This is a genomic window from Bifidobacterium mongoliense DSM 21395 (assembly GCF_000741285.1).
GTDB classification, from domain to species: Bacteria; Actinomycetota; Actinomycetes; order Actinomycetales; family Bifidobacteriaceae; genus Bifidobacterium; species Bifidobacterium mongoliense.
The window spans coordinates 1-115,343 of sequence record NZ_JGZE01000011.1; the positions used below are offsets into that span (position 1 = coordinate 1).

Here is a 115,343-nt window from a genome sequence, read left to right on the forward strand (position 1 = left end):
ATGGGTGGCGCTGATGTGCCGCTGAATTGATGGGGGTCGGCAGGGTTCGTGCCGGCCCCCATCAGTGTTATCGGGCCGGACCCCGTTGACACGTCGGATGGGGTTCACGGTYGCTTGCGGCCTGCGGCGCCACGCCGGCCTATGTCGGAGCTCCCGACGGCCCGACCATCGCCATCGGTGTGGCCGTGGACGAACCCGGGGTCGGCTGGTGGCATGACGGCCGCTTTTCCGGTTTCGACGTCACCGTCGCCCGATACGTCGCCGACGCTTTGGGGTATGCGGACAAGCAGATCGTCTTCACCCCCGTCACCCCCCAGACCGCCTCGGGTCTGCTGGGCCAGGGTCGTGCCGATTTGCTGGTCTCGGCCCTGCCCGTCGGCGAATCCGGTCGTTTCGTAGACGCCCGTGATGCGGGCAACGGCACAGGCAATGATGCGGGGGACGAGGCCGGGAATCGATCCGGGTCGGTATCGGCGTCGACGGCGGGCCCCGGGTCTGATGTCCCGGAGGACGTGCGGGACGGCGCCGAGGATGCAGGGTCCTATCTGGTGGCCCCGCAGCAGTTGCTCGTGCACCGCGACGATGTAAGGACGATGGCTTCGATGGGGTCCCTGGCCGGTAAGGTCGTCTGCACCGTGCTGGGTAGTGGAGGTGCGGCTGCCCTGACCAAGGCCCTGCCGGGCGTGGTGGTGCGTCCCAGGCCCTCATATCCGCAATGCCTCACCGCCCTCATGGTGGGCGAGGCGGACGCGGTGAGTGCCGATGGCGCCGTTCTGGCCGGTTTGGCTCGCGGTTATGGCGGCGACTACCTCGGTATCGTGCGCCGGCCGTTGGCCAGCGTCGCCCATGGCGTCCGGGTCAAGGCGGGCAATGCCCGTCTGGCCCGCAAAGTCAACGAGGCACTGCGTGCCATGCGACGTGACGGCAGTTGGGCGCGCGCCGTGCGAACGCTCGAGGAGGAGACCGGGTACCGTGTCGAGGCCGGTCTCAACGGCGTGGGCTGAATAGGGCGACGACTGCATGACGACGGTGGTGTCCAGCGACGCCGCGATAATCCTTGACTATGAGCAGCAACGAGACACCCATGACGCAACGCGCGTCGGAACCCGAAGGACCGCGATTCCGCTACAACGCCGCGCTCGCGCAGACCATCGAACAGCACTGGCAGAAGACCTGGGACGAGCAGGGCACGTTCTGGGCGGCGAACGTGTCGGGACATCTGACCGACGCGGATGGCCGTCATGCCGACGGCAGGCCGTCGTTCTTCGCCATGGACATGTTCCCCTATCCCTCCGGCAAGGGACTGCATGTGGGCCATCCGTTGGGATATCTGGCGACCGATGTGGTGAGCCGATACCACCGGATGAAGGGCGAGAACGTTCTGCACGCCATGGGCTACGACGCCTTCGGACTGCCGGCCGAGCAGTACGCCGTGCAGACGGGCCAGCATCCGAGGGTGACCACCGAGGCGAACATCGCCAACATGCGGCGTCAGCTGCATCGCATGGGGTTGAGCTTCGACGACCGGCGCAGCTTCGCCACCATCGATCCCGGGTATGTGCGCTGGACGCAGTGGATCTTCTCCCGTATCTACGATTCCTGGTATGACCCTGACTTCGTGCGTTCCGACGGCGGACGCGGGTCGGCCCGGCCCATCGACACGCTCGTGGAGCAGTTCCGCTCCGGGGCCCGGTCCATCCCCGGTCATGCCGATGAACGATGGGAAGATCTGGACGCCGCGGCGCAGGCCGACGCGCTCAATGCGTACCGTCTGGCCTACATCTCCAAGTCCCCGGTCAACTGGTGCCCGGGTCTGGGCACGGTGCTCGCCAACGAGGAGGTCACCGCCGAGGGGCGTTCGGAGCGGGGCAACTTCCCGGTCTTCCAGCGCGAGCTGCGGCAGTGGTCCATGCGCATCACCGCCTATGGGCTCCGGCTCATCGCCGACCTCGACACGATCGACTGGCCTGAGAAGGTCAAGCTCATGCAGCGCAACTGGATCGGCGAGTCCCACGGCGCCTCCATCCACTTCGCCGTGCCCACCGCGGCCGGCGCGCGCGACCTCGAGGTCTACACCACTAGGCCTGACACCCTGTTCGGCACCACGTTCGCCGTGGTATCACCGGAGCATGGCCTGCTCTCCTCCGTACCGGACCGCTGGCCCGATGGCGTGCCCGCATCGTGGACCGGCGGGTATGCCAGCCCCATCGAGGCCGTGCGCGCCTACCGTGCGCAGGCCGAGGCCAAGACCGCGAAGGATCGGGTCGACGAGGCCGGCGAGAAGACCGGTCTGTTCACGGGCCTGTACGCCGTGAATCCGGTCACCGGTGCGCGGTTGCCCCTGTTCACGGCCGATTACGTGCTCATGGACTACGGCACCGGCGCCATCATGGCCGTGCCGGGCGGCGATCAGCGCGACTACGAGTTCGCCACGAAGTACGGATTGCCGGTCATCTACACCGTGCGTCCTGTGGATGGTGACGAGCATGGGCTCGAGGATTACATCGGCTCGGCGCCGTATGTGTCCCACGACGGCATCGTGATCAACTCGAGCGTCGACGCCACGTCCGCCACGGGTGACGCCCTCGATCTCGACGGTCTGCGCGTGGACGAAGCCATCGCCGCGATGACGCAATGGCTCGAGAAGGCCGGCGTAGGCAAGGGTAGCGTGAGCTACCGGCTGCGTGACTGGCTCTTCTCCCGACAGCGCTACTGGGGTGAGCCGTTCCCCATCGTCTACGACGAGGATGGCGTCGCCCACCTGCTGCCCGACAACCAATTGCCGGTCGACTTGCCCGACGTGCCCGACTACAGCCCCAAGACGTTCGATCCGGAGGACGCCGAATCCAACCCGGAGGCCCCGCTGGGCCGCAACGAGGACTGGGCGACGGTGACCCTCGACCTGGGCGACGGGCCGAAGACCTATCATCGCGAGACGAACACCATGCCCAACTGGGCCGGATCGTGCTGGTACTATCTGCGTTACCTCGACCCCGACAACACCACCAGCATGGTGGAACGCGACGAGTTCGACTATTGGATGGGTCCGCGCCACAACACGACCGCGGGCAAGTCCGGCGGTGTCGACCTCTATGTCGGCGGGGTGGAGCACGCGGTGCTCCATCTGCTCTACGCCCGCTTCTGGCACAAGGTGCTGTACGATCTGGGCTTCGTGGATTCTCCCGAACCCTTCCACAAACTGTTCAACCAAGGCATGATTCAGGCCTACGCCTACACCGACGACCGGGGCCAGTACGTGCCGGCGTCCGAGGTGCAGGAGGGCGATCCCGATGAGCATGGCGAGCCGACCTTCACGTGGAACGGCAAGCCCGCGCATCGCGAGTTCGGCAAGATGGGCAAGAGCCTGAAGAACATCATCACGCCCGATGACATGTACCGCGACTACGGCGCGGACACCTTCCGGCTCTACGAGATGAGCATGGGCCCGCTGGACGAGTCGCGGCCGTGGAACACGCGCAACGTCGTGGGCGGCATGCGGTTCCTGCAGCGTCTGTGGCGCAACGTGGTCGATGAGACGACGGGGGAGACCCACGTCGTCGAGCACGATCTCGACGAGCGCACCCTCAAGCTGCTCAACAACACCATCGTGGCGGTCACCGAGGAGATGGAGCATATGCGGCCGAACACGGCCATCGCCAAGCTCATCGTGCTCAACAACCACCTCACCTCGCTCACCCCCGTGCCCCGTGCCGCCATCGAGCCCCTCATCCTCATGCTGTCGCCGATCGCCCCGCATGTCTGCGAGGAGTTGTGGCACCGTCTCGGGCACGAAAGCAGCCTGGCGCGCGAACCGTGGCCGAAGGCCGACGCCCGGTACGTGGGACAGGACAGCGTCACCGCGGTCATCCAGGTCAAGGGCAAGGTCCGGGCCAAGCTCGAGGTCAGCCCGGATATCGATCCCGACGAGCTCAAGGCCATGGCCCTCAAGGCCGTCGCCCCACGATTGGGCGGCAAGGAGCCGCGCAAGGTCATCGTCAAGGCGCCGAAGATCGTCTCGATCGTTCCCGCCGTGTGATGCGCCGGACGCCGGGTCGGTGACACGCCGGTTGCAGGCGTCCGACCACCGTGGCCGTGCGTGATCGATGGACGCCCATATTCGCAGGCATACTGCGGGTATGGGCGTCTTTGATATGGGCAGGCGAGCGTGGGCCGCACCGCGTGCGACGGTTCCGCGCGCGGTCATGGCGCGTCGCCTGGAGAGCTGCACCGACATCGAAGGAGAGGCCCTCCCATCGCAGTCGGTTGCGGCTACCGCTGCTGCTTCGCCTGCTGCTTCGCCTGCGGCTTCCGCACAGTCCTCGTTGCCATCTCCGGGCGCGTCCCGGCCACTGCTTGCGTCCCTGCCGTCGGCACAGTCGCCGTCGCCGGAACCCGTACCGTCATCAGTGCCGGCATCGTTGCCCTCGCTCAGCGGGGTGCGTTCGGGGGGACGGTGGCGGCGGTGAGGAGTTGCTGCGCAGGCGGGGCGCGGCCGAGGCGGGGCCGCGCACCCGGTTCACCTCGTTGCATGCGGTCATCGTGATACTGCTGCTGGCATGCGCCTTATGCGCGAGCCTGACCATGCTGGTCCGGCAGTCGATGAACTACCATGCCGTGCACGGCCAGGGCGTCGGCTCGGGCCAGCGCGCGACGGAACCCCGGCGGACGGGGGAAGGCGCGGGGTCGAAGGCTTCTGCGGATTCCGCCGGCACAGGGGCGCATGCCGGTACGGGGGCGGGTGCCGATGCTCCGGCCGGAGAAACGGCGCAACCGTCCGCAACCCCCAACCCCGATCCTTCCACGACTGCAGCCCCGGCGGCCGGATCCCCTGCGACGGCGGCTCCCGGCAATGGGGCGCTGGACCTCAACGCGGCGAGCGCGCAGGATCTCGAAGCCATCGCGCATATCGGTCCGGTCACGGCCCAACGCATACTGGACCACCGACGATCCATCGGCAGGTTCTCGAGCGTCGACCAGCTGCTCGACGTGAAGGGGATAGGCGCCAAGACCCTTGAGAAGATCCGACCGCATCTGAGGGTGTCATGACGGGGCCGCCGGTCGAATCGCCTGCGACGTCCGCGGGTCGCCAACCTGTGTGGTCGGCGGAAGGCTCGGGGTGGCGTGACCGGCGCATGGTGCCGGTGGCCATCGTGGTATGGGTGTCGTGCCTGTCGACGCACGCCCTGTTCGAGGCGGTCATGGACCACTATGCGCGTCCGGGACCCTCGCATGACGCCGAGGTGCGTCCGCCGTGGGTGCCGATCGCCCCCGTCGTGACCAGCGCGACGGGTGTGTTGGGAGTGTTGGGTGTACTGGGAGCGCTGGGCGTGGTGAGCTTCATGGGGGTCTCTTCGGCTCGTCGCCGGCTTCGCGGCGCGGCGAATGCGGATGGCGTCCGACACCCGAGTCGATCGGTGCGTCACCCCCGGCCACGATCGTGGCGCCCGTTGTGGTGCGGCACGGTCATGACCGCCCTCGGTGTCCTTGGTACGGCGGCCCTCATCGGTGGACTGGCCACGTTGGGCGCCGATGTCGTTCGGTGGCATGATCCCGCCGCCGCTGCCGCCCGTCAGGGAGCAGTTACCGTGGTCGTGACGGTTCGGGTCAGAAGTCCCGCGGTGGCGTCCATGCGGCGTACGTCCGATTGCCAGGCGGAGGTGGTGGTGCGGGCGATGGATGTGCGGGGCGTGGTGCGGTCCAGCGGCGCGACGGCGCTGCTCTTCGCCACGGGATCGGATTGCGGGGTGCTTCGTCGGGGCTCCGGCATCGAGGCGCGCGGGACACTGGAGCGTGCAAGGTTCGGTCGCCAGCCCCTTTGGTTCACCGTCATCGGCGGCGGCATCGGCCTGCGCGAGGGGCCGACGTGGCTGGATTCGGCGAACAATCGGATGCATGACGCGTTCTTCGCCGTCACGGGCCGGTTGTCGGACCAAGGGCGGGTCCTGGTGCCCGGCCTGACCATGGGACTGCTCGGCCAGGATCATGTCGGCGATGGAACCGGCGGCGACGCGTCACGCGGGGAGGCGCCTCCGGTCGACGCCACGTACGCACGGTTGCTGGAGGAGCGGTTCCGCCGCTCGGGCATCATGCATCTCATGGCGGTCTCCGGCGGTCATTTCAGTGTGCTGGGCGTGCTGGTGCGCCGCACAGGATCCACGCTGCACCTGCCACGGAACGTGGTCGCGCCGTTGCAGATCATCGCGTATCTGTTGCTGGCAGGGGCCATGTACCCCTCGGATTCGTTGCTCAGGGCCGTGGTCATGGGGGCCCTGGTCTCATGGGCGTGGCTGATGGGGCGGCCCGCTCAGGCCGTCAGCGCATTGTCCTGGACCGTCGTGGCCGTGCTGATCCTTGATCCGGGGATGTCGAGAAGCCTGGGGTTCGCCCTGTCCTGCTCGGCGGTGCTGGGCATCGCCCTGTACGCGCGTCCCATGGCACGGATGCTGGGTGCCCGCATGCCGGGGGCGCTCGCCGAGGTCCTCTCGATGACGGTGTGCGCGCAGGCGTTCACCCTGCCCATCCAGCTGCTCATGGAGCCTGAGATCCCGCTCCTGTCGGTTCCGGCGAACCTGCTGGTCGCGCCGTTCGTCGACATCGCCACGCTCGCAGGACTGCTCGGCATGGTCCTTGCGCCGTGCGCCCCTGCGCTCGCCTACCCGCCGATCTGGGTGTCGAGCGTCATGACCGCCGTCATGGAACGGTGCGCCGTATGGCTCTCGGACGGTTCCATGGCCACGATGCCCTGGGCGGAGGGCGTCCGGGGCGCCCTGGCCATGGCCGTCATAGAGATCGCGGTGGTCATCGTCCTGGTGCTGTGGCGAAGGCGTCTTCGTCGCAGGGATGCGGCGGGTCACGGACGATGGGCGCCGCACGGCTGGCAGGCCCTGAGGCGTTGGCTGGGGGAGACCCGGTCCATGCTCGACGGGACGTGAGTGGTTGTCCACCGATGCAGCGACATTGAATGGTATGACAACCGCTGCTGGGGCCCATGCGCCGATGACGATCGTGATGGGGGGGAGACCCGTATCTCAACGGGCAGGCGACCCGTGACCTTCGCGCTGCAGCGCTTCGCGCGCATCCCGATGCCGAGGTCATCGAGCTGGATGCCACGGATACCGACCGCTACGGGTTCGAGGAGGCCGTCGGCCCGTCCCTGCTCAGCGACCATGCCGTCGTCGTGCTCGACGCCCTGCAGAACGCCGATGAGGCGTTGGGTGACGCCCTCGTGCGGTTCTGCAAGGAATCCGCCCACGGCGACGGGTACGCCACCGTCGTGGCGCGGCATGAGGGCGGCGTCAAAGGCAAACGCCTGCTTGGTCTCCTGGTGGCCGCCGGGGCACGCAAGGAGCAGGTCCCGGATCTCAAACGCGATGATGCGAAGATCAACTTCGTCATGCAGCAATTCGAGCGCCAACAGCGCTCCGTCTCCCCTCAGGCCGCACAGGAGCTGGTGGCGGTGTTGGGCGGCAGGACCGGCGAATTGGCGGCGATGTGCGGGCAACTGTGCTTCGACTTCGACGAGAACCCCATCGACATCGATCGTGTGGACCAGTATCTCACCGCCAACCCGCAGGTCACCGGCTTCGCGGTCGCCGACAAGGCTTTGGCGGGTCGCTCCGCGGAAGCCATCGTCGCCATGCGTTCGGCCATCGAACAGGGCGTCGACCCCATCGCCATGATCGGCGCACTGGCCATGAAGCTCCGGGCCATCGCCAAAGCCTCCGCCGTCCGGGCCGGCACCATCAGCCGCGCCGAGGCGAAGACCAACCCCTGGGTGCTCAACAACGCCATGAGACAGCTGGGCGGGTGGGATTCCCCCGGACTGGGGCGATGCATCGACATGCTCGCCTGGGCGGACGAGCAGTGCAAGACGAACGGCGGCGATCCCGACTACGCGTTGGAGCGCTGCATCGAGCTCATCGGCGGCAAGGGCCGGTGGTGAATGAGCATGGAGGATGCGATGTCGGATAGGACGATGGATACCACGGCTGATACGGAGACGGGACGAAGCGTGCGGGAAGCCGACAAGGAGGTCTCCCGCACTGCGGTATCTCCCGAGACGGATGCTCCGCGCGTCGGGCGATCGGACGACGCGCACGCTTGCCGTGAGGTGACCATGCACGTGCCCACGGCCGACGCCATGCGATCCTTGGGAGAACGCATCGCGGGCGTGGTGCGTGGCGGTGATGTGATCCTCCTGTCCGGTCCGCTGGGGGCGGGCAAGACGACGTTCGCCCAAGGGTTCGGCGCCGGGCTGGGCATCGACGCGCCCATCGTCTCACCGACGTTCACCATAGCCAGGGAACTCGACGGCAGGTTCCACGACGGGACGCCCGCGCACCTGGTGCATGTGGACGCCTATCGCCTGGGCGGCCAGGGATACGAGCCGGGGCAGGACAGCGTAGGCCGCCTCCTCGATGAACTCGAAGCCCTGGGACTCGACGAGGAACTCGAGGATCCCCACGACGACACCGTCGTCCTCATGGAATGGGGCGAGCAGATGGTCGCGGCGCTCGCGGCCGACCGCCTGCAGATCCACATCGCGAGACCCCTGGCGCCATCCGACGGCCTGAGCGAGGTCACGGAGTCCTCGGGAGATGCGCTGAGCGACGCGGGGGAGCGTCTCGTCACGCTCGTGCCCGTGGGGCCATCCTGGAGCGAGCGCCCCATGGCCGGCCTGTAAACCGGGCCGCCGATCCCGTTCGCCGGGAGGTTGTACAGTGGCGTGGTTGCCGATAGAGGAGAACGAATGACGAATACCCTGGTGATCGATACCTCATACGGCTCCACCGTCGGTGTCGTCGGGCATGACCCGATCGTGGAGACGAATTCGAGGACCCACGTCGAACGGCTTCAGGTCGACATCGCGAAGGTCGTGGCTGACGCCGGTCTCGCCCCAGGCGACCTCGATCGCATCGTCGTGGGTGTGGGTCCCGGGCCGTACACCGGTCTGCGCGCGGGTATCGTGGCGGCCAAGGCCATATCCCTCGCCACCGGCGCGGCGTTGGTCGGCACCGACATCCTCACGCCGCAGGCGCGTATGGCCGATGCCGTCCGCGGTCTTGCCGGCGCCCTCGCTGCCGAAGACGGGGCGTCCACGAGTGCACATCCGGCCCCCGAGCCGGATACCGCCGCGTTCCGCGCCCTTACTTCCTCGGGCGACGGGGAATCGACCGTGCACCTCACCCTGGCGGTCAACGACGCCCGGCGACGCCAGCTGTATTTCGCGCTGTTCATGAACGATGACCTGCGTGCGGCGATCGCGTCGCACGCCGAACGTGGTGGCGAGGTCGGCGAGTTCTCCTCGGATGGACCGCTCATCGGCATGGACATCGATTACCCCGACCATCTCGTGGGCCGCGTGCAGGCCGCGATCGCCACGTTGCCCGAGGGCCTGCGCACCCGTGTCGTCGTCGACATCATCGGGCATGGCGCCGAACGGTATGCGTCGCTCTGGCGTGATCTGGGACGGCCCGGTGCCGTCGTCGACTCCTCGGTGCTTGATATGGGCGCATGGGGGCTGGCGTTGTTCGCGGACTCCGCCGGCGAGACCGGAACGTCGCACGCGGTCGAACCGTTGTACCTGCGTCGCCCGGACGTCTCCGTGCCCAATCCGCTCAAACATGTCCTGAAGGATGGTCCGCGCCGCGGGGATGATCGGCGGCCCGCGGATCAGGGGAGCCGCGGCGGGCGTCGCGGGAACGGATCGGCATCGTGATCGTCGACCTCAACGACCGTGACCGCGACGAGGTGGTGTCCCGGCTGGCCGCGCTCGAGCGGGGGCTCTTCGGTGCCGGCGCATGGAGCGAGGCCATGGTCCGGGAGGAGCTTGAGGCGCCCGACCGTACGTACGTGCTCGACGTCCCCGATGGGTCCGATGCTCACGTGGGTTCTCAGGGCTGCGACATATCACAAGGTCCGGGCGGACCGACCGGTGACATCCGCGGATACGCCGGATTCTGGTACGGCGGCGACGACGCGGAGATCATGACCATCGGTGTGGCGCCGGAACACCAGCGCCGGGGCATCGCGGCGGCGTTGCTCCGCTCCCTCATCGAGCGCGCGACGGACCGTGGGGCGCGGCGCATGCTGCTCGAGGTCAGGGTCGACAACGATCCGGCCCTGGCGCTCTACCGGCGATTCGGTTTCGCCCGGATGGGGCTGCGGCGCCGATACTACCAACCCGAGAACGTCGACGCCTACACGATGAGCCTCGACCTGCACCGTGCGATGACCACGATGACCACGATGACAAATGACGAAGTGACGAAGGAGAACGACGATGAGTGAACCGGTGGTGCTGGGCATCGAATCGACCTGTGACGAGACGGCGGCCGCCGTGGTGCGCGGCCGCGAGCTCGTCTCGAACGTCGTGGCCTCGTCCATGGATCAGCATGCCCGATACGGCGGTGTGATCCCCGAGATCGCTTCGCGCGCCCACGCGGAGGCTTTCGCCCCCGTTGTGTCCAAGGCCTTGGCCGACGCCTCCATGACCCTGGGCGACATCGATGCGATCGCCGTGTCCGCGGGCCCCGGTCTGGCCGGCTGCCTGGCCGTCGGCGTCTCCGGGGCCAAGGCGCTCGCCTGGGCCGCGGGTAAACCGTTGTACGGCATCAACCATGTGATCGGCCATATCGCCGTCACCCAATTGCAGTTCGGCGCGTTCCCCGAGGACACCCTGGCGCTCATCGTCTCCGGCGGCCACACCTCGCTGCTGCATGTGCGCGACGTGACGCGCGACATCGACGTGGTCGGCACGACCCTCGACGACGCCGCGGGGGAGTGCTTCGACAAGGTGGCGCGCCTGCTGGGCTTCCCCTATCCGGGCGGTCCGCACATCGACAGGCATGGCCAACTCGGCGATCCCCATGCCATCCGAGTCCCCCAGGGGCTGACCCAGGGCAGGGCCGGCAAGCAGCATCCGTACGATTTCAGCTTCTCCGGCGTCAAAACCGCGGTGGCCCGATGGATCGAGGAGCAACGCGCCGCCGGACGCGACATCCCCGTCGACGACATCTGCGCCTCGCTGGCCGATTCCGTGGCCACCGTGCTGGCGAGGAAGGCCATCGCCGGATGCGAGCAGTACGGTTCCCGCACCCTGATCGTCGGCGGTGGCTTCTCCGCCAATTCCCAGCTGCGTGCGAAACTGCTCGAGGTGGGTGAGGCGCACGGCGTGATCGTGCGCATACCGAAGATCGCGTTGTGCACCGATAACGGCGCCATGGTCGCCATGCTGGGCGTCAACCTGGTCGAGGCCGGCATCACGCCCTCGGACCCCGCTTTCCCCATCAATTCCTCGATGCCGCTCGACGTCGTGAGCGTGTGACTGTGGTCGGCGGGGCGTGCGGCCGGACCCCCGCAACGACACGCCATCCGGTCGGCTAGTTGCATCCTTGTGGTTTGCGTGTACTATATTCATCTTGTGCACGGCTTGCGTCGTGTGCATGAGACATTCCCGCATAGCTCAGTTGGCAGAGCGTTCGACTGTTAATCGAAATGTCGCTGGTTCAAGCCCAGCTGCGGGAGCTTGATGACCGCCGGTTAGCCGGCGGTTTTTTCGTATCCGGACGGATATGCGGATGGTCATCGGCGCCGGCTCGGTGCGGCGTTCACCGGGGTCGTCTGTGCCGTTGGGTCGCCTGTGTCATCGGCGCCGCCGGTATCGCGCGATGAGCCCCTGCGGCGCGAAGCAGTAGGCGAGCGCGAAGAACAGCGCCTGGGCCAGCACGATCGTGCCACCGGTGGAGGTGTCGAGCGCATAGCTCACGAAGACGCCGAGCACGGTTGCCGCCATGGTGATCAGCGGTGAGATCCAGAGCATATGCCATATCCAGCTGGTGAAGAGCCGGGCGCTGACCCCGGGAATGATGAGCATGGAGACCACCAGGGTGATGCCCACCGCCTGCAGTGCCGCGACGACGGTGATGGCGAGCAGCGTGAGGAGCAGGGCTCCGATGACCTGCGGTGAGATTCCGACGCTCCTGGCGTGCATGGGGTCGAAGGCGAAGACCGTCAGGTCGCGCCGCTTGAGATAGGCGATGACGACGGTCACGGCGCTCAGGATGGCCACCTGGATGAGGTCCTGGTCGGTGACGCCCAGGAGGTTGCCGAACAGGATGTGGTTGAGGTCGGTCTGGCTGGGTGTGACGGATATGAGGACCACGCCCAGCGCGAGCATCGGCGTGAAGACCGTGCCGATGATCGCATCCTCCTTGAGGAGGGTGGATTTGCTGCGCAGCAGGCTGATGAGCCAGACGGTGATGAGCGCGAAGACGAGGGCGCCCACGGCGAACGGCAGGCCCAGGATGTAGGAGAGCACGACGCCCGGCAGCACGGCATGGGAGAGCGCGTCGCCGATGAGCGACCAGCCGATGAGCACCAGCCAGCAGCTGAGCAGCCCGCAGGTCACGGCGGTGATGAGTCCGGTGACCATCGCCCGGCGCATGAAGTCGTAATCCATGGCGGTGGTGAGCAGGGTGAGGATGTCGTTCATCGCGTCAGCTCCTGGGGTGCGGCGTCGTCGGTGTCCTCGAGACCGAAAGCGCGCGACAGGCTGTACGGTTCGAGCACCTCGTCGATGGGGCCATGGGCGATGACCGTGTGGTTGATGAGGATCGCCTCGTCGCATAGATTGGGCAGGGCATGCAGGTCGTGGCTGGCCACGAGCACGGTCGCGCCGCGCGACGCCAGGTCCCTGAGCACGCCCACGATCGTGTATTCGGAACGCTTGTCCACGCCGGCGAAGGGCTCGTCGAGCAGAAGGATGCGGGCCTGCTGGGCGAGCCCGCGCGCCAGGAAGACGCGTTTGCGCTGCCCTCCCGACAGGCTGCCGATCTGACGGTGCGCGAAGTCGTCAAGATCCACCCGTGCTATGGCGGCACGCACCGCCTCGCGGTCCTGACGTCGTGGGGTGCGCAGCCAGTTCTGCACCCCGTATCGACCCATCATGACGACGTCCTCGACCAGCAGCGGGAAGGACCAGTCGATGTCCTCCTGTTGGGGCACGTAGCTGATCATGCCGCTCCTGCGTGCCTGCCTGCCCGTCATGCCGGAGAACCGGATGGTGCCGGAGTCGGGCGTGATCACGCCCATGAGGGCCTTGAACAGCGTCGACTTGCCGGCTCCGTTCATGCCCACCAGGCCGCACAGGTGCCCGGGCTCCACGTTCAGGCACACGTCGTGCAAGGCGCTGACGCCCTCGTAGGAGGCGTTCAGATCCTGCACGGTGATGCCGGTCGGGTCGTGGCCCGTCTCGGCCGCATGGTTCCTTCGCATCGTCCACATGCGCGTCACCGTCCCCGTGTCAGGCCGTCGATGATCGCCGTGGCGTCGTGTCGCAGCAGGTCGAGGTACGTGGGCACCGGTCCGTGCTTCGCGGAGAGCGAATCGACGTAGAGCAGATGGTCCTCGTCCTGGCGGAAGGCGGCGCCGGTCTCCTGGGCGACCTGGCGCATGGCCTTGCCGTTCACCGTCGATTCGCAGAACACCGTGGGCACGCGTTGGCGCCTCACCGTGTCGACGACCTTGGCGATCTGCTGCGGCGTCCCCTCGCTTTCGGCGTTGACCGGCCAGATGTACGCCTCGTGCAACCCCTCGTCACGGGCCAGATAGGAGAAGGCGCCCTCGCAGCTGACCAGCGTGCGTTGCGCTTCGGGCAACGTGCCCAGGCTGTCATTGAGCGAGTCTGACACCGCCTGGATCCGGCGTTGGTATGCGGCGCCGTTGCGGGTGTAGTCGTCGGCGTGCGCCGGGTCGAGGGCGCGGAAGGCCGTGACGATCGCATCGACGTACAGCCGTCCGTTCTTCGGCGACATCCAGGCGTGGGGGTTGGGCTTGCCGGCGTACTCACCTTCGCTGATGCTGATGGGCGTGACGTCGGCGCTCAGGGTGACGCGGGGCGCCTTGGCGTTGGCGACGAACCGTTCGAACCACCGTTCCAGCCCCAGACCATTGTCCAGAATCAGATCGGCCTTCGAGGCCCGGACGATATCACTGGCCGTCGGCTCGTAATCGTGGATCTCCGCGCCGGGTTTGGCGATGGAGACGACGTTGAGGTGGTTTCCGGCGACGTTCCTGGCCATGTCCGCCGTGATGGTGAAGGTCGTGAGGACCGTCGGCTTGCCGTTGTCGGCCGTTGCGGCGTGCGGCGACGTTCCGCAACCGGCCGTCACCAGGAGGGCGGCCGCGACCAGGGCGCACCACAGGATTCGCAGAGGCACGAGCATCGGCGGCAACCATGCGCTGCGCCGCGACGTGGGGGTGTGGTCGGTCGTCATGAACGTCCTTTCGGTCCTATTCGGATGATGCCGTGATCCGCGCCTCGGACGCCGACCCAAGGCGATATGGCGACCACGCCATCCGCCCTGCCCACCGCCCCATGCCAACGCTGTCGCCGGGGCCGTGGAAACGCTTCGGATCGGCGGTCGTCCCGTCATCATACCGAAAAGTTCGAGGCGTCGAAGTTTCCTGATTCCAGCGTAATGCATGGATGTCCGCCGCGCCAGCATGGACTACGCGCGGAGGCATATCACGTGTGCCGAAGACGCCGATACGATATCCTGTTGAGTATGGAATCACAAGGACATATGGACTATATTCAGGCATGGCTGACCGATATGGACGGCGTGCTCGTTCATGAGAACGAGGCGTTGCCGGGGGCGGTCGAATTCATCGAGGCATTGAAGCGCGCCGATATGCCGTTCCTCGTCCTGACGAACAACCCCATCTATTCCCGTCGCGATCTGAGCTGGCGTCTGCACGCGAGCGGCATTGAGATACCTGAGGACCACATCTGGACCAGCGCCTTGGCGACCGCCGATTTCGTGAGCCGACAGATTCCGCACGGCAAGGCGTTCGTGATCGGCGAGGCCGGGCTGACGACCGCCCTGCATGAGGTCGGGTACGTGCTCACCGACCGCGATCCTGACTACGTCATCATCGGCGAGACCCGGAATTATTCATTCGAGCAGCTCACCACGGCCCTGCGTCTCATCCAACGCGGCGCACGCTTCATCTGCACGAACCCCGACTACACCGGACCGTCCTCGCATGGCGACCTGCTCGCCGCCGGAGCCGTGGCGGAGATGATCCGGAAGGCCTCCGGATTCGAACCGTACTTCATCGGCAAACCGAACGCCATGTTCTTCCGCACGGCGTTGAACAAGCTGGGCACCCACAGCGAGACGACGGCGATGGTCGGCGACCGCATGGACACGGATGTGCGTGCCGGGCTCGAGGCCGGCGTCGAGACCTTCCTCGTGCTCACGGGCATCTCCAGCAGGGAATCCGTGGACACCTTCCCCTACCGCCCCTCGCATATCGTCAACGGCATCAAGGACCTCATCCATCTCGTACCCCAGGCCCATGGGAAACAGGGCAAGAGTGCGGGCGGCAAGGCGTAGGGCACTCGCATCGGCACGCGCGCACCGATGACGATCAGGCCGATGACGATTACGCCGAGCGGTGGTTCCGAACACACCATGAGGTAAGGGGGGCGCCATGAACCGGAGGATACGGCATGATGCGCGGGGGATGCGTGGACCGTTGGCCGGGCATGGCGTCGCGGTGCTCTGCCTCGCGATCATGATCGCCGCCTACGTCCTGCTCGGCGCGCTGTGGATGTGGCGTGTTTCGCGGGACCCTCACGACAAGGCATTGGTGGGATATCTGTATGTGGTGTGGCCCGTGCTGTCCCTGGTGCTCAGCATCGTCGTCGGCGCCGTGCGGGGCGAGAACTGGATGTTCCCAATAGCCAACATGCTGCTGGCCATCATGGTCATTTGGTTCGTGGTGAACGGGGGATACGCGGTGGCGTCGGCCGGTGAGTTCCTCGCCCGGTTGACTCGGGGGGACTGGGATTGGGGCTGGTATCTCATGCCCGGCTACGCGCTTGCCTCCTTCGGTGGCTTCGGCCTCGGACGACTGATACGTCGGGCGCGGGCGCGCCGGGTCCCGACGTCCCACACCCGACGGCCCTGAAAGAGGATTGTTCGGACGCCTAGTGCGATGCCGATTGCGAACCATCGATCTCATGGTGATCGCGGTGCGTGTCGTCGGCACGGTTCTTGTCGGCGAGCCGCAGTTTGGAATGCGAGGCGGCGTAGGAGAAGTACACGACCATGCCCAAGGCGAACCAGACGACGAAGCGCACCCAGGTCTCCCAGTTCAGGCCGGCGATGAGCACGAGGCAGAAGACGATGCTCACCAGCGGGGTGAACGGCACGCCAGGCGCACGGAAGCCGCGGTGGGCCTCCGGATGTTTCCACCGCATCCAGATGATGCCTGCGGAGACGATGATGAACGCGGAGAGCGTGCCGATGTTGACCAGTTCGAACAGGACGTTGATGTTGACCAGTCCGCCGGCGATCGCGGTGAGCAGACCGAAGAACCAGGTGCCTTGGAACGGGGTGCGGTAGCGTGGATGCACCGTGCCGAAGAAACGCGGGATCATGCCGTCGCGGCTCATGGCGTAGCAGATGCGTGACTGGCCGTACAGCTGCACGAGCATGACGGTCGTCATGCCGAGCAACGCCCCGATGTTGACGATGAAGGCGAGCCAGCCCATGCCGGTCTTGAGGATCACGCCGGCGACCGGCGCGTTGATGAACTTCGCGAACTCGGGGTAGCGCACCACACCGGTCATGATCAGCGTCATGATGATGTACAGCACGGTGGAGATGCCCAACGAGATGAGGATGCCGCGCGGCAGCGTCTTGTTGGGGTTGATGGTCTCCTCGGCACTCGAGGACACGGCGTCGAAGCCGATGAAGGAGAAGAAGACGATGGACGCTGCGGGAATGATGCCCATCGGCGTCGTGCTGCCGGACCTGAACGAATACCAGCCATAGGGGGAGAAGGGCTTCCAGTTGTCCGGCTGCACGAAACGCACCACGCAGACGATGAACAGGATGATGACGGCGAGTTTGATGAGCACCATGACGTCGTTGGTGCGTTTGGTCTGGTTGATGCCGATCGACAGGACCCAGGTGATGGCCAGGACGATGAGGAAGCCAGGCAGGTTGAAGTAGGTCGTCACCCCCGGCGTCGTGCCGTAGGCCGCGGTGAGCTGCACGGGGATGTGCAGGCCCAGGCCGTCGAGCAGATTAACGAAATACCCCGACCATCCGGCGGATACCGTCGCCGCCTGCAAGGCGTATTCCAGGACCAGATCCCATCCGATCATGAAGGCCACGATCTCACCGAAGGCGATGTAGGCGTAGGTGTAGGCCGAACCCGACACCGGCACCATGGAGGCGAACTCGGCGTAACACAGGCCCGCGAACCCGCAGCATACGGCCGCCAACAGGAAGGACACCGACAAGGCCGGTCCCGCCGTGAGCGCGCCCTTGCCGGTGAGCACGAAGATGCCCGTGCCGATGATCGCGCCGATGCCCAGCAACGTCAGGTCGAAGGTGCGCATCGTACGGCGCAGCGGCGTGGCCTCGGCGATCACCTCGTCCACTTGTTTCCTCTCGAAAAATCGCACGACAACCCCTATCTGTCTAGTGTGCACGATCCGATGTCCCACGCATGCCACCGAGGCTCGAACGCGACGGCGTCATGGGTGCGGACACACACATGGTAACGATACGGGGACGATCGGTCGCCCGGGCTTCCGAATCGTGGTGCCCACGCCGTTCTCGGCGGTGGGGCGCGGGCTTCGTCAGGTCGTCGTGACCCGCCCGGGGAACGACGCGACGTAACGATCCGGCTTGCCATCGCGGCGCAATCCGATGGTTGTAGGATGTGCGGTGTGACGGAAACGCAACGATGGAACATCGAACTCGGTGGTGTTCGGCAGCGCATCACGCTTGAGGATGCGGGCGACGGGGTCCCCGTCATGGTCATGTTCCATGGCGGACCGTGGTCGCCGTTCATCTACGGCATGGCCTACGCCGGGTATTATCCCGAGCTCGCCCGCCATGCGAGCCTGCTGTGGTGGGATCAATACGGATGCGGCAGGAACTACGAGCGCGACATTCCCAGCGACCTGCGCATCGGGGATTTCGCCGACATGGCGGTGGATCTGGTCAGGGCCATCCATCGCAGATACCCGCACCGGCCCATCGTGCTCAACGGCTTCTCCTTCGGCACCTACCTCACCATGGAGGTGGCGCGGCGCCTGCCCCGAATGGTCGACGCCGTCATCAACGTCGCCCCCATCATGAACATGCGCGACACATTGACGAACTTCGATCACGTCCTGAGCGACCGCGTTTCCGCGGCGGAAACACGGCGGTTGAGCCGCCTGCGCGGCCAGGATCGCTACGACCCGTATCTCAGTCGGCTCGAGACCCTGATCTCCCGGCACACCCGTGCCTTCTCCTCGCGCCCGGCGGTGTGCAACGGCATGGTGCTGCGCTGGCTGGCACGCTGGGTGACCTCCGCGGATTATCGGTTGCGCGACCTGTGGGGCGCCGCCATGGGTTCGCTGCCTTACGGCCGTGGTGAGCGATACGCCGCATTGTGGGATTCCATGGGGGATATCGATCTGTGGCCGGCCGCATCCGGCGCCACGATGCCCGTCCTGTATCTGCAGGGGGAGTACGACCGGTATGTGCTGCCCTCCGAACTGCGTGACCTGGCCGAACGACGAGACAACGTGCGCTACGCGCGGATAGCGGGTGTCGGGCACATCCCCGACGCACGGGCGTGGAGGGACATCGAATCGCGCATGATCCGCGTCCTCGATCGCTGCCGATCGTAGGATCGTGGGCAAGCGGTCGTGTTGCCCGGGTGTCGCGGGCACCCGGCCTTCGACCACACGACCCAGGTCGGCGGGCGCTCGCCGACGTCATCGACGATGATGGTGCCCGTACCCGGGTATCCGATGACGATCGAAGGAGGCGCGCCATGGCCGGATCCGCACGACGCCGACGATGGTGGCTGCTGCTCGAACGGCATCGCCGAAGATTGCGCGAGGTCGGTGTCAGGGTGTTCGGCGCCGCCATGGTCGTCGGACCGATGTTCCTGATGGCGATGGCCGCACCGTCCGGGGGATCTGCACTGGCGCGGAGCGTCGAATATGCGCTGTCATCCGCCCCATCATCCGGATGCGCCGTTCGCGCGGGCAATGATCCGGGGGCGCGGTACGGGGGAGTGCGCATTCCCGCTGCAGATCGTGTCCCCGTGGTGTCCGCGGATCATCCGTCCCTGACGGCGGCACGGCACCGCGCCCTTCGTGTGGCCGCGGGGAGGGATGGGGCGTCGTCGGCATCATGCTCCGCGAGATTCGTCTGGCCACTGGCCGACCCCCGGGTGATCAGTGGGTTCGATCCGCCCGAACGGCCATGGTTGGCGGGCCACCGTGGTGTGGATCTCGCCGCCGAGTCGGGTGACGAGCTCGTTGCACCCGCCGACGGCGTCGTGTCGTTCACGGGCAAGGTGGGAGGCAAGGATGTCGTCAGTATTCGTCATGGATTCCTGACCTCCACGTTCGAGCCCGCCGTGAGTGGGCTCGATCATGGGGCGGTCCTGCGCCAGGGCGAGCGCTTCGCCCTCGTCGATGGCGTTTCCGACCACTGCGGTGAGACCTGCGTGCACTGGGGGGTGAAACGGGCCGACGGTGGGTACGTCGATCCCGCCGCCCAGACGCGTCATCGCCGCCTGTTCCTCAAACGCGCACCATGACCGCGAGGTATCCGCGCATCCCCTGTTTTCCGCCACCTGCAGGTAGCATGGGTGTGACGTATGGTGCCTGAGTGCAGGGAGAGAGTCATGAAGCAGGAATTCACACAGCCGTTGACCACACCGATCGACAGTGACCGGAACGTGTTCTCCATCCTCGAGGAGCGCGTCCAGCGTGCCCCCGACGATCCACTGATCCAGTACCAGGGTGAGGGCGGGCACTGGCGCACCTTCAGCGCTCGCCAGTTCGAGGATCTCGTCATCGGCCTGGCCAAGGGCCTCATCGCCCGGGGCGTCATGCCCGGCGATGCGGTGGCCATCATCGCCCACACCTCATGGCAGTGGACGGCGCTGGACCTTGCCATCATGTCGATCGGAGCTCTGACGGTGCCGGTCTACGAGACGAACTCACCGGCCCAGGTGAAGATGATCTTCAACGATTCCCGCGTCGCCATGGCGTTCGCCGAGGATGACGCGCAGCGCGACAAGGTCGAGATGGTCCGTCAGGACTGCGCACAACTCTCCGATGTCTATGTGATGCAGCAGGGTGCGATCGACACGATCACCGCGTTCGGCAGCCAGGTGGGCGACGAGGAGTTCTACGAGCGTGAACGGGCCGTCAAGGGCGACGACCTCGCCACCATCGTGTACACCTCCGGTTCCACGGGCACCCCCAAGGGCATCGAGCTCAGTCACGGCAATTTCGTGTTCATCACTTATTCGGGCGTGCAGTCCATGCCCGATATCGCACTCAAGCCGAACCGCCGGTTGCTGCTGTTCCTGCCGCTCGCCCACGTCTTCGCCCGGTACATGCAGTTCTTCAGCTTCGCCGGCAACGTCACCCTGGGCCTATCGTCGAGCTTCAAGACCATCCTCGCCGATTTCGCCGCATTCAAACCCACGTTCATCCTCGGCGTGCCGCGCGTCTTCGAGAAGATATACAACGCCGCATCGCAGAAGGCGGGCACCGGGCTGAAAGGCCGGGTGTTCTCCCAGGCGGTCCAGGTGGCACGGGCGTGGTCGATGGCCCAGCAATCCGGACATGGCATCCCCGTGATCCTGGCCGTGAGGCATGCCTTCTACCGTCGTTTCGTCTATTCGACCATCATGGGCATCTTCGGCGGATCGGTGGAATACGCGGTCTCGGGAGGCGCGCCGCTCGATGCGTCCATCGCCCACTTCTTCAACGGTGTGGGTCTGCCGCTGCTCGAGGGGTACGGCATGACCGAGATGTGTGCGCCGTGTTGCGTCAATCCGACCGAGGGGTATCGGATCGGCACCATCGGCATACCGCTGCAAGGCGTCTCCGTCGGAGTCGACGACACGGGTGAGCTGTGCATCAAAAGCCGTGCGATCTGCATGGGATACCACAATCATCCCGAGATCACCGCGCAGCAGATCCATGAGGGCTGGTTGCACACCGGGGATCTCGGCTCCGTCGACGAGGACGGCTTCGTCACCCTTACCGGCCGCAAGAAGGACCTCATCATCACCGCAGGCGGCAAGAACGTCTCTCCGGCCGAGGTCGAGTCCTCCGTGATGACCTCGCCGGTGGTCGGTCAGTGCGTGTTGGTCGGCGATCGCAAGCCGTTCATCGCCGCGATCATCTCGCTTGATCTGGCGGAGACCAACGCCTGGTTGCGTTCCGAAGGGGCCGCGCAGGTCCCCGATCTGGAACAGGCGGCAAGGAATCCGATTGTCCGGGCTGAGGTCGAACGCGCCGTGAACAAGGCCAACGAACTGGTCTCACGCGCCGAATCCGTCCGCAAATTCGAAATCGTGCCCGAGGAGTTCACCGAGGCCAATGGCATGCTCACCCCGAGCCGCAAGGCCAAGCGGCAGGTCATCACGGAGCATTACCGTAATCTCATCGATTCGGTGATCTATGCCCCGCGCAAGCCGCGCACCATGCGTCGATGATGCGCTGATCCGACGTCGGAGCCTCGGGGGCCGCGTGGGTGCCGACGTCGAGGGTCGCCCTACAGGCCGGCATCGGCCATGGAGATGTAACCGGTGTCTATCAGTTCCCGTTTGAGATTGGCGGCACTGACGGCCACCGGCGTTTGCGTGATGGTCCTGGTCCGCACGCCGTCTATCGACATCGTGGACGACGGTGCGAACGACGCCGCGCTGTTGCCCGCGTTCATCCACGTACAGGCGCCTGCGATGTCATTGGCCAGTGCCGTGCGCGGTTCCGTGCCCGTCATCCACTGTTTCCCGTTGACGATCTGCGGCAGACTGTCCGTGTACGCCCCGTATCCGGTCACGATCGGCCACCGCGAGTTGACCTTTTCCTCGGAGGCGTCGTTCCCTGAGCCCGCATCGGTGGACTGTCGGGGCGGCTTGGGGACCGAGGAGCGGTTGAGGTCCCTCTTGCCGACCAGGTTGTTGACGATCCCGGACACGGAGATCGAGGGGTTCACGTCGGCCGAGCTTCCCGTGTATTTCAGTGCTTCAAGCTCCTTGACGACCCCCGAGGCCACGAAATCGTTCATGGCGATGATGCCGTCGACCCGAGTGTGCGTTCCCGACCTGGAGGACATCGACAGTCGGTGGTCAACCTCGTCGGTGATCGCGTCGGATTCCTGAGCGGAGAACGTGAAGCGACGCCAGTCCCCTTGTGAGGTGGAGCGTTCGAGTTTGCCCGAAGGGCTCGTCACCCGGCCCGACTTCACATAGGGGGCCAGCACGCTCCACAGGCCGGAGAACGATTCCTGCGCGAATCTGTCGGAGCTTCCCTCGGCATCGTCGTCGTCGGACGCGTAAGGCAGCAGGATTTCGATCTCTTTGGGGTTGCGGGAGGTGACCTTGTCCAGGTCGAGCTTCGTCACCATCTGCCGGGCCTGCATGGCGCCGATCTGGCGTGCGGTCGACATCTGGACGAAGATGTCGGGCGTGAAGCCCTGGATCGGATTGGCGAGCACCATGATGTGCATCCCCGATTCGCGTGCCAGGTTGAGCGCGGAGACCAGCCTGCGCCCGGCCTGGGCCTGGCTGAGTCGGGCCTGCCGCGACTGTTGCGTCGTGTCGGTGTCGGCGCTGTTGTCCGAAGGGGATGCGTCGTCAGTGTCGGCGGTGGACCAGGTCAGCGGGTGGCTCGTGTAGTCGCCGTATTGCCGGGTCGTCGCCTGCACGGGTACCACGGGGGCGACGACCAGAGTCGTCGGCTGTGCCGTTGAGCTCTGCGATGACGTCGATGACCGCCCGGATCCGGACGGGGAATCCGGAGCATGGGTTGGGGAGGAGGTGTCTGCTGATGGGGATTGGTGTGTGCCCGCGTCACCCGACACGGCACCGACCACGAAGTCCTGGATGTCGTGGCTCTGGGTGTCCAGACTCGAGGAGGTCGTCGTGCTGATGGCGTTGCTGCGCATGCCCTCGTGCTCGAGTGCGGTGGTGATGGCCGGCACCATTTTGGCCCATTTCGACAGCGGGGTGTGCTGCGATATGGTCAGTCCGTCGGAGGGCACGAAGATCGCGACGGTACCGGAGCCGGCACCGTCATGGGCGTTGCCGGATGCCGAAGGGGAGGGGGCGTTCCCGGAGCACGCCGATGCGCCGGTCGACAACGTGATGGCGAGCAACGCCCCATGATGCCTTGGGCCAGGTGTGTGCGTAGAACTGCCATGACATTCGTCCTTAGGATCGGTATCGATGTTGCTGCATAACGATTGTAGTGGACGCCCCTCATGAGGCCACGCTCCGCCCCGATGCGGAGCGGCGAAGCGGATGTCGCGACCCTGCCATTGCCGTCCCACGCCACTGAATGGGGTGGGACGGATCAAGTCCGGATGAATCACATCGGGACAAATCGGGCCGGTGCGCAACCCGTGGATGCCGACCGGCCCGATGGATGGTGCGTTCAGCCTGATCGTGCAGCGCTCGTGCCAGATGGTCGGCGAGCGCGTCCATGAAGCCCTCCGTGTCGAGCCACGGCGTCTTCGGTCCCACCAGTGCGGCGAGATCCTTGGTCATGCTGCCGCCTTCCACCGTGGTGATGATCGTGCGCTCCAGGGTGTCGGCGAACCCGGCGACCTGGGGTGTGCCATCGAGTTTCGCGCGGTGCTTGAGCCCGCCCGTCCAGGCGAAGATGGAGGCGATGGGGTTGGTCGAAGTGGTCTCGCCGGCCTGCCAGCGCCGGTAATGCCTGGTGACGGTGCCGTGTGCGGCTTCGGCCTCGACGGTCTGCCCGTCGGGGGTCATGAGCACGGAGGTCATGAGGCCGAGGGATCCGAAGCCCTGCGCGACGCTGTCGGACTGCACGTCGCCGTCATAGTTCTTGCAGGCCCACAGGTAGCCGCCATGCCATTTGAGTGAGCTGGCCACCATGTCGTCGATGAGGCGGTGCTGATAGGTCAGGCCCTCCTGCTCGTAGCGCGCGCGGTATTCGGTCTCGAAGACCTCGGCGAAGATGTCCTTGAATTCGCCGTCGTAGGCCTTGAGAATCGTGTTCTTGGTCGAGAGATACACCGGGTAGTGCCGCATCAGACCGTAGTTGAAGCAAGCGCGGGCGAATCCACGGATGGATTCGGCCAGGTTGTACTGCACCTGCGCCACGCCCTCGCCCGGGTAGTCGAATACCGTGCGTTCGACGGGCGCCGAGCCGTCATCGGGGGTGAAGGTCACGGTGAGCCGGCCCGGGCGGTCGACCGTGAAGTCGGTCGCCTTGTACTGGTCGCCGTAGGCGTGGCGGGCGATGATGATCGGTTTGGTCCATCCCGGCACCAGACGGGGAACGTTGGAGATGACGATGGGCTCGCGGAAGATCGTGCCGCCCAGAATGTTGCGGATCGTGCCGTTGGGCGATTTCCACATCCTTTTGAGTCCGAACTCCTTCACCCGGGCCTCGTCGGGCGTGATGGTGGCGCATTTGACGCCGACGTGCTCGCGTTTGATCGCATTGGCGGCGTCGATGGTGACCTGGTCGTCCGTGGCGTCGCGGTGTTCGATGCCCAGATCGTAGTAGTCGAGGTCGATGTCGAGATACGGTGTGATCAGCCGATCCTTGATGTCCTTCCAGATGACTCGGGTCATTTCGTCGCCGTCCAATTCGACGACCTTGCCTTCGACCTTGATCTTGGACATCATCGGGTGCTCCTTCGTGATCGTGTCGCCTGGGGTCGGGATGCGACCCGCACGCATACGGGTGGGTGTGTGCGATGCGCCGCCGTGGCGTCGCGTCGCCGGCGTCGGGACCGTGGTCCGATGATCGCCGGATGTCTTCCAGTATCGCACTGCAATGTGAACCCCATCGTCGTATCGTCGGCCCGTGGACGCGTCATCGTCACACAGCGGCGTCGTGGTGTCGCACACGCCGGGTCGTAGGTGGTGAGGGCCATGGCCATGAGGAGGTTGCGGGGGGTGGGACGCCGTGTTGTTCGTCACAACCGGGCATTACCGTAAGAGGCATGTCTCAGGAAATAGAAATCGGTCTGGGGAAAAAGGGTCGGCTTGCGTATTCGCTCGACGACGTCTCCATCGTTCCCTCCCGTCGTACGCGCGATCCGGAAGACGTCTCCACGGCATGGCAGGTGGACGCCTATGAATTCGACATCCCTGTGGTTTCGGCCCCCATGGACTCGGTGACGAGCCCGACCACGGCCATTGCCATGGGCAAGTTGGGTGCCCTTGGCGTGCTCGATCTCGAGGGCCTGTGGACCCGGTACGACGATCCGCAGCCGCAGCTCGATGAGATCGCGGGATTGCCCGCCGAAGATGCCACCGTGAGGATCCAGGAGATCTATCGCCAGCCCATCCGGGCGGAACTCATCACCAAGCGGTTGCATGAGATACGCGACGCCGGTGTCACCGTCGCCGCGGCGTTGTCGCCCCAGCGCATCCAGGAGTTTTATGAGACGGTAGTGAAGGCCGGCGTGGATCTTTTCGTCATCCGCGGCACCGCCGTGTCCGCGGAGCATGTGTCCAACGGGCATGAGCCGCTCAACCTCAAACAGTTCATCTACGATCTCGACGTCCCGGTGATCGTCGGTGGCGCGGCCAACTACACGGCCGCGCTGCACCTCATGCGTACGGGTGCGGCGGGCGTGCTCGTCGGTTTCGGTGGCGGGGCCGTGTCGGCCACGCGCGACACCATCGGCGTCGAAGCCCCCATGGCCACCGCCATCGCCGATGTGGCCGAAGCCCGACGTGACTACATGGACGAATCGGGCGGCCGTTACGTTCAACTGATCGCCGACGGCGGCATGGGCACGTCCGGCAGTTTCGTCAAGGCACTGGCATTGGGCGCCGACGCGGTCATGCTCGGCGCGCCGCTCGCCAGGGCGTCCGAGGCGCCGGGTCAGGGGAAGCACTGGGGAGCCGAGGCTCGCCACCTCACTCTGCCGCGCGGTCACCGCAGCGACGTGGGCACCGTGGGCACCCTTGAGCAGATCCTCTTCGGACCCAGCCATCAGGCCGATGGGACGACGAACTTCGTCGGTGCCCTGCGTCGGGCCATGGCCTCCACCGGATACGTGGACGTCAAGAGTTTCCAGCGTTGCCAGGTGGCGGTCACGCCCACCCATCTGCTGTGATGTGAAGCCGTGGGATGTGGCCGTGAGGCCATGATCACGAGGCAATGACCACGAGGCCGCGCCGGGATGCATCCCGGCGCGGCCTCGGTCGTGTTGTCCACATATCCACCGGCTGCGGCCGACGGTTTGACTCATCGCCCCGGTCATGGTGTTCTTGGTAGTGCGTCACCGCAGGCCCATCGCCTGCGGCCGTGTTCACGCCATGGCGATGCATCGACGACGATGCCGCGCCGCCGTTATGGAGACGTTATGGAGAGTCGAGGAGGACCCTATGTCCTTACCCGCCGCCCGGCCGATGGCAGCACCGCCGCCCCGGCCCGAACCGAACGGGCATGATGGCCCGATCCGCCCCGACGGCGAGACGCACGAGCGTCTCCGCCCTCGCGCCTGGCGGCAGCCGAAATCCGTCGACGGCATACTCAGGGCCGAGCTGTCCTCCGCGCCGATCACCTATCACATCTGTTCCTGGGAGGACGGGGACAGCGGCACGCAGACCGACCATCGCACGCTTGCGATGTCGGTGTGCAGGCTGGCCTGCGTCGCGCTCGACGCCACGCGGGGACGCCCGCTGCCTTCTCCCGTACGCCGTCACCTGGCCGAGCATTGCATCCGCAGACTCCATATCCTCTCGGTCCTGATGGAGCACCACATGCAGGCCCATCCCGAGCAGCGCGCGTCCATCTGTCGTCCTCCGGCGATTCCGAAGATGATGTACGGCACCTTGGTGACGAGTGCGAAGATCGACGCCGCCGTGCACCTGCAGGTGGGGCAACGCGACCACTGGGTCGGCGTCGTGCTGGAACGCACCGGAAGCCGTTGGGTGTGCAACCATCTGGACGTGGGGTAGTTCACATCGTTCACGGCATCGTTCCCCAGGCCGCCATCGTGAGGCATGGTTTATAGTGGAGGCTATGTTGCGTGAATATGCCGTCGATGCCGTCCGTACCACCACCGAGAAGGATACGATCTATTCGTTGCTGTCGGGCCGCGCCGCCCGCGACGGCGGCGATCTGATCGCCCAATGGCTCGACGAGCGCCGTGTGTGGCATGACGTCACCGCGGATGAGATGCTCGGCCGGGTCAGGGCCGTGGCCAAAGGGCTTATGGGTCTGGGGGTCAAGCCGGGCAGCATGGTCGTGATCTATTCGGCGACGTGCTACGAGTGGGGCGTCGTCGATTTCGCGTGCGCCGCGATCGGTGCCGTCTCCGTGCCGATCTACGAGACGGATTCCGCACGGCAGGCCGCGGGCATCGTCGCCGACGTCGAACCGATGGTGGCCTTCGCCGGAGACGACGCGCATGCGCAGATCTTCGAAGGCATCCGGCAGCACAATACGGCACTCAAATACGTGTTCAATTTCCGCTCGGGCGCGCTCGACGCCGTCACCGATTTCGGTTCGTCGGTCGGCGATGACGAACTGGACAGGGCGATATCCCGGGTCAGCGCGGACGACATGGCCACGATTGTGTACACGTCCGGGTCCACGGGCAAGCCCAAAGGCGCGATGCTGTCTCACCGCAACTTCACCCACATCGTCTTCGCGGGGTACGACGTGTTGAACGAGATGCTGTACCAGCCCTCCCGCCTCATGCTCTTCCTGCCCTTGGCCCATTGCTTCGCCAGATACATCCAATACGTCGCCATCGGATCGCACGGCGTCGTCGGCTATGTGCCCAACGCCGGCCATCTGCTCGCCGACATGAGGAGCTTCAGGCCGACCTATCTGCTCGGCGTGCCGCGGGTCTTCGAAAAGGTGTACAACGCCGCATCGCAGAAGGCCGGCGTGGGCATGAAGGGCCGTGTCTTCGCCAACGGGTTCAACCATTTCGTGCAGTGGTCCAAGGACGAGGGGGCGGGCAAGGCCCATTCGGTCCTCGATCGCATCCGTCACACGTTCTACATGAACGCCATCGGCTCCTCCATCCGTTCGGCCCTGGGCCCCAACATGCGGTACCTAGCCTGCGGCGGTGCTCCGATCGACGCCGATCTGGCCCATTTCTTCAATGGGTTCGATGACATCACCTTCATCCAGGGCTATGGCATGACGGAGACCGCCGCCCCCTGTGTGGTGAACTTCGCGAAGTCCAATCGCGTGGGGTCGGTGGGCAAGCCCGGTCCGGGCATCGCCATCAGGCTCGCCGACGACGACGAGGTGCTGATCAAGGGTGCGAACGTGTTCCTGGGCTACTACAAGCAGCCCGATCTGACCGCCGAGGTGCTCGACGCCGACGGCTGGCTGAGCAGTGGCGACCTGGGCCGCATCGACGACGACGGTTTCCTGTACATCACCGGCCGCAAGAAGGACATCATCATCACCGCCGGAGGCAAGAACATCAGCCCCGCACCGATGGAGAACGCGATCGGCAACTGCCCGATCGTGTCCCACGCCGTCGTCCTCGGCGACGGCCGGCCCTTCGTGTCGGCCCTGGTCGCACTGGACCCGGACATGGCCTATTCCTGGCTCATCCAGCAGGGGATGGACGGGGATATGCCCATGGCGCGCATCGCGAAGAACGAGGCGGTCAGGGCGTTCGTCCAGCAATACGTCGATCAGGCGAACTCCAGGGTGTCGCGTGCCGAATCGGTGCGCAAGTTCATCATCGTGGACAAGGATTTCAACCTGGAGGACGGCACGCTGACGCCGAGCATGAAGCCGGTGCGGCCCAAGATCCTCGAACGCTACGAAGAACTGATCGATCAGGTGCTGTACGCGCCCCGAGGCCAGGCGAGGCAGCCCTCCGCCACGGTGAAGATCCTGGACAGGACCAGCGAAACGGTCAAACAGGCCTCGGAGAACGTGCGCCAGGCTTCGGAAACGATGAGCCCCAAGGTCCGTCAGGCCCTGGACCAGGCCAAGGAGTACATCAACAAGCGGGCCCAGGACGGCCGTAATGGCGAGGTGGACGAGCCGGCGAAAGCGGACGCGGATCACGCCGGGGATGCCCCCTCACAGTCCTCCGTGCCGGAGACTCGCGGGGCGCGTGACGACGGGACCTGCACGACCAGACGTACCCCGGCCGACGGCGACTGATTCGCCGTAACCGCATGTTCAACCATGACGCGGCCCGGGACGGGCTCGTCGCTACTTGAGGAGATATCGCTGTGCCCATACGTGAAATACGCGTGATTCCCGACCCCGTGCTGCGCACGGTCTGCGACCAGATCTCGACGATCACCCCGGCGGTGCGTCATCTGGTCCAGGACCTGGTCGACACCGTCGACGATCCCGGCCGCGCCGGATTGTCGGCCAATCAGATCGGCATCAGCCTCAGGGCCTTCTCCTACAACATCGAGGGCAAGGTCGGCTATGTGCTCAACCCCGTGCTCGAGGAGACATCCGGCGAGCAGGACGGCGAGGAGGGTTGCCTGTCCGTGCCCGGGCTGTGGTATCCCACGAGGCGGGCCGATTACGCGCGTGTGCGCGGCATCGATCTCGACGGCCACACCGTCGTGCTGGAGGGCCGTGGCATCATGGGGCGGATGCTGCAGCATGAATGCGACCATCTCGACGGCCACGTCTACCTCGACCGGCTGGAGAAGGATGTTCGCCGCAAAGCGATGCGCGAGCTGCGCGGCGCACGGTGACGCCGGAACACGCGTGAAGGCGGCGCCCAACATAGCGGGGTTGTGGTAGTCTTTCGCTTTGTATGCCGCCGGGATTCGCACGCGGTCGTGCGGTGTGTGAATCCAACCAAGCAGTATCCCTTATCAGGCATACGATATCGCGTCATGCCCGCGACGGTCTGTGTCGGTCGGCTCCCCTGGGAGTTGCACGCAGATGCGCATGGCCAGGCAAGAACCGACATGAAAGGTAGTTATCACTATGGCTCAGATCACTATGAGCGACATGCTGAAGTCCGGTCTTCACTTCGGACACCAGACCCGTCGTTGGAACCCGAAGATGAAGCAGTACATCCTCACCCAGCGCAACGGCATCCACATCATCAACCTCTTCAAGACGCTCGACCTCATCGACGTCGCCTATGACTTCATCAAGACCACGGTCGCCCACAACGGTACCGTGTTGTTCGTCGGCACGAAGAAGCAGGCGCAGGAGGCCATCGAGACCCAGGCCGGTCGCGTGAACATGCCCTACGTCAGCGAGCGTTGGCTCGGCGGCATGCTGACCAACTTCCAGACGGTGTCCAAGCGCGTCTCCCGCCTCAAGGAACTCGAGGAGATGGACTTCTCCGACGTGCACGGCTCCGGTCTGACGAAGAAGGAACTGCTCCTGCTCCAGCGCGAGAAGGAGAAGCTCAACAAGCAGCTCGGCGGCATCCGCAACATGGCCCGCACCCCCTCGGCGATGTTCATCGTCGACATCAACAAGGAGGCCCTGGCCGTCGAGGAAGCCCACAAGCTGAGCATCCCGGTCGTCGCCGTGGTCGACACGAACACCGATCCCGAGCTCGTGGACTACCCGATTCCGGCCAATGACGATGCCATCCGTGGCGTCGAGCTGCTGACCAGCCTCATGGCCGACGCCGTCGCCGAGGGGCTGCTCGCCCGCTCGGGCAAGGCCGAGAAGTCGGACGAGAAGTCCGACGATCAGCCGATGGCCGCGTGGGAGAAGGAGCTGCTGTCCAAGGACGCTCCCGAAGACGCCGCACCGAGGGCCGACGCCGCAGCCGACAAGGCAGACGCGCCGAAGGCCGAGTAACCACATATTCAGATGGCGTCGTTGCGGGGGCATGGACCCCGTGACGGCGCCACATCGCAATCAGAGGAGACATAACCAATGGCAGCAATCACTGCAGCATTGATCAAGCAGGTGCGCGAGGATACGGGCGCTGGCATGATGGACGTCAAGAAGGCGCTCGTCGAGGCCGAGGGCGACGTCGCCCGCGCCAAGGAGATCATCCGCGCCAAGGGCATCCAGGCCGCCGGCAAGCGCGAGGGTCGCAGCGCCACGGAGGGCACCATCGCCTCCACCGTGGTCGACGGCGCCCAGGGTCAGACCGGATACGCCATCGAGGTGAACTCGGAGACCGACTTCGTCGCCAAGACCCCGAAGTTCGTCGAGTTCGCCGACAGCGTGCTCGCCCTGGCCGTCAAGGCCGGCGCGCACACCGTCGAGGAGCTGCTCGCGGCTCCGGCCGAGGAAGGTACCGTCAACGAGATGGTCGAGGAGGCTTCGGCGCTCTTCGGTGAGCACGTGAAGCTCGGTCGTTTCGCCCGGGTCGAAGGCCCCAAGGTCGAGATCTACGCCCACAAGCGCTCCGCGGAGATGCCCCCGAGCATCGTCGCCATGGTCGCTACCGATGAAGCCGGTTCGGCCGTCGCCCATGAGGCGGCGTTGCAGATCTCCGCGCTCGGGGCCAAGTGGCTCAAGCGCGAGGACGTCCCGGCCGACATCGTCGACTCCGAGCGCCGCGTCGCGACCGAGAAGTCGCAGGCCGAGGGCAAGCCCGAGAAGATCATCCCCAAGATCGTCGAAGGCCGCCTCAACGCCTTCTTCAAGGAGAACGTGCTGCTCGAGCAGGAGTATGTCAAGGATCCCTCGCGTTCCGTGGGCGATCTGTTCACCAAGGTCGGCGGCAAGGCCCTTTCCTTCGCCCGTCTCGAAGTGGGCAAGTCCGACGAGTGACGTCTGAGTGAGTCCGTCCGGAACGCCGCGGAATCACGCCTGCCGTTCCTGACGTCGTAGTGGGCGCCGGCATCATCATCGATGCCGGCGCCCACTGTCGTTGTTGGCGGATACAGTGAACTGCGATGAATCCGCAGATCAGTGAGGAAAGGCTGTCCATGAACGCTGAAGAGGCAAAGTCGAACCCGCGGCGGGTACTGCTCAAACTGTCGGGCGAGGCGTTCGGGGGAGGGGCGGTCGGCATCGACACCCACGTCGTGCGTCGCATCGCCCAGGAGATCGTTCCCGCGGTGCGCCAGGGCGTGCAGGTCGCCATCGTCGTGGGCGGCGGCAACTTCTTCCGCGGGGCGGAACTGCAGCAGGCCGGCATCGAACGCAACCGCGGCGATTACATGGGGATGCTCGGCACCGTCATGAACTGCCTCGCCCTGCAGGACTTCCTCGAGCAGGAGCATCAGGCCACACGCGTGCAGACCGCCATCACCATGGGACAGGTCGCCGAGCCCTACATCCCCTTGAAGGCCATCAGGCATCTCGAGAAAGGCAGGGTCGTCATCTTCGGCGCCGGCGCAGGAATGCCGTATTTCTCGACCGACACCGTCTCCATCCAGCGGGCGCTCGAAATCCATTGCGACGAGGTGCTCATGGGTAAGAACGGCGTCGACGGCGTCTATACGGCCGATCCGCGCAAGGACCCCGACGCACGTCGTTTCGACAGCCTGAGTTATCACCGTGCGTTGGTCGACAATCTCGCGGTGATGGATGCTGCGGCGCTGTCGATGGCGCGGGACAACACCAAGCCGATCCGCGTCTTCGGCCTTGAGGACGACGGCAACGTCACCCGTGCGCTCGTCGGTGAACGCATCGGCACCATCGTCTCCTCCCGGGAGTCGTCCATCGCGGCTTGATCGCCGCCGATCCACCAACATATCCGTATTCCATCCACAGAAACGAAGCTAAGGAGCTCGACATGGCATCACGCATTGACGAGGCGAAGGCCCAAATGGGCAAATCGGTCGAATCGACCAAGGAGAACTTCTCCGGTATCCGCACCGGACGCGCCAACCCGGCGTTGCTCAACGGTCTGATGGTCGACTACTACGGCGCCCCGACGCCGATCAAAGCCGTCGCATCGATCGGCGTGCCCGAACCGCGCACGTTGTCCATCACCCCCTTCGACCCCTCACAGGCCAACGCCGTCGAGAAGGCCATCCGTGATTCCGATCTGGGCGTCAGCCCACGCCGCGACGGCAATATCATCCGCGTCACGATGCCCGAGCTGACGGAGGATCGTCGCAAGGAGTACGTCAAGCTTGCGAAGACCAAGGCCGAGGACGGCAAGGTCGCGGTGCGTAATATCCGGCGCAAGGCCAAGGAAGGCATCGACAAGTCCGTCAAGGACGGCGATATGGGCGAGGACGAGGGCGATCGGCTGCTTAAGGACCTCGACAAGGTCACCAAGCAGGTCACTGAGGAACTCGACGCCCTGCTGGAGACCAAGCGCAAGGAGATCATGGAGGTCTGAACGGTCGATGACCGTCGGGCGACGAACGGATGATGATGCATACACATGGGCAGGGCGCGCATGACGCCGATGAGGCGTTACAGGATATCAACGCGAAGACCGGGCGCAACATGCCCCAGGCGGTGGGTACGGCGGTCCTGCTCATCGCGGTGATCGTGTTGTGTCTGCTGGTTCGGCTCGACGCCTTCGTGGCGTTGATCGTCATCTTCATGTCGTTGGGGCTTTGGGAGCTTCGCGTCGATTTCGCCGTCATCGGGTTGCGCATTCCGCTGCTCGCGCTCTGGGTGTGTTCCGCCTTCACGTTGTTCGCGACGTTCTACGCGTCCGTTCCCCTGCTTGCCGCCGCGATGTGCGTCATGGCCACCGTGGTGCTCACCGCGCTCAGCGCGAGCCTCGATATGGGGATGGGGGACAGAATCGCCGCGGCGACGGCCCGCAAGGACCGCCATCCCGGGGCCCGTCCCCAGGTCCCGGTCGGTGACGGCTCCAAGCGGTTCCATCAGTATCTGGGCAATGTGTCCGTATCGGTGCTCACCGTGCTGTACATCCCGCTGCTCGCCTCGTTCCTGGTGCTTCCCCTGACGTTCAACGGCCATCCGGTGGCCCACGCCGTGATGCTGATCTTCCTGCCGGCCATCAGCGACACGGGCGGTCTGTTCGCCGGCGCTTGGTTGGGCAAGCACAAGCTTTCCCCCAGGATCTCGCCGAAGAAGTCCGTCGAGGGTCTGCTCGGCTCGGTGCTCGCGTCGATCATCGGCGCCTACGTCATCTTCGCCCTGACGTACGGGGATATGTGGTCGACCCGCGGGTGGGTGCCCGTGCTCATGGGCGTGATCGTCGGCGTGGTCGGCACCCTCGGTGACCTGAGCGCGTCCATGCTCAAGCGGGCCATCGGCATCAAAGACATGGGGCATCTGCTCAAAGGCCATGGTGGCGTGCTCGACCGCGTCGATTCCATTCTCATGTGCGCCCCGTTCCTCACCCTGTTGCTGTGGGCCACGGGACTATGATCGCGACCCTATAATCAGTACGGCACCAACCACAGCATGACGAGGCGGAGCATGACGGAACCATTGAACGACATCACCAACACCGGTGTTTACGGTACGGGTACGACCGATGAGGACGCCCCGGAAACCGGGATCACCGCGGGTGGCACCAGCGGGGGGTTTCGCGATGTGCTCGCGGTCGATCACGCTCGCCGGGGCAAGCCGCCGCTGCATCTGACCGACATGACCGACGAGGAGCGTCGCGCACGCATGAAGGCGTTGGGTATGCAGCCCTTCCGTGCCGCACAGCTTGCGAACCATTACTTCGCGCATTTCGATGTCGATGCCATGGGATTCAGCGATTTTCCCGCGTCACAGCGTGCACAGGCCGCCGAGGCGTTCTTCCCGACGCTCATCACCGCCGTCGACCGACAGGAGGCCGATGAAGGCACGACCATCAAGACGCTGTGGAGTCTGTTCGACGGCGCGCAGATCGAGTCCGTGCTCATGCGCTACCCCCAACGCATCACCCTGTGCATCTCGAGCCAGGTCGGATGCGGCATGGGATGTCCGTTCTGCGCCACGGGCAATCTCGGGCTGACGCGGAACATGTCCACCGGGGAGATCATGGAGCAGGTGAGGGTCGCCGCTGCGGCGGCTCGCGATGGCGACATAGCCGGAGGCCCCGGGCGCCTGAGCAATGTCGTGTTCATGGGCATGGGCGAGCCTATGGGCAATTACCGGGCCGTGCTGCACGCCGTACGGCAGATCTGCGCCGAGCCCCCGCAGGGATTCGGCATATCCGCCCGGAACATCACCATCTCGACCGTGGGGGTCGTCCCCGGCATCAGGAAGCTCGCGAAGGAGCATCTACCGGTGCGGCTCGCCGTATCGTTGCACGCCCCGACCGATGCGTTGCGCGATGAACTCGTGCCGATGAACCGCCGGTTCAACACCACGCAGGTGCTCGACGCCGCCCATGATTACTATCTCGCCTCCAAACGGCGCGTGAGCATCGAATACGCCCTCATGCGTGGCATCAACGACCAGGCCGAACACGCCCGTGAGCTCGCACGTCGACTCAACCACTACGGCGATGACTGGGTGCACGTCAATCCCATACCGCTCAACCCGATCGAGGGATCGAAGTGGACCGCTTCGAAACCCGAGGACGAACGTGCCTTCCTCGACATCCTGCACCGGGCCGGGATCGCCGCGACCCTGCGCGACACCCGCGGCTCCGATATCGACGGTGCCTGCGGCCAACTCGCCGCGAAGCACCGCTGAGGGTCCCCGTTGCCCGGCCTCGTGCGGGACATCGGCCGAAACGTAAGACGCCGCCCGGCCTTTGGCCGCTCCGACCGCTAGCCTAGAGTCCAGAATGCAACCAACCAACGCATAGGGGGCTCACCATGAGCTTGGCCGTCCGAGTGATTCCATGTCTTGACGTCGATGCCGGACGCGTGGTCAAAGGCGTTCATTTCGAGCATCTGCGCGATGCCGGGGACCCCGTGGAGCTGGCGGCGGAATATTATCGGCAGGGTGCCGACGAACTGACGTTCCTCGATGTGACCGCATCGAGTTCGGGTCGGGCCACGATGCTCGACGTCGTCACGCGCACCGCCGAGCAGATCTTCATCCCCCTGACCGTCGGCGGCGGCGTGCGGAGCTGGGAGGACGTCGATTCGCTGCTGCGATGCGGGGCGGACAAGGTCAGCATCAACACCGCCGCGATCGCCGATCCCGCACTCATCTCCCGGATCGCCGACCGATTCGGCAACCAGGTGCTGGTCCTGTCGGTGGATGCCAGGCGGGAGCGCGGCGAACGCCACACCGTGTCCGGTTTCGAGGTGACCACCATGGGTGGTCGACACGCCACGGGCATCGACGCCCTGTGGTGGGCCAAGCGCGCCCAGGACCTGGGTGCCGGTGAGATCCTGCTCAATTCCATGGACGCCGACGGCACCGAGCAGGGCTTCGACCTCGAGATGATCGCGGCCATGCGACGGCGGGTCGACATCCCCATCATCGCCAGTGGTGGTGCGGGGCGTGTCGAGGACTTCCCGCCGGCCATCAAGGCCGGTGCCAACGCGGTGCTCGCCGCCTCGGTGTTCCATTTCGGCAAAGTGAGCATCGCCGAGGTCAAAGGGGCGTTGCAGGATGCCGGATACGAGGTCCGTTGAGCATACCCGGGCCGGCGTGCCGGGCCTCCGGAGGCCTTCGGGGTTCCCGGCCGGTACCTGACTCGTGGCGAGTGCCGGGAATCCAGGGCATCCGCTGGTGTGGTCATGAACGCGGCGGATATGCGGATATCGAGCGTGTGGGATACCGAACAACGGAACATATGAGGTGAGTTTCATGCAGGATCAGGACACTACCATCGAGGGGCCCGCGGCCGCCGATATGGGGCGGAGCGACACGGCATCGCGCGCCGAAGGCTCAGGCGTGGGCGGGGGAGAGGGGCCCGTCCTCGACGCCGGGATCGCCGAACGGCTCAAGCACGACGACATGGGTCTGGTGGCGGCGGTCATCCAACAATACGACGATCATCGGGTGCTGATGGTCGGTTATATGAACGATGAGGCATTGCGACGCACGCTGTCCACCGGTCGGGTCACCTTCTGGTCACGTTCGCGGCAGGAATACTGGCGCAAGGGCGACACCTCGGGTCATGTCCAGTACGTCAAGGCCGTCAGCCTCGACTGCGACGGCGACGCCCTGCTGGTGGAGGTCGACCAGGTCGGAGCGGCCTGCCACACCGGCGCCCGCTCCTGCTTCGATGCCGGCGGTCCCCTGCCTGTGGTGGTGGGGAGGAGGCCATGATGCGGCCGGAGGATCAACGTCAGCCCATCGAGGGGATGATGCCGGGTTCGCCCCGGCAGGAGCGCACTTCGACGTCCTGCAGCGTCGAACACCTGCATTGGGGCGAGGTCTGGCCCGATCGTGAGCGGTTCCTGGCACTGGCGGACGCCGGGTACCGCATGATTCCGGTCGTGCAACGTCTGCTCGCCGATACGTTGACACCCGTCGAACTGTATCGTCGTCTCGCCGGAGGGCGCAGCGGCACCTTCATCCTCGAATCCGCCCAATACGGCGGCGGATGGAGCCGGTACAGCTTCATCGGAGCCCGGTCCCTGGCCCAGTTGCGATCTCGCAACGGCCAGGCGGACTGGCTCGGCGAGGTCCCCGTCGGGGTGCCCCGCGAGGGCGACGTCATCGACGTCCTTCGGTCGACCCTCTCGATCATTCGTGCACCGGAAGTGGCGGGACTGCCCAATCTCACCGGAGGCATGGTCGGCTCGGTCGGATGGGACGCCCTGCGGCACTGGGAGCCGACCCTGCGCGCCCAGGCGCCCGACGAGACCGGCCAGCCCGAACTCGCCCTGGCCCTGGCCACCGATCTGGCGGTCATGGACCACATGACCGGATCGCTGTGGCTCATCGCCAACGCCGTGAACGTCGACGACCGCCCGACCAACGCCGAGGCCGCCTACGACCACGCGGTGGCGCGCCTGCGGACGATGCGCCGCGCGGCCGTCGAGGACGGGGATGGCGGCGTCGGCGATGAAGTGCTGTCGCTCGATCCCCTCGCCCCGCAGCCCGAGCTGCGCTATCGCACGGAACGCGGCGAGTACGAGCGGTCGGTGGAACGTGCGAAACGGCACATCATCGACGGCGACGTCTTCCAGGTCGTGATCTCCCAGCGTCTCGAACTTGACTCGCCTGCGGACCCCTTCGACGTCTATCGTGTGCTGCGCACCCTCAACCCCAGTCCCTACATGTATTTCTTCGCGCTGACCGATGCGAGTGGCGCGGACTTCCAAGTGATCGGCTCGAGTCCCGAGACGCTCATCAAAGTCGACCACGGGCATGCCCTCACGTTCCCCATCGCCGGGTCCAGACCCCGCGGGGCCACGCTGGAGGAGGACGAACGCCTGGCGCGGGAACTCGCGGCGGACCCCAAGGAACGCAGCGAGCACATCATGCTCGTGGATCTCTCCCGCAACGATCTGAGCCGCGTGTGCGTGCCCGACAGCGTGAACGTGGTCACCCTCATGGAGATCAAGCGGTTCAGCCACATCATGCACCTGTGTTCGAGCGTGTCGGGGCGGGTCGATCCCGGTCTCACCTCCTTCGACGTCTTCACGTCGGCGTTTCCCGCCGGCACGTTGTCGGGAGCGCCGCGTCCGAGGGCCATCGAGATCATCGACGAGCTCGAGCCCGCCGACCGGGGCATCTACGGCGGTACTGTGGGATATTTCGATTTCTCGGGCAACCTCGACATGGCCATCGCGATCCGCACGGCATACCTGCACGACCATCGGGCCGTGGTCCAGGCGGGTGCGGGCATCGTGCTCGATTCGAAGCCTGAACGAGAATGGATGGAGACCCGCAACAAGGCCGCGTCCAGCGTGGAGGCCATTCGTATGGCCGCGCGATTGCGGCATACCACGGTCTGATGCCGGTCGGATCGCAAGACGTCGGACGGTGCGCCGGCCGACGCACCGTATAGTGTGTCGTGTTTCATCACAGGAGGAGGCAGCATGTCCGTACTCGATGAGTTGGTCGCGGGAGCGCGTGAGGATCTGCGGGAGCGCGAGGAGCGCGTACCGTTTGACGAGGTCAGGAAGCGCGCCCAGTCGGCGCCGGAACCCCTCGACGCGACGCGATGGCTCAGGAGCGCGGACGGCGTCGCCGTCATCGCCGAAATCAAGCGGGCCTCGCCGTCCAAAGGCGATCTGCGGGACATTGCGGACCCCGCGGCGTTGGCCCGGCAATACGAGCGCGGTGGCGCCTCCGTCGTCTCCGTGCTCACCGAAGGCCGGCGGTTCAAGGGGTCGTTGGATGATCTGGACGCCGTGCGCGAGGCGGTGCGCATACCGGTGCTGCGCAAGGACTTCATCGTCTCCGACTATCAGATATGGGAGGCGCGCGCCCATGGGGCCGATTTCGTGCTCCTCATCGTCGCGGCGCTCGATGACGACACGTTGCGCCACCTGCTCGAAGTGACCCATGAGCTGTCGATGACGGCGCTGGTCGAAACCCATGACCGCGGGGAGATCAAGCGGGCGTTGGCCGCCGGTGCGAGGGTGCTGGGCATCAACGCGCGGAACCTGAAGGATCTGCACGTGGACGTGGGCACGTACGACGACCTCGCCGTCGATCTGCCCGGGGACGTCATCCGCGTCGCCGAATCGGGCGTCTTCGGCAGTGTCGAAGTCGAGGCTTACGCCCGGGCCGGAGCGGACGCGATACTGGTCGGTGAGGGCGTGGCCACCGCCCGTGATCCCGAACAGGCGGTCGCACGACTCGTGGCGACCGGTGCCCGTGTGGCGGCCTCGACGCGAATGCCGCTGAGCACGCACGAAGGCCCGTATTTCGGCGAGTTCGGCGGACGCTATGTGCCCGAAGCCCTCGTCGGCGCCCTCGACGAACTCGAGCGCGTGTACACCGAAGCGAAGGCCGATCCCGAATTCCAGCAGGAATTCGCCCGGCTCAACCGGCAGTATGTCGGCCGCCCCTCCGCGCTCACCGAGGCCCCGCGGTTCGCCGCGCGGCTCAACGAACGCGTCGGGCTCAACGCGAGGGTCTTCCTCAAGCGCGAGGATCTCAACCACACCGGCGCCCATAAGATCAACAACGCCTTGGGTCAGGCCCTACTCGTCAAACGGATGGGCAAGACCAGGGTCATCGCCGAGACCGGAGCCGGTCAGCACGGGGTCGCCACGGCCACCGTGTGCGCGATGTTCAATCTCAAATGCCGTATCTACATGGGCCAGATCGACGCCCGCCGCCAGGCGCTCAACGTCGCCCGCATGCGCCTGCTCGGCGCCGAGGTGGTCGAGGTGACCCAGGGGACCAGGATCCTCAAGGACGCCATCAACGAGGCCCTGCGCGACTGGGTGACCAATGTGGAGTCGACGCACTATCTGCTCGGCACGGTCGCCGGTCCGCATCCCTTCCCGACCATGGTCCGCGATTTCCAGAAGATCATCGGCGAGGAGGCGAAGCGCCAGCTGCGCGAGGAGTACGGCGTCGATCATCCCGACGCCATCTGCGCCTGCGTGGGCGGCGGTTCGAACGCCATCGGCGCCATGAACGTCTTCCTCGACGACGACCGCGTCAACCTCTATGGCTTCGAGGCGGGCGGTCATGGTCTGGATTCCGGCGAACACGCCATCCGGCTGACGCCCGGCACGGGGCAGCTCGGGCTCTTCCAAGGCGCCCGCTCGTATCTGCTGGAGAACGACGAGGGCCAGACGCTCGACACCTATTCCATCTCCGCCGGCCTCGACTACGCCTCGGTGGGCCCCGAGCACGCCTGGCTCAAGGACCTGGGGCGCGTGCAGTACTCGTACGCCACGGATGGCGAGGCCATGTCGGCCTTCAAGGATCTGTGCGAGACCGAGGGCATCATCCCCGCCATCGAGAGCGCGCACGCCGTCGCCGGCGCCTACAAGGCCGCGGCCGACCTCAAAGCCAAGGGCTATCGCGACCCGGTCATCATGGTCAACATCTCCGGCCGAGGGGACAAGGACGTGGCCACCGCGGGCAAGTGGTTCGGCTATCTGACCGACGAGCAGAGCCGTTCGCTCGAAGCCAACGGCGCCCACGGCACATCACAGGACGAGGAGCAGGCATGAGTGCGAACACGGTTATGGACAGCATGGCGGCACGCGGCGGCGATACGGCGGGCCCGTCGATACCCGAGCAGCCGCTCGGCCTGAGCGCAAGGCCCAGCCCGACGGGCTCGCGGCTCGCGACCCTCGCGGGGCGCGATGAGCCGGCATTCATCGGATACCTGCCCTATGGCTTCCCCGATCCCGACACGTCGCCACGTGCCTTCGAGACCCTGGTGCGTCACGGCGTGGATATCGTCGAGATAGGTCTGCCGTATTCCGATCCCGTCATGGACGGCCCCGTCATCCAGACGGCTTCGCGCCAAGCCATCGCCGCCGGTGAGCGGATCGAAGGGGTGTTCCGGGCCGTGCAGGCCGTCGCCCAGGCCGGAGGGGTGCCTCTGGTCATGAGTTATTGGAACCTGATCTTCCATTACGGCGTCGAGCGGTTCGCCGCGCGCTTCGCCGATGCGGGCGGGGCCGGACTCATCACCCCCGACCTGATTCCGGACGAGGCCGGAGAGTGGATCGAGGCGTCGGATCGTCATGGGCTCGACCGCATCTTCCTCGTCGCCCCCGATTCGACCGACGAACGTATCCGTGTGGCCGCGGCCAACAGTCGCGGTTTCGTCTATGCCGCCTCTCGCATGGGCGTGACCGGGGAGCGTGCCACCCTGTCCTCGTCCCCGAGGGAACTGGTCCGGCGCACCCGAGCCGTGGGCGCCGATCACGTCTGCGTCGGCATCGGGGTGTCCACCCCCGCGCAGGGCCGTGAAGTCGGTTCCTACGCCGACGGGGTGATCGTCGGTTCGGCGTTGGTGCACACGCTGCTCGACGGCCACGACAGTAACGCCGCATCCGCACGGCCCAACTCCCTTGATGCCCTGGCCGCCACGACGGAAGGTCTGGCCGAGGCGATTCACGGGGCGCGTCGCTAGATCGCCCTCACCGGTGCCGGGGCGCGTGTGACGGTCGTCGATGGTCGCGATGTCGCCCGTGCCCGACCGCAACGAGTCAGCGCCCGGTGCGGTCGGGCGGGGGCTCCCCGAACCAGCGACCGGTCAGACCGTGACATATCGCCGTAATCGAGTACCATCGGGGAATCATGAACCTCAGTTACATCCCGTCCCCGACGGTCTCCCAGGTCACCTTGGGCCCGGTCGTCATCCATTTCTACGCGTTGTGCATCCTCGTCGGCATCGTGCTGGCGGTGTGGATCGGGTCGACCCGGTGGAAGCGTTGGGGCGGCACCTTCGACCAGTTCCTCGACATCACCCTGTGGGCGGTGCCGGCGGGCATCGTCGGGGCGCGGCTGTATCACGTCATCACCACGCCCGAGCGGTTCTTCGGGCCCAACGGCGACTGGGTGGAGATGTTCCGCATCTGGCACGGCGGGCTGGGGATCTGGGGCAGCATCGCGCTCGGCGCCCTGGCCGCCTGGGCGTGGTGCCGTCACTGCGGATACCCCACCGCGCTGCTCATGGATGCGTTGGCGCCCGGCCTGCTCGTGGCCCAGGCGGTGGGCCGTCTGGGCAACTGGTTCAATCAGGAGCTGTACGGCGCCCCAACCACGTTGCCGTGGGGACTCAAGCTCAACACGGCCGGCACCGCCATCGGTCAGGGTGAGCAGTGCTACGACGGCGACACCTGCCCCGTCGGCACGTTGTTCCAGCCCACGTTCCTCTACGAGATGATATGGAACCTCATCGGCGCGGCGTTGATCGTCTGGATCTCGCGCATGGCCGCGACGAGGCTCAAGGCCGGCTCGTCCTTCGTGCTCTACGTGCTGTGGTACACGGCAGGACGCACCTGGATCGAGATGCTGCGCATCGATTTCGCCCATGAATTCTTCGGCGTCCGCATCAACGTATGGGTGTCGATTGCGGTATTCGTCGCCGCAGCCATCGTCTTCATCGTGCTGCAGCGCCGTGGTGCGGCGACGGCGCTGCTCTCCGAGAAGCTGCGGACTCTCACCGAGGCCGAGGGGCAGCGTGAGGGTGCCGACACAGACGTCGCCGGCTCTCATCCGCAGGCATGATGGCCTTCGTCGTTCGCACTTCATAGAATGACAAGCATGAGCATACGAATCGCACCGAGCATCCTATCCGCCGACTTCTGCAATCTGGAACGTGACCTCACACGGATCTCCCATGCCGACCTCGTGCATGTCGATGTGATGGACCATCACTTCGTGCCGAATCTGACGCTTGGCGAGCCGATCGTCCGCCGTATCTGCGAGGTGTCCGCCATGCCCGTGGATGTCCACCTCATGATCGAGGACCCCGACCGCTGGGCTCCCGGCTACGCCGAGCTCGGTGCCAAATCGGTCAGCTTCCACATGGGCGCCACTCACGCCCCGGTTCGCCTGGCTCGCCAGCTGCGGGGCATGGGCTGCCAGGCTTGCTTCGCGGTGCGCCCGGCCGAGCCCGTCGAACCGATCTTCGACATCCTCGACGAGTTCGACATGGTGCTCATCATGACCGTGGAACCCGGCTTCGGCGGGCAGAAGTTCCTCGCCAACCAGATGGACAAGGTCAGGCGCCTGCGCGACGAAATCACGCGGCGTGGACTCGATACCCATATCCAGGTCGATGGCGGCGTGAACCCCTCGACGGCGCGCACCGTCGCCGAGGCAGGCGCCGACGTGCTGGTGGCCGGTTCGGCGGTGTTCGGCGCCGATTCGCCGAACACCGCGATCGACGAGATCCGGGACCATGCCCAGGAGGCGTACCGGGCCTGATCGGTCCGCCGCAGTCCGAAGACGGTCGCATTACCCACCGGGCGCCGAACACGCATCAGCGTGGCGCCCGCATCACAAATCCCGCCAACCCAGCAGATGAAGGCAGAGCAGATGAAGACATTCGAATCGTTGTTCGAGGAACTCAGCGACAAGGCCCAGAGCAAGGCACCGGGCTCGCTGACCGTCGACGAACTGGCGAAGGGCACCCACGCCATCGGCAAGAAGATCGTCGAGGAGGCGGGGGAGACCTGGATCGCCTCCGAATACGAAGGCGCGGAGCGCACCGCCGAGGAGATGAGCCAGCTCATCTACCACATTCAGGTCATGATGATTGACCGAGGCATCACGCTGGAGGACATCTACAAGAACCTGTAGGCCGCATTCCCACGAGAGGACACCGAAGCCATTCGGTGGCGAGGAGATCACATGTTACGAATCGCAATACCAAATAAGGGCATGCTGTCAGAGCCGGCGTGGAATATGCTCGGCGAAGCCGGATACCGTCTGCGCCATAATCCGCGGCAGTTGGTCGTCCAGGATCCGGACAACGACGTCGAGCTGTTCTATCTGCGGCCGCTCGACATCGCCGTCTACGTGGGCAGCGGCACGATCGACGTCGGGATCACCGGCAGGGACCTGCTGCTCAATTCCGAGACGGAGGCTCGCGAGGAGCTCGCGCTGGGCTTCGGGGCCTCGACCTTCCGGTTCGCCGCCCCCCAGGGTTCGCCGATCGACAATCTCGAGGACGTCGACGGTAAGCGTGTCGCGACCACCTATGACAAGCTGGTGGGCGATTATCTTGCCGGGCACGGTATCAAGGCCGGCATCATCCATCTGGATGGGGCCGTCGAATCCTCGGTGCAGCTCGGTGTCGCCGACCTCATCGCGGATGTGGTCTCCACCGGCACGACCCTGCGCAATGCCGGGCTGCGGGTGTTCGGGGACCCCATCCTGCATTCCCAGGCCGTGCTCATCGCATCGCCGAGGGTGCAGCAGGACGACGAGCGGCTCACCGTGCTCTCACGTCGTCTCGAGGGCGTGTTGACGGCGCAGCATTACGTCCTCATGGACTACGACATCCCCGTCGGCGATGTCGCCCGCGCGATCGCCGTGACGCCGGGCTTCGAAAGCCCGACGATCTCGCCGCTGCACGACAAGCAGTGGGTCGCCATCAGGGTCATGGTGCCCCGCGAGAAAGTCAACCGGCTCATGGACGAGTTGTATGAGGTCGGTGCGCGGGGCATCATCGTCACCGCGTTGCAGGCCTCGAGGATTTGAGCCGGCGGGTATGAACGAACATGGCCGGGAGCGGTTCAGCCCCGAACCCAGGAACGTCTACCTGACCGTTCCGAACCTCATCAGCGTCCTGCGGATCATCTCCATTCCCGTGATCGCCGCGCTCGTCGTGCATCACCGCATGGCGCTGGCCCTGGTCGTGTTGACCTTGTCCGCGTTGTCCGACGGGGTGGACGGGTTCATCGCCAGGTCGTTCAACCAGGTCACGCGGATGGGCCAGATCCTCGACCCGGTCGCCGACCGGCTGCTGATCCTGTGCAGCGTGCTCGCCCTGGGCATGGCCGGCATCATCCCGTTGTGGATGATCGTCATCGTGGGACTGCGCGATTTCGTCATGGGGATTCAGATCCTCGTGCTCGCCCAGCACGACTATGGTCCGCTCCCGGTCAACTTCGTGGGCAAGACCGGCACCGCAATGCTCATGGTGTCCATCATCGTGCTCATCATCGCCGATCTGATCGGCGGGCCGGCGTTCTTGATGCTCCATACGATTGGTCTTGCCATTGGCATCTGGGGCGTGGCCGTGTACTGGCTGGCGGGACTGATCTACTTGCGCCAGGGCCAGGATCTGATCCGAACCGACCGGTGAACGCCATGACGACCGGTAGGGAAGGCGGGCGCGGGCGCGATGGTGCATCGTCGCACCGCCATCCCATGCCCGCCTCCATCCCGCCGGCGGACCCCGAGGGGCCCGCGGATCGCCGGCGCGCCGTCTTCTCCAGGCAGGCTGCGGGGCTGGAGGGTCGCCATGCCTTGGAACACGTGCCGGATGGTGGCCGCGGACGCCGCCGCGCCGTCATGCGCGACGATGCGCTGCGACTGATCGATGATCTGACGAACCGTTCCGTGGACCCCATGTTCTCCGATGCCCGATTGGCTCCACGGAGCCGGGGCCGTGTGGAGATCTGGTTCTCGCGCGTCATCGTCTTCGCGATATGCCTGGCGGTCGGATTCGCCGGCTCGCTCATCGTGCGCCAACTGCATTCCGATCCCCGCAAGGAGGTGCGCGACACGCTCATCAGCCAGCTCAACGCCGAGAACTCGCGCGTCGACTCGCTGGTCAAGGACACGAGGGCGATACGCGAGCAGGTCGACGTGCAGTCGAATAAACTCGGTTCCTCCCAGGATGACGGGACCATGGACCGGGACACCATCGGCACGGGACTGGGCACGGTCACCGGACCGGGCATCACGCTCACGCTGGCGAACCCCATCGCCGCAGGCGACGGCGGCTCCGACGGGTCGACCCCCCGTGAGGGGCAATCCAACCGCATCCGTGTGGTCACCGATCTGGATCTGCAGCAGTTCGTCTCGCTGCTCTGGCATGCCGGCGCCGAATCCATCGCGATCAACGGCTACCGCATCGGCGTGCAGACCTCCGTACGCACGGCGGGTCAGACGATTCTCATCGGCGTGAACCAGATCCAGAGTCCGTACAAGATCCAGGCCATCGGTGACGGCGACGCCCTGGCGAACGCCATGAGCGCGAAGGCCCTGCCCGCGCTGTATGCTTCCTACCAGGCGTCGGGCATGTATCCGCAGGTCAGCAAAGCGGATTCCATGACCCTGCAGCCGGCGGATTCCGGCGATGTGAGCTTTGCGAAAAGGAGCGAATAGATGGCTGCTGTACTCGGTCTCATCATCGGTGTCGTCGTCGGTATCTTCATCCGACCCGACATCCCCATCGTCCTGCAGCCGTACCTGCCCATCATGGTCGTGGCCGCCCTCGACGCGTTGCTGGGCGCCGCGCGGTCGTTCTTCGAGCGCAGCTTCTCCGACCGGGTCTTCGTCATATCCTTCATCTCCAACGTGCTCACCGCCACCCTGCTCGTGCTGCTGGGCAACCAGCTGGGCGTGGGATCACAGCTGCAGACCGCCGTCATCGTGGTCCTGGGCATCCGCATCTTCTCCAACGTCTCATCCATACGCCGCTTCATCTTCCAGAGCTGACCCATCATGATATTCAATCAGGAGCCGCATGACCTGCTGAGCACGATGCATAAGCAGCATGCTCACGACAAGGAGAACGACCGCATGGAGACCGGGTCGTTCCCGGTCGTGCGCCGGCGTCGCCGTGACGGCGGCGGTTCGGACGGGTCGGCGAGAACGCGGTTCGTCACCGGCCTGCTCATCACGCTGCTGTGCGCCATGCTGGGCTTCGGCTACGCCATCCAGCTCAACAATCCCACATCGTCGTACGAGGCGATGAGCGAGGACGAGCTGACGCGGCTCATCTCCGAGACCAGCACGCAGGTGCAGAATCTTGAACAGCGCAAAAGCGAGTTGACCAGTCAGCTCAACGCCCTCAAGGCCGCAGCCGACAAACAGCAGGAGGCCGCCAGGATCGCCAAGGAGAACGAGGAGACCAGCGGACTGCTCTCGGGCCGCCTGCCGGCACGTGGGCAGGGCGTGGTGATCAGCATCTCCCAGGGGCAGAAGACCCCGGTCGATGCGGCGACGCTGTTCCAGCTCATCGAGGAATTGCGCAACGCGGGAGTCGAGGTCATGGCACTCAACAGCGTCAGGGTGGTCACCTCCACCTACGTCGTGGACATCAAAGGCGGTCTGCAGGCCGATGGCGTGGCCCTCAAGCCGCCCTATACGGTCAAGGCCATCGGCGATCCGCAGAACCTCCAGAATGCGGTCAACATCGCGGGCGGCGTGGGGTCCCGGCTCAAGGTCAAATTCGGCTCGAATGTACGCGTCAGCACGCCCGACACGGTGATTATCAACGAGATACGCGCCCCGCGGACCTATACCTACGCAAAGACGGTAGAATGACGAGTATGACAGATCCGATTCCAAGCGCAGGCGAAACGACCATCATCGGCATGCCCGCAATCACCATCCCGGTCACCAGCACGGGGGACCGTCCCCTCACGCAGGAGGACCTTGACACCATCAGCAGGCTCTCGCCCCACACGGCACTGCTCATCTCGACGCGAGGAGCGGTGTCCGGCTCGCGCTATCTGCTCGACGAGGACGAGATCACCGTGGGCCGCGACCCCGGCGCCGACATCCTGTTGGACGACTCCACCGTCTCTCGGGCCCATGCGGTGTTCCGTCGCGACAACGGCACGTTCTCCGTGGTTGATTCGGGCAGTCTCAACGGCACCTATGTGAACCGCCAGCGGGTCGACGAGCAGCAACTCAAGAACGGCGACGAGATCATGATCGGCAAGTTCAGGCTGGTCTTCTTCATGCCGTCGGTGCCGCGCGACTGATACAGGCGATGGGCCGTCGAATGATGACGGTGCGGCGGGAATGGCGCGATGATCGTCTCACGATAACGGGGGAGGGGTTGACGATGGCACACGATGACGGCCGGTCCACGCCCCCTACGCTCCCGTTCGACGAGCATGATGATGCGTTCACCGGCGATGCGGTGCAGGGGGAGCTGTTCGCCACCGGCCCCGATGAGCATGTCTCGCGAGGATACCGGGGGACGATCGCCTCGAAGGTCGCCGGCATCACCTACCGACAGCTCGATTACTGGGCCCGCAAGCAGATCGTCGAGCCCTCGATCACGCCGTCGCACGGTTCGGGTTCCCGACGGCTGTATTCGTTCAAGGACGTGGTCGTGCTCGCCGTGTCGAAGCGGTTGCTCGACGCCGGTGTCAATCTGCAGAACGTCACGACCGCCATCGGGTTCCTCATGCAATATGACACCGAGGAACTGGAGCGGGTGATCATCATGTCCGACGGCAACGAGGTCCATCAGTGCATCGACCCGCAGCAGATCGTCGATTATGTGAAGAGCGGCCGTGCCATGTTCTCGGTGTCGGTCGATGCGCTGTGGCGTCGGGTGCATGACGATCTGGAACATGAGGATTACGTCGATCTGACCGCCACGGGTTCGGCCACGGTTCCGGGGCGTCCCATCGACGAACTGACCGAGGCGAGGTTGCGGCTCAAACTGGACGCGCAGCGCGCCTCGCGTCGGCATGCCTGAGCCGTTCACGAACGAGATGGACATGAACGCCGGTACCGACACGGGTATGTGCGTGGTCCTGACGTGCACAGACGTGCACAGAGCAGAGGAGTGGTAATTGAGCATCGATATTCTTCCGGCGGGCGCCTGGGCCGTTGCCGTACTGTTGTCGGCGGCGGTCATCGTCATATGCCTGGTGCGCAGCCGTACCTCGGGTCGACGCACTGCGGTGTACGCGGTGTCGTGGCCGGTCATCGTCCTGCACCTCATCTCGTTGGTGTCCGCCATGGCGCCGTATCTCATCGTCGCCAAGCTGCACCGTACGATCGGCGCGCCGTTCCTGGAATTCTATATGCGCATGGGCTGGTGGTCGGCCGCCGTGGTCATCGTCCTGGCGGTGACGCAGCTCGTCGTGATGTATCGGCAGGCGCAGCTGGCCATGCGGGCCCAGCTTGATGCCGTGGGACGACATACGGCCGCTGACGACCATGTCGACGACGGCGGCGACGGCGACGCTGGTGACGATACCGATGACAGTGACACACATCATGCTGGTGACGCACGCGATGCACGCGACCAGTGATGGGGGCGAGGTGAGGGCATATCGAGATGACCAATCTGACATAACGTACATTATCGGCTAATTACTGGATGGGTATATGCCCATGCCATACCGATCCGTATTCGATGTCATACCGATCCGTTGAACCGGCTCGCCTTCAGGCCGGTCGCCGTGATGTGATCAGCGGGAGAAATACGCTGCGACGGCGTTGCCGAGTTCGTCGACATGGTCGATGATACGAACCGCACCATGTGATTCGAGTTCGCCGGTCTCGGCGTACCCCCAACGGCATCCCAGGCAATCGAATCCGCAGGTCTTCGCGCCGTCGACGTCCGTCCAGCGATCACCGACCATCAACGCCTGATCGCCACGTGAGGCGTCGAACGCGATCGACCGACACGCATACCTGATGACCTGGTCCTTGTCGATGCGGGAACCGTCTTTGCTGGCCCCGTAAACGCCGTCCACCATGGCGTCGATGCCGAAGTGCTCGCACACCGGCATGGCCTGGTATTCAGGCTTCGCCGTGGCCACGGCCAGCAGGTACCCCGCATCCTTCAGCGACGCGAGCTGCTCGGGTATGCCCGCATAGAGTCCGTTGCAGAACTGCCCCGGTACCTTGTCGCCGGGATGTTGAGGATCGTCGAAGGCCGGAATCGTCGAATAATAGGCGCGATACGCGTCGACGGCCTTGGGCAGGAGATCATCGGGTATGTGGTTGCGTCGGAACGACTGGATGATCGCCGGACCGATGAACCGGCGCAGCTCCGCGTCATCCGGTACCGGTATGCCGATCGTCTCGTAGGCCTTGACAACGCTGCCCAGGATACCCGGATCGGACTTCGTCAACGTGCCGTCCAAGTCCAGCAGCACGACGTTGCGCGGTGATGTGGTGGTGGTCATGATCGATTATTCGTAATCCGGAATCCACCCATGATGGTGCATGTCCAGCCGCTTGACCAACAGCTCCTTGAGCTCGGACTCGCTACGGCGTTCCAGCAGCATGTCCCAGTGCGTGCGGGTCGGTTTGGTGATCTCATCGGCCTCGCGGTCATTCTCACCCTCGCGGTGCGCGGTCAAGCCGCAACGGCACTCCCACTCGTCCGGAACCTCCGCGTCCTGCGCGAAGGGCAGAATCGTACGGTGACCTTTGGGGCATACATACGCCACATCCGTACGTGCTGCGAAATCGACATTGTCGTCCGACTCCAACGATTTCGCACCGATGCTCATACCACGCAAACTGCGTTCAGCCATTGATCATTGCCTCCTTGGGCGATGTGCTCCCCATCATGCATTATTCCTTACCACGCTACAGAACAGTTCGGACGAGGCCGGTATTCCCGGGTCCCGCTCCGAGCCGAAACCCCACGTCAATCCTCCACGCCTGAATACGAGACGACGCCGCGGAAGACGAGTCGGCGTGCGGCCATGGCGGTGTCGGCGAGTGTGGGCGAAGCCTGCGGGCAGTAGGGCGCCGCGACGGCGATCTGCTGGAGCAGGTCGGCGAGACGTTTCGCGCACCGTACGAAGTCACCGCCGGTCAGTTCGCTGTCGCGCAGCACATCGGTGAGGTCCGCTCCCCCGGCCCACGCGTGAATGATCGACACCAGACCGAAGTCCAGCGTGCCCGTGACCTCCAGATCGGCGTCGTGGCAACGATCCGCGACCCTCCCCGCGATGTCGCGCAGTCCTTCGCAGGCCAATGCCACCCGGCCGGTCGGGCCGCCCGGATAGCCGTCGGGTTCCCCACCCGAACCGCGGCGCGCCTCGTAGACCAGCGAGGACAGGGTCGAAGCCAGTTCGCGTGGGTTGAGATGGTCGAGCACGGTGGTGGTGACCGCTTGGGCGAGTACCAGATCATGCTCGCCGAACAGTCGTCTGAGCAACTCCCCCCGCGGTGTCAGTGTCATATCCGACCGAGTCATATCCCCGGGTGCCGTGTCCGGCTTGGTGCAGGCATGGTCGGGTGCGTCGTGCCGTTCGAGATACCCCCAGGACGACAGGATCTCGCAGATACGGTCGAACTGGCGCGCCACGGAACCGGTGCGGGTCCGGTAGCGCTCCTCGAGGCGTTCGAGTTCCGACTCCTCGCGGTTCCAACGGTGGCCCCAGGTCATATGGGTGGCGAGGTCGGGGCAATCGTGGCACGGATGATCGCGATCTTCGGCACGTAGCGTGTTGATGCGCCGATCCAGGTCACGCAGCGCCTCGGTGCGTGCGGAGGTGGAGGAGAACCGCTGCCGCTTGAGCTGCTGGCGCTCCCCGTGCTCCAGATCGTGGAGTCGGCGCCGGATGAGCAGCAGCTCCCTGAAATCGCCGTATTCGCAATGGAACGCCCGTTCGTACCCGGCCACCGCATCGCGCAGGGTGGTGATGCGGGACTCGAGCTGCCAGGAGGATTCGTTCGCCTCCCACTGGGCGAAGGATTGGTCGAGGGTGGCGCGCGCCGTCGCGTAATCGCTGTTGGCCAGCAGATTCGCGGCCATGTTGAACGTCGCCTTGAAACTCGAATGCAGGGGGTAGACGCGCTTGCTCGACAGCGAGACGAGCGCCGCCGGCGCGAAGTCTCGGTGGTCGACCACCACGGCATGACCCAGGGTGTCGATGCCCCGTCTGCCGGCTCGGCCGGTCAACTGGGTGAACTCCCCCGGGGTCAGCATGACATGCTCGCTGCCGTTGAATTTCTCAAGCTTTTCGACGACCACCGTCCGCGCCGGCATGTTGATGCCCAGGGCGAGGGTCTCCGTGGCGAAGACCATTTTGACCAGGCCTAATTCGAACAGATGTTCGACGATGCTGCGGAACAGGGTGACCAGACCGGCGTGATGCGGAGCGAAACCCTCCTCGAGCGCGTACCGGAATCGGGAGAATCGCAGCGCTTTGAGATCGTCGTGGGACATCTGGCCCTCGACCATCGCATCCACAATGCGTCGGATGCGCAACGCCTCGTCATGCGTGGTGAGTTCGAGCCCTGCGTCCAGGCACTGTTCCACGGCCTTGTCGCAGCCGTTGCGCGAGAAGATGAAGTAGATGCCCGGGAGCATGCCCATGTAGTTGAGTTCGTCGACGACGGCCCACCGCCGCGGCGTGTGACGCTGCGCCACCGGCGCATGCTCATGTTCCCGGCCATGCGGATGCCGGCCGTGACGCGAGCGTTCAGGACGCACGGCCCTGGCCCGACGCGTCACCTGCGGGTCCAGCTGTTCTAGCCGCCCGGCCAGCGCGGGATTGACCGCGTCCTTGACCCCGTCGCGGTTTTCGTGGCGGTACAGGTCGATGAGTTCCGGTTCGGTGTGGTCGTCCGCCTGCAGCAGCACATGCTGTTGCAAGGGCACCGGTCGGTGCTCGGAGATGACCAGATGGGTGCTCCCCCGCACCGAGGCGATCCAGGAGGAGAAGTCCTCGACGTTCGAGACGGTCGCCGACAGGCCTATGACGCGTACCTGCTTGGGCAGCTGGACGATGACCTCCTCCCAGACCGGCCCGCGGAAACGGTCGGCGAGATAGTGGACCTCGTCGAGTACGACGTAGCGCAGCGCCTGGAGCGTGGTGGAACGCTCGTAGATCATGTTGCGTAACACCTCGGTGGTCATCACGACGATATCCGCCTCGGCGTTGATGGAGATGTCCCCGGTGAGCAGACCCACCCGGTCGGCGCCGTAGCGGTCCACGAGATCGTGGTATTTCTGGTTGCTCAGCGCCTTGATGGGCGTGGTGTAGAACGCCTTGACATTGCGCTCCTGAGCCAGGAAGATGGCGAAATCGGCCACGACGGTCTTACCTGCCCCGGTCGGGGCCGCCACGAGGACGTTGTCCCCGGATTCCAACGCTTCGTTCGCTTCACGTTGGAAGTCATCGAGCTCGAAGGGGGCCTGGGCCTCGAAGCGGCCACAGGCGGAATCGTCGTGCCGCAGTCGGTCGCGGAAGTCCTGATAGCGCTGCGATGGGCTGCGTTCCGAGGTCGACGATGGCTCGGAAGCATGAGCATGGCGCGATACCCGACGCCGCTGGCGTTCGGCATGGTCATGCACGCCGCCATCGGATGATGATGGTGTGACGGGGGTATCCCCCGTCACCGCGGTGCGGTCGTCGATATGCGATGCCGCCCGGTTGTGCTGATGATGACGATGATGAGTCATGATCCTCGACTATTGGTGATTGATGGTGAGCCACCGCTCCCACTGTGCCATGTGGCGGCGGTGCTTGGTCTCGCGGCGTGCGAGCACCTCGGCCTGGGCGTCGGTGTATCGGTCGCTCGCGACGGTGAGCGGTTCCGTGAATACCGGGCGCGGCAAGGGGGCCCGCTCCTCCTGCGTGGATGCCGGTGCCAACCGGCGTTCGATGGTGGCGCCCAGACTCGATACCGTCCGCATCAGGGCGAGCCCCCGCCACACGACGAACACCGCGCCGACGATGAGCATGACCAGCATGAAGACCACCAGCAGCAGCCAGATCCACCAGCTCATCATGATCACTCCTCCGCGGTTCGCTCGCCGTCGGCCTGCTCCACGGCAAGTTCACGTTCGGCCCGTGCCACGATCATGGTGCGCAGGGTTTCGGGGGCTACCGAGGTGATGCGCCTGGCGTGGGAGATGCAGAAGGCGACGAACCAGGAGTCGGAGGAAACCGTCAGGTGGACCTTCTCCCCCTCGCCGCACGGTTCCACGGTGGCGTCGGGCAGCTTCTTGATGAATTGCAGGTGCGGCCGATCGGTGATGAACACCGCCGCGGTGCCGTTGTCGAAGCCCCATGCGCGCAGTTCGGCGACCGGGGCGTCCGGGATGTCGAGTTTGGCCGCGGACTCCATGATGTCGGCGTGCTCGATCCTGGACAGGCGCAGCACCTGCCAAGCGAGATGGCGTCCGGTCCCGCGCGTGGAGCGCACGGCGGTCTTGATGAGATCCGCCTTGTCGTCCGGGATGGCGGCCGCGACGTCGGTCCACACGGCCGCGTAGTACACACCCTCGTCCACGAAGATCTTGGCGGGTGCCACGATCTTGCGGTGCGTGCGTCCGGCGCCGTCGGTGTATTCCATATCAAGCAGGGATTCGGTGTCGATGGCCCGCTTGACGATCGTGAAGCTGCGCGGTTCCATCTCGAACCCGGTCAGGCTCAGCCATGGGGTGCGGCCGGGTTCGACATGTTGGCGAAGACGCATGTAGAGCGACTGCGCCTGGGTGCGCTGGGCGTCGGGCAGGATCGGCGAATGGGCCAGATAGCTCAACGAGGCGGTGAGCATGCTCAGGTACTGCTGGGAGATGCCCGCCAGGCGTTCGAGTCCCAGGGAGTTGGTGGCGGAGACGATGCCCTCGGTGTCCAGCAGGGACCAGTCGATGTCGAAGAACTGGCTGCCGGCCATCTCGCCGTCGTCGGAAACCGTGGTCAGCGTGTTGATGTCCTTGCGCAGCACGGTGATGTACTTCTTGAGTTCCTCGGGCGTGACGGGCGCACCGATGAAGCGTTCGGCCAGGTCGTCCAGCGAGTATTCCTCGCCCAGATGGGCGGAGAGGAAGAGCATGAGCCTCAGCCGACGGTCGACTTCGCTGCCCGTCTGGAAGGCGGAGGACTTCTTCTGCTGGTCCTTGTCGTCGTCCTGCGTGGAGCCGTTCGCCCCTCGGCTGATCTCAGCGGGCACGACGGTGGCCCCGGCCTCGCCCCGTGAGGTGTCGGCCAGGGTGAACCGGGTTGCGGCCAACAGCCTGCGGCGCAACGCGGCCGCGGCCTCCGGTGGGTTGAGCACCGTGGCACCGGGGTGCTCGAGGACGAACATCGCCAGATCGTCGGAATCCGTATAGGCGACGTTGAGATGTTCGCCGTCCACCTCGACCGTCGCGGCGAAACGTCTCGAATCGATGACTTTGACGAGCGCGTCGGGAATGGGTTGCGTCCCAAGCCCGGGCGCGATCGAATCCAGACCGAGTCCCGGAATCGGGGTCTGCGGCACACGCGGCGCAGTACGTGACACGTGTCGCTGGCTTTGCGGCTGTTCCTGACGCCGGGCAGCGGACGAGGAGATGGACATGGATCGTGCCAGATAGTTCGCCGCCGCCAGCACCGGCAGGTCTTCCTGGTTGAACCTGAGCCTCACCCGGGGTTCGTCACCGAGCTGCAGACGGTACGAGGCGAAATCCTGTCCCTCGGACTTCGAGGAGTATTCGGGCTGGCGCGATTCGATGGCGATGCCCATGGCGGCGAGCTTCGCGCGGTCCCGCTGGAACTGCTTCGCGAATGCCGCCTTCGCCGCCTGATCGGCCAACTCGCCGTAGGAGTCGGCGTAGGCCTTGACGCGCTGCGCTATCTGGCGTGAGGTCAGCCATTGTGGGAATGCGGATGACAATACGGCCAACACGTCAAGTTCGTGCTTGCCCCACTTGTCGGAAAACCGCCGTCTCCCATTACTTCCCTCTGCCATTGGTCCTCACGTATCGTTATCGTTTCGTTATAGTGCGCGCCAAGTGATGCGCACTTCTCTCTATACTAGGTGCTTTTCGCAGGCGATGACACCAATTTATCAAATTCGACGTTTTTCCGTGCTTGGCTGAACCCCGCGCGTTGACGGGGGTGTCCGGCGCGGGGCTACTCGAACCAGTCGTCGGGCTCGACGCCCTGCGGGCCCACGAACTCGCCGTTGGGTACATAGCTGGGACGGTCCTGATCCTCGAGGACGGCGTCGCCGTAGAAGGCCACGTTCTGACCAAAGGTCCAATCGCCATGGATCGTCACGGAATTCGCGGCCGCCAGCGAGGGTATGGAGTACGGGAAGCGCTCGTTGAAATCGTTGATGCGCTTGTAATACCGGGAATCGAGGGAGACGGACGGGAAGAGGTAGTTGCCGTCTTCCATCTCGTAGGAGTCCGTGAGATGGAAGCGGTCCGAGCGCATGATGAGCAGATCGTCGGTCGTCTTGACCGGGAGGAAACGCATGCGGTCCACCTGCACGCAGATCGCGCCGTCGAACAAGCCGATCGCGGCGCCCATCGCGGTTTCCAGTTGCACGACCTTGTCGCTGGTGTCATCTGTGGGATCGACGGTCTTGTAGTTGCGGATCACGGGCAGGGGCAGCACGCCCTGGTACTGCTCGAGCTTCTCCTTGAGGGCGTCGATGCGGATCCAGATGCTGTTCGTGTTGAAGTAGGGGTGCTTGACGATGTCCTGAGCCGCAGCCTTATCCTCGTCGGCCACCTGCGTCATCTCGCGCAGCACCAAACGGCCGGTATGCGTGTCTCGCACGATGTGACCGCCCTTGCGGTCGGCCTCGGTGCGCACCGCCACTTCGACCATGAACGGGGCTCCCGTGTTCTCGAAGTGCTGGGCGAGCGTGCGCGACGGGCGGGCCCCCAGGTTGTCGGAGTTCGAGATGAACAGGTATTTGAAGCCCTTGCTCTGGAGCGTGTCAAGCAGCCCTGATTCCCAGATGCTTGCATAGACGTCGCCGTGCCCGGGCGGGCACCACTCGAGATCGGGGTGTTTGGGGCAGGTCGCCGGCTCCCCCGTCTCGGCGTCGATCTTCGGTTCCTGATGCTGCAGGATCTCCATCGGGATGTCGCGTTGCACGAACGCCGGATTGCGATGCAACACCCGCATCGTGTCATCGGAGGTGCGGAACGAATTCATGAAGGTCAGTGGCAGCGCGACGTCGAGTCGCTGACGCGCCGTGAGCACCTGTCCGATGATGATGTCGATGAACCGCATCTGGCGTGCCTTGTGGCGGCGCACCGGGATGAGCGATTTCGCCGATTCCAATCCCATGGAGGTGCCCAGTCCGCCGTTGAGCTTGAGGAAGGCCGTTTTCGCGAAGGCGTTGATCGCCTTGGTGTGGTCGATCGTGGCGTAGACATCGTGGAAGCTGGGCACATCGGTCAGCGGTTCGACGTCGTGTTCGCGTATCCATGCGCCTTGGGCGTCATTGCGCCACTCGTGGTACACATTCTTGAACTGGTTGATCGACAATTCGCTCATGCCGCGTTCGCGCATTTTGTCCGCAGAACGCTGGAAGGCCTCATCTGCCATGATTCAGTCCCTTCTGGATAGGTCAATGGCCACCATTGTATCTCCTGCCCGCTTCGTGGTGGGCGATCGCAATATGAAAAGGCCGGAACCGCTGGACTACCAACGATTCCGGCCACTCTCGTCGGGTCGGCGGGATTTGAACCCGCGACCCCTTGACCCCCAGTCAAGTGCGCTACCAAACTGCGCTACGACCCGAACAGTGCTGTACGCACCGAGAAGACAACTTAGCACACCCGCCCGCCATCACGCAAACGACGCGCCGGTTGCGGGTGCGCTCTTCGGGGTATGACTATCAGCGCTTGTTCTTCTCCCTGATGTGCACGGAGATCTGCATGGGCGTGCCGGCGAAGCCGAACTCCTCACGCAGTGAGCGCTCGATGAATCGACGGTACCCGTGCTCGAGGAACCCGGTGGCGAAGATCACGAAGCGCGGAGGGCGGGTGGAGGCCTGTGTGGCGAACAGGATGCGGGGTTGCTTTCCACCGCGCAGGGGGTGGGGATGCGCCGACTGCAGGGTGCCCAGGAAGGAGTTGAGCTTCCCTGTCGGGATGCGCTGGTCCCAGGAGTCGAGCGCCTCCCGCATCGCCTCGGCGAGCCGGTTGGTATGCCATCCGGTGAGTGCGGAGAGATTGACGCGACGCGCCCAGGTGACTCGTTCGAATTCCGTCTGCCAGAGGCGTTCGAGCCGCTGGCGGTCGAATTCATCCATGAGGTCCCATTTGTTGAACACCAGGACGATCGCGCGGCCGGCGTCCACCGCCTGGCTCATGACCTTGAGATCCTGATCCGAAATCGGCTGGGAAGCGTCGAACAGGATGAGCGCGAGTTCGGAGCGTTCGATGGCGGCCTCGGTGCGCAGCGAGGAGTAGTACTCCGCGCCCGAAAGCTTGTGCACGCGGCGCTTGATGCCGGCCGTGTCGATGAACAGCCACTGTTCGCCGTCCACGGCGATGACCTCATCGACGGGGTCGCGCGTCGTGCCCGCCAGATCGTTGACGACTGACCGTTCCTCGTGGGCCAACTCGTTGAGCAGCGAGGATTTGCCCACGTTGGGCCGGCCGACGAGCGCCACGCGACGCAGGCCGTCGGGCGTGAGGAACCCGGAGGTCCGCTCGGCCTTCTTCAGGGTCTCCAAGGCCACATCGAGCAGGTCGCCGACACCGTGCCCGTGCATGGCGGAGACGGGGTGGGGTTCCCCCAGGCCGAGCTTCCAGAATTCCGCGGCCATGTATTCGCCGGAGTAGTCGTCGATCTTATTGACCGTGACAATGACCGGTTTGCCCGCCTCACGCAGCATGCGCACGATGTGCTCGTCGGTGGCGGTGACGCCCACCTGGCCGTCGACCACCAGGATCACGACGTCGCTGAGACGCACGGCCACCTGGGCCTGGTCGGCGATGGCGGATTCGATCCCTTCGACGTCGGCTTCCCAGCCGCCGGTGTCCACGAGCTTGAAGTCGTTGCCCGCCCATTCGGCGTCGTAGCTCACCCGGTCCCGGGTCACCCCGGGCGTGTCCTCCACCACGGCGACGCGGCGGCCCAGGATACGGTTCACGAGCGTGGATTTGCCCACGTTGGGCCGCCCCACGACGGCCAGGACGCCCACGGCCTTCGGCCCCGTCCCGGATTGTCCGCCCATACGCGTCGGCGAGGCGACCAGTTGGCGATCCTCGTCATCGAGGTCGTAGCCCTCGAGATTGGCGGCGTAGGTGTGGTAGTCCTGCTCCTCGATGGCGTCCCGCACGAGCGAGATCAGGCTGTCGAGCGTCTGCTCGAAGGTCAGATCCGAATTGTCCAGCGTGGTGACGCCGTCACCGGCCTTGAGGAAGCTGGTGACCTGCGAATCGGCCTTGTCGCGCGCGGCGACGTTGTCGGCCCCGGTGCCTTTCACGGCCTGGCCGGTACGCCGGGCCTGACGCACCTCCTCGCGGGCGGTGAGCAGTACGCGCACCTCGGCCTCGGGCGCCACGACGGTCGTGATGTCACGGCCCTCCGCGACGATCCCCGCGCCGTGCGAATACGATTCCTCGGTACGTTCCCGTTCGATGTACGCGCGCTGCGCGGCGATGAGCACGTGGCGCACCGGGATGATGCCTGAAACGGCCGACACCCGGGAGGAGACCTCCGACGAACGGATCGCCTCGCTGATGTCGGTGCCGTCGGCCATCACCTTGGGGTCGCCGGGGTCGACGCTGATCTCGAAGTGCCCTCCGGTGAAGAAATCACCGACCGTCTCGGTGACGGCCTGCTCGTCGAGATCCCCCGCGTCGAGATCGATGCCCTGGTGCAGGCACCACCACGCGCAGGCGCGATACATGGCGCCGGTGTCGAGGTAGGCGAAGTCGAAGTATGAGGCCAAGGCCCGGGACGTGCTGGATTTGCCGACCCCGGCGGGGCCGTCGATGGCGACTCGTATCACAGTCCCACCTCCTTGGACAGTGAGCGAACCTCGGTCACGGACAGCACGCGGTAGGAACCGGGCTTGAGGTCACCGAGCTTGATCGGACCGATCTGCGTGCGCACCAGCCGTTTGACCGGGAAGCCGATGGCGCCGAAGATGCGGCGCACGATACGGTTCTTTCCCGAATGCAGCACGACCTTGACGATCGTGGTGTCGCGATTGCCGTCGATGATCGCGCAGTGATCGAGTTTGATCAGCCCGTCATCGAGACGCACGCCTTGGGAGACCAGACGACGGCACACATTGCCACCGATGCGGCCCTCGAGGGTCGCGATGTAGGTCTTCTCCACCTCGTAGCGCGGGTGCATCACGTGCTGGCTGAGCTCGCCGTCGTTGGTCATGAGGATGAGTCCCTCGGAGTCGTAATCCAGGCGACCCATATGGAAGATGCGCTCGTAGCGGTCCCCCACGATGTCGCGCAACGTGAAACGGCCCTTGGGGTCGTCCATGGTGCTCAGGACCCGCTTGGGCTTGTTGAGCGCCAGGGTGATATGCCGGGTGTCGAGACGGATGCGCGACCCGTCGACCCTGATCTGCTGCTGACCCGGGTCGACACGGGTCCCCAATTCGGTCGTCAGCTCGCCGTCGACCTCGACGCGACCCTCCTGGATGATCTCCTCGCATTTGCGACGGGAACCGAAGCCGGCCTGCGCCAGCAGCTTCTGTAGTCTGATTCCCTCGTTATTGCGGGCATGCGTCTTTTCGGCGCGTTCATATGCGTTCGGCATCGTTCTCCCAACGTGGCCTGGGCTCGCACGTTTCCCCAGGGAGACGTGCGGCTGTGAATAACAACAAATGGATGGCCGGCACGCCGCGGTCGAACCGGGTCGATGGGCCACTCACCAGCATATCGCATCCCCTGGGCGGGAACGATGTCGTCGAGCCGGTGCGCGCCGCCGACCCGGGAACACCCTGGTGCACTCCCCCGTCGTGCTCACCGGATGGCCGGAGCGGGGCCTGCTAGTATGTGGGTTTGCCCGGTGGAGGACTATCCGCCGGTATTCAGACGAAGGATGATGATGACGCAAATCGATGCACAACGTCTCGCGACAGGGCAAGACGATGATACGAATCCGACGGTGACGCCGGTGCCCCCCACCCGTCGGTCGGGTGGCCGGGGGATGTGGATGGCTGCCGGAGGGGAACTGCTCGGCAGCTTCCTCGTCTGCTTCGCCATCTACACGGCCTATGTGTTCGGTACGCCGCTGTACGGCACCAATCTGGCGTTCATCGCCATCGCCACCGGTGTGGCCTACGGTGTGGTGACGCTGGTGTTCAGCGCGTTCAGCAAGGTGCAGCTCAATCCCGCGGTCACGCTGGCCGCGGTGCTTGGTTCACGCACCCGCCCGCTCGACGGTCTGCTGTACGTCGTCGCCCAGCTCATCGGAGCGCTCGCCGCAGGCGCGCTGTTCCGAGGCCTGCTGCCGCTGTCGCAGACCTTGACCAGCAAGCTGTGGCTCGCCTTTGCCGTCAACGGTTTTGACAAGGGCTCCGTGTCGGCCACGGCACTCAATGGTGCGGGCGCCCATTTCGGCATCATGATCGCCATCGTCGTCGAGCTCGTCGCCTCGCTGATCATCGTGGCCATGTTCATGCGCGGCACCGACGATGAGGACGGTTCCACGCAACGATACGCCGCCGGCATGGGTCTGGCCTACGGTCTGGGTGCGGCCATCACCTTCCCGGTGAGCGGCGCCGCCCTCAACCCCGCGCGGGCCACGGGCATCGCGGTCTTCGCGCAGGGCCAGGGTCTCGGCGCCGAACCGCTGGGCCAGCTGTGGGTCTTCTGGGTCGCTCCGGTGTTGGCGGCCGCCATCGTCTCGTTGGTCGTCGTCGGACGCGAGATCGTCTCCGGTGGACGGATCGAGACCGAGTCCCACGATGACGGCGAAGACGTCAAAGTGTATGACTCCGAGGATCCCCAGGCCTATGCGGGCATGGTCGCCGGTGTGGATGACCAGTATGACGCTCAGGGGTATGGGGCGCAGCGGAACGGCGCGGAGATGAGCTCAGGAGAGCAGATGGATGCTGAAGTAGAGCAGCAGCAGTCCCAGACCGAGTCCGATGCCGACGAAGGCGTCGAAACGCACTGAACGCACCTTCCATGGACTGCGCTCACGCAAGAGTAAGCGCAGCAATCCGGTAACGATGGCCGTCGCGGCGAGTATCGCCGTGGCGGCCATCTCGTATCCCAGCGCCGCCACGACAACCGTGATGACGGCCAGCGCCGCCACGATCCATTCAAAGGCAGGACGGCCCTCATGCGTCTCGGAGACGAACGGATGCTTGATGCTCATGAGACCTCCTGCCGTCAAGGATGACGGCCAATCGATATCGGGCAACCATGATGATCGAACGGTGTCGTTCATGGTTGACGGTGACCGTCGTGTGGCGATCGACCACTTGGCCCGGTGCCCCGCGGGACTTGTCCATCCGTTCTTCCGCTCGTTGTTTTGTCGGTGTATCGAGCGGGAGACGGTACGGGAGGGCACTGGTCACTCAGTGGAAGAAGTGCCTGGTTCCGGTGGTGTACATGGTCACACCGGTCTCTCGGGCCGCGGCGAACACCGCCTCGTCACGGATCGAGCCTCCCGGCTGCACGATGGCCGTCACACCGGCATCGATGAGCACCTGGGCGCCGTCGGGGAACGGGAAGAAGGCGTCGGATGCCGCCACCGATCCCTGTGAGCGGTTGGCGCCGTCGGCGAGGGTGTTGGCCCGGTCCACCGCGAGATGACAGGAGTCGACCCGATTGACCTGGCCCATGCCGATGCCGACGGTGGCCTGGTCGTGCGCGAGGAGAATGGCGTTGGACTTCACGCAGCGCACGGCCCGCCATGCGAAGGTCAAATCGCGCATCGTCGCCTCGTCTGCGGCCTCGCCGGACACCAGGGTCCAGTTGGCGTGGTCGTCACCCGGAGCGTCGATGCGGTCGGTGCTCTGTACGAGGATGCCGCCATTGATGTCCCGGAATTGGATGGCCGTGTGGGGTGGCTGGTCGACCGTCAGGATGCGCAGGTTCTTCTTCTTGGTCTGCAGGAGATGCAGGGCCTCGGGTTCGTAGTCCGGGGCGACGATGACCTCGGTGAAGATCGGTCGGACCTGCTCGGCCATCGCCAGGGTGACCGTGGTATTCGCCGCAATGACCCCGCCGTAGGCGCTCATCGGGTCGCAGGCGTGCGCCTTGCGGTGGGCCTCGGCCACATCGCTGCCCAATCCCAGACCGCAGGGGTTGTTGTGTTTGACCACGGCGACGGCGATATGGGGGGCGAAATCCCATACGGCGCGCCATGCGGCGTCCGCATCCACATAGTTGTTGTAGCTCATGGGCTTGCCGCCGAGCTGCCGGGCGTGGGCGAAGCCATGCTGATCGAGCGGATCGACGTAGAGTGCCGCCTGCTGATGCGGGTTCTCTCCGTATCGCAACAGGTGCGCCCGGTCCCAGGTGCGGGTGAACGCAGCCGGGAAGAGGTCGTTGTCGGGTTGCCCACCCGCCGGAGCGTGGCCTTCGTCCGAAGCCGTGCCCACGGTTGCGGGGATTTCACCGAGCGTGGCCGGTTTCGGCCAGTGCGTGGCCGTCCATTCCCTGATGGTCGCGTCGTAGGCCGCCGTGTGCGCGAACGCCTTCGCGGCGAGCCAGCGCCGTTCCTCGAGGCTGAAACCGGAGCCGTCGGCGACGCGGGCGGCGATGAGCGCATAGTCGTCCGGGTCGGTGATGACGGCGACGCTTGCACTGTTCTTCGCGGCGCCTCGGACCATGGAGGGGCCGCCGATGTCGATCTTCTCGATGACGGACGCGTCATCCGCTCCCGATCGCACCGTGTCGGCGAATGGGTAGAGGTTCACGATGACGGCGTCGAAGGGCTGCACGTCGAGCCTGCGCAGCTGTTCCGCGTGGTCGTCGTTGGTCATGTCCGCGAGAATGCCCGCATGGATATGGGGGTCGAGCGTTTTGACGCGGCCATCGAGGCATTCGGGGAATCCCGTCACGTCGCTCACGTCGGTGACCGTCACGCCCAGAGAGCGCAGGGTCTTGGCCGTGGAACCGGTCGAGACGACCGCCGTTCCGGCATTGATGAAGGCCTTCGCGAGGTCTTCGAGTCCGTCCTTATGGAAGACGGAGACCAGAACCCTTCGTATCGGTCGATGTGTTGTCGTCATCGTGGACCTCCTTGGTATGTGGTATGGACATGATGACACGTGGCGTGGATGCGGCATCCCCCGTCTCGGCCGCGGCGGACTCCTCGGGGAGGGATGCCGCGGGTGCCGTATCGTCGATATGGGTTCCGTATCGCTGCGCCAGGAGACGGAACCCATGGACCGCGGCTATGGTCACCGCGGTGACCAGCCAGGCGGTCATGAGCCCCAGGGCGGTGGGATGGCCCAGGACCCTGGTGGACGCCATCGCGTCGGCGCCGACGTGGCCCAGTCGGTCGCGGCCCAAGGCCCCGCTCGACAGGCCGAACAGCGACACGGTCGCGACGATGAGCACGACGCAGGCCAGGCAGAAGGAACCAGCGGCATAGACCATCGAGACCACGACGTTGAGGGGTGAACGTTCGGGGACATCCGGGTCGATGGTCCGTATCGAGAATCCACGATGCAGCAGCAGGGTGAGTCCACCGGCGATCGCGGACACGACGATGGGCATCGCGATGAGCGTGAGGCGCAGGCGGTCGTCGGGAATCGCCTGCGGCAACAGACCGAAGACCGGTAGGGGCGGCAACGACGAGGATCCGCCGTTCCACAGGGAGAACGCGGCGAGGTCGCCTATGGAGAAGCCGCCGCCCGACACCCATGACATGGCCCAGATGCACAGATTGGGCAGCCAGGCGAGCGAGCACACGGTCGTGAGGATCCTCGAGCCCGTGCCCATACCGGACATGTGGAAGACGCGCCCCATGGCTGCGTGGTTCGCGATGATCCATGCCAGCGTCGTGATCGTCCCGATGAGCAGATACCACGCGATGAGTCCCAATCCGAGCAGTGCGCCCAGACGCAGGGTATCTCGCAGGCGGGCGGATACGTTCGCATGCCACCATACGCGCGCCCGCTCGAGGATGGTGGAGCCCGGAACCGCACCCAGTGCGAATCCGATGGTGAAGACGAGCGCGCCCTTGCACGCCACGAGCCAGAGCGAATCGCTCAGCACGAGCGGGACGCCGTGGGCCATGCCCACATCGACGACGAGCCATACGATCGCTCCCGGGATATACCCGTGCCAGGAGCAGGGGACGCGACGTCTGACGAACGAGGCGAGCAACGCGATGAGCAATACGGTCAGCAGCAGGGGGATGATGGTGAGTTTCAGGCTTCCGGCTTCGAATCCCACGCCCTGGGTGAGCAGCACGATGGCTGCGGTGAGTTCCGGTGTCGCCTGGGAGAGATTGCCTCCACCCTCCTCCATCGAGGCGACGAGCAGGGTGAGCGCGAGGAAGAATCCCAAAGCGATGGCATAGATCGCCATGGAGTCCATCGCGGCGATGGCCCCCATGCACCAAGCTTTGAGATGGCCCCTCATCGGCGGGCGGCGCCGTCGAGGATATCGCGCATGATCTGCGCCGTTTGGCCCGGGGTGCGGCCGACCTTGATGCCTACGGCCTCGAGGTGTTCCTTCTTCGCCTGTGCGGTTCCCTTGCCTCCGGAGACGATGGCACCGGCGTGGCCCATCTGTTTGCCTTCGGGTGCGGTGAATCCGGCGATATAGGCGACGACCGGCTTGGTCATATGCTGCGTGGCCCAATCGGCGGCGTCCTGTTCGGCGTTGCCGCCGATCTCGCCGATCATCACGACCGCCTTCGTGGCATCATCGGCCTCGAAGACCTCCAGAGCCTCCTGCAGGGTGGTGCCGACGATGGGATCGCCGCCGACGCCGATGCAGGCGGTGAATCCGATATCGCTCAGTTCGCCCATCATCTGATAGGTCAGCGTCCCCGATTTCGACACGAGACCGAGAGGACCGTAGCCTACGATCCCTTCGGGGATGATGCCCAGGTTCGCGCCAGGTTGGCCGTCGGGCCGGTCGAGGGTCATGAGTCCGGGGCAGTTGGGGCCGATGATCCGGATGCCTTTGCGCAAGGCGAGTTCCACGCAGTATGCGGTGTCGGCGACGGGGATGCCTTCGGTGATCACCACGATGAGCGCGATGCCCGCCTCGATGGCTTCGAGCATGGCGTCCTTCGCGAAACTCGGCGGCACGAAGATCACGCTGGCGTTCGCGCCCGTGGCCTGCTTGGCCTGGGCGCATCCGGCGAACACCGGGATGTCGATGGTCCCCGCCTCGTCGGCGAGTGGGAACGCGACCGAGGTGCCGGCCTTGCGGGGGTTGACCCCGGCGACGATGGGGGTGCCCGCCAGAAGCATGCGGGCGGTGTGGGTCATGCCCTGACGCCCGGTCATGCCCTGGACGATCACGGGTGTATGCGGTGCGATGAACAGGCTCATCGACGTGCCTCCTTTGCCGCAGCGGCGAGGGTGACGGCCGTGGCCGCCGCCTCTTCCATGGATGCGCGGACATGTAGGTTCGGGTTTCCGGCCTCGTCGAGAATCCGCAGCCCTTCGGCCGCGGCGTTGCCGTCGAAGCGGATGACGATCGGCTTGGTGACCACCAGATCCTTGGCGGCCAACAGGATGCCCCGGGCGACCTGCTCGCACGAGGTGATGCCCCCGTACACGTTGACGAAGGCGGACTCGACCTGGGGGTCGGACAACACGATGGACAGGCTTTCCCCCATCGTCTCTGCGGAGGCCCCTCCCCCGATGTCCAGGAAGTTCGCGGGTTTGATGCCGTTGCCCTGATCCTCACCGGCGTCGGAGACGGCGTCGAGCGAACTCATCACGAGACCCGCCCCGTTGCCGATGACGCCGACTTCACCGCGCAGATGCACGTAATGCAGGCCATGCTGCCGTGCGCGCGACTCAAAGGGGTCGGGCAGGATCGGATCGACGAAACGCTTCCACCCGTCGTGGCGGAACGCTGCATTGTCGTCAAGCGATATCTTGGCGTCCAACGCGCACAGCGATTTCGACGACTCGTCGTCGGGATCGCCGATCTTCGCCAAAGGGTTGATCTCGACGAGCGTGGCGTCGCTGTCCTTGAAGCAGCGCCACATGTTGAGCAGTATGGTCGCGGCCTGGTCGACGTCGGCGTGGTAGAAGCCGATGCTGGCGGCCATCTTGTGGGCTGCGGCGAGGTCGAAGTCCTCCAACGCGTCGATGTGCAGACGCTTGACGGCCTCAGGATGCTCCTTGGCCACCTGTTCGACCTCCGTGCCGCCGTTGGCGGTGGCCAGCACGTCGAAGTCCCGCGAGGCGCGGTCCAAGGAGATCGACAGGTAATACTCGTGCAGGATGTTCTTGGCTTCCGCCACCAGCACGCCGCTGGTCTTGTGGCCATGAATGCTCATGGGCAGGATCTGCTCGGAGTTCACAATCGCTTCATCGCGGTCCTTCGCCAGCTTGACGCCGCCGGCCTGCCCACGGTGCCCGATCTTCACCTGTGCTTTGATCACGCACGGGTAGCCGATGTCATCCGCGGCCTGCGCGACTTCGTGCGAGTTCTGGGCGAATATGGCCCGTGGCGTCGCGATGCCGTGCTCCTCGAGCAACTGTCGTGCCTGGTATTCATACAGATCCATGAGAATCCTTTCGCAATCCGAATGCGGGCTGATGTCTGTGCTTCGCCGACCCTACGCCGGCATCGTCACGAGCGTGCTCGTGGGATGGGCCCCAATGATGCCGTGCCTTCAAGACCATCCAATCCCATGACGAAACTGAAGCCGGCTACCGTGCCGCCGCAGCGCTCCACCAGATCGGCCGCCGCCTTCGCGCTGCCGCCGGTGGCGATGAGATCGTCGACGATGAGCACACGCTCACCGGGGGTGATCGCCGAAACCTCGACCTCGACCTGGGCCTGGCCGTATTCCAAGGAATACTCCTCCCGTACCGTCTGAGGAGGTAATTTGCCCGCTTTGCGGACGGCGATGAAGCCCTTGCCCAGGTTGGCGGCCAACGCCGGACCGAAGAGGAAGCCGCGAGCCTCGAGACCGGCCACGCTGTCGAAGGAATCCTCGGGAACCGGCAAGGCGAGTCGCAGCGCCCGGAGCATGATCCTCAGCCCGCGGGGATCATTGATGACCGGCATGAAGTCGCGGAACAACACCCCTGCCTTGGGGAAACCGGGGACGGAGCGGATCAGTGAGATGAGATACCGAGCGTCCTGTTCACCGACGCATTCGAGTTTTTCGATGCTGATGTCGGATGATGCCATGAAAATACACCTTCGTGTCTGGAAACGGTCAGAGTGTCGGCCGCGGGGCGGTTGACGACCCCGCGGCCGATCGTTGTCGTCGAATGGGCGCGGGGTCTCAGGCCTTCGCCGGGACCTCGTCGCTCCCGTTCTCGCCCGTCGAGGAGACGGCCTCGTCCGGAGTCTGCTCGTACGGTTGCTGGGCGGCCTCGTCCGCGGTGCTGGTATCGGACGCCGAGAGCTTTGCCGGGGCATCGACGTCGGCGACGCCATCATCCTGCGTGTCCACTGGGTTGCCGTTCTCGTCGACGTCATCGTCATCGATGAAGGCGGGACGCTCATAGGTCTTGTTCACGGCGGCGAACTTGAACCGCAGCAGGGAGCCCTCGGAGTCGATCACGATCTCCTCGTACTTGGTATCCACCGACACGACCTTGCCGATGACCCCGCCAATGGTGGCGACCATGGTACCGGGGGCGAGATTGGCCCGGAAATCCTGCATCTCGCTGCGCTGTTGCTTCGCTTTGCGGGACTGCCACCACATCATGACGCCGAAGGCGATGACGATGACGATGAGAAAGATCGACTCCATGTGAGGAACTCCTAACGCGTACGGGCTCAAGGAACCCTGCACAATCAATAAATGAACATCCAAAACACCGATGTTAGGTTAGCTGGCTGACATCATCGCGGGGTGTGAGACCGAGATGCTCCCACGCCTTGGCCGTCGCCACGCGGCCCTTCGGGGTGCGCACCAGGAACCCCTCGCGCACCAGATACGGTTCGCACACCGTTTCGACGGTGTCGGCCTCCTCCCCGACCATCGCGGCCAGGTTGTTCAGCCCCACCGGACCGCCGTTGAAACTGGTCACGATGGCCCGCAACACGGCGATATCGAGGCGGTCAAGTCCCTCGGAGTCGATCTGGTACAGCGCGAGGGCATCGTGCACGGCGTCGGTGTCGATGGAGTCGAGCTCATGCACCGTCGCCCAATCCCTCACACGGCGCAGCAGGCGGTTGGCGATACGAGGCGTGCCGCGGGACCGCAACGAGAGCTGCCGCGCCGCCCCCGGGTCGAGGCTCAGCCCCAGTACGGCGGCGGAACGTTCGATGAGCTTCTCCAGCTCGTCGCTCGGGTAGAAGTCCAAATGGGCGGTGAATCCGAACCGCGCGCGCAGCGGCGAGGGCAGCATGCCTTCCCTGGTCGTCGCTCCGATCACCGTGAAACGGGGCAGGGTCAACGGAATCGACGAAGCCCCCGGACCCTTGCCGACCATGACGTCGACGCGGAAATCCTCCATGGCGATGTACAGCAGCTCCTCGGCGGGCCTGGGCAGGCGGTGGATCTCGTCGATGAACAGCACCTCCCCCACGTCGAGCGAACTGAGGATGGAGGCGAGATCGCCCGCATGCTGGATGGCCGGGCCGGAGGTCACGCGTATCGCGACACCCAATTCGTTGGCGACGATCATCGCCAAGGTGGTCTTGCCCAAACCGGGAGGACCCGCCATGAGAATGTGGTCAGGCGGAGTGTCCCTTTTGCGCGCGGCGTCGAGGAACAGCTGAAGCTGGGCCTTGAGTCGGGGCTGGCCGATGAAGCCATCGAGCACCTGAGGGCGCAGTTCCTCGTCGCTGATCGGTTCGTTGCCCTGGGGCTGCGACGACACCATGCGCAGCGACTCCTCGGCGCTGTCGCTGTTGCTGCGGGCCGCGTCCTGCGGCGTCCCGTTCATTGCCACGACCATCCTGCTCCCATCGTTCTGGATCTTCCATCAAGTATGCACGTCTCGTCGTCGGTACGGGCCGCCGACTCACTGCGACCCGCGTCCTTCCCCCGGTGCGTTCTGCCGCGACGCGTTTGGCTCCTGCGCGTCATCGGCCCCGGTCAAGCGCGGCCAAGGCCAGCCTGAGCACACGGGGAACATCCTGAGGGGTGAGAGGCTCGGCGATATCGTGATCCCCGACGACGTCACGCACGGCCCGCTCGGCGTCCTGGGCATGCCAACCCAGCGAAATCAGTCCCTCCACGACCTGCGCGGTGCCCGTGTCCACCGGGGGCGCCGCCTCGGGTGACGTCTCGTCCGGTTCCAGGTTGATCGACCCCTTGAGTTCGAGAATGATCTTCTGCGCGCCTTTCTTGCCCAGACCGGGGGCCCTGGCCAGCGCGGCGGCGTCGCCGTCTGCCACGGCCTTCGCCAGTGCGGAAGGGCTCAGCGTCGAGAGCAGGGACAGCGCGACGCGTGGCCCGATGCCACTGACCTTCTGTAATTGCAGAAACATGCGTTTCGACGCCTGGGTGAGAAACCCATACAGAGCCAATGAATCCTGTGAGACGCTGAGCGACGTATAGACCGTGCCGTCCTGCCCGGCATGCAGATGGCTGAGATCCGCGGCGGGCATGCGTACCTCGTATCCCACACCGCCGACCTCGATGAGCGCCATGGACGCATCCACCGCATGCACACGGCCGTTGAGCATTCCGATCATGCCCGCTCTCCCCCGTCAGACGTCATTCGAACAACTGTTCGATATCCTACATGCCTCGGTCGACGCTGTGGCGGCGCTTGCTTGTCTGCGCGGCCTCGGCCCACTGGCGCTGCGCGGTGGTCAGATGCTGTTCGCGCTCTCCGCCCGCCAACGCCCCCGCAGGCCGTAGCGCATGGCATATGGCCTGCGCCAACGCATCGGCCGCATCGGCCGGTTTCGGCAGGACGTTGAGATTGAGGATCCGGGCCACCATGCGTTCGATCTGGATCTTCTCGGCGCGTCCGTTACCCGTGATGGCGAGCTTGACCTCCGTGGGGGTGTGCAGCGCGACCGGAATTCCGCGTTGGGCCGCCGCGAGCATGGCCATGCCCGCGGCCTGCGCCGTGCCGAGCACCGTGTTGTGGTTCTCCTGGGCGAACACGCGTTCGATCGAAACCGTGTCGGGGGCGAACCGTTCGATCTTCTCCGCCAGGCCGTTGTATATGGCCAGCAGACGCAGATCCTGCGATGTCTGGGGATCGGAACGCACCACGTCGACGTGAATAAACGAAAGCCGACGCGATGCGCCGGCTTCGATCACGCCGACCCCGCACCGTGTCAGTCCGGGGTCCACGCCGAGAATCATCACGGGGACTACTCCTCCGTGTCCAGCTGGGCCATCACCTCGTCGGAGGCGGTCCAATTGCTGTATACGTTCTGCACATCATCGAGATCGTCGAGGTTGTCGATGAGCTTGACGACCTTGCGGGCATCATCGGCCGACAGGTCGATCTCCGACTTGGGTTCCATCACCAGATCGGCTGAATCGTAATCGATGCCGCTCTTCTGCAGCGCCTCGCGCACGGTGACCATGTCGCTCGGACCGGTGATGACGGTGTAGACCTCGCCCTCGTCCTTGACGTCATCGGCGCCGGCTTCTGCCGCGACCTCGAACAGCTTGTCGAAGTCCACGCCCTCGGACGGCACGACGATCTGGCCCTTGCGCTCGAAGTTGAAGCTCACGGAACCCGTGGTCGCCAGGGAGCCGTTGCTTTTGGTCAGCGTGGAACGCACGTCGGCCGCGGCACGGTTGCGATTATCGGTCAGGCATTCGATGATGAGACCGACGCCGGCAGGGGCGTAGCCCTCGTACACGATGGTCTCGTAACTCGCGGCGCCCGCTTCCTCGCCGGAGCCGCGCTTGACGGCGCGGTTGATGTTATCGGCCGGCATCGAGCTCTTCTTGGCCTTGACGATGGCGTCATACAGCGTCGGGTTGCCGTCGGGGTCGCCACCGCCCATACGGGCGGCAATCTCGATATTCTTGATGAGTTTGGCGAACATCTTGCCGCGCTTGGCGTCAATGGCGGCCTTCTTGTTTTTGGTGGTCGCCCACTTGGAATGCCCTGACATAATGCTCCTAGCAGGTATACGGATACGTTAAACGTGATGATTCTAGAGCCCTTTCACGACAATGCCCGTGCGTATACGCCCAGCACGGCATCCGTGACGCTGCTCCAATCGAAGGCCTCGGAACGGCTCGCCCCGGCCTGCCCCAGGGCCGTGCGCCGCTCGTCGTCGTTCAGCAGGGCGAGGATGGCCCCGGCGCAGCCTGAGCGTGACCGGTCTCGAACAGGGACACCGTGTGGTCATCGCCGCCGACGGCGCGGAACGCATCGAGGTCGGAGGCGACGACCGGACATGAAGCGCTCATCGCCTCCACGAGCACGATGCCGAAGCTCTCACCGCCCAGCTGAGGGGCCACATAGACGCTGAGGGAACGGTAGAAACGGGCCTTGTCCGCATCGCTCAGGCGTCCCAGGAATTCGAAATGGCGTGACAGCCGGCCGCCGGCATCGTGGTGGCGCACGATACGACGTCCCGCCTCAGACCCGTCGCCGGCGCATAGGAAACGGGCGTTCGGCACGCGTTCGAGAACAGTCCTGGCCGCCTCGGCGAATACGGCGAACCCCTTGCGCTCCTCCCCCATCCGTCCCAGGAATCCTATGGTGGGGCGTGTGGAGGTGCCCGTCCAAGCGGGATTGGCGTGCGCCCCGAGGAATTCCGCCCGGTCGACGCCATTGGGAATCACCTGGGTGGGGACTGCGGTGGGCAGGTAATGCCGGGCGATGCTCCGCGCGGCCTCGCTGACGCATATGGCCTGATCCAGAGGCGCCAGATAGCGGCGCAGGTACGGTTCGAAACAGCGCAGGGCCCGCGGGTAGGTGTCGAAGGCCGAATGGAATGTGCCCACAAGCGGCGGGTGATGACGCATGACCAGGGGTTTGTGGCTCAATGAGGGGGCTTCGGGCTCGTGCAGGTGCAGGATGTCGAAGCCGCCCTGTTCCACCCATCGTCTGGTCTGGGCGCCGGCGAAACCGAAATAGCTCAGTCTGGCGACCGAACCGTTGTAGGGCATGCTGAAGGAGGTGCCGTTGGTGTCGACCCACAGGGGCATATCCGTGGTGCGCCGCCCCGGTGCCAACACCTCGACGTGGTGTCCTCGGGAGCGCAACTGGCGGGCGAAATCCCTGATATGGAACTGGACGCCGCCGGGGGTCTCGAAGGAATAGGGCGAAATGATGCCGATGCGCAACTTCCGTCCGTGCAGCGGATCACCGTCGGCGATGGGCCGCGACGCGAATGTCGACGGTCGGCGTATGGCCACCTGGTCGATTCGTGATGTCGTCGTCATGCTCCGACGCTCCGTTCCCGGGTGTCGCAGTCCGCACACGCATCGGAGCCCAAGGCCTTGTCGCGGACACGGGCGAGCACGTCCGCGGGGACGTCGCGCAATCGGTCGAGATCGAGATCCTCGAGGAATATCGGTTGCAGCATGTGCCAGTCCTCCGGGTGGTCCTCGACGCCGGCAGCCCACCGGTCTACCCACGCCTGGGTGATGGCCGCAATGGCCTCGTGTCTCGGCAGTGTGCGGAAGCGGTCGATGTCAAGCGGTCCGGTGATACGAATGACATAGCCGTGTGACGAGGACGCCCGGCTACGGCGCTCGCCGGTGAGCGTTTCCCGGTGGATGTTCGCGACGAACAGCGGGGTGTGCAGGTCGTAGGCCAGCGTCGCCGGGCCCCGGGCCACGCGGATGGTCGATCCGAAGGCCCTGACGAATTCCCCACGGGCCCCAGATCACGATCGGCGAGGAGCGGCACCAGCACATGCGGTTCGGCCATGGCACGCTTCAGGCGTTCGGTCAGGCCCTGTTGACCGGTGAGCAGGATCGTCATGCCGAGCCGCTCCCGTATGGCGACGAAGGCGTCGAGCATCGCCCGGTTGGACAGGCGCTCCGCGACGGTCGTGACGGGGGCCAGCGCGTCATGCGCCCAGAATCCCGCGTAATCCCAGTTACCCTGATGTCCCATGGCCATGGGGGCGGATCCCGGATGGTCGTGGATCAGCCGTCGCAGTGGAGCGAACCCGTCTCCGTCCGGTCGTATGCGGGCGAGCAGCTCCCCACGGCTGCGGGCGCCGACCGACAGTGCTTCGGAGAAATAGGAGAAATACGAACGCATGGCCCTGCGGGACAGCCGTCGTATTCCTGCTCGGTCGACGGCATCGGTACCATCGCGGTGAGCGATGACGTGACGAAGATTGCGTTCCAGCTGCCGTACCCCTGTGGTCCGCGCCAGCCAGGCGGCGTCGGCCGCCAGAAGGAACGGTGCCCGCACGAACGCTTCGGGCATATGGGAGGCGCCACGCATCACGGCGATCACAATGGTGTCGAGCATCGCGAGTCCGGTTTCAGCGGCGTCGCGCGTCGGTCGTCCGCACCCGTCGGGTGACGGGGTCGGGGCGGACGGGGTCCGTGCCGGTCTCCTGCGCGGAGGCTTCCGTCGCACCGTCGCGGGCCATCTGACCGTGGACCGTCATCACGCGCTGGAACACGGTGATCGTGCCGAGCACGGCGAGTATCAGCATCGCCACCATGAGCACGATCCCGTTGTGCAAGGCACCGGCCAACGCCATGCCGACCAGGATGACGACCAGCCGATCCGATCTCGTGGCGATGCCGTTCTTGGCTTCGTAGCCCACCGATTCGGCCCTGGCGCGCGTGTAGGACGTCACGAACGACGTCATGATCGCGTAGAGGGCCGCCAGTATCCCGATGATGCCGATGTAGTCGGGGCCCGCATGCGCGCCGGCATCGTACCACCAGTCGTGATGCAGGTAGAAGAACAGCACCACGGCCAGCAACACCGCCCAATCGGCGATACGGTCGAGCGTCGAATCGAGGAAGGCGCCGAACGGTGTGCCTCCCGAGGTGATGGCCGCGACCGATCCATCGAGCGAATCGAAGACGACGAGCACCGTGAGCACGATCGCCCCCGCCAGCAGCCATCCGGTGACGCCGGTGACGATGGCCACGACCGTCGTCCCCAGCGCGCCGACCACGGTGACCATGTCGGCCGTCACCCCCAGGCCCGCCAGTAGACGGGCGATGGGTGCGATGAGCCTTTTGAACGGGGCGCGAAGATGTTCTAGCATGTCGTCCTTGGTCCGGGGTGGTGCGCTACTTGGTCAGCGCGGCGAAGTCGTCCGCGCTGTTGACCTGCGCGCGCCGTGCGATGATGTCCAGGATCCAGGCCTTCGCCTGGTCCTGCGGCACGCCGTTGAGCTGGCTGCCATCACGGAACCTGAAGCTCACGGCCTGTTTGGCCACGTCATCGCCGCCGACGATGAGGGTGAACGGCACCTTCGACTTCGAGGCGTTGCGGATCTTCTTGCCGAAGCGGTCGTCGGAGTAATCGATCTCGCAACGGACGAGATGATCTTCGAGATCCTCCACGAACGACTTGAGATACGGGGTGAATTCATCGGCGACGGGGATGCCCGTGACCTGCACGGGGGCCAGCCACACCGGGAACGCGCCGGCGTAATGCTCGAGCAGGATCGCGAAGAAGCGTTCGATGGAGCCGAAGAGGGCGCGGTGGATCATGACGGGCTGCTGATGGCTGCCGTCGGCGGCGACGTACTCGAGGCCGAACAGCTTGGGCTCGTTGAAGTCGAGCTGGATCGTGGAGATCTGCCAGGTGCGGCCGATGGCATCGCGGGCCTGGACCGAGATCTTCGGGCCGTAGAAAGCGGCGCCGCCCGGGTCGGAGACGAGCTCGAGACCGGATTCCTTGCCGACCTCCTCGAGGGTGGACGTGGCCTCCTGCCAGATCTCGTCGGATCCGACGAACTTCTTCGGGTCCTTCGTGGAGAGCTCGAGGTAGAAGTCGTTGAGGCCGAAGTCCTTGAGCACCTTGAGGATGAAGTTGAGGATGCTCTTGAGCTCGTCCTTCATCTGCCCGCGGGTGCAGTAGATGTGCGAATCGTCCTGGGTGAGCGCCCTCACGCGGGTGAGGCCGTGGACCTCGCCGCTCTTCTCGTAGCGGTAGACCATGCCGAATTCGAACAGTCGCAACGGCAGTTCGCGATAGGAGCGCTGGCGGGACTGGAAGATGAGGTTATGCATGGGGCAGTTCATGGGCTTCATGTAGTAGTCGACGCCCGGGCGGGTGGTGTTGCCCTGCTCGTCCTTCGTCTCGTCGAGGTGCATCGGCGGGAACATGCTGTCCTTGTACCAGCTCAGGTGGCCTGAGGTCTGGTAGAGCGCGGCCTTGGTGATGTGCGGGGTCTGCACGAAGCTGTAGTGCGCCTTGCGGTGCATCTCGCGCGAGTAGTCCTCCATGGCGTTGATGATGGCGGCGCCCTTGGGGTGGAACACGGGCAGGCCCGGTCCGATCTCATCGGGGAAGGAGAAGAGATCCATCTCCTGGCCGAGCTTGCGGTGGTCGCGCTTGGCGGCCTCCTCCATGCGGGTGCGGTAGGCCTTGAGCTCGTCCTTGTTCGGCCACGCGGTGCCGTAGAGGCGCTGCATGGTGGGGTTGTGCTCATCGCCGAGCCAGTAGGCGGCGGCGGAGCGTTCGATGGCGAACGCCTTGATGTACCGGGTGTTCGGCAGGTGAGGCCCCTTGCACAGGTCGGTCCATACGACCTTGCCGTCACGGTCGATGTTGTCGTACATGCTCAGCTCGCCGGTGGATACTTCGGTGGCCGCCTCGTCGTCGATTTCGGCTTCCTTCTTGCCGATGAGTTCGAGCTTGTAGGGCTGGTCGCGCTCCTCCTCGCGGGCCTCCGCTTCGGTCACCACGCGGCGACGGAAGGACTGCGACTGCTTGACGATGCGGCGCATATGCTGTTCGATCTGCTTGAGATCGTCGGGGGTGAAGGGGGTGTCGACGTCGAAGTCGTAGTAGAAGCCGTTCTCGATCACGGGTCCGATGCCGAGCTTGGCGTCGGGGCGGATCTCCTGCACGGCCTGTGCCATGACATGGGTGGCCGAGTGGCGCATGATGGCCACGCCGTCGGGGCTTTCGAGCCTGATCGACTCCACGTCGTCGCCGTCGTGCAACGGGGTGTACAGGTCGCGTGGCTCACCGTTGAGGCGGACCGCGATGATGTCCTTGTCCTGCGAGAAGAGTTCCACTCCGGTCTGGTGTGCATCCACCTCCTTCGCTTCGCCGTCGAGCTTGATGGAGATGGTCTGTTCCGCCATGAGATATGTCCTTTGCTATGGGGCCCGCGTTACAAGGTGCAGGCCTGGACTGTGAATCAACAGCACCACCCTAGGAATGCAACGGGACAATCCACGGGTGGTGCCGTTGGGACAGGCGCTAGCGGGCTCAGGCGGTGGCGGCGGCGAAACGCTCGGCGGCGTCCTGCCAGTTGGCGACATTCCAGAATGCGGAGACGTAGTCACCGCGCACGTTCTGGTAGTCGAGGTAGTAGGCGTGCTCCCAGACGTCGAGCTGTAGCAGCGGCGTCACACCGATGGGTGCGTTGCCCTGCTGATCGAAGAGCTGGAAGACGACGGGCCTGCCGCCGGTGTGGTCCCATGCCAGGATGGCCCAGCCGGACCCCTGCACGCCCAGCGCCGTGGCGTTGAACTGCGCCCTGAACTTGTCGAACGAGCCGAAGGCGTCGTCGATGGCCGACGCGAGTTCGCCTTCGGGGGCGCCTCCCCCGTCCGGCGACATGTTCTTCCAGAAGACGCTGTGGTTGAGATGGCCGCCCAGATTGAAGGCGAGATCCTTCTCGAGGCGGTTGATGTTGGCGAAGTCGTTGCGGTCACGAGCCTCCTGCAACTGTTCCAGGGCGGTGTTGGCCCCGGTGACGTAGGCCTGATGGTGTTTGTCGTGATGCAGCTGCATGGTGCGGCCCGAGATATACGGCTCCAAAGCGGAGTAATCATAGGGAAGGTCGGGAAGGGTGTACGTGGACATAGCGGCGTCCTTTCCATGAACGGGTGTCGAATGACCTCACCGTCAAGCGTATCAACAAGCCGTCGTTGGGAGCCTTGCTTCGCGATGTATTGCGCTCTGGGCGAGACGCGGCCGCGGAGGTCGCCGAAGTCAAGAGGGACGCCGGAGCCGGCCATGAACGATGCAGAAGAAGCCGAGATGGCGGACGGCCCACGGAAAATCCATAAGCGACGACACACAAGATGAGAAGGAAAGGAGAATACCGTGGGTGATGCAGGAATCGAACCTGCGACCCCTTCCGTGTGAAGGAAGTGCGCTAGCCGCTGCGCCAATCACCCTAAACCGACGACACCTGGAACCCAGACGACGTCACAGCCGAATTGCTTCAGCTAGCGTGGGCGATACAAGATTCGAACTTGTGACCCCTTCCGTGTCAGGGAAGTGCGCTACCACTGCGCCAACCGCCCGGGTCATGCTTACGTGGATGAAACCGATGGAATCAATCGCATCACGCAAGAGGTGGGTACGAGAGTCGAACTCGTCTATACGGCTTTGCAGGCCGCTGCCTAACCGCTTGGCTAACCCACCGATAGGTCGTCAACTCTTTCGGACCTCGAGCGGACAACGGGACTTGAACCCGCGGTCTCGACCTTGGCAAGGTCGCGCTTTACCAACTAAGCTATGTCCGCATATGTGCTCTTCAGTGGAAAACCCGCCGCCGAAGCACGAGTAACTACTATAACCACATCCATGACATTTGCAAATCGTGGGTGTTCCGGGCGTGTCAGCGTCGTTGTGAATCGTCGTGCTCCCCGGGATTCCAGGGTTAACGACGCCGTTATCCCACAGCCCATTCACCCGTGGCATAAGCGCGGATCGGGGTCCGGGCCCGCCGGTTACATTAGAAGGCATGACACAAGAGACGACATCACCGGGAGCCGTGATGCTCTGCGCGTTCGAAGGTTGGAACGACGCGGGGCAGGCGGTGACCAACGTGATCCATCATCTGGTATCCCGTTACGATGGGCGTGAGGTGCGTCATATTCGCTGCGACGGGTATTACGATTACCAGGCGGTGCGGCCCATGGCCTGCTCCGTGACGGGGCGGCGCAAGATCCTGTGGCCTCAGACGACGTTCTACGAGATCACCGTGGCCCCCGGAGTCCGCATCTTCGCTCAAATCGCTCCCGAACCGAACTACCGATGGCAGGAATACTGCAGGCAGAGCCTGCGCATCGCCGAGGAGTTCGACGTCGACCACATCGTCACCATGGGTGCCATGTTCGCCGACTGCCCGCATACGCGGCCATTGCCGCTCGATCAGTCGGACCGGGGATGCCAGTGCGATATGGACCGCGAATATAACGGTCCCGTGGGTATTCCCACGGTGCTTGACGATATGGCCTGTTCGCAGGGATGGGACACCACAAGCCTTTGGGTCTCGGTCCCCCAGTATCTGGGGGGCGACGAGTGCGCGCAGGCGACCTTGCAGATCCTCGACCGGCTGTCCGTGTTGCTCGGGGTCGATTTGGACGTCGGCGATCTGCCGGACCGGGCGAATCAGTGGAAGGCCCAGGCCTCGGTCCTCACCCGTTGCAACGACGAGCTCTCCTCCTACGTCCGCAATCTGGAGCGGGAATACGATCTGGCCAAGGTCGCCCACGACGTCGCCGATCTCGGTGCTCCACAGGCCGAGCAACTGGTGCGTGAGACCGAGGAATATCTCTCGAATATGGGAGACGGGCCTCGCCGCTGAGAGCCGTCCGTACTCCGGTGGCCATGCGTGTCTCTCCAATGACGCAGTAGACACGGATATCCATGATTCACCTATGGTTTGGGCCCGTCGGCATGCAATCCGACCCAAACCATAGGTGACCGTGTGATGTCGCGGTGCTACGCGCCGGTGACCACCCCGACGGCCGGCAGCACGCCGGAGATGATCAGCACGGCCACGACGACGGCCAAGGCGATGCGATAGATCGCGAAGGCCTTATAGGAGAACGTGGATACGAATTTGAGGAAGCCGATGATGACGACGTATCCCACGACGAAACTGACGATCGTGGCGGCGATCGTGGCACCCCAGCCGGGGAACATGACATCGGTGCGGTAGTTCTTCACGGCATCGATCGCCTCGAAGATGCCGGCTCCGAACACGGCGGGTATCGCCATGAGGAAGCTCACCCGCACCGCCGCCTCACGGGTGTAGCCCATGGCACGTCCGAAGGTGATGGTGCCGCCGGAACGCGAGACGCCGGGGATGAGCGCGAGCATCTGGCCGATGCCGAACACCAGGGCCTCCTTCAATGTCATGTCATCGATGGATTTGATCTGGCGCGAGCGCGCATCGGCGATCCACAGGAGAATGCCGAAGAGCAGCAGGACGGTGACGGTGATCCACAGGTTCCGGAGCGTCGTTTCTATGGTGTGTTTCAACAGCACCCCGGCGATCACGATCGGCAACGTGCCCACGATGATGTACCAACCGAGCAGGGCGTCCTTATCGCCGGCCCCCATGCGGTCGCGCCAATCCTTGGCGTTCCTCGAGAAGAGTCGGGAACCCCAGTGGGACAGGATGCGCACGATGTCGTGGCGGAAGTACAGGATGACCGCCAATTCGGTGCCGATCTGGATGATCGCGGTGAACGCCGCGCCCGGGTCCGACCCCAGCATGAGGTCGCCGATGATTCGGATATGCGCGCTGGACGAGACCGGCAGGTATTCGGTCAGCGCCTGCACCAGGCCCAACAGGACCGCCTGGAAGAAATTCATAACACCCCTCTTTGTGTCCGCCGCTTGGGAGGACTGCATTTGTGTCGTACAACGGTTCCACCATACTCATCGCCCGGCATAACCACACTCGTCCACGGTGCGATTGTCCCTCAGCCCACACACAATGAGAGCCGGTGGTCACGCCGCGCGGCTTGCGGTCCCCGGTGACGGTTCCGGGCGGGTCATCTCGGCGGGAATCGTCCCGGATTCTTTCCGCATGAGGTGATGTGGCCCGAGGAAAGGATGGACTATGGAACGGTATCGCAAAAGTCGAGCATTCGCGCCCCAGGGGTTCTTCGAATGCGAGGGGCGGGGCCTGCAGTGGATGGCCCAGGCGGAGCCTTCGGGAGGTCCCCGTGTCGTGAAGGTCTTCGATTGGTCCGACGATTGGCTCGACATCGAACGGGTCGAGTCTTGCTCCCCCACACCCAAGGCGGCGTATGAATTCGGTGCTGCCCTGGCCCATATGCACGATACGGGAGCACCGTCCTTCGGGGCCCCGCCCGAGGGGTACGACGGGGTGTGCTACTTCGGCCCCCTGCAGGATCCGGTGCCCATGGACACGGGATCCTGGAAGGATGCGGCCGCCTATCTTGCCGAGGGGCGGTTGTTGCCGATGGTGCGTCTGGGCATCCGGCGCGGGTCTCTCGACGACTCCGACCTGGCACTGACGCAGCGCGTGATCGACCGCCTGCCCGAACTGCTGGGGCGTGCCGCGGACGACAAGCCGGCGCGCGTGCATGGCGATCTCTGGAGCGGCAACGTCATGTGGACGGCCGACCGGGGCCGCACCGAAGCGGTGCTCATCGACCCGGCCGCGCACGGCGGTCATCGTGAGGAGGATCTGGCCATGCTGCATCTGTTCGGCATGTCGTATCTGTCCCAGATCATGGATGGCTACCAGTCCGTTCACCCGTTGAAGTCCGGGTATCGCGACCGCATCACCCTCTGGCAGCTGTATCCCATCGCGGGGCATTGCGTCTTCTTCGGTGGCGGCTACGTCAGTGAATACCGCTCGATGTGCCGGGCGCTGCTCGAACAACGCTGAACCGGGCGGTACCGTGTAGTGGGGTCCTGTTGTATGGCGGACGCAGCGTCGTGCCCGCCATACAACAGGAGAGGCGTCTAACCCAGTGCGCTCTTGAGCTTGCTGAAGAAGCCCTTCTTGCCCACCGTGGGCTTCGAACTCTGCGCGATGCGGCCCGCCCCCGAGTCGTGTGATTGCGCGAACCGTTCGATGAGTCCACGCTCATCGTCGTTGAGCTTCGTGGGGATGAGCACGTTGACGTGGGCGATGAGATCACCGCGCTCTTCGTTGCGACGCATCCGCGCCACGCCGAGGCCGCGGACGGTCACCGTCTGCTCGGGCTGGCAACCCGCCGGGATGGCGATGGTCTCTTCGCCGTCGAAAGTGTCGATGTCGACGTCGTGGCCGAGCACCGCCCAGCTCATGGGGACCTGAACCCAGCAGTGCAGGTCATCACCCTCACGCGTGAACCGCTTGTCCGATTTGACGCGGATGTCGATGTACAGGTCGCCGGCGGCCCCGCCGCCCTCACCGACCTCACCTTGGTTGGACAGACGCAACCGAGAGTTGTCCGCGATGCCGGCGGGCACGTTCACGCCGACCTCGCGTTGGCTGCGCACCCGACCGTGACCCATGCAGGTCTGGCACGGGTGGGTGATGATGGTGCCGTGGCCCTCGCAACGTTCGCAGGGCGCCGTGGTCATCATCTGGCCCAGCATGGTGCGCACGACCTTCTGGCGCGTGCCCCGGCCCTGGCAATCCGGGCAGGTCGAGGGCTTCTTGCTGTCGGCGGAACCGGATCCGCCGCACTGCGGGCACAGCACGAATGTGTTGATGGTGACGTGCTCGGTGCCGCCGAACACCGCGGTCTTCAGATCGATGGACATGCCGGCGAGGGCGTCGCGTCCCGGCTGGGTGCGTGGGACCGGCCCCTGGGAGCCGCCGCCGAACGCCCCGCCGAAGAACTGGCCGAAAATATCCCCCATGTCGCCCATATCGAAGCCCTGGGCGCCGTATCCGCCGGCGTTCGGGTCGTTGGGGTCGACGCCGGAGTCGTACATCCGCCGCTTGTCGCTGTCGGAGAGCACCTGGTAGGCGTTGTTGACCTCTTTGAACTTATCCTCGAATTCGGGGCCCGCGATATCGGGATGATACTTGCGGCTCATCTTGCGATAGGCCTTTTTGATCTCCTCGTCGCTCGCCGTGCGTTCGACGCCCAACACCTCGTAATAATCTGCCAATGCCTTGTCCTTCATATTGTCGTTCGGGAGTTATTGTGCCATGAACCGGGGTCAGTGCCCGTCGTCGTCCTCATCCTGGGCCAGTAGGCCGGTCAGGTATCGGGCCACCGTCCTGACCGCCGTCATGGTCGCGCCGTAGTCCATATGCGTCGGTCCGATGGAACCGACGAAGGCCACGGGATCCGCATGTTCGCCCTTGGCCTGGCGCTCCGAGCCCGTTTCCGTATCGGTGCCGGTCTCGTCCGCCGTCTCGGGGCTGCGTCCATAGCCACTGCTGACGACGGAGGCGTGGATGAGACCGGGGTTGTGCGTCTCGGAACCGATCGCCACGCCGACGCCGCCCTGGTCCTCCCCCAGCGTGCTCATGAGACGCATGAGCACCACCTGCTCCTCAAGGGCGTCGAACAGGGGCGCGAGGTCTCCGATGGTGCGTTGGTGCGCGAGCTGGGACGTGCCCGCCATATACAGGTCGCTGGTCTGTTCGTCGTCGGCCATGCTCGTCAGGGCGTCGGCCAACGCCCCGGCGAGCCGTCGTCTCGGCGACGAGAGGGTGTCGAGCGCCAACGTTCTGATCCGCTGCGCCGCCGTGAAGAGACGCAGGCCCGTGCAATCGGCGTTGATCAGCGAGCAGAAGTCGTCCAGATCCGATTGCGTGCAGGGCTCCGGCATCGTCAGCGTGTGCTGGGCCACGCCTCCCGTGTCCGTGATGACGACGGCGAGCAGACGCGAGTCCGACAAGGGGACGAGTTCGACGTGGCGCAGCGTGGATTTCGACAAGGAAGGCGAGGAGATGACGGCTACCTGTCCCGTGATGTCGGCCAGGATCCGGGCCCCGCGTTGCAAGGTGTCCTGCAGGCTCACCGACCCCCCGAGGAAGCGCGTGATGCCGCGTCGTTGCGCCTGGGTCAGCGGCACAAGCGTCGACAGCCGGTCCACGAAGTACCGGTAGCCGTGCTCGGTCGGTATACGGCCGGCGGAGGTGTGCGGCTGGACCAGATACCCCTCATCCTCGAGGGCGGCCATGTCGTTGCGTATGGTGGCGGAGCTCACTCCGAGATCATGGTGGTGTGCCAGTGCCGATGAGCCCACCGGTTCCTGTGAACGGATATAGTCTTCGATGACGGCGCGCAAGACCAGCATGCGACGTGAATGGACCATGGCCATGCTCCTCTCCCGGATTGCCTCGAATGCGTCGGCGCTCACGCTCGAGGGCGCCTTATACCTTGCTATTGTATTAGCACTCGATGTTACGGAGTGCTAATGCGTTCGTTCCTGGAGAATTCCGCACGTCTCGGATGTTCGGTTGTGAGCGTTCACCGGTGAGGTGTGCGCGAACACGCCTATCACTGGAATCCAAGTCGGCTGCGAAAGCTAGCATGGAGGTGCAATGTGAGGGCATGGACAGCACGGCATAAGCCGGAGGCGTCGGGCCCGAAGTATTGGAAGGAAAGTAGATCACATATGACCGATTTCACCTGGTCTGAACTGGACGAACGTGCAGTGAAGATGGCAAAGGTCCTCTCCGCGGACGCGGTCGAGAAGGCGGGCAGTGGCCATCCCGGCTCCCCCATCTCGCTGGCGCCGGTGGCGTACACGCTGTTCCAGCACTACATCAAGCACGATCCCAAGGACTCCGCATGGGCCGGCCGCGATCGTTTCATCCTCTCCGGTGGCCACGCCTCGCTCACGCAGTACGTGCAGCTGTTCTTCTCGGGCTATGACGTCACCCTCGACGATCTCAAGCACTTCCGTGGCGGCGCCGACACGCGCACCCCGGGTCACCCCGAGTATGGCCTGACCGACGGCATCGAAATGACCACCGGTCCGCTGGGCCAGGGCCTGGCCTCCGCCGTCGGATTCGCTTACGGACAGCGTTTCCAGCGCGGTCTGCTCGATCCCGAAGCCCCCGCCGGCACCTCGCCCTTCGACCACAAGGTCTGGGTCATCTGCGGTGAAGGCGACGTCGAGGAGGGTGTCTCCTCCGAGGCCAGCTCGCTCGCGGGCAACCAGGGTCTGGGCAACCTGACCGTGATCTTCGACGCGAACCACATCCAGATCGAGGGCGACACCAAGCTCACCTTCTCCGAGGATATCCTCAAGCGCTATGAGGCCTACGGCTGGTACACGGACGAGGTCAGCTTCGTCCAGCCCGACGGCTCCTACAAGGAGGACACGGAGGCTCTCGCCGCCGCGATCGACAAGGCCGAGCAGGTCACCGATCGTCCGAAGTTCATCAAGGTCGACAGCCTCATCGCATGGCCGACCCCGGGCAAGACGAATGATGAGTCCTCCCACGGATCGAAGCTCGGCACGGAAGCCGTAGCGGGCCTCAAGAAGGTTCTCGGCTACGATCCCGCCGTCAACTTCGCCATCGATGACGAAGCCCTCGCCCACGCCCGCAAGGTCGCCGATCGCGGCGCCGAAGCGCACCGTGAATGGGACGCCAAATTCGATGCGTGGAAGCAGGCGAACCCCGACAAGTACGCGCTGTACGAGCGTCTCGTCGCCGGTAAGCTGCCCGAAGGCTTCGACAAGGCCATCGATGATCTTGAGTCCTCCTTCGAGGCCGGTCCCAAGGTCGCCACCCGTAAGGCCTCCGGTGCGGTGATCAACGCCATCGCCGCCGTGATGCCCGAACTGTGGGGCGGCTCCGCCGACCTCGGTGGTTCGAACAAGACCAACATCGACGGCGCCAAGTCCTTCGGCCCGAACGCCGATGCGACCCGCACCTGGCCCGAGGTCTCCGAGTACGGCCGTCAGCTGCACTTCGGCGTGCGTGAGTTCGCCATGGGCGCCATCACCAATGGCATCCTGCTGGGCTCCAACACCCGCGTGTTCAACGGCACGTTCTTCCAGTTCTCCGACTACGAGCGTCCGTCCGTCCGTCTCGCCGCGCTCATGAAGGTCCCGAACCTGTACGTCTGGACCCACGATTCCGTGGCCCTGGGCGAAGATGGTCCGACGCACCAGCCGATCGAGCATCTGGCCACCTTCCGCGCCATGCCGCAGATGGAGGTCGTGCGCCCGGCCGACGAGTACGAGACCACTGAAGCGTATCGTCACTTCTTCGAGAAGGACAACACGCTGCCGACCGCCATGGTGCTCACGCGCCAGGGTGTCCCGACGCTCGCCGAGACCGCCGAGAAGGCCAAGGATGGCGTCAAGCGTGGCGCCTATGTGCTGGTCGATGTCGAGGGAACCCCCGACGTGATCATCATGGCCAGCGGTTCCGAGGTCCAGTGGGCCGTGGCCGCCGCGAAGACACTGGCCGGTGAGGGCGTCAAGGCCCGCGTCGTGTCGATGCCGTCCATGGAGTGGTTCGAGGAGCAGGACAAGGCGTACCGCGAGTCCGTACTCCCGGCCTCCGTCAAGGCCCGCGTCTCGGTCGAGGCCGGGGTTGCGATGCCGTGGTACAAGTACCTCGGCGGGGATGGCAAGGCCGTCTCCATCGAGCAGTTCGGCCTGCAGGGCGACGGTGCGCAGAACATGATTGATCTGGGCATCGATGAAGCGCATGTGGTGGCGGCCGCCAAGGCCTCCATCGCCGAAGCCAAGGCCTGAGACCATCCCGGTCGGGACGCACATTTTACCGATGTCGTCCCGACCGGATGCATCATCTGAAATTTCCATCAATAAGGAGTACATGAATATGAGTGAAGCAACGCAGCGCACCAGTGATTCCGGTGTCTCGATCTGGCTGGACGACCTGTCCCGCACCCGCATCGAGTCCGGTTCTCTCCAGGATCTGATTGCACATAAGAACGTCGTCGGCGTGACGACCAACCCCTCCATCTTCCAGAAGGCACTGAGCCAGGTCGGTCCGTATGACGAGCAGCTCAAGCAGCTCGGCAAGGTCGACGTCGAGACCGCCGTCCGTGAGCTGACCACCACCGATGTGCGCAATGCCACCGACATCTTCAGCGAGGTCGCCGAGAAGAGCGACTACGTGGACGGCCGCGTGTCCATCGAAGTGGACCCCCGCCTCGCCCATGACACCGAGACGACCAAGAAGCAGGCCGTTGAGCTGTGGGAGAAGGTCAATCGTCCGAACGCCATGATCAAGATCCCAGCGACCCTCGAGGGCCTGCCGGCCATCACCGCGACGCTGGCCAAGGGCATTTCGGTCAACGTCACCCTGATCTTCTCGCTCGAGCGTTACGAGCAGGTCATGGATGCCTTCATCGAGGGCATCGCCCAGGCCGCCGCCAATGGCCACGACCTCAAGCACATGGGATCTGTCGCCTCCTTCTTCGTGTCCCGCGTGGACACCGCCGTCGACAAGCTGCTCGAGCAGAACGGCTCCGACGCCGCCAAGGCTCTGGAAGGCAAGGCCGCCGTGGCCAACGCCCGCCTCGCCTACCAGCTCTTCGAGAAGAAGTTCGCCGAGGATCCGCGCTGGGCCGATCTCGAAGCCAAGGGCGCCAAGAAGCAGCGTCCGCTGTGGGCCTCCACCGGCACCAAGAACGCCGCTTACTCCGACTGCAAGTACGTCGACGAGCTGGTCGCCCCGTTCGTGGTCAACACCATGCCTGAGAAGACCCTCAACGCCCTCGCCGATCACGGCAACGGCGCCGAGAGCATCTCCGGCACCTACGAGGAGAGCAAGGCCGTCATGGACAAGCTCGCCGAGCTGGGCATCAACATCAAGGACGTCACCGATCAGCTCGAGTCCGCCGGTGTGTCCCAGTTCATCAACTCCTGGGATTCGGTGCTCGCCGACACCCAGGCCGGCATTGATCGCGTCAACGCCTGAATGACTCCCGGCATCGCCGATCGTTGATCGGCGGTACCTCGCATTGCGAATCGTCCCCCGTACATGTCCGTGTGGCATGTACGGGGGACGATTGCGTTTGGGGAATGGCTCAGTGCACATCGGCTCAGTGGGCAACGGCCAAGTGGGCAACGGCCGGCGAACATAGCACGGTGCCATAACACGGCACCGTGCATACTGGTCCACATGCATCGTCCGTGCGTACGGCACAGTGCACACGGACGATGTACACCGGTTTCCCTCGTATACGGTCCTGTACACCGGTTTCCCTCGTATACGGTCCTTGTACACCGGTTTCCCTCGTATACGGTCCTGTACACCGGTTTCCCTTGTGCACGGCCCCACTCGTGCACGTACCTTGTATATCGGGTTCTTGTCGTACCATGGCCCCCTCCGCACACGGCCCTTACATGTCACGGTACACACGGCCTGCACGTATCTAGAGCAAGGCTTCGATCCAGCGGGCCACGCCGTCGTCGTTGTTGGAGGGACAAATCCCGTCGGCGATGGCTTTGAGCTCCGGATGGGCGTTGGCGACCGCCACGCCGTATCCGGATCGGGAAAGCATGTCGATGTCGATGGTGTCGTCGCCGAAAGACACGGTGTCGTGTTCGGACACGCCAAGACGGCGGCACAGGGTGTCGAGGGCGTCACCTTTGTTCGCACGGGGGTTGGAGAGCATCCACATGATGCCTTCGCTGATGCTGACGGCGAAATCGGATGGTATGAGCGCGGCGAGTTGGTCTCGCTGCGATGCATCGGGCAGGATAATGATCTTGTCGGCCATGCCATCAGGCACATCGGTGAAATCCGTCAGCCGATACGACTGCGTCTGCCACAGTACACGCACATCGAAGTTCGTATAGCGCACGTCGTGCATCACGATGCCCAAGCGCAGCCCGGGCATCGCATCGAGCAGATCACGGCACACGGCGCAGCCCCGGCTTGCCGGGAAGCCCACTCGCAACAGATGACCGTCGTCGGGGGTGTCGGGGCCGATGAGCATCGCCTCGTCCGAATACGACGGTTTGGTGTCAATGAGCGCACCGTTGAGGTAGGCGCATGCGTCCACGGGGAGGCGATTGATCATGGGAAGTGCCGTGCTGACCGGCCGTGCGGTGGAGACTGCGAATTTGATGCCCTGGTCATGTGCGCGTTCGATGGCCGCGACGCAGCGGCCGGTCAGGAAGCGCTCCTCGAAACTCGCCGCATCGTGAAGCAACGTGCCGTCAAGGTCGGCGACGAGAAGCCGGGGCATGGGTCGTTTCGTGGTCATACCTGCTCCCCCAGTGACGATACGTCGGTGATGGTGTACTGTTCCTGATTGCCCATCATGTCAAGACACCGAGACGCGATCGCATCTGTCGGCACGAGATCGGCCTCCGGTCGTCGTTTCCGGCATGGTGAGACTTGGGAGCACGTCCTGCGCTGGCCTTCGAACATCGCATCCACCAGCGGTCCGCCTGTATTGTTGGTCCGTCAAAGTGATACCAGGATCGTCTGCGAGCGACGAGGATCGGTGAGTGTGCAACGAGTCGATAAGTGGCTGGTGCAAGTCTTCGCTGCACTGACACAAGTCGTCGGTTACCGCACAAGGGTCGACGATTGAGCGTCGCAAGTCGATGATTCACCGTCACAAGTCGACGATTGGGTGACAAAGATGGGCGATTGAGCGCCGCAAGTCTTCGGTTGACTGATGTAAGTCGTCGGTTCGCGCACCAAAATCGTCAGTTAGCCGACACAAGTCGACGGTTCGCGAACAAAGATCAGCGATTCAGTGGCACAAGTCGTCGGTTCGCATAGACAAGTCGGGTGATACGAAAATCGAGGGGCCATATTCCGCGGTTGTTTTTTGCTATCACCCGACTTGTCTGATCGGTATGAGACGCGGCCTTCCATGTTCCGGACACCCCGACGGACAACGGAACACAGTCCTTGGCCTGGGGAACGAAAGAGATGCCGTCAACGCATATGTCGAGGTTCGCGCCGCCGGGGTGGGGCCGAGTTGGCGCAGGCACAGGGCAAGATGCAGGAATAGGTTCGCGCCGCCGGGGTGGGATCCCAGGTTTTTAGGGCGGAGTGCATATTGCCGCGGACTTAGCGGGTGACGATGTGACTTACCGGTTCACGCGACGCGACGGTTCACGCGACGCGACGGTTCACGCGACGCGACGGTTCACGCGACTATCGGGACTCCACGACTCGAAACGTTCATAAGACTCACGTGAATCGCACGAAGCATTACGATGCATACGGCGCAGCGATTCACACCGCTCACACGACGACATACACAAAACGAAACGGGCATCGATATCGTCGATGCCCGCCATAGTAGTGCCGATGGAGTGGATAAATCGGCTGAAGTGATAATCAACTGATTTATGATTAGCTGAGTGGATAATCAGTTAATCAGCTAACTGGATAATCACCCGAGATTGAACCGTGACATGAGATCGAGCCCGATGGCCACGGCCACCCACAGGACCGCGATGATCACAGTCCAGCGGTTGAGGTTCTTCTCCGCGACGCCTGACGTGCCGGCATTCTGGGTGAGCCCGCCACCGAACATGTCGGACAGGCCGCCACCCTTGCCCTTGTGCATAAGAATCAACAAGGTGAGCAGCAGACTGAAGATAACGATTACGACGCGAAGCACCAGCTTCACTATGACCATGGCTGACACGGACGAACCTCCATAACGACGATACTTCTGCAAGGATACCCCAAGGTGCCGGACCAACGGGCCGACCCGGCGTGATTCGTGCGGCATGTTTCACACGGGATGCACGACATCAGCGGGTGGTCTTTACGGTGAGGCGGGCGATGCGCGCCAATTCCTCGACGTCGAGCGAGGCCCCGCCTATGAGGAAGCCGTCGACATCCGGTTCGGCGATGATCTGCGTGCAGTTCTTCGAGGTCACCGAACCACCGTAGAGGATGCGCACCACCTCGGCGACATGCGGGCCAAAGGTATCCCTGAGATCGTCACGTATCGCCTTCGCCGCGTCCTGTGCGGTCTGCGGAGTGGCCACCATCCCCGTGCCGATCGCCCATACGGGTTCGTAGGCAACGATCAGGCGCGCGGCCTCCTCGTCGGACAGGTCGCGCGTGACGTCGTGCGCCTGGCCCACGGCGAACTCCAGTTCGATGCCCTGGCGGCGTTCTTCGAAGCTCTCCCCCAGGCAAAGGATCGGCTGCATGCCGGCAGCGAGCACGGCGCGCACTTGGTCGACGATGTTGGCGTCGTCCTCCGGATGGTATTTACGGCGTTCGGAATGCCCCACGATGACGTAGCGGCATCCCAGACGAGCCAGCATATCGGCGGAGACATCCCCGGTGAACGCCCCTTGGGTGGTTACGGAGACAGATTGGGCGCCGTACGTGATATGCAGATGGTCGGCCTCGACGAGCACCTGCACGCTGCGCAGTGCCGTGAAGGCGGGGAACAGCGACACTTCGCAACGCCGGTAGTCGAACTTCGCGTCGCGAAGCAGCCAGGCGAACTTCTGCACGAAATAGGTTGCCTCGAGATGATCGAAATTCATCTTCCAGTTACCCGCAACCAATGGAACGCGCGTCGCGCTCATGCCCCGCCCCTGTCTTTCCTGTACCGCGGCCGTATCGCTCCTGCGATATGACTATCATGCTAGCAGACCGGCGTAGCCGGGTCGCAACCTCGAAGGCTTGAAGCCCCGGTCGTGACCCGGCTACGCCGGTCGCTTATGCTACTCCAGAACCGACAGGCCCGGGAGCGTCTTGCCTTCGAGGAACTCGAGCGAGGCGCCGCCACCTGTGGAGATGTGCGAGAAGCCGTCCTCCGGGAAATGCATGTTGCGCACCGCGGATGCGGAGTCGCCGCCGCCGACGATCGTGAAGGCGCCTGCGGCCGTCGCGTCGACCAGCGCCTGGGCCACGGCCCGGGTGCCTTCGGCGAACTGCGGGACCTCGAAGACGCCCATCGGCCCGTTCCAGACAACCGTGCGGGAATCGACGATCTTGTCGTGGAAGAGCTTGGCGGACTTCGGTCCGATGTCGAGTCCCATCTTGTCGGTGGGTATGGCGGCGGCGTCGACGACCTCGGGGTTGACCGGGGTGTCGCCCGCCGGGAACCCGGCGTTGACGACGATGTCGACGGGCAGTACGAGTTCGATGCCGTTGCGCTCGGCTGTTTCGATGTAGCCCTTGACCTTCTCGAGCTGGTCCTCCTCGAGCAGGGAGGTGCCGACCTCATAGCCCTTGGCCTTGAGGAAGGTGTAGGTCATGCCGCCGCCGATGATGAGGCGGTTGGCCTTGGTGAGCAGGTTCTCGATGACACCGAGCTTGTCGGAGACCTTGGAACCGCCGAGCACGACGGTCAGCGGGCGCTGGGGGTTGTCGGTCGCCTTGGACAGTGCCGTGACCTCCTTTTCGACCAGCAGTCCGGCCGCCGAAGGCAGGTCGGCAGCCACGTCGTAGTTCGATCCCTGGGCGCGGTGCACGACACCGAAGCCGTCGGAGACGAAGACGTCCGCCAGAGCGGCGAGTTTCTTGGCGTAGCCCGCGCGGACGGCGGCGTCCTTGCTGGTCTCCTCGGGATTGAACCTGACGTTCTCGAGCATGACCACGTCGCCGTCGGCCATGCCGGCCACGGCGGCCTGGGCGGCCGGACCGTAGGTGTCGGCGGCCAGCGGGACCGTGATACCGAGCAATTCGCCGAGGCGGGCCGCGACGGGTGCCAGGGTAAGGTCGGGGACGACCTTGCCCTTCGGACGGCCGAGATGGGCCATCAGGATGACCTTGGCACCTTGCTCGCGCAATGCCTTGATCGTAGGCAGGGCGGCCTTGATGCGGCCGTCATCGGTGATCGTCGTGCCGTCTAGCGGGACGTTGAAGTCCGCACGCACCAGCACACGCTTGCCCTGGAGATTGCCGAGATCCTTGAGAGTCTTCATAGATATCCTTTCCTAACCGTCCGATCGAGCGTCGCCGCTGACCGTCCGGGAAGAGTCCGACGTGATGTACGCCACACTGATGATACAAGCCGCAATGAACAAGGCGCCCGCGGCGCGGGATGCGTCACGGGCGCCTGGGGCAAGCGGTGTTCGTCGGTTCAGTCGTTCTGCATGCGTGCCTTGCGCGTTTTGTCGCTCAGCTGCAGGAGACGCCGGATGCGGCCGGCGATGGCGTCCTTCGTGATGGGCGGATCCGCGAGGCGGCCGAGTTCCTCCAAGCTCGCATCGGGGTGGTTCAGACGCAGTTGACCGGCGTTCTTGAGATTGTCGGGCATGTCGTCGCCCAGTATCTCGAAAGCCTTGCGCACCTTCTCCCCCGCCTCCGCGGCGGCCTTGGCGCTGCGGCGCATGTTGGCGTCATCGAAGTTGGCGAGGCGGTTCGCCTTGCCTCTCGCTTCGCCGTCCGAACGCTTGCCGGTCCATTCTCGCGCCGAACGGGAGGCCCCCATGATGATGAGCATGCGTTCGATGGCGTCGGGGTCGCGTAACGTGACCCGCTCCGAGCTGCGTACCTGTCGGGCCCTCGCACTGATGCCCAGTCTGCGGGCGGCCCCCTGCAGGGCCAGTGCGGTCTCGTGGGTTGGGCAGATGATCTCCAGGTAGCTGGCCTTGCCCGGGTCCGAGATGGCGCCTCGAGCGAGGAAGGCACCGCGCCAGGCTGCCTTGATCTGTGCGATGTTACCGCTCACGATATCGGCGGGCAGGCCCTTGACCAGACGCATGCGGCGGTCGAGCAGCCCCGTCTGCAGGGCCAGTGCGGTGGCCCCCCGTTCCACGAAGACGTCATAGCGCCGGACGACGCCGCCCGGTGTCTGTCGTGCTGCCTCCCGGACCACGGCCTCCTTCTGGAAGTACGCCGTGATGGTTCGCTCGAGCCAGGATGCCGCCGCGGGAGAATCGAATTGTGCCCGTATGATCGCCTGGTTGTTCACGGGTCGCAACCCGCCGCCAAAACGCATCATCGCCGAGGCCTGCGCCATTTTTGCAGCCGGCGAATCGTTGTCGATTGCAGCGAGTTCGTCTTTGACATCGTCGAGAAGTGCCAAGAACCGACCTCCTACTTCCCTTATATTCCGTGCCCGGACTGATTCATGAAACGCCGTACCGGGCTTTTGCCACGGCTTTCTGTGATATCGAATGTGTTGGACAAGACCATCGTAAGCATCCAGCATACGAACATGATTATCTCACGCTCCGACCCCGCCCACGTTCTTCATGCGACGTCCGGATGCTGTCGCCGATGCAGTTCCCGCGCCGATACGGTCACGGATAGGCCATGCTTGCGCAGCCGCTTCGCGAGTGCGTCGCTCATGGCCACGGAGCGGTGCTGGCCGCCGGTGCATCCGATCGCTATCGTCACGAAATGCTTGTCCTCGCGGGCGTACCCTCGTATCGCGATGAGCACGGCCTTCTCGTAGGCGTCGAGGAACTCCGTGGCCCCCTCGCTGCCGAGGACGTAGTCGCTCACCGGGGCGTCCTGACCGTTGAGTTCACGGAGGTTGGGTACCCAGAAGGGGTTCGGCAGGAACCGGACATCGGCCACGAAATCCGCGTCCAGAGGGACGCCGTATTTGAATCCGAAGCTGAAGATATGCACGGCGACGGTTGAAGGACCCGAACCGAGCAGCGCTTCGTACAACGTCGTCGAGAGCTGGTGGATGCTCAGATTGGAGGTGTCGATGACCGAATCGGCGCGCTCCTTGAGGTTGGACAGCAGCTCCCGCTCCTCCATGATGCCGTCGATGAGGCGGTTGCCATGCTGCAGGGGATGCGGGCGTCGTACCGATTCGTAGCGCTTGATGAGGACCTCGTTGCTGGCGTCGAGGAACAGGATGCGCGTCTTGACGCCCAGATCGTCGAGATGGCTGAGCACGGCCGAAAGATCGTCGAAGTAGCTGCGTGACCGCACGTCGATGACGGCGGCGAGCCGGTGGACCTTGGAAGCGGACGCCGTCATCATGTCCACCAGCGGTACGAGCAGTTTCGGCGGCATGTTGTCGACCACATACCAGCCCATGTCCTCCACGCTGTCCGCGGCGCGCGATCGCCCCGCCCCGCTCATGCCCGTGATGAGGAGCACCTCGAATTCATCGGCCGGTTTCGGGTCGTCGGGCCGCTCGCCACGCCGCACCGCTCCGGTGCCGCGTTCCTTCCCTGCATCCGCCATGCTCACATTGCCTCCCATAACGCTGTTCTCATTGCATTCTCCAGTACGACGTCGACCTCGTGCCCATCCGTCGGTGAGAATCCCTCCCGGGGCCATGACACGGTTCTCGGATCCCCGCCGCGACTCGTCGCCGTCATACGATGCACCTGACCGATCGCCTGATACAGCAACATCTCCTCGCCGCCAATGCTCAGGCCGCCGGCCTGCGACCACCTGTGGCCCAACAGGCTGGGATGGGGGTCGTATGCCACGTCCAGCAGCATCGCGCCGCGCTTCGGTGTGAGGGGAGCCGTTCCGTCCTGTGCGGTCACATTCCCGGTCGTCTCAGGGGCGACGCGCCGGGCCAGGGGGTCCGCCGCATGGGCGGGCAGGGTGCTGATGACAATATCGGCTTCGGCGATGCATCGTAGTGACCCGTCCAGCACCGTCGTTTCCAGCGTCATCCGGTCCGAGCGCTGCCGTGCGAAGTCGCGCAGCGTCGTCCTCGATTCGGGATGCCGCGCCGCGACGACGACATGCAGGTCGCGTGCCATCATGCTGACGGCGGCCAAGGCGGACAAGGCGGTGTTGCCGTTGCCGAGGATGACCACGTCAAGGCGATCGCCGACCGGTTGTACGCTCCCCCGGCTGTGTTCCCGGGCATGGGACAGGGCCAGACGAATCCCGTCGACATCGGTGTTGAACAGGAGCGGCCCATCATCCCCTCCGAGGACCACGGTGTTTGCCACGCGCAGTTCGCTGCTCCATCGATCGCATGGGGTGCCAAGAGTCATGACGGTGCGTTTGAGGGGCATGGTCAGGCTCAGCCCCGCCCACCCGTCATCAAGCGCCGACAGGAAGGCGGGCAGCCCATCCTCGTCCATTTCGATGCGATCGTAGCGCCATCCCCTCAGGTCGAGCACCCGGTACGCGGCCTGATGCAGGACCGGGGACAACGAATGCCCAATCGGCTTGCCCAGCACGGCGCAACGACGGTTTTCGTCAATGGGCATGACGCGCTCCTCTCCCCACGGCATCCAGAGCCGTGGTCTCCACCGGCCCCATGCTACTCGGCGCGATGCAATGCCTGATGTATCGTCTCGGCCCGGCTGCGGCCGATGCCGTCGACCCGCTCGAGGTCCTCCACGCTCGCCTTACGCAACTCCCTGACGGAGCCGAAAGCGGCCAGGAGCCGTTTCTGGTAGGCGATGCCGATGCCCGGTATGTCATCGAACGCCGATCGCAGCGATCCCTTCCTGCGCACCTGACGGTGGTAGGTGATGGCGAACCGGTGCGCCTCGTCGCGGACCCGCTGCAACAGATACATGCCTTCGGACTGACGTTTGAGGATGATCGGGTATTCGTCATCGGGCACCCACACCTCCTCGAGACGCTTCGCCAAACCGCATACGGCCACATCGTGCACGCCGCTGTCGTGCAACGCGCGGGCCGCCGCCAGGACCTGGGGCCTGCCGCCATCCACCACGATGAGGTTCGGGGTGTAAGCGAAGTGATGCGGGGCGGCGTTCTGGGCCACCACTCTGTCGCCCAGTTCCGCGCCGTGGCCTCGCCTCCGGTCGTCCGCTGTGGATCGCTCTGTGCGCTCATTCCCGTGGCTGACAACTCCGGTGCCGGCAGCGACTGTGCCGGTTGTGCCGTTCCCGGTTGTGCCGTCACTGGTCACGCTGGGCGATGCGGCGGCTTTCGCCGTGCCGATCGCCGCCGGGCCACCGTTGGCACGCCGCGGTTCGGGCGCCGACCCCCCGTGTCCGATGCTCTCACCGGAATCACCGGCTATATTGCCGTGCTTGAACCGTCGGGTCAGCGTCTCGTACATGGCGCTCAGATCGTCGAGCGCCCCCTTGCCGTCCTCGCCGCGGATGGCGAAACGACGGTATTCGGATTTTCGGGCCACGGCGTCCTCGAACACCACCATGGAGGCGACCTGGAAGGCGCCGCCGATCGTGTTCGAGATGTCGTAGCATTCGATGCGTAACGGCGCCTGTTTGAGCCCCAGGGCCCGGGCGACGTCGTTCATGGCCTCGGTCCTGGCGCCCAGGTCGGCGATGCGGTTCATCTTGCTGCGTTGCAGGGCCTGCGCGGCGTTTTCGTTGGCGCGCTCCATGAGGGTGTGCTTCTCCCCCCGGCTCGCGACGTGGATGGCGACGTTGGCCCCGCGCAGGCCGCGCAGCCACTGTTCGAGCTGGGCCCGGTGCGCGGGCTCGACGGGCACGATGATCTCCGGTGGCACCGGGGATATCGGGGCGAGCAGGTCGGCGCGTCCGGTCTGCTCCTGGCGTTCGCGCCGTGACCTGGTCGCCTGGGCCCGGGCCGTGGCGTCGGTGGCGGTCAGGGATTGCGTGGACCCGACCGCGTCGCGTTGCTGGGAGATGGTGATGGTGCCGGGAGTGGACAGCGCCGGGCTCGGGTCGATGCTGGCGTCAGGATCACGTCCGTTCCCCTGTTGTGCGGTGCCGTCACGGTCGTCCGGGAGGTTCGCGTCGTCCGTGACGGCAGCGTCTTGGTACAGGGGCCGTGGCGTCGGCGGCGGCGAGGGGATGTTGAGCGGCAACGCCGGTCGTTCGGCGTCGCGATCCTTGGTCAGATCGGTGTACACCTGCACGATGAGATCGGCCATGAGATCGGCGTCGGCGATGTCCTCGACCCGCTCGACGCTCCAGTTGCGTTCCCCCCGTATCGATCCCGCCCTGACGAAGAACGCGTGGATCGAGGCCTCGAGTTCGTCGCTGCGCAGGCCGAAGACGTCGATGTCCGTGTCGGAATCGAAGACGACGGCGTTCTGTTCGCCGACGGTTCGCAGCATGGCGATCTGATCACGCAGGCGCGCCGCGCGCTCGAATTCGAGGTCTGCGCTCGCCCGCTTCATGTCCTGGGTGAGCTGGCGGATGAAACTCGGTCCGAGCCGCCCCGTCAGCACGCCCACCAGCCGCTCGCAGTCGCGGCGGTGCTCGTCGAGTCCGATGCGACCCACGCACGGTGCCGAACACTTGCCGATGGAGGCGAGCAGGCACGGGCGACCCGACAGCTTGGCCCGGTTGAACACCGCCGGGGTGCAGGAGCGCACCGGGAAGGTCTTGAGCAGCATGTCCAGGGAATGGCGCAGGTCCCACACTTTCGCGTAGGGGCCAAAGTACCGGGTGTCATGCCGCTTGCGGTTGCGCGTCACCCACACCCTGGGCACCTCCTCCCCCACGGAGACGGCGAGGTAGGGGTAGGTCTTGTCGTCGCGGAACACGACGTTGAACCGGGGGTCGAACTCCTTGATCCACGTGTACTCCAAGGTGAGCGCCTCGAGCTCGGTGCCGACGACCGTCCATTCCAGGCTGCGTGCCGTGAGCACCATGGTCTGGGTGCGTGGATGCAGCTGCTGCAGCGGCTGGAAGTAGTTGGTCAGCCGGTTGCGCAGGTTCTTGGCCTTGCCCACGTAGATGACGCGGCCCTCGGCGTCCCTCCACTTGTAGACGCCTGGTTTGGCGGGGATGTCGCCGGTCTTGGGTCTGAACAGGTCGCGTGAATCGCCGAGTTGTTTGGCGGTCTTGCGCCATTCACCCGGGCTGTGCCGTTCGAAGACGCCGTGGCTCATCGCCGCGTACCCTCCTTCAGCATGGGCGCGAGGAACCGGCCGGTCCAGCTCTCCTTGTGCTGTGCCACCTGCTCCGGGGTGCCTTCGGCCACGACGGTTCCGCCGCCGTCGCCTCCTTCAGGGCCCAGATCGATGAGCCAGTCGGCCGATTTGACGACGTCGAGATTGTGTTCGATGACGATGACCGTGTTGCCCTTGTCGACCAGGCCCTGCAGCACGATGAGCAGCTTACGCACGTCTTCGAAATGCAGACCGGTGGTCGGCTCGTCGAGGATGTACACGGTGTTGCCGGTCGCCCGCCGTTGCAGTTCCGTGGCGAGTTTGACGCGCTGAGACTCCCCGCCGGAGAGGGTGGGCGCCGGCTGGCCGAGGCGGATATAGCCGAGCCCCACCTGGGTGAGGGTGTCGAGGTAGCGCGAGATCGAGGGATAGGCCTTGAAGAACCGCGCCGCCTCCTCGATGGGCATGTCGAGGACGTCGGAGACGGTCTTGCCGTTGTACTTCACCTCGAGCGTCTCGCGGTTGTAGCGTTTGCCGTGGCATTCCTCGCATTCGACGTAGACGTCGGGCAGGAAGTTCATCTCGATCTTGAGCGTGCCGTCGCCGTGGCACGCCTCGCAGCGGCCGCCCTTGACGTTGAACGAGAAACGGCCGGGCCCGTAGCCGCGCACCTGCGCCTCGGGCGTCTTGGCGAACAGCGTGCGGATCTTGTCCCAGACCCCCGTATAGGTCGCGGGGTTCGAACGCGGGGTGCGTCCGATGGGGTTCTGATCGACGTGGATCACCTTGTCACAGGCGGAGACCCCGTCCACCCGCCGGTGCTTGCCGGGCACGATGCGGGCCCCGTTGAGCTTGTTGGCCAGGACGGGGTACAGGATCGAGTTGACGAGCGTCGATTTGCCGGAACCCGAGACGCCGGTCACGCAGGTCATGACGCCGAGAGGGAAGTTGACGTCGATGTCCTTGAGGTTGTTCTCTCGTGCGCCCACCACTTTAAGCTGCTTCGTCTTGCGCACGCGCCTGCGGTGTTCGGGCACCTCGATGCGACGCCGACGGGCGATGTAGTCCCCCGTGATCGAACGGCTGGCCTCCACGAGGTGTCGGGCCGGGCCGGAGTAGACGACCTCGCCGCCGTGTTCGCCGGCGCCCGGCCCGATGTCCACGAGCCAGTCGGCCCGCTCGATGGTCTCCTCGTCGTGTTCGACGACAATCAGGGTGTTGCCCAGGTCGCGCAGGTGGTGCAGGGTCGCGATCAGCCGTTCGTTGTCACGCTGATGCAGGCCGATGGACGGCTCGTCGAGCACGTACATGACCCCCACGAGGCCCGAACCGATCTGGGTGGCCAGGCGGATGCGCTGCGCCTCGCCGCCGGAGAGCGTCTTGGCCGCCCTCGCCAGGGTGAGGTAGTTGAGCCCCACGTCGTTGAGGAAGCCGAGTCGGGAGCGGATCTCCTTGAGCACCTCGCCGGCGATCTTCGCGGCTGCGCCGTCCAGATGCAGGTCCGTGGCCCACTGCAGGCTGCGTTGGACCGGCATCTCGCTCACCTCGGCGATGGACCGGTCCCCTACGGTCACGGCGAGCACCTCGGGCTTGAGCCGGCGGCCGTGGCATGACTGGCAGGGCACTTCGCGCATATACGACTCGTAGTACTGCTTCATCTGCTCGGAATCGGTTTCGTCGTGGCGGCGCATGAGGGTGCGCACCACCCCTTCGAATCCCGTGGAGTACTCGCGCAGCCGTCCCCAGCGGTTGCGGTAGGAGACCTTGACCTTGAAGTCATGGCCGTACATGATCGCATGGCGTGTCGCCTCGGGCAGCTTGCGCCATGGGGTCGCCATGTCGAATCCCATGTCCTCGGCGAGGCCCTCGAGCACATGCCGGTAGTATTCGCCCGAGGTCTTGGTCATGCCCCAAGGCTCGATAGCCCCGTCGGCCAGGCTCTTGTCGGGGTCCGGGATGACCAGTTCGGGGTCGATTTCGAGTTTGTAGCCGATGCCGGTGCACTCGGGGCAGGCGCCATACGGTGCGTTGAACGAGAATGTGCGCGGCTCGATCTCGTCGATCTCGAGTTCGTGGCCGTTCGGGCAGGCGCGGCGTTCGGAGAACGGACGGCGCCGCTTGGGGTCGTGCTCGTCGAGGTCGACGAAATCGACGACGATGCGCCCTTTGGCGAGCTTGAGCGCGGTCTCGATGGAATCGGTGAGCCGCTGGCGGACACCGTCCTTGATGACCAGACGGTCGACGACGACCTCGATGGTGTGTTTCTTCTGTTTCGTGAGTGTGATGTCATCGGACAGCTGACGCATCTCGCCGTCGATCAGGGCACGGGCGTACCCGTCGGACCGCAGCAGCTCAAGCAGGTCCTGGAACTCGCCCTTGCGGCCACGCACCACCGGTGCCAGCACCTGGAACCGTGTGCGTTCGGCAAGGTGCAACAGACTGTCCACCATCTGCTGCGGGGTCTGCGAGCTCACCGGCTCGCCGCAGACGGGGCAGTGCGGGATGCCCGTGCGGGCGAAGAGCAGCCGCAGGTAGTCGTAGATCTCGGTGATGGTGCCCACGGTAGAACGGGGGTTGCGGTTCGTGGTCTTCTGGTCGATGGAGACGGCCGGGCTCAGTCCTTCGATGAAGTCGACGTCAGGCTTGTCCATCCGGCCGAGGAACTGCCGGGCATAGGCGCTGAGCGACTCGACGTAGCGCCGCTGGCCCTCCGCGAACAGCGTGTCGAAAGCCAGGGAGGATTTCCCCGATCCCGACAATCCGGTGAACACGACCATGCGGTTGCGCGGTATCTGCAGGTCGACGTTCTTGAGATTGTGCTCGCGGGCCCCCTGCACGGTGATCTTCATGTCGTTCGGGACCTTCGAGATATCCGCTATGAGCGAACCGTTCTCCCCCACAAGCGGCGCCCGTTCGATGAGTCCGGCGATGAGCGACTCGCCCTCCTCGCGCCGCTCCTGCACGTCCATACTCGCCCGAGCCGCCTGCTCCGGCCGTTCCGCCGTCGATGCTGTTGTCGTCACCGCTGCCTCCGCTTCGATATCCATCGTGCTCAGGATACCGCATATCGAGGCAACGTTCGAACAGTTGTTCGATTCCGGTCGTTCCGTGGTCCGATTCGCACCCCATGCGTATCATGGTCGTTTGGATTCTGTGCCGGCCGGGTCTCCGGCCGCACAATTGCGGCGATACGCCGGACGGATGCGGCGCACGGCGTCGCGTGCTTCGGCGGACAGCCATCATACGGAAGGACGATTGGGCAGGGCATGGCTATCGAAGGACAAGGGCTTGAGATTCAAATCGGCGCTCGCACATTGCTGCACCCCACGGACTTCCATGTCGTCCGCGGCGACAAGATCGGTCTGGTCGGTCGCAACGGTGCAGGCAAAACCACGCTGACCCGTGTGATCACCGGCGATATGCTCCCCGCATCAGGCCAGGTGCGCGTCACCGGCCATCTCGGCTATCTGCCGCAGGACACCCATGCGGCCGATCCCGAGCAGACGGCGCTCGACCGCATGATGAGCGCGCGTGACATCGCCTCCATCATCGTGCGGCTCCGTCGTGCCGAGAAGGACATGACCAGCCCCGACTCCGATGTCATGACCAAGGCGATGGACCGCTACGACAAAGCCATGCAGGACTTCGAGAAGGCTGGTGGATACGCCGCGCAGTCCCAGGCCATCTCCATGGCCGACAGCCTCGGCCTGCCCCAGAGCGTGATGCAGCAGAAGCTCGGCACCCTCTCGGGCGGCCAGCGCCGCCGCATCGAGCTGGCACGCATCCTCTTCTCCGACGCCGATACCCTCATTCTCGACGAGCCGACCAACCATTTGGACGCCGACTCCATCGAATGGCTCCGTGGTTATCTCAAGCGTTTCGAGGGCGGGTTCCTTGTGATATCCCATTCCACGGAGCTGCTCGACGAGGTGGTCAACAAGGTGTGGCATCTCGACGCCCAGCTCGGGGCGATCGACATGTACTCCCTCGGCTGGAAGGCCTATCTGCACCAGCGTGTCGTCGACGAGGAGCGCCGACGCCGCGAGCGCGAGGTGGCCGAGAAGAAGGCGGATCGCCTGATGAAGCAGGGCATACGCCTGCATGCGAAGGCCACGAAGGCCGTCGCCGCGCAGAACATGATGCGTCGCGCCGAGCGACTCCTGTCGCAGACGAGCGAGGCCGAGCGCAAGGAGAAGGTCGCCGACATCCGCTTCCCCGAACCGGCGCCGTGCGGACGCACACCGATCACCGCCAAGGGCATTTCGAAGGCCTACGGATCCAACATCGTGTTCGCCGGGATCGACCTCGCGATCGACAAGGGGTCGCGCGTGGTGATCCTGGGATACAACGGCGCCGGCAAGACGACCACGTTGCGCATCCTCGCCGGCGAGGAGACGGCCGATACGGGCGACGTCGTCTACGGGCACGGCTGCAAGATCGGCTATTTCGCTCAGGAGCACGACACCCTCGAACTCAACGCCACGGTGCTTGAGAACCTGCAGCATGTGGCCCCCGAGCTCGATGACACCCACGCCCGCTCGATCCTGGGCAGCTTCCTGTTCTCGGGTGAGGACGCGATGAAACCCGCCAGTGTCCTGTCGGGCGGTGAGAAGACGCGTCTGGCGCTCGCCACCTTGGTGACCTCGCGGGCGAACGTCCTGCTGCTCGACGAGCCGACGAACAACCTCGATCCGGTGTCTCGCGACGAGATCCTCAAGGCCATCGCGAAATACGAGGGCGCGATCATCCTGGTGACCCACGATGAGGGCGCCGTGGAGGCGCTCAATCCCGAGCGCGTCCTGCTCATGCCCGACGGCGACGAGGACCTGTGGAACGACGAATACCTCGACCTCGTGGCCGAGGAGTGAGACCGGCCACCGGACACCCCGACGGTGGGATCCGCACGCCGCACCTTCGTTGCGCAGCCGACTAGAATGAAGGCACGCAACCAAAGGGGTCGATATGATACACCATGGGGATTCAGTCCGGCGGCGGGCCTTGCGCCATGCCGCCTTCGACGTGGCGACGGTGCGCGCGATGGAGGCGCCGTTGTTGCGCAGCGGCGTGCCGCTTATGAGCATGGCGGCCGCGGCCGCGGCACGTGTCGTGCTGGCGTTGCTCGACGATATGGATGTCGACACCCATGAGGCAGGCGTCGTGTTGCTCGCCGGTGCCGGGGACAACGGCGGCGATGGTCTGCTCGCGGGTGCGCGGCTGCTGGGCGAGGGCGTGGCGGTCACGGCGGTGACCGTGGGCAGAAGCGCGCATGCGGCCGCGTTCTCCTCGTTCGTGCGTGCCGGCGGCAGCGTGTTGGTCCTCGATCAGGCCTCGACCATACCCGGCTGTGCTTCGGGATTCGGCGCCGGTGAGGCGGGCGAGCGCCTGCACACCGCCATCGGACTGGCTCAGGACGCCGATGTGCTCATCGATGCGATGACCGGCATCGGCGTAAGCGGGGCTTTGCGCGGCATTCCGGCGGCGCTAGCCAAGGCGCTCGGCCGCGATGGCGGTGTCCCGGACCGCCCGGCGATGGGCGATGCGGCGCATGACGACGATGATGCGCCGCTGGTCGTGGCCATGGACACCCCTTCGGGCATCGGCGTCGACGACGGTACCCTGCCGGGGCCATACATTCCCGCGGATATGACCGTGATGTGCGGGGCGCTCAAACCGTGCGCGATGCTGCCGCCGGCCGCCTATGCCTGTGGAACGGTGTATCTGGCGGACTTCGGGTTCGACCTGCATGGGCATGATCCCGCGGTGCGCGCCATGGACGGTGCCCTCGCCGCACGATCGCTGCGTCTGCCCCGGCTGCAGGACGCCAAATATTCCCGCGGCGTCACGGGACTGATCACCGGCTCGACCCGGTACCCTGGGGCGGGTGTGCTGACGACCGATGCCGCCGCCCATGCGAATATCGGCATGGTGCGTTACATGGGTCCCTCCCGTGTCCAGGACATGGTCCTCACCCGCGTGCCCGAAGCGGTGCTCGGCAAAGGGCGCGTGGAATCATGGGTCGTGGGTTCCGGAGTGCCTTCCGCGCAGGATCCGCAAGCCCATGCCGACACCCAGCGTGAGATCATCACGGCGCTTCTGGCCCATTATGATGTCGGTGAATACTCCACGGACGATCCCCGTGACGCAGATCCAAACGACGACGACGCGGATGACGCCGGATTGCACGATGAGGTCCCGGGCGGCGACGCCGAGGATGGTGACGCCCCGTTCGCGAACGGATCCGCAGGCTATGCCATGCCGCCGATCTGCGTGGATGCGGGCGCACTGGACATACTGCCCTCCCGCGTGCCGCCCCAGGTCGTCATCACCCCCCATGCCGGTGAGCTGGCCGCATTGCTCTCCTTGCGCGGCGAGGCCCTGTCGGCGGCCGATGTGTTGGCCGATCCCTGGTCCTGGGCGAAGCGTGCCCACGAGATCACCGGGGCCACCGTGGTGCTCAAGGGTGCGATCACCCTCGTCGTTGGCGATCATGAAGACGGTGGCGTCGTCACCCTGGTATCGGGTGCGGCCCCGGCGTGGCTGGGCACCGCCGGTGCGGGGGACGTACTTGCCGGCACGATGGGAGCCCTGCTGGCCCAACAGGACGGCGAGCTGCAGGAGGACGCCGACGCGTGCGTCGAAGCGGCCGCTGCCGCCTGCTACATCCACGGACGCGCGGCTGCCCTGGCCAGCGGCAGCGGCCAGCGCGGCTGGAGCGAGCCGACAATCGTCCGCATCCCCGTTCCGGCGCCCGCGATGAACGCCGCTCTCAGTGACGCCGGCCTCGGTGTCGGCGCCGTCGACATCGACGACCTGAGCGATGACGATGCCGTCGATGCCGTCGGAAGCGACATGGATGACGACCTGGGGATGGACGAGGTGCCCGTCGGTCACCCGATCGTGGCTCACGATCTCATCGCGGCCCTCCCCCGCGTTGTCTCGGGGCTGCTGGGATGATGAACGCATGACCGATACCCCCGCATCCCCCCGCTGCACCGACGTCGTCTTCGATTTCTGCGGCGTGCTCATCGACTGGCAATGCGCCGCGTGCCTGCGGGGTCACCTGCCCGATGCCCTCGTCGAGCGCATCTGCGCCGATGACGACCCGTACGGTTTCTTCCATTATGAGGACCTCATGGACCGCGGACAGGACTTCGCCGACGTGCTCGCCCGGTACCGTGATGAATTCGGCGACGACATGGCGCGCATCTTCGACTACTACATCCGCCATTACGGGGATGCCCTGCCCCGTCTCGTCCCGGGAATGCGCGGGCTGCTCGAGGACCTGCACGCCGCAGGCACCGGCGTGTGGGGCCTGACGAACTGGTCCCACGAAACATTCCCCCGTGGCCTACGAGCGGTTTCCCAGGCTTGCCGAACTGCTCGACGGCGTCGTCGTGTCGGGCGTGGAGAAGATGCACAAGCCCAATGCGGACATCTACGAGCTGACGCTGCGGCGTTTCGGACTGGACGCGGCGCGATGCCTGTTCTTCGACGACACGGCGGCCAACGTCGAAGGGGCCCGGGCGATCGGCATGCCGGCGAGCAGGTTCACCGACGCCCAGTCGGCACGTGAGGAACTCGTATCCCTTGGCGCCCTGCCCGCGCATCGCGCCTGATCATCTGTTCGGCTCCGAACGCGCGACCCTGGACGAACCCGGACGAACCCAGACGACCGGTAGTCCACGACTGCTATACATGACGATATGACCCTGCTGCAGCTGAAATACATTGTCAAGATCGTGGAGTGCGGCTCCATGAACGAGGCGTCGCACGAACTGTACGTCTCCCAGCCCGCGTTGAGCTCCGCCGTCAAGGAACTGGAGAACGAGCTCAGCATCGAGATCTTCACCCGTTCGTCGCAGGGCATCACCCTCACCGTCGACGGCGCCGAATTCCTCACCTACGCACGCCAGGTCCTCGACCAGGCGGCGCTGCTCGAGGAACGGTACCGGAACGCCACGCCCCGCAAGCAGTTGTGCAGCGTGTCGACGCAGCACTACATGTTCGCCGTGGAAGCCTTCGTCGAGATGATCGACGACGCGCATGCCGACGAGTATGAATTCACCATCAGGGAGACGCGCACCAGGGACATCATCAACCAGGTGTCCTCGATGCTCGCCGACGTCGGCATCATCTACCTGTCCGACTTCAACCGGGACGTCATCGGCAAACTGCTGCGCGAGAAGCATCTCGAGTTCCATCCGCTGTTCCGCGCCCCGCTGCACGTCTTCATCTCACGCGACAACCCCCTCGCCTCACGGGCCAAGGTGACCATGGAGGATCTGCGCCCGTATCCCTTCATCCAGTACGAGCAGGGCGAGGAGGGCAGTTTCTATTTCGCCGAGGAGGCCGTCTGGCCCGACAACCCGCCCAAGCGGATCAACGTCACGGATCGGGCGACGATCCTCAACTTCATCATCGGCCTCAACGGCTACACGGTGTGCACGGGCATCGACAACGGCGACCTCAACAATGAGCGTATCGTCACCGTGCCGCTCGACAGCGACGAGACCATGCTGGTGGGATGGCTCACCAACGAGCGCGCCCGGTTGACCCGTGCGGCGCAGGCCTATCTCGACAAGCTCGCCACTGTGGTCGCCTCGCACGGCTACGAGCTCATCCGCTAGTTCCGGGACGCGCCGTATTCGTCGAGGTAGCGTGCGGCTCGCTCGTGGGTGTCGTGGTCGATGAGCGTGTCGCCGCGGGCGTCGGTCATATGCGCCGCCGCGGCCAGGATCTCGCGCATGGTGGCGATGGCCAGGACGGGGAAACCGAATTCGTGCGCGATCGCGTCGACGGCGGAGACGTCGCCCTCACCGGACCGTTCCATCCGATCCACCGCGAGCACCAGCCCGACGATCTCCACGTCGGCGCAGGCGCGGATCTTGGGCACGACCTCCCGCACGGCGGTGCCCGCCGTCATGACGTCGTCGACGAGCAGGACCTTCATGCCGTCCTTCAACGGCGTCCCCACGAGGATGCCGCCATCACCGTGGTCCTTGACCTCCTTGCGGTCGAAGGTGTAGCCCACCCCGACGCTGTGCAGCGAGGTCAACGCGATCGTCGTCGAGACCGCGATCGGTATGCCCTTGTAGGCCGGTCCGAACACGGTGTCGATGTCGCGCGGCAGGATGCCGGCCCGGATGGCGTCCACGATCTTCTCGGCGTAGAAGGCGCCCAGCGTGCTGATCGTGATGCCGTCGTCGAACGCGCCCGCGTTGATGAAGTAGGGCGAACGCCTGCCGGATTTGAGGGTGAAATCCCCGAAGCGCAGCGCTTGGGCATGCAGCAGGAATGAGGTGAAACGTTCGTCCAACGGTTCTTGGTTGGTCATGGGGTGATGATGCTCCTTGGGTTGTGGTCATGACGGTGGCGGCCATAACGATGGTGTTCATGACGATGGTGTTCAGGTGGTAATGGTGGTCGTCATGCAGTGGGGTTCAGCGTGGTGGGCGGGGCGGAAGGACGATCGATCGGACCGCCGCCGATCCTCGACTAGCGCGACGAGGCCTGGTCCAGTGCGTCACGCATGTCGATGGCGGCCCGTCGCGCCGAATGGGCCACGAGCTCCAGGGCGTCGTCCTGTCCCATCGAGGCTTGTCGTTCGGGTGCGGATCGCCAGGCGCCGATGATGCCGCGTGACGAACTGATGACCGCACCGCGGCCTTCGGCGTCGAACATGCCCGCCACGTCGTCGGTGGTGCCGCCTTGCGCCCCGTATCCGGGAACGAGCAGCATCGTGTGCGGCATGGACCGTCGCAGCGCGGCGGCGTCGGCTCCGAAGGTCGCCCCGAACACCCCGCCCACGCGGCTGTATCCGTACGCCCCTTCCGTGCCGCGGCCCCATGTCTCGACGAGGCCGGCGACGTGTTCGTATAGCCGGCCGCCGGAACCCAGTTCAAGCTCCTGCAGGTCCACGCTCGAGGGATTCGAGGTGTGCACGAGGACGAAGAGGTCCTTGTCGCAGGCGTCGGCGGCTTCGACGAATGGCGCGATGCCATCGACGCCCAAATATGGGTTGACGGTGATGGCGTCCTCCCGCCAGGGATCGTAGCGGTTCGGAACGGATGCCGTGTCCTGACGCGTCCCCGGCAGGGCGGGGACGCCGCTGAGATGATGGGCGTACGCCGCGGCGGTCGAGCCGATGTCGCCGCGCTTCACATCCCCGACCACATACAGGCCCCGTTCGTGCGCGTAGTCGCAGGTCATGGCGTAGGCGTCCACGCCGGCCGGTCCCAATGCCTCGTACATCGCGATCTGTGGTTTCACCGCGGGTACGATATCGCAGACGGCATCGATGAGCACCTGGTTGAAGACGACGTAGGCCATGGCCAGTTGCACGGCGTCGATCTCCCGTTCGTCCTCGACGGTGTCGGCCACCTCGTCATGCAACGAGGCGATGACCGGTTCGGGGACGAGCTGCGGCGTCGGGTCCAGTCCGACCACGCTGGGGTTGTGCATGCGTTCGATCGCGTCGATGAGACGGTCCATATCAGGCTCCTTGGCGGCGGGTTCGGGGAATGCGGCTGAAGACCAGTCGGGAATCCATGATCGTGGCGACCGGCAGTCCGCTCACATGCCATCCGCCGAAGGGTGTGTTGCGGGCCATGGAATGGAAGCGTTCCGGATCGATCGTCCATCGCTGCCCGGGGCAGAGCACGACCAGGTTGGCGCCCTGCGGATTCCGTGCGTCGACGCTGAGGTCACTCAGGCCGCCAAGGTCCACGACGCGCGACGGCCCGTGCGCCTGCGCCGCGAGGGCGTGGACGTCCGTGGGGGCGTGCCCCATGAATCGCGTCGGTGCGACCGCCATGAGTTCGATGAGTCGGCGCTCGTCGATGATCCCCCCGTCGACCAGGACGCTGTTGCAGACCGCATACGCGGTCTCCAACCCGATGATGCCGTTGGGGGCCTCGAGGAAGGTCCCCTGCTTCTCGAGGGTCGTGTGGGGGGCGTGGTCGGTGGCGAGCATGTCCACGGTGCCGTCGGCGATGGCCCTCAGCGTGGCCTCGCGATCGCCGCGGGAACGCAGCGGCGGGTTCATCTTCGCCAACGTGCCGTAGCGCGCCACATCCTCGTCGCACAAGGCGAGGTAGTGCGGTGCGGTCTCGCAGGTGATGGGCAGTCCCTCGCGCTTCGCCCCGCGCACCGCGTCGAAGGCCTTGGCGGTGCTCACGTGTTGGAAGTGGATGGGCGTGCCCGTGCGGCGCGCCGCATCGATGTCCCGTTCGACGATGGTCAGTTCGGTGGAGGCGGGGATGCCGGGCAACCCGAGTTTCCGGTTGACGCTCCCCTCGTTCATCACGCCGGCCTCATGGTGCTCGCAGTGCTCGAGCAACCTCAGATGGGCGCCTCTGGCATGGGCGAGCGCCGCGTCGAGCACGGTGTCGCTGACGGCCGAGCCGTCGTCGCTCATGGCCGTCACGGGATGTCGCGAGCCTTGGTGCTCGGCCTCGCCGCCCACCAGGTACCGGCTCCAGTCGCGAGGATCCGAGGGGCGTTCCCCCGCCCGGTCGGCCGAGGCGCAGACGCTCAGATCGTAGTGGACGGGCAGGTCGAGCCCGTGGATGGTCTCGTAGTGTTGCAGATAGTCGATGGCGTCGCGAGCCCCGGCGTCGAGCACCTCGTCGGCACCGGTTTCGCCGCGGCGCGCGGGGGCCCCGTCGAGTGCCGGCAGGGTGTTGGGCATGACGAGCGCCTGAGTGTATCCGCCGGAAGCCGCCGCTCGTGCCCCGGAGATCATCGATTCCTTGCGCGTCTGCCCGGGGTCGCGGAAATGGACGTGGGGATCGGCCAGGCCGGGTGCGAGGATGTAGCCTTCGGCGTCGATGTCCCCATCGGTCAGGGCGTCCTCGTCGTGCAGGCAGGGTCCGTCGGCGTCGGGTATGCGCAGGTCGATGGTCCGGTCCTCGTCCCAGAGCCGCACGCCATGAAGGGTGGGCATCTCAGATCTTCGCCTTCTCGTCGCAGTAGTCGCACCTGAACTCGGGCGGGTCCCGTCGGGCGAGGTGGAACATCTGGTCCAGTCCGGGTTCGCTGGTCGTCACGCATCGCGGGTTCCCGCAGGTAATGACGTTCACGATGTGCTCGGGCAGCGTGGGGGTGATCTTGTCCACGATGCGCCCGCCGCGCACCACGTCGATGGTGGCCTGTCCGGCGACGAAGCCGAGCACGTCGACGTTCACGGGGTGCCGCGTCTCGATCTTGATGATGTCCTTGGAGCCGAACCGGTCGCTCGTGGTGTTCATGATCAACGCCAGACGGGTGTCCGTCGGATCGATCCGCAGATACTCCAGGACCTTGAGCGACTGGCCAGCCGGGACGTGGTCGATGATGATGCCGTTGTTGATGCTCGTCACTTCCATCAGACGCGCACCTCCTTCGCTTCGAGGGGTTCGTAGCCGGGCAGGGCATCGCCCACCACGGCGCTTTCCAGGGCCATGCGCATGAGCATGCCGTTCTTGACCTGTTCGAAATAGGCGGCCCGGGGATCACGGTCGACCTCCGCCGCGATCTCGTTGACGCGGGGCAGCGGGTGCATGACGGCCATGTGGGGTTTGGACAGCCGCAGCTTGTCCTCGTCGAGGATGTAGGTATCGCGTAGCCGCAGGTAATCGTCCTCGTTGAAGAACCGTTCCTTCTGCACGCGTGTCATGTACAGCACGTCGAGGTCGCCGATCGCGGCGGTCAGATCGTCGACTTCGGTGTAGGAGCAGGTCGGGTTGGCGTCGATGCGGTCGAGCACATACCGCGGCGTGCGCAGTTCCGGGGGACTGATGAGCACGAAGCGCACATGGCCGAATCGGCACAGCGTCTCGATGAGCGAATGCACCGTACGGCCGAAGGTCAGGTCACCGCACAGACCGATGGTCAGGTCCGTGATCCTGCCGAATCGGGATTCCAGGGTCGCCAGGTCGGCGAGGGTCTGGGTGGGGTGCATGTGCCCGCCGTCCCCGGCGTTGATGACCGGTACGGTGGCGGCGCGGGAGGCGACCAGCGCGGCGCCCTCCTTGGGATGGCGGATGGCGACGACGTCGACGTAGTTCGAGACGGTCTTGAGGGTGTCCGAGATCGATTCGCCCTTGCTCACCGAGGAGAGCTGCGCGCCGGCGAAACCGATCACCTGCCCGCCCAATCGCAGCATGGCGGTCTCGAAGCTCAGCCGGGTCCTGGTGCTGGGCTCATAAAACAAAGTGGCCAGCACCCTGCCATCGCAGATGTGGGCCACTGTGGAACGGTGCGCATCGATGTATTGCGCCTGATGGAGCAATTCAAGGATCTGACCGGTCGATACGTCATCCAGCGTGACGACGCTGGAACCGATAAGATCGGATAACGGGGATCCTGATGGGGAGGGATGTACAACGGGCAACGGCTCACCTTTCTCTGCACACGAATAAGGCGGCCACCTGACGTGACCTCGCCAATCATACCCTTGGCCGCGACCATGTGCGCCCCGCATCGCCGTAGAACAGCCGTTCGACCACCTCGCGGCACTGCCGCATCACCGCCAGCAGGTCATTGTCGAAATACTGGCCACGGTGCGCCGGATACCCCAGATAGACGGCCACGCCGCCGAGCGACTCCAGGTCGTCGGGGATGATGTCGGCCGTCGACGGCCTGCCGCTCCACAGGTAGTTGCCGTTGCGGGCTGCCGTGCACATCCGCCATGCCCGGCGCAGGACGTCCGCGTCGGCGTGGTCGACCAGGTCGAGGGATTCGAGTTGCGCCAAGGCCGGCAGCGTCGAGGTGACCCGCAATTCGGGGTGTCGACCGGCATGGCACAATTGCAGGGACTGCACGGCCCATTCGACGTCCGACAGCCCTCCCCTGCCCAGCTTCAGATGGCGCTCGCGCCGCACGCCTCTCGGCAGTCGTTCCGCCTCCATACGGGCCTTGAGCCTGCGTATCTCGCCGATCTCGACATCGCCGGGAGGGGTGTCGGGATAGCGCAACGGATCGGCGATGCGCTCCAGGAAGTCGGTGGCCAGAACGCCGTCGCCCGCGGCGTGTCGCGCCCGCAGCAGGGCCTGGTGCTCCCAGGTGCTGGCCCAGTGGGCGTAATACTCCTCGCAGGAGGCATAGGAGCGCACCAACGGCCCGTTGCGGCCCTCCGGCCGCAGATCGAGATCCAATTCGAGACGTGGTTCGAGGGTGGAAGGGCCTTGCAGGACGGCCCGCAGCTGGTCGACGACGCTTTGGGCGAAGCGGTTGGCGTGTTCCTCATCGACGCCGTCCGCCCGTCGGTAGATGACGATGGCGTCGGCGTCGGAGCTGAAGTTCACCTCCGCTCCCCCGTACCGGCCCAGAGCCAGCACCGCCAGTGTCGCATGGGCGTCGGTTGCTCCATGCGCCCGGCATGATGCGCGGATGGACCATGCGAGCGCGCTGTCAATGAGCGCGTCGTAGACGTCGGTCATGGCATGCAGGCAGGTGTCGTCATCCATTGTCCGGTTGGCCCAGGCCAGGCCGATGCGTTCGATCTCCCGCCGCCGCATGGCCCGCAGCGATGTCGCGAACCCGGTGAGGTCCTCGGCGTACCGTGCATTCGTCGCCCGGCACTGCACGTCGAGGCTGTGCCGGCTTCGTGCCCGGAGCATGGCGTCGTCGCTGAGCCAGCCCACCGATTCCACCGATTTGGTCAGGGCGTCCCCCAGGTAGCGTGAATTCGACAGGACGTGGCACAACCGGCGTGCGGCCATCGGGGAATCGCGCAGCAGACCGAGATAGGGGCTGCCTTCGCCGAATCGTTCCTCGAGCCGTCGCCAGTGCAGCAGACCCATGTCGGGATTCTGCCCATGGCCCAGCCATTGCAGGACGGAGGGCAGCAGGATCCGGTTGATCCTCGACGCTCGCGACACGCCGACGCTCAACGCCCTGACGTGGCGGATGGCCGCATCGGGGTCGGCGAATCCGATGGCGGCGAACCGGTCGCGCATGGCCGACTCGCTGAGTTGGACCTGATCGTCGTCCAACTGGGCGTTGATGGGCAGCATGGGACGGTAGTAGATGTCCATGTGCAGGCGACGCACCTCGTTGAGCACGTCGTGGAACCGGGCGACCAGCTGGTCGGGCCGCATGTCGAAGGCCCTGGCCAGACGTCGCAGTTCGGGGTTCCGGCCAAGTTCGAGGGCCGTGCGCTCCCGGCCGCGCGACGGAGAATCCTGATCGTGAGCGGCGATGTCGGGGAACAGATGCGTGCGTTTGAGCCCCCACATCTGCTGGCGGTGTTCGATGACGCGTTCGAACCGGTAGTCGAGGGCCAGTCGGGCCGCCTGGTTGCGGGAGATGTATCCGCCCTGGGACAGCACGCGCAGTCCGGTGAGCGTATCGCTGCAGCGCAGGTTCGTATCGGTCCTGCCGTGAACCAGCTGCAGCATCTGCACGGTGAACTCGACGTCGCGCAGTCCGCCTTTGCCCAGCTTGACCTCCCTGTCGCGCAGGGGCGCGGGGATGAGGTCCTCGACCCGACGGCGCATCTGCTGGCAGTCGTTGACAAAATTCTCGCGATGCGAGGCCGACCACACCAACGGCCTGGTCATGGTCATGTATGTGGCGCCGATCTCGGCGTCGCCGGCCGCCGGGCGGGCCTTGAGCAATGCCTGGAACTCCCAGTTCTGGGCCCAACGGTCGTAGTATTCCCGGTGGGCGTCGAGGCGTCGCACCAGGGGGCCGTCCTTGCCTTCGGGTCTCAAGCCCCCGTCGATCTGCCACAGGGTGGGCTCCCCCACGCCCGCGATCGCCGATTGGCAGACGCGTTGCATGGTCGTGGCCAGGACGGTGCCCACGCGTGTCAGTCGGCCGAGTTCGTTCTCGTCCTCGGGGTTGGCCGGTTCCACCACGTAGATAAGGTCCACGTCGGAGACGTAATTGAGCTCCCGGGCCCCCAGCTTGCCCATCGCGATGACGGTGAACCGGCAGCCATCGTCGTACTCGACCTCATGCCGGGCGATGGCGAGCGCCCCCTCGAGTGCGCAGTCGGCGAGGTCGGAGAGCTTGCCGCTGATCTCCGGCTGCGCGCCCATCGGGTCGGCGTGGGTGAGGTCCTCGGCCATGATGGCGGCGAGCTGGGTGTAGTAGCAGCGGCGCAGCGACGAGGTCGCCTGTGCCAATGGCTGGGTGGATCGCGGCATGGGGTCGTCCGGATTCGCGCCGATGGCCGCGAGCATGCAGCGGCGCCTTGCTCCCCGGTCATAGGCGCCGGTGGCCAGGGGGTCGAACGTCGCGGCGGTCACCAGATCGGGTCTGCTGCGCATGAGGGTGCCCATGGCTTCGGATCCGCCCAGCACCGCGATGAGACGGTTCATGGCTCTGCCGTCGGACAGTGCCGGCATCAGGTCGTCGCCGTCCCGGTGCCAGGCACCAACGAGCGTCACGAGCGTATGCAGGGCCGTGTTCGGGTCGCAGGCGTGCGACAAGGCGTTGAGCAGGGGGTGGATCCGTACCGCGTCCAAACCCGAGTCGACCAGGGAGTCCATGGCGGCAACGGTGTCGTCCATATCCTCGAGGCCCGCGTGAATGATGTCGTGCATCGTGAGTGCGAAGTTCGGGGAGGCCATGAGACCACGATACACGATGCCGGTCAGGGGCGGATGCCGGGCTGGTGCGCGGGGGCCGTGTCGTTGCCGTCCTGATCCGGGGCCTGTCCGACCTGCCGGTCGGGCCGGTCGGCGGCATCGTCGTGGTTCCAGTCGCTCACGGCGCGATACGCCGTGTATCCGATGACGATGAGCAGGCTGAGCGAGAAGACGATCGTCGTCCAGTGCCAGAGCGATCCGTCGGCGTTCGACTGCATGGTCGATTGGACGAGCCATACGACGCAGGCCACCGCGGTGACCGCGTAGAGTCGGGCCCGGACCCGTGTGGAGAGTTCCATGTTCATGGTGTGCGACCTCCTGTGCAGGGGTAATGATGCGGATGGGCCGATGCCGGGC

General features: G+C 65.1%; 94 protein-coding genes, 6 tRNA genes and 5 pseudogenes. 50 read left to right on the forward strand and 55 right to left on the reverse strand.

Annotation, left to right across the window (positions count from 1 at the left end; translation table 11 throughout):
• Positions 1 to 179: 179 nt before the first annotated feature.
• From BMON_RS04880 to BMON_RS04925, 10 genes and pseudogenes are all read left to right on the forward strand, one after another.
• On the forward strand, positions 180 to 1,004 hold the full coding sequence (locus BMON_RS04880; RefSeq protein ID WP_034885310.1) for a type 2 periplasmic-binding domain-containing protein: 825 nt from the start codon (positions 180 to 182) through the stop codon (positions 1,002 to 1,004).
• An 80-nt stretch (positions 1,005 to 1,084) separates the two neighbouring features.
• Entirely contained in the window at positions 1,085 to 4,036 is a 2,952-nt protein-coding gene (gene leuS, locus BMON_RS04885; RefSeq protein ID WP_420307631.1) for a leucine--tRNA ligase, read from the forward strand.
• Positions 4,037 to 4,470: 434 nt separating this feature from the next.
• On the forward strand, positions 4,471 to 5,046 hold the full coding sequence (locus BMON_RS04890; protein ID WP_051917907.1) for a ComEA family DNA-binding protein: 576 nt from the start codon (positions 4,471 to 4,473) through the stop codon (positions 5,044 to 5,046).
• Entirely contained in the window at positions 5,043 to 6,932 is a 1,890-nt protein-coding gene (locus BMON_RS04895) for a ComEC/Rec2 family competence protein (RefSeq protein ID WP_081882902.1), read from the forward strand. The genes BMON_RS04890 and BMON_RS04895 overlap by 4 nt, the downstream gene beginning before the upstream one ends.
• 34 nt (positions 6,933 to 6,966) lie before the next feature.
• Positions 6,967 to 7,942: pseudogene (gene holA, locus BMON_RS04900) on the forward strand (DNA polymerase III subunit delta).
• Positions 7,943 to 8,116: 174 nt separating this feature from the next.
• Positions 8,117 to 8,683 carry a tRNA (adenosine(37)-N6)-threonylcarbamoyltransferase complex ATPase subunit type 1 TsaE gene (tsaE, locus tag BMON_RS04905; RefSeq protein WP_033512249.1) on the forward strand — a complete coding sequence of 189 codons (567 nt, stop codon included), beginning with the start codon at positions 8,117 to 8,119 and terminating at the stop codon, positions 8,681 to 8,683.
• 66 nt (positions 8,684 to 8,749) lie between these two features.
• On the forward strand, positions 8,750 to 9,718 hold the full coding sequence (gene tsaB / locus BMON_RS04910) for a tRNA (adenosine(37)-N6)-threonylcarbamoyltransferase complex dimerization subunit type 1 TsaB (protein ID WP_081882903.1): 969 nt from the start codon (positions 8,750 to 8,752) through the stop codon (positions 9,716 to 9,718).
• Positions 9,715 to 10,290, forward strand: a complete 576-nt coding sequence (gene rimI, locus BMON_RS04915; RefSeq protein WP_081882904.1) for a ribosomal protein S18-alanine N-acetyltransferase — start codon at positions 9,715 to 9,717, stop codon at positions 10,288 to 10,290. Before tsaB ends, rimI begins: the two co-directional genes overlap by 4 nt.
• Positions 10,283 to 11,326, forward strand: coding sequence for a tRNA (adenosine(37)-N6)-threonylcarbamoyltransferase complex transferase subunit TsaD (gene tsaD, locus BMON_RS04920; protein ID WP_033512062.1), 1,044 nt, complete (start codon positions 10,283 to 10,285; stop codon positions 11,324 to 11,326). Before rimI ends, tsaD begins: the two co-directional genes overlap by 8 nt.
• Positions 11,327 to 11,453: 127 nt before the next feature.
• A tRNA-Asn gene (locus BMON_RS04925) sits at positions 11,454 to 11,526 on the forward strand.
• Between the two features lie 118 nt (positions 11,527 to 11,644).
• On the opposite strand, the gene BMON_RS04930 is transcribed toward BMON_RS04925, so the two are convergent.
• Genes BMON_RS04930 through BMON_RS04940 form a run of 3 tightly spaced genes read right to left on the reverse strand, consistent with a single transcriptional unit; the run spans position 11,645 to position 14,276 of the window.
• Positions 11,645 to 12,493 (reverse strand): metal ABC transporter permease, encoded by an 849-nt coding sequence (locus BMON_RS04930; RefSeq protein ID WP_033512064.1) that lies wholly within the window; start codon positions 12,491 to 12,493, stop codon positions 11,645 to 11,647.
• Complete coding sequence (locus BMON_RS04935; RefSeq protein ID WP_237745339.1) at positions 12,490 to 13,284, reverse strand: metal ABC transporter ATP-binding protein; 795 nt, start codon at positions 13,282 to 13,284, stop codon at positions 12,490 to 12,492. The genes BMON_RS04930 and BMON_RS04935 overlap by 4 nt, the downstream gene beginning before the upstream one ends.
• 5 nt (positions 13,285 to 13,289) lie before the next feature.
• A complete protein-coding gene (locus tag BMON_RS04940; protein WP_237745340.1) occupies positions 13,290 to 14,276 on the reverse strand; it encodes a metal ABC transporter substrate-binding protein in 987 nt (328 codons plus the stop codon).
• A gap of 309 nt (positions 14,277 to 14,585) precedes the next feature.
• Between BMON_RS04940 and BMON_RS04945 the strand changes: the two genes are divergently transcribed.
• Positions 14,586 to 15,401 (forward strand): HAD-IIA family hydrolase, encoded by an 816-nt coding sequence (locus tag BMON_RS04945; RefSeq protein WP_051917909.1) that lies wholly within the window; start codon positions 14,586 to 14,588, stop codon positions 15,399 to 15,401.
• Positions 15,402 to 15,498: 97 nt separating this feature from the next.
• Positions 15,499 to 15,978: a hypothetical protein gene (locus BMON_RS04950; RefSeq protein ID WP_152595730.1), complete on the forward strand. Its 480-nt coding sequence runs from the start codon at positions 15,499 to 15,501 to the stop codon at positions 15,976 to 15,978.
• A 19-nt stretch (positions 15,979 to 15,997) separates the two neighbouring features.
• Here the strand turns inward: BMON_RS04950 and BMON_RS04955 are convergent, their stop codons facing one another.
• A complete protein-coding gene (locus BMON_RS04955; RefSeq protein WP_051917910.1) occupies positions 15,998 to 17,485 on the reverse strand; it encodes an amino acid permease in 1,488 nt (495 codons plus the stop codon).
• A gap of 267 nt (positions 17,486 to 17,752) precedes the next feature.
• Here BMON_RS04955 and BMON_RS04960 point away from each other — a divergent pair, with 267 nt between their 5' ends.
• The 3 genes from BMON_RS04960 to BMON_RS04970 all read left to right on the forward strand — a co-directional run bounded on the left by BMON_RS04960 (position 17,753) and on the right by BMON_RS04970 (position 21,546).
• Entirely contained in the window at positions 17,753 to 18,706 is a 954-nt protein-coding gene (locus BMON_RS04960) for an alpha/beta fold hydrolase (RefSeq protein WP_161786310.1), read from the forward strand.
• Between the two features lie 146 nt (positions 18,707 to 18,852).
• Complete coding sequence (locus BMON_RS04965) at positions 18,853 to 19,629, forward strand: M23 family metallopeptidase (protein ID WP_237745341.1); 777 nt, start codon at positions 18,853 to 18,855, stop codon at positions 19,627 to 19,629.
• Positions 19,630 to 19,716: 87 nt separating this feature from the next.
• Entirely contained in the window at positions 19,717 to 21,546 is a 1,830-nt protein-coding gene (locus tag BMON_RS04970) for an AMP-dependent synthetase/ligase (protein ID WP_033512071.1), read from the forward strand.
• A gap of 59 nt (positions 21,547 to 21,605) precedes the next feature.
• Here BMON_RS04970 and BMON_RS04975 read toward each other — a convergent pair whose 3' ends face one another.
• The gene (locus BMON_RS04975; protein ID WP_034885315.1) at positions 21,606 to 23,210 is read right to left on the reverse strand and encodes a substrate-binding domain-containing protein; all 1,605 of its coding nucleotides are present in this window, start codon (positions 23,208 to 23,210) and stop codon (positions 21,606 to 21,608) included.
• Positions 23,211 to 23,502: 292 nt separating this feature from the next.
• Positions 23,503 to 24,711: pseudogene (locus BMON_RS04980) on the reverse strand (NADP-dependent isocitrate dehydrogenase); the annotation flags it as partial.
• 323 nt (positions 24,712 to 25,034) lie between these two features.
• Between BMON_RS04980 and BMON_RS04985 the strand changes: the two are divergent.
• The 26 genes from BMON_RS04985 (at position 25,035) to BMON_RS09265 (ending at position 49,431) form a co-directional block, all read left to right on the forward strand.
• Positions 25,035 to 26,159, forward strand: a complete 1,125-nt coding sequence (locus tag BMON_RS04985; RefSeq protein WP_033512073.1) for a GuaB3 family IMP dehydrogenase-related protein — start codon at positions 25,035 to 25,037, stop codon at positions 26,157 to 26,159.
• A 271-nt stretch (positions 26,160 to 26,430) separates the two neighbouring features.
• Entirely contained in the window at positions 26,431 to 27,006 is a 576-nt protein-coding gene (locus tag BMON_RS04990) for an Rv3235 family protein (RefSeq protein WP_033512075.1), read from the forward strand.
• A 64-nt stretch (positions 27,007 to 27,070) separates the two neighbouring features.
• Positions 27,071 to 29,191, forward strand: a complete 2,121-nt coding sequence (locus tag BMON_RS04995) for an AMP-dependent synthetase/ligase (RefSeq protein ID WP_081882905.1) — start codon at positions 27,071 to 27,073, stop codon at positions 29,189 to 29,191.
• Positions 29,192 to 29,262: 71 nt separating this feature from the next.
• Complete coding sequence (locus BMON_RS05000; protein WP_033512077.1) at positions 29,263 to 29,745, forward strand: peptide deformylase; 483 nt, start codon at positions 29,263 to 29,265, stop codon at positions 29,743 to 29,745.
• 238 nt (positions 29,746 to 29,983) lie between these two features.
• Positions 29,984 to 30,820, forward strand: a complete 837-nt coding sequence (rpsB, locus tag BMON_RS05005; RefSeq protein WP_033512079.1) for a 30S ribosomal protein S2 — start codon at positions 29,984 to 29,986, stop codon at positions 30,818 to 30,820.
• A gap of 78 nt (positions 30,821 to 30,898) precedes the next feature.
• Positions 30,899 to 31,747, forward strand: coding sequence for a translation elongation factor Ts (gene tsf / locus BMON_RS05010; protein ID WP_033512080.1), 849 nt, complete (start codon positions 30,899 to 30,901; stop codon positions 31,745 to 31,747).
• Positions 31,748 to 31,905: 158 nt separating this feature from the next.
• Positions 31,906 to 32,655 (forward strand): UMP kinase, encoded by a 750-nt coding sequence (pyrH, locus tag BMON_RS05015; protein ID WP_033512262.1) that lies wholly within the window; start codon positions 31,906 to 31,908, stop codon positions 32,653 to 32,655.
• A gap of 62 nt (positions 32,656 to 32,717) precedes the next feature.
• A complete protein-coding gene (gene frr / locus BMON_RS05020) occupies positions 32,718 to 33,272 on the forward strand; it encodes a ribosome recycling factor (protein ID WP_033512081.1) in 555 nt (184 codons plus the stop codon).
• Positions 33,273 to 33,307: 35 nt separating this feature from the next.
• On the forward strand, positions 33,308 to 34,282 hold the full coding sequence (locus BMON_RS05025) for a phosphatidate cytidylyltransferase (RefSeq protein WP_033512263.1): 975 nt from the start codon (positions 33,308 to 33,310) through the stop codon (positions 34,280 to 34,282).
• 51 nt (positions 34,283 to 34,333) lie between these two features.
• Positions 34,334 to 35,548 (forward strand): dual-specificity RNA methyltransferase RlmN, encoded by a 1,215-nt coding sequence (rlmN, locus tag BMON_RS05030; RefSeq protein ID WP_081882906.1) that lies wholly within the window; start codon positions 34,334 to 34,336, stop codon positions 35,546 to 35,548.
• Between the two features lie 125 nt (positions 35,549 to 35,673).
• Positions 35,674 to 36,444 (forward strand): imidazole glycerol phosphate synthase subunit HisF, encoded by a 771-nt coding sequence (gene hisF, locus BMON_RS05035; protein WP_033512083.1) that lies wholly within the window; start codon positions 35,674 to 35,676, stop codon positions 36,442 to 36,444.
• Positions 36,445 to 36,619: 175 nt separating this feature from the next.
• Positions 36,620 to 37,084, forward strand: a complete 465-nt coding sequence (gene hisI, locus BMON_RS05040) for a phosphoribosyl-AMP cyclohydrolase (RefSeq protein ID WP_237745342.1) — start codon at positions 36,620 to 36,622, stop codon at positions 37,082 to 37,084.
• A 38-nt stretch (positions 37,085 to 37,122) separates the two neighbouring features.
• Complete coding sequence (locus BMON_RS05045) at positions 37,123 to 38,721, forward strand: chorismate-binding protein (protein WP_033512266.1); 1,599 nt, start codon at positions 37,123 to 37,125, stop codon at positions 38,719 to 38,721.
• Between the two features lie 84 nt (positions 38,722 to 38,805).
• Entirely contained in the window at positions 38,806 to 40,905 is a 2,100-nt protein-coding gene (gene trpB, locus BMON_RS05050; protein WP_033512084.1) for a tryptophan synthase subunit beta, read from the forward strand.
• Positions 40,906 to 40,928: 23 nt separating this feature from the next.
• Positions 40,929 to 41,819 carry a tryptophan synthase subunit alpha gene (gene trpA, locus BMON_RS05055; protein WP_033512267.1) on the forward strand — a complete coding sequence of 297 codons (891 nt, stop codon included), beginning with the start codon at positions 40,929 to 40,931 and terminating at the stop codon, positions 41,817 to 41,819.
• 167 nt (positions 41,820 to 41,986) lie between these two features.
• Positions 41,987 to 42,919, forward strand: a complete 933-nt coding sequence (gene lgt, locus BMON_RS05060; RefSeq protein WP_051917911.1) for a prolipoprotein diacylglyceryl transferase — start codon at positions 41,987 to 41,989, stop codon at positions 42,917 to 42,919.
• A gap of 36 nt (positions 42,920 to 42,955) precedes the next feature.
• Positions 42,956 to 43,621, forward strand: a complete 666-nt coding sequence (gene rpe / locus BMON_RS05065; RefSeq protein ID WP_033512086.1) for a ribulose-phosphate 3-epimerase — start codon at positions 42,956 to 42,958, stop codon at positions 43,619 to 43,621.
• Positions 43,622 to 43,732: 111 nt separating this feature from the next.
• Complete coding sequence (locus BMON_RS05070) at positions 43,733 to 43,996, forward strand: phosphoribosyl-ATP diphosphatase (RefSeq protein WP_033512088.1); 264 nt, start codon at positions 43,733 to 43,735, stop codon at positions 43,994 to 43,996.
• Between the two features lie 51 nt (positions 43,997 to 44,047).
• Positions 44,048 to 44,899, forward strand: coding sequence for an ATP phosphoribosyltransferase (hisG, locus tag BMON_RS05075; RefSeq protein WP_033512089.1), 852 nt, complete (start codon positions 44,048 to 44,050; stop codon positions 44,897 to 44,899).
• Positions 44,900 to 44,909: 10 nt separating this feature from the next.
• Entirely contained in the window at positions 44,910 to 45,506 is a 597-nt protein-coding gene (locus tag BMON_RS05080; RefSeq protein WP_033512091.1) for a CDP-alcohol phosphatidyltransferase family protein, read from the forward strand.
• A gap of 65 nt (positions 45,507 to 45,571) precedes the next feature.
• Entirely contained in the window at positions 45,572 to 46,534 is a 963-nt protein-coding gene (locus BMON_RS05085) for a DUF881 domain-containing protein (RefSeq protein ID WP_051917912.1), read from the forward strand.
• Complete coding sequence (locus BMON_RS05090; protein WP_033512093.1) at positions 46,535 to 46,867, forward strand: small basic family protein; 333 nt, start codon at positions 46,535 to 46,537, stop codon at positions 46,865 to 46,867.
• Between the two features lie 6 nt (positions 46,868 to 46,873).
• The gene (locus BMON_RS05095; RefSeq protein ID WP_033512094.1) at positions 46,874 to 47,698 is read left to right on the forward strand and encodes a DUF881 domain-containing protein; all 825 of its coding nucleotides are present in this window, start codon (positions 46,874 to 46,876) and stop codon (positions 47,696 to 47,698) included.
• A 5-nt stretch (positions 47,699 to 47,703) separates the two neighbouring features.
• On the forward strand, positions 47,704 to 48,141 hold the full coding sequence (locus BMON_RS05100; RefSeq protein ID WP_033512270.1) for an FHA domain-containing protein: 438 nt from the start codon (positions 47,704 to 47,706) through the stop codon (positions 48,139 to 48,141).
• Between the two features lie 83 nt (positions 48,142 to 48,224).
• Positions 48,225 to 48,869, forward strand: coding sequence for a MerR family transcriptional regulator (locus tag BMON_RS05105; RefSeq protein ID WP_051917923.1), 645 nt, complete (start codon positions 48,225 to 48,227; stop codon positions 48,867 to 48,869).
• A gap of 97 nt (positions 48,870 to 48,966) precedes the next feature.
• Entirely contained in the window at positions 48,967 to 49,431 is a 465-nt protein-coding gene (locus BMON_RS09265) for a hypothetical protein (RefSeq protein ID WP_051917913.1), read from the forward strand.
• 159 nt (positions 49,432 to 49,590) lie between these two features.
• Here the strand turns inward: BMON_RS09265 and BMON_RS05115 are convergent, their stop codons facing one another.
• The 9 genes from BMON_RS05115 to BMON_RS05155 all read right to left on the reverse strand — a co-directional run bounded on the left by BMON_RS05115 (position 49,591) and on the right by BMON_RS05155 (position 60,612).
• Positions 49,591 to 50,313 carry an HAD hydrolase-like protein gene (locus tag BMON_RS05115; RefSeq protein ID WP_033512096.1) on the reverse strand — a complete coding sequence of 241 codons (723 nt, stop codon included), beginning with the start codon at positions 50,311 to 50,313 and terminating at the stop codon, positions 49,591 to 49,593.
• A 6-nt stretch (positions 50,314 to 50,319) separates the two neighbouring features.
• Positions 50,320 to 50,667 carry an RNA polymerase-binding protein RbpA gene (locus BMON_RS05120; protein ID WP_033512098.1) on the reverse strand — a complete coding sequence of 116 codons (348 nt, stop codon included), beginning with the start codon at positions 50,665 to 50,667 and terminating at the stop codon, positions 50,320 to 50,322.
• Between the two features lie 116 nt (positions 50,668 to 50,783).
• Complete coding sequence (locus BMON_RS05125) at positions 50,784 to 53,552, reverse strand: DEAD/DEAH box helicase (RefSeq protein WP_081882908.1); 2,769 nt, start codon at positions 53,550 to 53,552, stop codon at positions 50,784 to 50,786.
• 9 nt (positions 53,553 to 53,561) lie between these two features.
• Positions 53,562 to 53,882, reverse strand: a complete 321-nt coding sequence (locus tag BMON_RS05130; RefSeq protein ID WP_051917914.1) for a hypothetical protein — start codon at positions 53,880 to 53,882, stop codon at positions 53,562 to 53,564.
• A gap of 2 nt (positions 53,883 to 53,884) precedes the next feature.
• A complete protein-coding gene (locus BMON_RS05135; protein ID WP_033512099.1) occupies positions 53,885 to 55,825 on the reverse strand; it encodes a helix-turn-helix transcriptional regulator in 1,941 nt (646 codons plus the stop codon).
• Positions 55,826 to 55,989: 164 nt separating this feature from the next.
• Entirely contained in the window at positions 55,990 to 57,423 is a 1,434-nt protein-coding gene (locus BMON_RS05140; protein ID WP_033512100.1) for a UTP--glucose-1-phosphate uridylyltransferase, read from the reverse strand.
• Between the two features lie 121 nt (positions 57,424 to 57,544).
• Positions 57,545 to 57,618, reverse strand: a tRNA-Pro gene (locus tag BMON_RS05145).
• 97 nt (positions 57,619 to 57,715) lie between these two features.
• Positions 57,716 to 59,842: a bifunctional cytidylate kinase/GTPase Der gene (gene der, locus BMON_RS05150; protein WP_033512102.1), complete on the reverse strand. Its 2,127-nt coding sequence runs from the start codon at positions 59,840 to 59,842 to the stop codon at positions 57,716 to 57,718.
• Positions 59,839 to 60,612 carry a pseudouridine synthase gene (locus BMON_RS05155; RefSeq protein ID WP_033512103.1) on the reverse strand — a complete coding sequence of 258 codons (774 nt, stop codon included), beginning with the start codon at positions 60,610 to 60,612 and terminating at the stop codon, positions 59,839 to 59,841. Before BMON_RS05155 ends, der begins: the two co-directional genes overlap by 4 nt.
• 399 nt (positions 60,613 to 61,011) lie before the next feature.
• Between BMON_RS05155 and BMON_RS05160 the strand changes: the two genes are divergently transcribed.
• Positions 61,012 to 61,977, forward strand: a complete 966-nt coding sequence (locus tag BMON_RS05160; protein WP_237745344.1) for an MIP/aquaporin family protein — start codon at positions 61,012 to 61,014, stop codon at positions 61,975 to 61,977.
• On the opposite strand, the gene BMON_RS09595 is transcribed toward BMON_RS05160, so the two are convergent.
• The 21 genes and pseudogenes from BMON_RS09595 to BMON_RS05255 form a co-directional block, all read right to left on the reverse strand.
• Positions 61,894 to 62,181: a DUF3017 domain-containing protein gene (locus BMON_RS09595; protein WP_081882920.1), complete on the reverse strand. Its 288-nt coding sequence runs from the start codon at positions 62,179 to 62,181 to the stop codon at positions 61,894 to 61,896. The two genes, BMON_RS05160 and BMON_RS09595, sit on opposite strands and share 84 nt — an antisense overlap.
• A 202-nt stretch (positions 62,182 to 62,383) precedes the next feature.
• Entirely contained in the window at positions 62,384 to 64,045 is a 1,662-nt protein-coding gene (gene purH / locus BMON_RS05165; protein WP_033512105.1) for a bifunctional phosphoribosylaminoimidazolecarboxamide formyltransferase/IMP cyclohydrolase, read from the reverse strand.
• Positions 63,993 to 65,351 carry a cell division protein PerM gene (locus BMON_RS05170; RefSeq protein WP_152595731.1) on the reverse strand — a complete coding sequence of 453 codons (1,359 nt, stop codon included), beginning with the start codon at positions 65,349 to 65,351 and terminating at the stop codon, positions 63,993 to 63,995. The genes purH and BMON_RS05170 overlap by 53 nt, the downstream gene beginning before the upstream one ends.
• Before the next feature lie 50 nt (positions 65,352 to 65,401).
• Positions 65,402 to 66,328: a succinate--CoA ligase subunit alpha gene (sucD, locus tag BMON_RS05175; protein ID WP_033512108.1), complete on the reverse strand. Its 927-nt coding sequence runs from the start codon at positions 66,326 to 66,328 to the stop codon at positions 65,402 to 65,404.
• A complete protein-coding gene (gene sucC / locus BMON_RS05180; protein ID WP_033512110.1) occupies positions 66,325 to 67,521 on the reverse strand; it encodes an ADP-forming succinate--CoA ligase subunit beta in 1,197 nt (398 codons plus the stop codon). The genes sucD and sucC overlap by 4 nt, the downstream gene beginning before the upstream one ends.
• A gap of 51 nt (positions 67,522 to 67,572) precedes the next feature.
• Positions 67,573 to 68,153 (reverse strand): annotated as a pseudogene (locus tag BMON_RS05185) (adenine phosphoribosyltransferase).
• 97 nt (positions 68,154 to 68,250) lie between these two features.
• Positions 68,251 to 68,724 (reverse strand): preprotein translocase subunit YajC, encoded by a 474-nt coding sequence (locus BMON_RS05190; RefSeq protein WP_033512113.1) that lies wholly within the window; start codon positions 68,722 to 68,724, stop codon positions 68,251 to 68,253.
• Positions 68,725 to 68,797: 73 nt separating this feature from the next.
• Positions 68,798 to 69,877: a Holliday junction branch migration DNA helicase RuvB gene (gene ruvB, locus BMON_RS05195; RefSeq protein ID WP_237745345.1), complete on the reverse strand. Its 1,080-nt coding sequence runs from the start codon at positions 69,875 to 69,877 to the stop codon at positions 68,798 to 68,800.
• A 127-nt stretch (positions 69,878 to 70,004) separates the two neighbouring features.
• Positions 70,005 to 70,619 (reverse strand): Holliday junction branch migration protein RuvA, encoded by a 615-nt coding sequence (gene ruvA / locus BMON_RS05200; protein ID WP_033512114.1) that lies wholly within the window; start codon positions 70,617 to 70,619, stop codon positions 70,005 to 70,007.
• Positions 70,620 to 70,665: 46 nt separating this feature from the next.
• Entirely contained in the window at positions 70,666 to 71,247 is a 582-nt protein-coding gene (gene ruvC / locus BMON_RS05205; RefSeq protein ID WP_033512115.1) for a crossover junction endodeoxyribonuclease RuvC, read from the reverse strand.
• Between the two features lie 5 nt (positions 71,248 to 71,252).
• Positions 71,253 to 72,011 carry a YebC/PmpR family DNA-binding transcriptional regulator gene (locus tag BMON_RS05210; RefSeq protein WP_033512116.1) on the reverse strand — a complete coding sequence of 253 codons (759 nt, stop codon included), beginning with the start codon at positions 72,009 to 72,011 and terminating at the stop codon, positions 71,253 to 71,255.
• A gap of 169 nt (positions 72,012 to 72,180) precedes the next feature.
• Positions 72,181 to 73,293 carry a glycosyltransferase family 4 protein gene (locus BMON_RS05215; RefSeq protein WP_474842736.1) on the reverse strand — a complete coding sequence of 371 codons (1,113 nt, stop codon included), beginning with the start codon at positions 73,291 to 73,293 and terminating at the stop codon, positions 72,181 to 72,183.
• The gene (locus BMON_RS10770; protein WP_337588749.1) at positions 73,290 to 73,691 is read right to left on the reverse strand and encodes a lysophospholipid acyltransferase family protein; all 402 of its coding nucleotides are present in this window, start codon (positions 73,689 to 73,691) and stop codon (positions 73,290 to 73,292) included. The genes BMON_RS05215 and BMON_RS10770 overlap by 4 nt, the downstream gene beginning before the upstream one ends.
• 95 nt (positions 73,692 to 73,786) lie before the next feature.
• Positions 73,787 to 74,338: pseudogene (locus BMON_RS10775) on the reverse strand (LpxL/LpxP family acyltransferase); the annotation flags it as partial.
• A 13-nt stretch (positions 74,339 to 74,351) separates the two neighbouring features.
• Complete coding sequence (gene pgsA, locus BMON_RS05225; RefSeq protein ID WP_152595732.1) at positions 74,352 to 75,095, reverse strand: phosphatidylinositol phosphate synthase; 744 nt, start codon at positions 75,093 to 75,095, stop codon at positions 74,352 to 74,354.
• A 25-nt stretch (positions 75,096 to 75,120) separates the two neighbouring features.
• Entirely contained in the window at positions 75,121 to 77,151 is a 2,031-nt protein-coding gene (gene thrS / locus BMON_RS05230) for a threonine--tRNA ligase (protein WP_033512118.1), read from the reverse strand.
• A gap of 127 nt (positions 77,152 to 77,278) precedes the next feature.
• Complete coding sequence (locus BMON_RS05235; protein WP_033512120.1) at positions 77,279 to 77,878, reverse strand: superoxide dismutase; 600 nt, start codon at positions 77,876 to 77,878, stop codon at positions 77,279 to 77,281.
• Between the two features lie 244 nt (positions 77,879 to 78,122).
• Positions 78,123 to 78,195: transfer RNA gene (locus BMON_RS05240), tRNA-Val, on the reverse strand.
• 57 nt (positions 78,196 to 78,252) lie between these two features.
• Positions 78,253 to 78,324, reverse strand: a tRNA-Val gene (locus tag BMON_RS05245).
• A gap of 50 nt (positions 78,325 to 78,374) precedes the next feature.
• Positions 78,375 to 78,445 (reverse strand) — tRNA-Cys (locus BMON_RS05250).
• Positions 78,446 to 78,473: 28 nt separating this feature from the next.
• Positions 78,474 to 78,546: transfer RNA gene (locus tag BMON_RS05255), tRNA-Gly, on the reverse strand.
• Between the two features lie 221 nt (positions 78,547 to 78,767).
• Here BMON_RS05255 and BMON_RS05260 point away from each other — a divergent pair.
• Complete coding sequence (locus tag BMON_RS05260) at positions 78,768 to 79,613, forward strand: PAC2 family protein (protein WP_033512121.1); 846 nt, start codon at positions 78,768 to 78,770, stop codon at positions 79,611 to 79,613.
• Positions 79,614 to 79,750: 137 nt separating this feature from the next.
• On the opposite strand, the gene BMON_RS05265 is transcribed toward BMON_RS05260, so the two are convergent.
• Positions 79,751 to 80,629 (reverse strand): undecaprenyl-diphosphate phosphatase, encoded by an 879-nt coding sequence (locus BMON_RS05265; protein WP_033512122.1) that lies wholly within the window; start codon positions 80,627 to 80,629, stop codon positions 79,751 to 79,753.
• Positions 80,630 to 80,879: 250 nt separating this feature from the next.
• On the opposite strand from BMON_RS05265, the gene BMON_RS05270 reads away from it, so the two are divergent.
• On the forward strand, positions 80,880 to 81,677 hold the full coding sequence (locus tag BMON_RS05270; RefSeq protein WP_033512124.1) for a fructosamine kinase family protein: 798 nt from the start codon (positions 80,880 to 80,882) through the stop codon (positions 81,675 to 81,677).
• A 77-nt stretch (positions 81,678 to 81,754) separates the two neighbouring features.
• Here the strand turns inward: BMON_RS05270 and dnaJ are convergent, their stop codons facing one another.
• Together dnaJ and hrcA are read right to left on the reverse strand one after the other, a co-directional pair.
• Complete coding sequence (gene dnaJ, locus BMON_RS05275) at positions 81,755 to 82,897, reverse strand: molecular chaperone DnaJ (RefSeq protein WP_033512280.1); 1,143 nt, start codon at positions 82,895 to 82,897, stop codon at positions 81,755 to 81,757.
• Positions 82,898 to 82,948: 51 nt separating this feature from the next.
• Positions 82,949 to 84,055, reverse strand: coding sequence for a heat-inducible transcriptional repressor HrcA (gene hrcA / locus BMON_RS05280; RefSeq protein WP_033512281.1), 1,107 nt, complete (start codon positions 84,053 to 84,055; stop codon positions 82,949 to 82,951).
• Positions 84,056 to 84,358: 303 nt separating this feature from the next.
• Here hrcA and tkt point away from each other — a divergent pair, with 303 nt between their 5' ends.
• Positions 84,359 to 86,458, forward strand: coding sequence for a transketolase (gene tkt, locus BMON_RS05285; RefSeq protein WP_033512126.1), 2,100 nt, complete (start codon positions 84,359 to 84,361; stop codon positions 86,456 to 86,458).
• An 88-nt stretch (positions 86,459 to 86,546) separates the two neighbouring features.
• Positions 86,547 to 87,650, forward strand: coding sequence for a transaldolase (gene tal, locus BMON_RS05290; RefSeq protein ID WP_033512282.1), 1,104 nt, complete (start codon positions 86,547 to 86,549; stop codon positions 87,648 to 87,650).
• 457 nt (positions 87,651 to 88,107) lie between these two features.
• Here the strand turns inward: tal and BMON_RS05295 are convergent, their stop codons facing one another.
• The 9 genes from BMON_RS05295 to uvrA form a co-directional block, all read right to left on the reverse strand.
• A complete protein-coding gene (locus BMON_RS05295) occupies positions 88,108 to 88,944 on the reverse strand; it encodes an HAD family hydrolase (protein ID WP_033512127.1) in 837 nt (278 codons plus the stop codon).
• Positions 88,945 to 90,093: 1,149 nt separating this feature from the next.
• Positions 90,094 to 90,342, reverse strand: a complete 249-nt coding sequence (gene secG / locus BMON_RS05300; RefSeq protein WP_033512129.1) for a preprotein translocase subunit SecG — start codon at positions 90,340 to 90,342, stop codon at positions 90,094 to 90,096.
• Positions 90,343 to 90,460: 118 nt separating this feature from the next.
• On the reverse strand, positions 90,461 to 91,255 hold the full coding sequence (gene tpiA / locus BMON_RS05305) for a triose-phosphate isomerase (RefSeq protein ID WP_033512130.1): 795 nt from the start codon (positions 91,253 to 91,255) through the stop codon (positions 90,461 to 90,463).
• Positions 91,256 to 91,393: 138 nt separating this feature from the next.
• Entirely contained in the window at positions 91,394 to 92,599 is a 1,206-nt protein-coding gene (locus tag BMON_RS05310; RefSeq protein WP_033512132.1) for a phosphoglycerate kinase, read from the reverse strand.
• A gap of 158 nt (positions 92,600 to 92,757) precedes the next feature.
• On the reverse strand, positions 92,758 to 93,705 hold the full coding sequence (whiA, locus tag BMON_RS05315) for a DNA-binding protein WhiA (RefSeq protein WP_033512133.1): 948 nt from the start codon (positions 93,703 to 93,705) through the stop codon (positions 92,758 to 92,760).
• Between the two features lie 167 nt (positions 93,706 to 93,872).
• Complete coding sequence (gene rapZ, locus BMON_RS05320) at positions 93,873 to 94,826, reverse strand: RNase adapter RapZ (protein ID WP_237745346.1); 954 nt, start codon at positions 94,824 to 94,826, stop codon at positions 93,873 to 93,875.
• Positions 94,827 to 94,828: 2 nt separating this feature from the next.
• Positions 94,829 to 95,818 (reverse strand): shikimate dehydrogenase family protein, encoded by a 990-nt coding sequence (locus tag BMON_RS05325; protein WP_033512134.1) that lies wholly within the window; start codon positions 95,816 to 95,818, stop codon positions 94,829 to 94,831.
• Between the two features lie 53 nt (positions 95,819 to 95,871).
• On the reverse strand, positions 95,872 to 98,409 hold the full coding sequence (gene uvrC / locus BMON_RS05330) for an excinuclease ABC subunit UvrC (protein WP_033512136.1): 2,538 nt from the start codon (positions 98,407 to 98,409) through the stop codon (positions 95,872 to 95,874).
• A complete protein-coding gene (gene uvrA, locus BMON_RS05335) occupies positions 98,406 to 101,378 on the reverse strand; it encodes an excinuclease ABC subunit UvrA (RefSeq protein WP_033512137.1) in 2,973 nt (990 codons plus the stop codon). Before uvrA ends, uvrC begins: the two co-directional genes overlap by 4 nt.
• Positions 101,379 to 101,675: 297 nt before the next feature.
• Between uvrA and BMON_RS05340 the strand changes: the two genes are divergently transcribed.
• The 4 genes and pseudogenes from BMON_RS05340 to BMON_RS05355 all read left to right on the forward strand — a co-directional run bounded on the left by BMON_RS05340 (position 101,676) and on the right by BMON_RS05355 (position 107,036).
• Complete coding sequence (locus tag BMON_RS05340; protein ID WP_033512139.1) at positions 101,676 to 103,277, forward strand: ABC-F family ATP-binding cassette domain-containing protein; 1,602 nt, start codon at positions 101,676 to 101,678, stop codon at positions 103,275 to 103,277.
• A 94-nt stretch (positions 103,278 to 103,371) separates the two neighbouring features.
• Positions 103,372 to 105,363 carry a bifunctional ADP-dependent NAD(P)H-hydrate dehydratase/NAD(P)H-hydrate epimerase gene (locus BMON_RS05345; RefSeq protein WP_051917916.1) on the forward strand — a complete coding sequence of 664 codons (1,992 nt, stop codon included), beginning with the start codon at positions 103,372 to 103,374 and terminating at the stop codon, positions 105,361 to 105,363.
• A gap of 7 nt (positions 105,364 to 105,370) precedes the next feature.
• Positions 105,371 to 106,025: pseudogene (locus BMON_RS05350) on the forward strand (HAD family hydrolase).
• 87 nt (positions 106,026 to 106,112) lie between these two features.
• Positions 106,113 to 107,036 carry a LysR family transcriptional regulator gene (locus BMON_RS05355; protein ID WP_033512142.1) on the forward strand — a complete coding sequence of 308 codons (924 nt, stop codon included), beginning with the start codon at positions 106,113 to 106,115 and terminating at the stop codon, positions 107,034 to 107,036.
• Here BMON_RS05355 and pyrE read toward each other — a convergent pair.
• From pyrE to BMON_RS10395, 7 genes are all read right to left on the reverse strand, one after another.
• Positions 107,033 to 107,743, reverse strand: coding sequence for an orotate phosphoribosyltransferase (gene pyrE, locus BMON_RS05360; protein ID WP_033512143.1), 711 nt, complete (start codon positions 107,741 to 107,743; stop codon positions 107,033 to 107,035). The two genes, BMON_RS05355 and pyrE, sit on opposite strands and share 4 nt — an antisense overlap.
• Positions 107,744 to 107,904: 161 nt before the next feature.
• A complete protein-coding gene (gene pyrF / locus BMON_RS05365; protein WP_033512145.1) occupies positions 107,905 to 108,900 on the reverse strand; it encodes an orotidine-5'-phosphate decarboxylase in 996 nt (331 codons plus the stop codon).
• A gap of 1 nt (position 108,901) precedes the next feature.
• Positions 108,902 to 110,353 (reverse strand): dihydroorotase, encoded by a 1,452-nt coding sequence (locus tag BMON_RS05370; protein ID WP_033512146.1) that lies wholly within the window; start codon positions 110,351 to 110,353, stop codon positions 108,902 to 108,904.
• 1 nt (position 110,354) lies between these two features.
• Entirely contained in the window at positions 110,355 to 110,774 is a 420-nt protein-coding gene (locus BMON_RS05375; RefSeq protein WP_033512147.1) for an aspartate carbamoyltransferase regulatory subunit, read from the reverse strand.
• Positions 110,774 to 111,781, reverse strand: coding sequence for an aspartate carbamoyltransferase (pyrB, locus tag BMON_RS05380; RefSeq protein WP_033512149.1), 1,008 nt, complete (start codon positions 111,779 to 111,781; stop codon positions 110,774 to 110,776). The genes BMON_RS05375 and pyrB overlap by 1 nt, the downstream gene beginning before the upstream one ends.
• A gap of 55 nt (positions 111,782 to 111,836) precedes the next feature.
• Entirely contained in the window at positions 111,837 to 114,968 is a 3,132-nt protein-coding gene (locus BMON_RS05385) for a bifunctional [glutamine synthetase] adenylyltransferase/[glutamine synthetase]-adenylyl-L-tyrosine phosphorylase (protein WP_033512150.1), read from the reverse strand.
• 23 nt (positions 114,969 to 114,991) lie between these two features.
• Positions 114,992 to 115,291 carry a hypothetical protein gene (locus BMON_RS10395; RefSeq protein ID WP_237745347.1) on the reverse strand — a complete coding sequence of 100 codons (300 nt, stop codon included), beginning with the start codon at positions 115,289 to 115,291 and terminating at the stop codon, positions 114,992 to 114,994.
• Positions 115,292 to 115,343: the final 52 nt, after the last annotated feature.

Excerpts from the sequence above, each read along its gene's own strand:
- leuS (WP_420307631.1), top strand. The coding sequence starts at position 1,085 with ATGACGCAACGCGCGTCGGAACCCGAAGGACCGCGATTCCGCTACAAC.
- BMON_RS04895 (WP_081882902.1), top strand. The coding sequence starts at position 5,043 with ATGACGGGGCCGCCGGTCGAATCGCCTGCGACGTCCGCGGGTCGCCAA.
- tsaE (WP_033512249.1), top strand. The coding sequence starts at position 8,117 with ATGCACGTGCCCACGGCCGACGCCATGCGATCCTTGGGAGAACGCATC.
- tsaB (WP_081882903.1), top strand. The coding sequence starts at position 8,750 with ATGACGAATACCCTGGTGATCGATACCTCATACGGCTCCACCGTCGGT.
- tsaD (WP_033512062.1), top strand. The coding sequence starts at position 10,283 with ATGAGTGAACCGGTGGTGCTGGGCATCGAATCGACCTGTGACGAGACG.
- BMON_RS04930 (WP_033512064.1), bottom strand. The coding sequence starts at position 12,493 with ATGAACGACATCCTCACCCTGCTCACCACCGCCATGGATTACGACTTC.
- BMON_RS04935 (WP_237745339.1), bottom strand. The coding sequence starts at position 13,284 with ATGTGGACGATGCGAAGGAACCATGCGGCCGAGACGGGCCACGACCCG.
- BMON_RS04940 (WP_237745340.1), bottom strand. The coding sequence starts at position 14,276 with ATGACGACCGACCACACCCCCACGTCGCGGCGCAGCGCATGGTTGCCG.
- BMON_RS04945 (WP_051917909.1), top strand. The coding sequence starts at position 14,586 with ATGGACTATATTCAGGCATGGCTGACCGATATGGACGGCGTGCTCGTT.
- BMON_RS04950 (WP_152595730.1), top strand. The coding sequence starts at position 15,499 with ATGAACCGGAGGATACGGCATGATGCGCGGGGGATGCGTGGACCGTTG.
- BMON_RS04965 (WP_237745341.1), top strand. The coding sequence starts at position 18,853 with ATGGCCGGATCCGCACGACGCCGACGATGGTGGCTGCTGCTCGAACGG.
- BMON_RS04970 (WP_033512071.1), top strand. The coding sequence starts at position 19,717 with ATGAAGCAGGAATTCACACAGCCGTTGACCACACCGATCGACAGTGAC.
- BMON_RS04985 (WP_033512073.1), top strand. The coding sequence starts at position 25,035 with ATGTCTCAGGAAATAGAAATCGGTCTGGGGAAAAAGGGTCGGCTTGCG.
- BMON_RS04990 (WP_033512075.1), top strand. The coding sequence starts at position 26,431 with ATGTCCTTACCCGCCGCCCGGCCGATGGCAGCACCGCCGCCCCGGCCC.
- BMON_RS04995 (WP_081882905.1), top strand. The coding sequence starts at position 27,071 with ATGTTGCGTGAATATGCCGTCGATGCCGTCCGTACCACCACCGAGAAG.
- rpsB (WP_033512079.1), top strand. The coding sequence starts at position 29,984 with ATGGCTCAGATCACTATGAGCGACATGCTGAAGTCCGGTCTTCACTTC.
- tsf (WP_033512080.1), top strand. The coding sequence starts at position 30,899 with ATGGCAGCAATCACTGCAGCATTGATCAAGCAGGTGCGCGAGGATACG.
- pyrH (WP_033512262.1), top strand. The coding sequence starts at position 31,906 with ATGAACGCTGAAGAGGCAAAGTCGAACCCGCGGCGGGTACTGCTCAAA.
- frr (WP_033512081.1), top strand. The coding sequence starts at position 32,718 with ATGGCATCACGCATTGACGAGGCGAAGGCCCAAATGGGCAAATCGGTC.
- BMON_RS05025 (WP_033512263.1), top strand. The coding sequence starts at position 33,308 with ATGCATACACATGGGCAGGGCGCGCATGACGCCGATGAGGCGTTACAG.
- rlmN (WP_081882906.1), top strand. The coding sequence starts at position 34,334 with ATGACGGAACCATTGAACGACATCACCAACACCGGTGTTTACGGTACG.
- hisF (WP_033512083.1), top strand. The coding sequence starts at position 35,674 with ATGAGCTTGGCCGTCCGAGTGATTCCATGTCTTGACGTCGATGCCGGA.
- hisI (WP_237745342.1), top strand. The coding sequence starts at position 36,620 with ATGCAGGATCAGGACACTACCATCGAGGGGCCCGCGGCCGCCGATATG.
- BMON_RS05045 (WP_033512266.1), top strand. The coding sequence starts at position 37,123 with ATGCCGGGTTCGCCCCGGCAGGAGCGCACTTCGACGTCCTGCAGCGTC.
- trpB (WP_033512084.1), top strand. The coding sequence starts at position 38,806 with ATGTCCGTACTCGATGAGTTGGTCGCGGGAGCGCGTGAGGATCTGCGG.
- trpA (WP_033512267.1), top strand. The coding sequence starts at position 40,929 with ATGGCGGCACGCGGCGGCGATACGGCGGGCCCGTCGATACCCGAGCAG.
- lgt (WP_051917911.1), top strand. The coding sequence starts at position 41,987 with ATGAACCTCAGTTACATCCCGTCCCCGACGGTCTCCCAGGTCACCTTG.
- rpe (WP_033512086.1), top strand. The coding sequence starts at position 42,956 with ATGAGCATACGAATCGCACCGAGCATCCTATCCGCCGACTTCTGCAAT.
- BMON_RS05070 (WP_033512088.1), top strand. The coding sequence starts at position 43,733 with ATGAAGACATTCGAATCGTTGTTCGAGGAACTCAGCGACAAGGCCCAG.
- hisG (WP_033512089.1), top strand. The coding sequence starts at position 44,048 with ATGTTACGAATCGCAATACCAAATAAGGGCATGCTGTCAGAGCCGGCG.
- BMON_RS05080 (WP_033512091.1), top strand. The coding sequence starts at position 44,910 with ATGAACGAACATGGCCGGGAGCGGTTCAGCCCCGAACCCAGGAACGTC.
- BMON_RS05085 (WP_051917912.1), top strand. The coding sequence starts at position 45,572 with ATGCCCGCCTCCATCCCGCCGGCGGACCCCGAGGGGCCCGCGGATCGC.
- BMON_RS05090 (WP_033512093.1), top strand. The coding sequence starts at position 46,535 with ATGGCTGCTGTACTCGGTCTCATCATCGGTGTCGTCGTCGGTATCTTC.
- BMON_RS05095 (WP_033512094.1), top strand. The coding sequence starts at position 46,874 with ATGATATTCAATCAGGAGCCGCATGACCTGCTGAGCACGATGCATAAG.
- BMON_RS05100 (WP_033512270.1), top strand. The coding sequence starts at position 47,704 with ATGACAGATCCGATTCCAAGCGCAGGCGAAACGACCATCATCGGCATG.
- BMON_RS05105 (WP_051917923.1), top strand. The coding sequence starts at position 48,225 with ATGGCACACGATGACGGCCGGTCCACGCCCCCTACGCTCCCGTTCGAC.
- BMON_RS05115 (WP_033512096.1), bottom strand. The coding sequence starts at position 50,313 with ATGACCACCACCACATCACCGCGCAACGTCGTGCTGCTGGACTTGGAC.
- BMON_RS05120 (WP_033512098.1), bottom strand. The coding sequence starts at position 50,667 with ATGGCTGAACGCAGTTTGCGTGGTATGAGCATCGGTGCGAAATCGTTG.
- BMON_RS05125 (WP_081882908.1), bottom strand. The coding sequence starts at position 53,552 with ATGACTCATCATCGTCATCATCAGCACAACCGGGCGGCATCGCATATC.
- BMON_RS05130 (WP_051917914.1), bottom strand. The coding sequence starts at position 53,882 with ATGATGAGCTGGTGGATCTGGCTGCTGCTGGTGGTCTTCATGCTGGTC.
- BMON_RS05135 (WP_033512099.1), bottom strand. The coding sequence starts at position 55,825 with ATGGCAGAGGGAAGTAATGGGAGACGGCGGTTTTCCGACAAGTGGGGC.
- BMON_RS05140 (WP_033512100.1), bottom strand. The coding sequence starts at position 57,423 with ATGGCAGATGAGGCCTTCCAGCGTTCTGCGGACAAAATGCGCGAACGC.
- BMON_RS05155 (WP_033512103.1), bottom strand. The coding sequence starts at position 60,612 with ATGCCGAACGCATATGAACGCGCCGAAAAGACGCATGCCCGCAATAAC.
- BMON_RS05160 (WP_237745344.1), top strand. The coding sequence starts at position 61,012 with ATGGCTGCCGGAGGGGAACTGCTCGGCAGCTTCCTCGTCTGCTTCGCC.
- BMON_RS09595 (WP_081882920.1), bottom strand. The coding sequence starts at position 62,181 with ATGAGCATCAAGCATCCGTTCGTCTCCGAGACGCATGAGGGCCGTCCT.
- purH (WP_033512105.1), bottom strand. The coding sequence starts at position 64,045 with ATGACGACAACACATCGACCGATACGAAGGGTTCTGGTCTCCGTCTTC.
- BMON_RS05170 (WP_152595731.1), bottom strand. The coding sequence starts at position 65,351 with ATGGCGATCTATGCCATCGCTTTGGGATTCTTCCTCGCGCTCACCCTG.
- sucD (WP_033512108.1), bottom strand. The coding sequence starts at position 66,328 with ATGAGCCTGTTCATCGCACCGCATACACCCGTGATCGTCCAGGGCATG.
- sucC (WP_033512110.1), bottom strand. The coding sequence starts at position 67,521 with ATGGATCTGTATGAATACCAGGCACGACAGTTGCTCGAGGAGCACGGC.
- BMON_RS05190 (WP_033512113.1), bottom strand. The coding sequence starts at position 68,724 with ATGGAGTCGATCTTTCTCATCGTCATCGTCATCGCCTTCGGCGTCATG.
- ruvB (WP_237745345.1), bottom strand. The coding sequence starts at position 69,877 with ATGGTCGTGGCAATGAACGGGACGCCGCAGGACGCGGCCCGCAGCAAC.
- ruvA (WP_033512114.1), bottom strand. The coding sequence starts at position 70,619 with ATGATCGGAATGCTCAACGGCCGTGTGCATGCGGTGGATGCGTCCATG.
- BMON_RS05210 (WP_033512116.1), bottom strand. The coding sequence starts at position 72,011 with ATGTCAGGGCATTCCAAGTGGGCGACCACCAAAAACAAGAAGGCCGCC.
- BMON_RS05215 (WP_474842736.1), bottom strand. The coding sequence starts at position 73,293 with ATGACGACGACATCACGAATCGACCAGGTGGCCATACGCCGACCGTCG.
- pgsA (WP_152595732.1), bottom strand. The coding sequence starts at position 75,095 with ATGCTAGAACATCTTCGCGCCCCGTTCAAAAGGCTCATCGCACCCATC.
- thrS (WP_033512118.1), bottom strand. The coding sequence starts at position 77,151 with ATGGCGGAACAGACCATCTCCATCAAGCTCGACGGCGAAGCGAAGGAG.
- BMON_RS05235 (WP_033512120.1), bottom strand. The coding sequence starts at position 77,878 with ATGTCCACGTACACCCTTCCCGACCTTCCCTATGATTACTCCGCTTTG.
- BMON_RS05260 (WP_033512121.1), top strand. The coding sequence starts at position 78,768 with ATGACACAAGAGACGACATCACCGGGAGCCGTGATGCTCTGCGCGTTC.
- BMON_RS05265 (WP_033512122.1), bottom strand. The coding sequence starts at position 80,629 with ATGAATTTCTTCCAGGCGGTCCTGTTGGGCCTGGTGCAGGCGCTGACC.
- BMON_RS05270 (WP_033512124.1), top strand. The coding sequence starts at position 80,880 with ATGGAACGGTATCGCAAAAGTCGAGCATTCGCGCCCCAGGGGTTCTTC.
- hrcA (WP_033512281.1), bottom strand. The coding sequence starts at position 84,055 with ATGGTCCATTCACGTCGCATGCTGGTCTTGCGCGCCGTCATCGAAGAC.
- tkt (WP_033512126.1), top strand. The coding sequence starts at position 84,359 with ATGACCGATTTCACCTGGTCTGAACTGGACGAACGTGCAGTGAAGATG.
- tal (WP_033512282.1), top strand. The coding sequence starts at position 86,547 with ATGAGTGAAGCAACGCAGCGCACCAGTGATTCCGGTGTCTCGATCTGG.
- BMON_RS05295 (WP_033512127.1), bottom strand. The coding sequence starts at position 88,944 with ATGACCACGAAACGACCCATGCCCCGGCTTCTCGTCGCCGACCTTGAC.
- secG (WP_033512129.1), bottom strand. The coding sequence starts at position 90,342 with ATGGTCATAGTGAAGCTGGTGCTTCGCGTCGTAATCGTTATCTTCAGT.
- tpiA (WP_033512130.1), bottom strand. The coding sequence starts at position 91,255 with ATGAGCGCGACGCGCGTTCCATTGGTTGCGGGTAACTGGAAGATGAAT.
- BMON_RS05310 (WP_033512132.1), bottom strand. The coding sequence starts at position 92,599 with ATGAAGACTCTCAAGGATCTCGGCAATCTCCAGGGCAAGCGTGTGCTG.
- rapZ (WP_237745346.1), bottom strand. The coding sequence starts at position 94,826 with ATGGCGGATGCAGGGAAGGAACGCGGCACCGGAGCGGTGCGGCGTGGC.
- BMON_RS05325 (WP_033512134.1), bottom strand. The coding sequence starts at position 95,818 with ATGCCCATTGACGAAAACCGTCGTTGCGCCGTGCTGGGCAAGCCGATT.
- uvrC (WP_033512136.1), bottom strand. The coding sequence starts at position 98,409 with ATGAGCCACGGCGTCTTCGAACGGCACAGCCCGGGTGAATGGCGCAAG.
- uvrA (WP_033512137.1), bottom strand. The coding sequence starts at position 101,378 with ATGGACGTGCAGGAGCGGCGCGAGGAGGGCGAGTCGCTCATCGCCGGA.
- BMON_RS05340 (WP_033512139.1), top strand. The coding sequence starts at position 101,676 with ATGGCTATCGAAGGACAAGGGCTTGAGATTCAAATCGGCGCTCGCACA.
- BMON_RS05345 (WP_051917916.1), top strand. The coding sequence starts at position 103,372 with ATGATACACCATGGGGATTCAGTCCGGCGGCGGGCCTTGCGCCATGCC.
- BMON_RS05355 (WP_033512142.1), top strand. The coding sequence starts at position 106,113 with ATGACCCTGCTGCAGCTGAAATACATTGTCAAGATCGTGGAGTGCGGC.
- pyrE (WP_033512143.1), bottom strand. The coding sequence starts at position 107,743 with ATGACCAACCAAGAACCGTTGGACGAACGTTTCACCTCATTCCTGCTG.
- pyrF (WP_033512145.1), bottom strand. The coding sequence starts at position 108,900 with ATGGACCGTCTCATCGACGCGATCGAACGCATGCACAACCCCAGCGTG.
- BMON_RS05370 (WP_033512146.1), bottom strand. The coding sequence starts at position 110,353 with ATGCCCACCCTTCATGGCGTGCGGCTCTGGGACGAGGACCGGACCATC.
- BMON_RS05375 (WP_033512147.1), bottom strand. The coding sequence starts at position 110,774 with ATGGAAGTGACGAGCATCAACAACGGCATCATCATCGACCACGTCCCG.
- BMON_RS05385 (WP_033512150.1), bottom strand. The coding sequence starts at position 114,968 with ATGGCCTCCCCGAACTTCGCACTCACGATGCACGACATCATTCACGCG.
- BMON_RS10395 (WP_237745347.1), bottom strand. The coding sequence starts at position 115,291 with ATGAACATGGAACTCTCCACACGGGTCCGGGCCCGACTCTACGCGGTC.